At 72.2% G+C, this 115,343-nt stretch carries 98 protein-coding genes and 1 tRNA gene (2 of these 99 only partly in view); 52 read left to right on the top strand and 47 right to left on the bottom strand.

Annotated features, from left to right (window positions below):
- From ACFXGN_RS11175 to ACFXGN_RS11150, 6 genes are all read right to left on the bottom strand, one after another.
- Positions 1-2,185: the 5' portion of a multifunctional oxoglutarate decarboxylase/oxoglutarate dehydrogenase thiamine pyrophosphate-binding subunit/dihydrolipoyllysine-residue succinyltransferase subunit gene (locus tag ACFXGN_RS11175; RefSeq protein ID WP_384856453.1), read on the bottom strand. The gene continues 1,613 nt to the left of window position 1, outside the view; the window shows 2,185 of its 3,798 coding nt (coding positions 1-2,185); it begins with the start codon at positions 2,183-2,185; its stop codon lies beyond the left edge, outside the window.
- Positions 2,186-2,454: 269 nt separating this feature from the next.
- Positions 2,455-3,507 carry an ATP-binding protein gene (locus tag ACFXGN_RS11170; RefSeq protein WP_384856841.1) on the bottom strand — a complete coding sequence of 351 codons (1,053 nt, stop codon included), beginning with the start codon at positions 3,505-3,507 and terminating at the stop codon, positions 2,455-2,457.
- Positions 3,508-3,665: 158 nt separating this feature from the next.
- Positions 3,666-4,403 (bottom strand): response regulator transcription factor, encoded by a 738-nt coding sequence (locus tag ACFXGN_RS11165; protein WP_384856450.1) that lies wholly within the window; start codon positions 4,401-4,403, stop codon positions 3,666-3,668.
- Between the two features lie 60 nt (positions 4,404-4,463).
- A complete protein-coding gene (locus tag ACFXGN_RS11160) occupies positions 4,464-5,147 on the bottom strand; it encodes a spermidine synthase (RefSeq protein WP_384856447.1) in 684 nt (227 codons plus the stop codon).
- A 770-nt stretch (positions 5,148-5,917) separates the two neighbouring features.
- Positions 5,918-6,445, bottom strand: a complete 528-nt coding sequence (locus ACFXGN_RS11155) for a hypothetical protein (protein ID WP_384856445.1) — start codon at positions 6,443-6,445, stop codon at positions 5,918-5,920.
- Between the two features lie 128 nt (positions 6,446-6,573).
- The gene (locus ACFXGN_RS11150) at positions 6,574-7,212 is read right to left on the bottom strand and encodes a GNAT family N-acetyltransferase (protein ID WP_384856442.1); all 639 of its coding nucleotides are present in this window, start codon (positions 7,210-7,212) and stop codon (positions 6,574-6,576) included.
- Positions 7,213-8,011: 799 nt separating this feature from the next.
- On the opposite strand from ACFXGN_RS11150, the gene ACFXGN_RS11145 reads away from it, so the two are divergent.
- A complete protein-coding gene (locus ACFXGN_RS11145; protein WP_384856439.1) occupies positions 8,012-11,080 on the top strand; it encodes an NACHT domain-containing protein in 3,069 nt (1,022 codons plus the stop codon).
- 160 nt (positions 11,081-11,240) lie between these two features.
- On the opposite strand, the gene ACFXGN_RS11140 is transcribed toward ACFXGN_RS11145, so the two are convergent.
- Genes ACFXGN_RS11140 through ACFXGN_RS11125 form a run of 4 tightly spaced genes read right to left on the bottom strand, consistent with a single transcriptional unit; the run spans position 11,241 to position 16,207 of the window.
- On the bottom strand, positions 11,241-12,332 hold the full coding sequence (locus tag ACFXGN_RS11140; protein WP_384856437.1) for a hypothetical protein: 1,092 nt from the start codon (positions 12,330-12,332) through the stop codon (positions 11,241-11,243).
- Positions 12,332-13,426: a TniB family NTP-binding protein gene (locus tag ACFXGN_RS11135; RefSeq protein ID WP_384856434.1), complete on the bottom strand. Its 1,095-nt coding sequence runs from the start codon at positions 13,424-13,426 to the stop codon at positions 12,332-12,334. Before ACFXGN_RS11135 ends, ACFXGN_RS11140 begins: the two co-directional genes overlap by 1 nt.
- Positions 13,423-15,450, bottom strand: a complete 2,028-nt coding sequence (locus ACFXGN_RS11130) for a Mu transposase C-terminal domain-containing protein (protein ID WP_384856432.1) — start codon at positions 15,448-15,450, stop codon at positions 13,423-13,425. Before ACFXGN_RS11130 ends, ACFXGN_RS11135 begins: the two co-directional genes overlap by 4 nt.
- Positions 15,440-16,207, bottom strand: coding sequence for a TnsA-like heteromeric transposase endonuclease subunit (locus tag ACFXGN_RS11125; RefSeq protein ID WP_384856429.1), 768 nt, complete (start codon positions 16,205-16,207; stop codon positions 15,440-15,442). Before ACFXGN_RS11125 ends, ACFXGN_RS11130 begins: the two co-directional genes overlap by 11 nt.
- 200 nt (positions 16,208-16,407) lie before the next feature.
- On the opposite strand from ACFXGN_RS11125, the gene lon reads away from it, so the two are divergent.
- Complete coding sequence (gene lon, locus ACFXGN_RS11120) at positions 16,408-18,819, top strand: endopeptidase La (protein ID WP_384856427.1); 2,412 nt, start codon at positions 16,408-16,410, stop codon at positions 18,817-18,819.
- Between the two features lie 282 nt (positions 18,820-19,101).
- Positions 19,102-19,842 (top strand): DUF4240 domain-containing protein, encoded by a 741-nt coding sequence (locus tag ACFXGN_RS11115; protein WP_384856425.1) that lies wholly within the window; start codon positions 19,102-19,104, stop codon positions 19,840-19,842.
- 158 nt (positions 19,843-20,000) lie between these two features.
- On the opposite strand, the gene ACFXGN_RS11110 is transcribed toward ACFXGN_RS11115, so the two are convergent.
- Together ACFXGN_RS11110 and ACFXGN_RS11105 are read right to left on the bottom strand one after the other, a co-directional pair.
- Positions 20,001-20,879 (bottom strand): lytic polysaccharide monooxygenase, encoded by an 879-nt coding sequence (locus ACFXGN_RS11110; protein ID WP_384856422.1) that lies wholly within the window; start codon positions 20,877-20,879, stop codon positions 20,001-20,003.
- Between the two features lie 186 nt (positions 20,880-21,065).
- Positions 21,066-21,899 (bottom strand): lysozyme, encoded by an 834-nt coding sequence (locus ACFXGN_RS11105; RefSeq protein WP_384856420.1) that lies wholly within the window; start codon positions 21,897-21,899, stop codon positions 21,066-21,068.
- Positions 21,900-22,158: 259 nt separating this feature from the next.
- On the opposite strand from ACFXGN_RS11105, the gene ACFXGN_RS11100 reads away from it, so the two are divergent.
- Positions 22,159-22,641, top strand: coding sequence for a MarR family winged helix-turn-helix transcriptional regulator (locus ACFXGN_RS11100; RefSeq protein ID WP_384856417.1), 483 nt, complete (start codon positions 22,159-22,161; stop codon positions 22,639-22,641).
- Positions 22,642-23,202: 561 nt separating this feature from the next.
- Here the strand turns inward: ACFXGN_RS11100 and ACFXGN_RS11095 are convergent.
- Complete coding sequence (locus ACFXGN_RS11095; RefSeq protein ID WP_384856415.1) at positions 23,203-23,991, bottom strand: hypothetical protein; 789 nt, start codon at positions 23,989-23,991, stop codon at positions 23,203-23,205.
- A gap of 372 nt (positions 23,992-24,363) precedes the next feature.
- Between ACFXGN_RS11095 and ACFXGN_RS11090 the strand changes: the two genes are divergently transcribed.
- From ACFXGN_RS11090 to ACFXGN_RS11065, 6 genes are all read left to right on the top strand, one after another.
- Positions 24,364-27,351 (top strand): nitrate- and nitrite sensing domain-containing protein, encoded by a 2,988-nt coding sequence (locus ACFXGN_RS11090; protein ID WP_384856839.1) that lies wholly within the window; start codon positions 24,364-24,366, stop codon positions 27,349-27,351.
- Complete coding sequence (locus ACFXGN_RS11085) at positions 27,348-27,839, top strand: roadblock/LC7 domain-containing protein (protein ID WP_384856413.1); 492 nt, start codon at positions 27,348-27,350, stop codon at positions 27,837-27,839. The genes ACFXGN_RS11090 and ACFXGN_RS11085 overlap by 4 nt, the downstream gene beginning before the upstream one ends.
- The gene (locus tag ACFXGN_RS11080; protein WP_366440286.1) at positions 27,836-28,249 is read left to right on the top strand and encodes a DUF742 domain-containing protein; all 414 of its coding nucleotides are present in this window, start codon (positions 27,836-27,838) and stop codon (positions 28,247-28,249) included. Before ACFXGN_RS11085 ends, ACFXGN_RS11080 begins: the two co-directional genes overlap by 4 nt.
- Complete coding sequence (locus tag ACFXGN_RS11075) at positions 28,230-28,952, top strand: ATP/GTP-binding protein (RefSeq protein ID WP_384856411.1); 723 nt, start codon at positions 28,230-28,232, stop codon at positions 28,950-28,952. Before ACFXGN_RS11080 ends, ACFXGN_RS11075 begins: the two co-directional genes overlap by 20 nt.
- A gap of 29 nt (positions 28,953-28,981) precedes the next feature.
- Positions 28,982-30,217: a styrene monooxygenase/indole monooxygenase family protein gene (locus tag ACFXGN_RS11070; protein WP_384856410.1), complete on the top strand. Its 1,236-nt coding sequence runs from the start codon at positions 28,982-28,984 to the stop codon at positions 30,215-30,217.
- A 121-nt stretch (positions 30,218-30,338) separates the two neighbouring features.
- Positions 30,339-30,857 carry a DUF6584 family protein gene (locus tag ACFXGN_RS11065; protein WP_384856409.1) on the top strand — a complete coding sequence of 173 codons (519 nt, stop codon included), beginning with the start codon at positions 30,339-30,341 and terminating at the stop codon, positions 30,855-30,857.
- Positions 30,858-31,074: 217 nt separating this feature from the next.
- Here the strand turns inward: ACFXGN_RS11065 and ACFXGN_RS11060 are convergent, their stop codons facing one another.
- From ACFXGN_RS11060 to ACFXGN_RS11045, 4 genes are all read right to left on the bottom strand, one after another.
- Positions 31,075-32,481 (bottom strand): NlpC/P60 family protein, encoded by a 1,407-nt coding sequence (locus tag ACFXGN_RS11060; RefSeq protein WP_384856407.1) that lies wholly within the window; start codon positions 32,479-32,481, stop codon positions 31,075-31,077.
- A 74-nt stretch (positions 32,482-32,555) separates the two neighbouring features.
- A complete protein-coding gene (locus tag ACFXGN_RS11055; RefSeq protein WP_384856405.1) occupies positions 32,556-32,900 on the bottom strand; it encodes a hypothetical protein in 345 nt (114 codons plus the stop codon).
- Complete coding sequence (locus ACFXGN_RS11050) at positions 32,897-33,655, bottom strand: TetR/AcrR family transcriptional regulator (RefSeq protein WP_384856403.1); 759 nt, start codon at positions 33,653-33,655, stop codon at positions 32,897-32,899. The genes ACFXGN_RS11055 and ACFXGN_RS11050 overlap by 4 nt, the downstream gene beginning before the upstream one ends.
- A gap of 250 nt (positions 33,656-33,905) precedes the next feature.
- Entirely contained in the window at positions 33,906-34,841 is a 936-nt protein-coding gene (locus tag ACFXGN_RS11045; protein WP_384856400.1) for a diiron oxygenase, read from the bottom strand.
- 180 nt (positions 34,842-35,021) lie between these two features.
- Here ACFXGN_RS11045 and ACFXGN_RS11040 point away from each other — a divergent pair, with 180 nt between their 5' ends.
- Positions 35,022-36,131 carry a ferritin-like domain-containing protein gene (locus ACFXGN_RS11040; RefSeq protein ID WP_384856397.1) on the top strand — a complete coding sequence of 370 codons (1,110 nt, stop codon included), beginning with the start codon at positions 35,022-35,024 and terminating at the stop codon, positions 36,129-36,131.
- A gap of 70 nt (positions 36,132-36,201) precedes the next feature.
- On the opposite strand, the gene ACFXGN_RS11035 is transcribed toward ACFXGN_RS11040, so the two are convergent.
- The 7 genes from ACFXGN_RS11035 to ligD all read right to left on the bottom strand — a co-directional run bounded on the left by ACFXGN_RS11035 (position 36,202) and on the right by ligD (position 47,218).
- Positions 36,202-37,677: a penicillin-binding transpeptidase domain-containing protein gene (locus ACFXGN_RS11035; RefSeq protein WP_384856394.1), complete on the bottom strand. Its 1,476-nt coding sequence runs from the start codon at positions 37,675-37,677 to the stop codon at positions 36,202-36,204.
- Positions 37,674-39,053: an FtsW/RodA/SpoVE family cell cycle protein gene (locus ACFXGN_RS11030; protein WP_384856391.1), complete on the bottom strand. Its 1,380-nt coding sequence runs from the start codon at positions 39,051-39,053 to the stop codon at positions 37,674-37,676. The genes ACFXGN_RS11035 and ACFXGN_RS11030 overlap by 4 nt, the downstream gene beginning before the upstream one ends.
- A 204-nt stretch (positions 39,054-39,257) precedes the next feature.
- Positions 39,258-40,601, bottom strand: a complete 1,344-nt coding sequence (locus ACFXGN_RS11025) for an ATP-binding protein (protein WP_384856388.1) — start codon at positions 40,599-40,601, stop codon at positions 39,258-39,260.
- Entirely contained in the window at positions 40,598-41,476 is an 879-nt protein-coding gene (locus tag ACFXGN_RS11020) for a hypothetical protein (protein WP_384856387.1), read from the bottom strand. The genes ACFXGN_RS11025 and ACFXGN_RS11020 overlap by 4 nt, the downstream gene beginning before the upstream one ends.
- A 746-nt stretch (positions 41,477-42,222) precedes the next feature.
- Positions 42,223-44,505: a PBS lyase gene (locus ACFXGN_RS11015; protein WP_384856384.1), complete on the bottom strand. Its 2,283-nt coding sequence runs from the start codon at positions 44,503-44,505 to the stop codon at positions 42,223-42,225.
- Positions 44,506-45,413: 908 nt separating this feature from the next.
- Positions 45,414-46,337: a DNA ligase gene (locus tag ACFXGN_RS11010; RefSeq protein WP_384856382.1), complete on the bottom strand. Its 924-nt coding sequence runs from the start codon at positions 46,335-46,337 to the stop codon at positions 45,414-45,416.
- Positions 46,334-47,218, bottom strand: a complete 885-nt coding sequence (gene ligD / locus ACFXGN_RS11005) for a non-homologous end-joining DNA ligase (RefSeq protein WP_384856380.1) — start codon at positions 47,216-47,218, stop codon at positions 46,334-46,336. The genes ACFXGN_RS11010 and ligD overlap by 4 nt, the downstream gene beginning before the upstream one ends.
- A 59-nt stretch (positions 47,219-47,277) precedes the next feature.
- Here ligD and ACFXGN_RS11000 point away from each other — a divergent pair, with 59 nt between their 5' ends.
- Positions 47,278-48,372, top strand: a complete 1,095-nt coding sequence (locus tag ACFXGN_RS11000) for a Ku protein (RefSeq protein WP_384856377.1) — start codon at positions 47,278-47,280, stop codon at positions 48,370-48,372.
- A gap of 101 nt (positions 48,373-48,473) precedes the next feature.
- Here the strand turns inward: ACFXGN_RS11000 and ACFXGN_RS10995 are convergent, their stop codons facing one another.
- Together ACFXGN_RS10995 and ACFXGN_RS10990 are read right to left on the bottom strand one after the other, a co-directional pair.
- Complete coding sequence (locus tag ACFXGN_RS10995; protein ID WP_384856375.1) at positions 48,474-49,487, bottom strand: DUF5954 family protein; 1,014 nt, start codon at positions 49,485-49,487, stop codon at positions 48,474-48,476.
- A gap of 242 nt (positions 49,488-49,729) precedes the next feature.
- Positions 49,730-49,801 (bottom strand) — tRNA-Arg (locus ACFXGN_RS10990).
- Positions 49,802-49,912: 111 nt separating this feature from the next.
- Between ACFXGN_RS10990 and ACFXGN_RS10985 the strand changes: the two genes are divergently transcribed.
- The 25 genes from ACFXGN_RS10985 to ACFXGN_RS10865 all read left to right on the top strand — a co-directional run bounded on the left by ACFXGN_RS10985 (position 49,913) and on the right by ACFXGN_RS10865 (position 75,758).
- Positions 49,913-50,422, top strand: coding sequence for a response regulator (locus tag ACFXGN_RS10985; RefSeq protein WP_384856373.1), 510 nt, complete (start codon positions 49,913-49,915; stop codon positions 50,420-50,422).
- An 88-nt stretch (positions 50,423-50,510) separates the two neighbouring features.
- Positions 50,511-51,515, top strand: coding sequence for an ArgS-related anticodon-binding protein NrtL (gene nrtL / locus ACFXGN_RS10980; protein ID WP_384856370.1), 1,005 nt, complete (start codon positions 50,511-50,513; stop codon positions 51,513-51,515).
- A gap of 11 nt (positions 51,516-51,526) precedes the next feature.
- Positions 51,527-52,918: a diaminopimelate decarboxylase gene (lysA, locus tag ACFXGN_RS10975; RefSeq protein WP_384856367.1), complete on the top strand. Its 1,392-nt coding sequence runs from the start codon at positions 51,527-51,529 to the stop codon at positions 52,916-52,918.
- A 146-nt stretch (positions 52,919-53,064) separates the two neighbouring features.
- The gene (locus ACFXGN_RS10970) at positions 53,065-54,363 is read left to right on the top strand and encodes a homoserine dehydrogenase (RefSeq protein ID WP_384856836.1); all 1,299 of its coding nucleotides are present in this window, start codon (positions 53,065-53,067) and stop codon (positions 54,361-54,363) included.
- Between the two features lie 6 nt (positions 54,364-54,369).
- Positions 54,370-55,440 carry a threonine synthase gene (thrC, locus tag ACFXGN_RS10965; protein WP_384856366.1) on the top strand — a complete coding sequence of 357 codons (1,071 nt, stop codon included), beginning with the start codon at positions 54,370-54,372 and terminating at the stop codon, positions 55,438-55,440.
- Positions 55,441-55,727: 287 nt separating this feature from the next.
- Entirely contained in the window at positions 55,728-56,645 is a 918-nt protein-coding gene (gene thrB, locus ACFXGN_RS10960) for a homoserine kinase (RefSeq protein ID WP_384856363.1), read from the top strand.
- 423 nt (positions 56,646-57,068) lie between these two features.
- On the top strand, positions 57,069-59,159 hold the full coding sequence (rho, locus tag ACFXGN_RS10955; RefSeq protein ID WP_384856360.1) for a transcription termination factor Rho: 2,091 nt from the start codon (positions 57,069-57,071) through the stop codon (positions 59,157-59,159).
- Positions 59,160-59,364: 205 nt separating this feature from the next.
- On the top strand, positions 59,365-60,462 hold the full coding sequence (locus ACFXGN_RS10950; RefSeq protein ID WP_384856358.1) for an LCP family protein: 1,098 nt from the start codon (positions 59,365-59,367) through the stop codon (positions 60,460-60,462).
- Positions 60,463-60,725: 263 nt separating this feature from the next.
- Complete coding sequence (gene rpmE / locus ACFXGN_RS10945; protein WP_125661789.1) at positions 60,726-60,950, top strand: 50S ribosomal protein L31; 225 nt, start codon at positions 60,726-60,728, stop codon at positions 60,948-60,950.
- Between the two features lie 97 nt (positions 60,951-61,047).
- Complete coding sequence (prfA, locus tag ACFXGN_RS10940; RefSeq protein WP_384856355.1) at positions 61,048-62,124, top strand: peptide chain release factor 1; 1,077 nt, start codon at positions 61,048-61,050, stop codon at positions 62,122-62,124.
- 48 nt (positions 62,125-62,172) lie between these two features.
- On the top strand, positions 62,173-63,018 hold the full coding sequence (prmC, locus tag ACFXGN_RS10935; RefSeq protein ID WP_384856352.1) for a peptide chain release factor N(5)-glutamine methyltransferase: 846 nt from the start codon (positions 62,173-62,175) through the stop codon (positions 63,016-63,018).
- Between the two features lie 40 nt (positions 63,019-63,058).
- Positions 63,059-63,706: an L-threonylcarbamoyladenylate synthase gene (locus ACFXGN_RS10930; RefSeq protein ID WP_384856350.1), complete on the top strand. Its 648-nt coding sequence runs from the start codon at positions 63,059-63,061 to the stop codon at positions 63,704-63,706.
- Complete coding sequence (locus ACFXGN_RS10925; protein ID WP_351781978.1) at positions 63,703-64,350, top strand: protein-tyrosine-phosphatase; 648 nt, start codon at positions 63,703-63,705, stop codon at positions 64,348-64,350. Before ACFXGN_RS10930 ends, ACFXGN_RS10925 begins: the two co-directional genes overlap by 4 nt.
- A gap of 102 nt (positions 64,351-64,452) precedes the next feature.
- Entirely contained in the window at positions 64,453-65,700 is a 1,248-nt protein-coding gene (glyA, locus tag ACFXGN_RS10920) for a serine hydroxymethyltransferase (protein WP_384856347.1), read from the top strand.
- A gap of 118 nt (positions 65,701-65,818) precedes the next feature.
- Positions 65,819-67,135, top strand: a complete 1,317-nt coding sequence (locus ACFXGN_RS10915) for an MraY family glycosyltransferase (protein WP_384856344.1) — start codon at positions 65,819-65,821, stop codon at positions 67,133-67,135.
- Between the two features lie 264 nt (positions 67,136-67,399).
- Complete coding sequence (locus tag ACFXGN_RS10910) at positions 67,400-67,813, top strand: hypothetical protein (RefSeq protein ID WP_384856342.1); 414 nt, start codon at positions 67,400-67,402, stop codon at positions 67,811-67,813.
- A gap of 222 nt (positions 67,814-68,035) precedes the next feature.
- Positions 68,036-68,845 carry a F0F1 ATP synthase subunit A gene (atpB, locus tag ACFXGN_RS10905; protein WP_351781990.1) on the top strand — a complete coding sequence of 270 codons (810 nt, stop codon included), beginning with the start codon at positions 68,036-68,038 and terminating at the stop codon, positions 68,843-68,845.
- 94 nt (positions 68,846-68,939) lie between these two features.
- Positions 68,940-69,173: an ATP synthase F0 subunit C gene (atpE, locus tag ACFXGN_RS10900; protein WP_010474382.1), complete on the top strand. Its 234-nt coding sequence runs from the start codon at positions 68,940-68,942 to the stop codon at positions 69,171-69,173.
- A 38-nt stretch (positions 69,174-69,211) separates the two neighbouring features.
- Entirely contained in the window at positions 69,212-69,757 is a 546-nt protein-coding gene (locus ACFXGN_RS10895; RefSeq protein ID WP_351781993.1) for a F0F1 ATP synthase subunit B, read from the top strand.
- Complete coding sequence (locus ACFXGN_RS10890) at positions 69,754-70,569, top strand: F0F1 ATP synthase subunit delta (RefSeq protein WP_384856339.1); 816 nt, start codon at positions 69,754-69,756, stop codon at positions 70,567-70,569. The genes ACFXGN_RS10895 and ACFXGN_RS10890 overlap by 4 nt, the downstream gene beginning before the upstream one ends.
- Positions 70,570-70,700: 131 nt before the next feature.
- The gene (gene atpA / locus ACFXGN_RS10885; RefSeq protein ID WP_366442320.1) at positions 70,701-72,299 is read left to right on the top strand and encodes a F0F1 ATP synthase subunit alpha; all 1,599 of its coding nucleotides are present in this window, start codon (positions 70,701-70,703) and stop codon (positions 72,297-72,299) included.
- A 20-nt stretch (positions 72,300-72,319) separates the two neighbouring features.
- Positions 72,320-73,237, top strand: a complete 918-nt coding sequence (locus ACFXGN_RS10880; RefSeq protein ID WP_384856338.1) for a F0F1 ATP synthase subunit gamma — start codon at positions 72,320-72,322, stop codon at positions 73,235-73,237.
- Positions 73,237-74,679 (top strand): F0F1 ATP synthase subunit beta, encoded by a 1,443-nt coding sequence (gene atpD, locus ACFXGN_RS10875; protein ID WP_366442318.1) that lies wholly within the window; start codon positions 73,237-73,239, stop codon positions 74,677-74,679. The genes ACFXGN_RS10880 and atpD overlap by 1 nt, the downstream gene beginning before the upstream one ends.
- 111 nt (positions 74,680-74,790) lie before the next feature.
- A complete protein-coding gene (locus ACFXGN_RS10870) occupies positions 74,791-75,165 on the top strand; it encodes a F0F1 ATP synthase subunit epsilon (protein WP_351782007.1) in 375 nt (124 codons plus the stop codon).
- Between the two features lie 146 nt (positions 75,166-75,311).
- Complete coding sequence (locus ACFXGN_RS10865) at positions 75,312-75,758, top strand: DUF2550 domain-containing protein (protein ID WP_366442316.1); 447 nt, start codon at positions 75,312-75,314, stop codon at positions 75,756-75,758.
- A 158-nt stretch (positions 75,759-75,916) separates the two neighbouring features.
- On the opposite strand, the gene ACFXGN_RS10860 is transcribed toward ACFXGN_RS10865, so the two are convergent.
- The 3 genes from ACFXGN_RS10860 to ACFXGN_RS10850 form a co-directional block, all read right to left on the bottom strand.
- Positions 75,917-77,764: a glycosyl hydrolase family 18 protein gene (locus ACFXGN_RS10860; RefSeq protein WP_384856334.1), complete on the bottom strand. Its 1,848-nt coding sequence runs from the start codon at positions 77,762-77,764 to the stop codon at positions 75,917-75,919.
- Positions 77,765-77,884: 120 nt separating this feature from the next.
- Entirely contained in the window at positions 77,885-78,583 is a 699-nt protein-coding gene (locus tag ACFXGN_RS10855; protein ID WP_384856333.1) for a response regulator, read from the bottom strand.
- Positions 78,529-79,725, bottom strand: coding sequence for a sensor histidine kinase (locus ACFXGN_RS10850; RefSeq protein WP_384856330.1), 1,197 nt, complete (start codon positions 79,723-79,725; stop codon positions 78,529-78,531). Before ACFXGN_RS10850 ends, ACFXGN_RS10855 begins: the two co-directional genes overlap by 55 nt.
- 164 nt (positions 79,726-79,889) lie before the next feature.
- On the opposite strand from ACFXGN_RS10850, the gene ACFXGN_RS10845 reads away from it, so the two are divergent.
- A complete protein-coding gene (locus tag ACFXGN_RS10845; protein WP_384856328.1) occupies positions 79,890-80,510 on the top strand; it encodes a hypothetical protein in 621 nt (206 codons plus the stop codon).
- Here the strand turns inward: ACFXGN_RS10845 and ACFXGN_RS10840 are convergent.
- From ACFXGN_RS10840 to ACFXGN_RS10825, 4 genes are all read right to left on the bottom strand, one after another.
- Complete coding sequence (locus ACFXGN_RS10840; protein ID WP_384856325.1) at positions 80,430-81,002, bottom strand: cob(I)yrinic acid a,c-diamide adenosyltransferase; 573 nt, start codon at positions 81,000-81,002, stop codon at positions 80,430-80,432. The genes ACFXGN_RS10845 and ACFXGN_RS10840 overlap by 81 nt on opposite strands.
- An 849-nt stretch (positions 81,003-81,851) precedes the next feature.
- Positions 81,852-83,003, bottom strand: coding sequence for a cysteine desulfurase family protein (locus tag ACFXGN_RS10835; protein WP_384856322.1), 1,152 nt, complete (start codon positions 83,001-83,003; stop codon positions 81,852-81,854).
- A 32-nt stretch (positions 83,004-83,035) separates the two neighbouring features.
- Positions 83,036-83,800 (bottom strand): hypothetical protein, encoded by a 765-nt coding sequence (locus ACFXGN_RS10830; RefSeq protein WP_384856320.1) that lies wholly within the window; start codon positions 83,798-83,800, stop codon positions 83,036-83,038.
- Positions 83,797-84,714, bottom strand: a complete 918-nt coding sequence (locus ACFXGN_RS10825) for a DMT family transporter (RefSeq protein ID WP_384856318.1) — start codon at positions 84,712-84,714, stop codon at positions 83,797-83,799. The genes ACFXGN_RS10830 and ACFXGN_RS10825 overlap by 4 nt, the downstream gene beginning before the upstream one ends.
- Before the next feature lie 234 nt (positions 84,715-84,948).
- On the opposite strand from ACFXGN_RS10825, the gene ACFXGN_RS10820 reads away from it, so the two are divergent.
- From ACFXGN_RS10820 to ACFXGN_RS10810, 3 genes are all read left to right on the top strand, one after another.
- Positions 84,949-85,797: a 3-hydroxyacyl-CoA dehydrogenase family protein gene (locus ACFXGN_RS10820; protein ID WP_384856316.1), complete on the top strand. Its 849-nt coding sequence runs from the start codon at positions 84,949-84,951 to the stop codon at positions 85,795-85,797.
- Positions 85,798-85,921: 124 nt separating this feature from the next.
- Positions 85,922-86,245 (top strand): STAS domain-containing protein, encoded by a 324-nt coding sequence (locus ACFXGN_RS10815; protein ID WP_384856313.1) that lies wholly within the window; start codon positions 85,922-85,924, stop codon positions 86,243-86,245.
- 214 nt (positions 86,246-86,459) lie between these two features.
- Positions 86,460-89,267 carry an ATP-binding protein gene (locus tag ACFXGN_RS10810; protein WP_384856311.1) on the top strand — a complete coding sequence of 936 codons (2,808 nt, stop codon included), beginning with the start codon at positions 86,460-86,462 and terminating at the stop codon, positions 89,265-89,267.
- Between the two features lie 72 nt (positions 89,268-89,339).
- Here ACFXGN_RS10810 and nucS read toward each other — a convergent pair whose 3' ends face one another.
- Entirely contained in the window at positions 89,340-90,008 is a 669-nt protein-coding gene (nucS, locus tag ACFXGN_RS10805; protein WP_384856308.1) for an endonuclease NucS, read from the bottom strand.
- Positions 90,009-90,258: 250 nt separating this feature from the next.
- On the opposite strand from nucS, the gene ACFXGN_RS10800 reads away from it, so the two are divergent.
- A complete protein-coding gene (locus tag ACFXGN_RS10800; RefSeq protein WP_384856306.1) occupies positions 90,259-90,651 on the top strand; it encodes an SCO5389 family protein in 393 nt (130 codons plus the stop codon).
- 261 nt (positions 90,652-90,912) lie between these two features.
- On the opposite strand, the gene ACFXGN_RS10795 is transcribed toward ACFXGN_RS10800, so the two are convergent.
- Entirely contained in the window at positions 90,913-91,947 is a 1,035-nt protein-coding gene (locus ACFXGN_RS10795; protein ID WP_384856304.1) for an LLM class flavin-dependent oxidoreductase, read from the bottom strand.
- Between the two features lie 196 nt (positions 91,948-92,143).
- Here ACFXGN_RS10795 and ACFXGN_RS10790 point away from each other — a divergent pair, with 196 nt between their 5' ends.
- On the top strand, positions 92,144-92,473 hold the full coding sequence (locus ACFXGN_RS10790) for an ATP/GTP-binding protein (RefSeq protein ID WP_366442300.1): 330 nt from the start codon (positions 92,144-92,146) through the stop codon (positions 92,471-92,473).
- Between the two features lie 11 nt (positions 92,474-92,484).
- Here the strand turns inward: ACFXGN_RS10790 and ACFXGN_RS10785 are convergent, their stop codons facing one another.
- The 7 genes from ACFXGN_RS10785 to mce form a co-directional block, all read right to left on the bottom strand.
- Positions 92,485-93,321, bottom strand: coding sequence for an ABC transporter permease (locus ACFXGN_RS10785; RefSeq protein WP_384856302.1), 837 nt, complete (start codon positions 93,319-93,321; stop codon positions 92,485-92,487).
- A complete protein-coding gene (locus tag ACFXGN_RS10780; protein ID WP_384856299.1) occupies positions 93,318-94,460 on the bottom strand; it encodes an ABC transporter ATP-binding protein in 1,143 nt (380 codons plus the stop codon). Before ACFXGN_RS10780 ends, ACFXGN_RS10785 begins: the two co-directional genes overlap by 4 nt.
- Before the next feature lie 199 nt (positions 94,461-94,659).
- Complete coding sequence (locus tag ACFXGN_RS10775; protein ID WP_384856296.1) at positions 94,660-95,439, bottom strand: ABC transporter permease; 780 nt, start codon at positions 95,437-95,439, stop codon at positions 94,660-94,662.
- A 3-nt stretch (positions 95,440-95,442) separates the two neighbouring features.
- Positions 95,443-96,411: an ATP-binding cassette domain-containing protein gene (locus ACFXGN_RS10770; RefSeq protein WP_384856293.1), complete on the bottom strand. Its 969-nt coding sequence runs from the start codon at positions 96,409-96,411 to the stop codon at positions 95,443-95,445.
- Between the two features lie 88 nt (positions 96,412-96,499).
- Entirely contained in the window at positions 96,500-97,435 is a 936-nt protein-coding gene (locus ACFXGN_RS10765; RefSeq protein WP_351782066.1) for a cellulose-binding protein, read from the bottom strand.
- Positions 97,436-97,549: 114 nt separating this feature from the next.
- Positions 97,550-101,941 carry a polarized growth protein Scy gene (gene scy / locus ACFXGN_RS10760; RefSeq protein WP_384856291.1) on the bottom strand — a complete coding sequence of 1,464 codons (4,392 nt, stop codon included), beginning with the start codon at positions 101,939-101,941 and terminating at the stop codon, positions 97,550-97,552.
- Positions 101,942-102,156: 215 nt separating this feature from the next.
- Positions 102,157-102,609, bottom strand: coding sequence for a methylmalonyl-CoA epimerase (gene mce / locus ACFXGN_RS10755; protein ID WP_384856288.1), 453 nt, complete (start codon positions 102,607-102,609; stop codon positions 102,157-102,159).
- A 137-nt stretch (positions 102,610-102,746) separates the two neighbouring features.
- On the opposite strand from mce, the gene ACFXGN_RS10750 reads away from it, so the two are divergent.
- On the top strand, positions 102,747-103,967 hold the full coding sequence (locus tag ACFXGN_RS10750; RefSeq protein WP_384856285.1) for an acetyl-CoA C-acetyltransferase: 1,221 nt from the start codon (positions 102,747-102,749) through the stop codon (positions 103,965-103,967).
- Positions 103,968-104,000: 33 nt separating this feature from the next.
- The gene (meaB, locus tag ACFXGN_RS10745) at positions 104,001-104,957 is read left to right on the top strand and encodes a methylmalonyl Co-A mutase-associated GTPase MeaB (RefSeq protein ID WP_384856282.1); all 957 of its coding nucleotides are present in this window, start codon (positions 104,001-104,003) and stop codon (positions 104,955-104,957) included.
- 251 nt (positions 104,958-105,208) lie between these two features.
- On the opposite strand, the gene ACFXGN_RS10740 is transcribed toward meaB, so the two are convergent.
- The 4 genes from ACFXGN_RS10740 to ACFXGN_RS10725 all read right to left on the bottom strand — a co-directional run bounded on the left by ACFXGN_RS10740 (position 105,209) and on the right by ACFXGN_RS10725 (position 107,839).
- Complete coding sequence (locus tag ACFXGN_RS10740; RefSeq protein WP_384856279.1) at positions 105,209-105,685, bottom strand: MarR family winged helix-turn-helix transcriptional regulator; 477 nt, start codon at positions 105,683-105,685, stop codon at positions 105,209-105,211.
- 83 nt (positions 105,686-105,768) lie between these two features.
- The gene (locus ACFXGN_RS10735; RefSeq protein WP_384856276.1) at positions 105,769-106,554 is read right to left on the bottom strand and encodes an AIM24 family protein; all 786 of its coding nucleotides are present in this window, start codon (positions 106,552-106,554) and stop codon (positions 105,769-105,771) included.
- Positions 106,551-107,201: an AIM24 family protein gene (locus ACFXGN_RS10730; RefSeq protein ID WP_384856274.1), complete on the bottom strand. Its 651-nt coding sequence runs from the start codon at positions 107,199-107,201 to the stop codon at positions 106,551-106,553. Before ACFXGN_RS10730 ends, ACFXGN_RS10735 begins: the two co-directional genes overlap by 4 nt.
- Complete coding sequence (locus ACFXGN_RS10725) at positions 107,201-107,839, bottom strand: AIM24 family protein (RefSeq protein WP_384856271.1); 639 nt, start codon at positions 107,837-107,839, stop codon at positions 107,201-107,203. Before ACFXGN_RS10725 ends, ACFXGN_RS10730 begins: the two co-directional genes overlap by 1 nt.
- 111 nt (positions 107,840-107,950) lie before the next feature.
- Between ACFXGN_RS10725 and ACFXGN_RS10720 the strand changes: the two genes are divergently transcribed.
- The 7 genes from ACFXGN_RS10720 to ACFXGN_RS10690 all read left to right on the top strand — a co-directional run bounded on the left by ACFXGN_RS10720 (position 107,951) and on the right by ACFXGN_RS10690 (position 114,968).
- A complete protein-coding gene (locus tag ACFXGN_RS10720; RefSeq protein ID WP_384856269.1) occupies positions 107,951-108,298 on the top strand; it encodes a DUF3817 domain-containing protein in 348 nt (115 codons plus the stop codon).
- Positions 108,295-108,591 carry an MTH1187 family thiamine-binding protein gene (locus ACFXGN_RS10715; protein WP_384856267.1) on the top strand — a complete coding sequence of 99 codons (297 nt, stop codon included), beginning with the start codon at positions 108,295-108,297 and terminating at the stop codon, positions 108,589-108,591. Before ACFXGN_RS10720 ends, ACFXGN_RS10715 begins: the two co-directional genes overlap by 4 nt.
- A gap of 183 nt (positions 108,592-108,774) precedes the next feature.
- Positions 108,775-109,545, top strand: a complete 771-nt coding sequence (locus tag ACFXGN_RS10710; RefSeq protein WP_384856264.1) for a hypothetical protein — start codon at positions 108,775-108,777, stop codon at positions 109,543-109,545.
- Entirely contained in the window at positions 109,542-110,225 is a 684-nt protein-coding gene (locus ACFXGN_RS10705) for a DUF4166 domain-containing protein (RefSeq protein WP_384856262.1), read from the top strand. Before ACFXGN_RS10710 ends, ACFXGN_RS10705 begins: the two co-directional genes overlap by 4 nt.
- Before the next feature lie 170 nt (positions 110,226-110,395).
- On the top strand, positions 110,396-111,067 hold the full coding sequence (locus tag ACFXGN_RS10700) for a TetR/AcrR family transcriptional regulator (RefSeq protein WP_384856833.1): 672 nt from the start codon (positions 110,396-110,398) through the stop codon (positions 111,065-111,067).
- Positions 111,068-111,155: 88 nt separating this feature from the next.
- Positions 111,156-112,979 carry a glycosyltransferase family 2 protein gene (locus tag ACFXGN_RS10695; protein WP_384856260.1) on the top strand — a complete coding sequence of 608 codons (1,824 nt, stop codon included), beginning with the start codon at positions 111,156-111,158 and terminating at the stop codon, positions 112,977-112,979.
- 3 nt (positions 112,980-112,982) lie between these two features.
- Positions 112,983-114,968 (top strand): galactose oxidase-like domain-containing protein, encoded by a 1,986-nt coding sequence (locus tag ACFXGN_RS10690; RefSeq protein ID WP_384856258.1) that lies wholly within the window; start codon positions 112,983-112,985, stop codon positions 114,966-114,968.
- Here the strand turns inward: ACFXGN_RS10690 and ACFXGN_RS10685 are convergent.
- Positions 114,965-115,343 carry the 3' end of a glycoside hydrolase family 6 protein gene (locus ACFXGN_RS10685; RefSeq protein WP_384856256.1) on the bottom strand. Its footprint extends 638 nt past the window's final position, so the window shows 379 of its 1,017 coding nt (coding positions 639-1,017); its start codon lies off the right edge, out of view — the gene reads right to left on this strand; the stop codon is at positions 114,965-114,967. The genes ACFXGN_RS10690 and ACFXGN_RS10685 overlap by 4 nt on opposite strands.

The raw sequence follows: 115,343 nt of genomic DNA, 5'->3' as shown, positions 1-115,343 counted from the left end.
CCGGGGCGGCGGTGAAGCCGACCTGGTTGTTGATGACGATGTGGACCGTGCCGCCGGTGCGGTAGCCCCGCAGCTGCGACATGTTCAGCGTCTCGGCGACGACGCCCTGGCCCGCGAAGGCCGCGTCGCCGTGGAGGGCGACGGGCAGGACGGTGAAGTCCGTGCCGCCCTTGTTGATGACGTCCTGCTTGGCGCGGACGATGCCTTCCAGGACCGGGTCGACCGCCTCCAGGTGCGAGGGGTTCGCGGCGAGGGAGACCTTGATCTGCTCGCCGTCGAGGCCGGTGAAGGTGCCCTCGGCGCCCAGGTGGTACTTGACGTCGCCGGAGCCGTGCATCGACTTCGGGTCGAGGTTGCCCTCGAACTCGCGGAAGATCTGCGCGTACGACTTGCCGACGATGTTCGCCAGGACGTTCAGCCGGCCGCGGTGGGCCATGCCGATGACGACCTCGTCGAGGCGCGACTCGGCGGCCGAGTCGATGACCGCGTCGAGCAGCGGGATGACGGACTCGCCGCCCTCCAGGGAGAAGCGCTTCTGGCCGACGTACTTGGTCTGCAGGAAGGTCTCGAAGGCCTCCGCCGCGTTCAGCCTGCGCAGGATCCGGAGCTGCTCCTCGCGCTCCACGCGGGAGTGCGGGCGCTCGACGCGGTCCTGGATCCACTTGCGCTGCTTCGGGTCCTGGATGTGCATGAACTCGACGCCGGTGGTGCGGCAGTACGAGTCACGGAGCACGCCGAGGATCTCGCGGAGCTTCATCATCGACTTGCCGGCGAAGCCGCCGACCGCGAACTCGCGCTCCAGGTCCCACAGGGTGAGGCCGTGCTCGGTGATGTCCAGGTCGGGGTGCTTGCGCTGCTTGTACTCCAGCGGGTCGGTGTCGGCCATGACGTGGCCGCGGACCCGGTAGGAGTGGATCAGCTCGAAGACCCGCGCGGCCTTGGTGACGTCGTCGTCGTGCGAGGCGTCGATGTCCTTGAGCCAGCGGACCGGCTCGTAGGGGATGCGCAGGGCCTTGAAGATCTCGTCGTAGAAGCCCTCCTCGCCGAGGAGGAGGTTCGCGACGACGCGCAGGAACTCGCCGGAGGCGGCGCCCTGGATCACGCGGTGGTCGTACGTCGAGGTCAGGGTCATGACCTTCGCGATGCCCAGCTTGTTCAGGGTGTCCTGGGAGGTGCCCTGGAACTCGGCCGGGTAGTCCATCGAGCCGACGCCCATGATGACCGACTGTCCGGGCATCAGACGCGGCACGGAGTGGACGGTGCCGAGGCCGCCGGGGTTGGTCAGGGAGACCGTGACGCCGGTGAAGTCGTCCATCGTCAGCTTGCCCACGCGGGCCCGCTTCACGATGTCCTCGTACGCCTGCCAGAACTCGAAGAAGTTGAGCGTCTCGGCCTTCTTGATGCCCGCGACGACGAGCTGGCGGTCGCCGTTGGGCTTCACCAGGTCGATCGCGAGACCGAAGTTCACGTGCTCCGGCTTGACCAGGGTCGGCTTGCCGTCCTTCTCCGCGAAGGAGTGGTTCATCGACGGCATGGCCTTGATCGCCTGCACCATCGCGTAGCCGATCAGGTGCGTGAAGGAGATCTTCCCGCCCCGGGCGCGCTTCAGGTGGTTGTTGATCACGATCCGGTTGTCGAAGAGCAGCTTCACCGGGACGGCGCGGACGGACGTGGCCGTCGGCACCTCCAGGGAGGCGTTCATGTTCTTCGCGACCGCGGCGGCGGGGCCGCGCAGCGTGATCAGCTCGGGCCCCGAGGGAGCCTGAGCGGCCGACTGCGCGGGGGCCGCCTTGACGGCGTCCGGAGCGGCGGCGGGCTTCACGGCGACCGGCGCGGGCGCCGGAGCGGGCTTCACGGGAGCCGGGGCGGGTGCCGCGACCGGAGCGGGCGCGGGAGCCGGTACGGCCGCCGGAGCGGCAGGCGCGGCCTGTGCGGGGCCCGTCTGCGGCGCGGCGGGGGCGCTCGGCGTGGTGGCGGCCGGGGCGGTCGGGGTCTCCGACGTGCCCGGCTTGTAGTCGGCGAAGAAGTCCCACCAGGCACGATCGACCGAATTCGGGTCCTGGAGGTACTGCTGGTAGATCTCGTCGACGAGCCACTCATTGGCGCCGAAGGCGGTCGCAGGGTTCTGGCCCTGCCCGTCTTGGGCGGTCGGGGAGCTCGGGGTACTGGGGGACTGAGACGACACGGCGGCAACCGCCCTCTTCCGCTTCACAAGGTGATGGACAGCGGAAATAAAGGCTACGCCTGTCCGGCCTGGAGGTGCAGGCCGGGCGCTCCAACGTCGCGCAAGTCACACTCGACGCGGTGTTTCGGAGCCGGGAATGGCGGGAAACAAACGTGGTTCCGCTGCGTCAGGGTACGGAAAAGCCCGAGCGCGACCCCGTTTCGGCCGCCCCCGAGCACACCTCCTGCTCATGTACACGCAGAACGTGCTGCTCCGGTTCGAACCCTACGTCAATCCCGTGGTGGAAGGCTTCCCGGAAGGGTGACTCTGATCCGGCACCCGCGTGACGATTCGGCCACGCCGATCCCGCCGCCGTGCAGATCCACCGCCCAGCGGGCGATCGCCAGGCCGAGCCCCGTGCCGCCGTCGCTCCCCGGACCCCGGCGGCGCGGCACCGCACCCCGGTTGAACCGCTCGAAGACCGCGTGCCGCTCCGACTCCGGGATGCCGGGCCCCTCGTCCTCGACCTCCAGCTCCAGCGAGTCGGGGAACGGGCCGCGCCGGGCCCGGACCGTGACCCGGCCGTGCGGCGGCGAGTGCTTCACCGCGTTGTCGATCAGGTTCGCCATCACCTGGTGCAGCCGCTCCGCGTCCGCGTGGGCGACCAGCTCGGGCGGCGACACGTCCAGGTGCAGGTGCACGTCCGTCCGCCGGTGCAGACCCGAGGTGGACGACAGACCGCGCTGCGACGCGGCCAGGTTCGCCTCCCGCAGCACACCCGACAGATACGGCCAGACCTCGAAGCGGCGCACCTTCAGGGTGACGACACCGTTGTCGAGCCGGGACAGGTCGAGCAGCGTCTCCACGAGCCGTCCCAGCCGCTCGGTCTGCCGCAGCGCCGACCGCATCGTCTCCGGGTCCGCCTCCGACACCCCGTCCACGACGTTCTCCAGGACCGCCCGCAACGCGGCGATCGGGGTCCGCAGCTCGTGCGACACATTGGCGACCAGCTCCTTGCGGTGCCGGTCCACCGCCTCCAGGTCGTCCGCCATGCGGTTGATCGTCGAGGCCAGGTCGCCCAGCTCGTCCCGCCGGTCCGCGCCCCGCACCCGCCGGGAGAAGTCCCCGCGCGAGATCGTCCCGGCCACCGTGGTCATCTCGTCCAGCGGAGCCGTCAGCGACTGCGCCACGAACTGGGTGATCAGCAGGGTCGCGATCATCGCGAAGATCGTGATGTACCGGAACTCGGTGGACGTACGGATCGCCACCAGGGCCAGACCCGAGGTCAGCAGCACCGCCCCGACGACCAGCGCGCCCAGCTTCGTCTTGATCGAGATCACGATCCGCCGGGGCCTGCGGGCCCCGGCGCCGGGCGCGGTCCCGGCCGCTCCGGGACCCGGGCCCCGTGCCGCCCGCCGCGCGCCCGCGCCGCACTCCCGCGCCGGACGGCGCGGCCCGTCGGCGTCCCGTGGCTCCCGCGACCCCTCGGGCCCGCGCCGGTTCACGGCGCCGGGGTCTCCAGCGCGTAACCGACACCGTGGACGGTACGGATGCGCTCGGCCCCGATCTTCCGGCGCAGCGCCTTGATGTGGCTGTCCACGGTCCGGGTGCCCGAGGCGTCCGCCCAGTCCCACACCTCCGCGAGCAGCTGCTCGCGGGAGAGGACCGCGCGCGGGGTGCCCGCCAGACAGACCAGCAGGTCGAACTCGGTGGGGGTCAGGTGCACGTCCTCGGCCCGCACCCGCACCCGGCGCTGCGCGTGGTCGATCTCCAGTTCGCCCAGGCGCAGGGTGCCGCCGCGCGGGGCGGTCGCCGCGAGCGTCGCCCGCTCCACCCGGCGCAGCAGGACGTGCACCCGGGCGGCCAGCTCGCGCATCGAGAACGGCTTGGTCATGTAGTCGTCCGCGCCCACGCCGAGACCGACCAGCATGTCGGTCTCGTCGTCACGGGCGGTCAGCATGAGCACCGGGACGGGCCGCTGCGACTGGACCCGGCGGCACACCTCCAGACCGTCGAAACCGGGCAGCATGACGTCCAGGACCATCAGGTCCGGCTGCCAGGCCTCGGCCGCCTCCACGGCGGCTGGTCCGTCGGTCGCGGTCTGCACGAGGAAGCCCTCCGCGCGCAGCCGGGCGGAGATCGCCTCCACGATCGTGGCGTCGTCCTCGACCACCAGGACGCGCCGCTGGGCCCCGGGAGTGGCCGCCGCACCGTGGTGAGTGGTGTGTGTCTGGTCCATTGCCCCGCCTCGCGTCGCCGATGTCGGTGCAGCAGCCTAGAGGTACCGGCGGTGTCCCGGCTATCCGGCGAGTCTCCCGGGACGGACCGCGAGATGGACCGCGTCGGGGACGCCTCGGGCAACGGGCACTTCTTCCGTCCGTACCCCGTTGAATCCGGCATTCCGCAAGGACTCTTCGAAATCGGCGGAGGGCCGGGCCGACCACACGGCGAGCACACCGCCTGGTTTCAGCCGGGCCGCGCAGGCCGCCAACCCGTCCGCCGCGTACAGGGATCCGTTGTCCTCGGTCACGGTCCAGTCGGGCCCGTTGTCGATGTCCAGACACAGGACGTCGTAGGTGTCGGGGGAGGTGTGGAGGTACTCCACCAGGTCCGTGTGCAGGATCACGGTCCGGGGATCGGCGAGCGCGGCTCCGGAGATCGAGGCGAGCGGGCCCCGCCGGTGCCAGTCGATGATCGCCTCCTCCCGCTCGACCACCGCGATCCGCCCCCAGTGGGGGTCGGCGGCGGCGTGCGCGAGCGAGAAGCCGACCCCGAGCCCGCCGATGAGGACCGAGGCCCCGGGCCTGGCCCGCTCCGGCAGCGCGTCCCGCGCCGCGTCGATCAGGAGCCGCTCGGAGCGCCCGTCGGAGGTGTCCATGAGGAAGGTGCCGTTGGCGATGATCTCGAAGTGCTCGGCGCGGCGGCGCAGCACGACCTCTCCGTACGGTCCTTCGCGTCGGTCGAGGGTCTGGGGTGGGGACACGGGCGTTCTCTCCGCTTCTCGGCTCGGGGACCGCTCGCGCCCATCCTCGGCGGGCGGCGGGCGACGGACAAACGCTTTACGGGGACGGGGGCGGGTTCCGGCCGGTCCCGTGGTGGGCCCCCGCCCGTACGGGGGGACCGGTTCCGGCCACGAGCGCCTCGCCCGTCGCCGCGCCGGGGTCCTTCCGGCGGGTGCGACGGCCGGGCACCCGGTCCACCGCGCGCGTACCCGGTCCGGTGGATCGTGAACCTGGGAAGAGTCATGGATACGGGTTCTCCCGACCGCGCGTACCCCGGTCCCGCGATGGGTGAACCCGGGAAGAGTGGCGACCTCTCGCCTTCTCGTCACGGGCGGGGCGGGTCGGACGGGGGGAAAGACAGGGGGAACGGGGGGAAAGGACGGATGGGGGAGGAGGGGAGCGGGAGGGGGGGAGGAGGCGGAGGGGAGGGGGAGGGGCCGGGTGGGTCGGGCGTGGACCCTCGGGTCGATCCGTCGGCCGATGCGGCCGGGGAGATCCGGCCGGGACGATTCGGTCGGGACGGCCCGTCGCCGGGACGTCGAAGGGCTGATCGGGGACTGTCGGACGGCCGGGGTCACGGCTCCTCCCGGCGGCGCCGGTCGCGAAGCCCTGAGGGGGCGCCCGGCGGGCCCCTTCCCGGAGGGCCGGGCGACCGGCCCGACGCACGCCGGGCACCCGCCCGACACGCGCCGGGTGGACCGGGCTCGGATTCCTCGGGCGGACCGGGCACGGACTTTTTCGGGCCGACCGGTCATGGGCTCGTCGGCGGGCCGCCCTCCGGGAGCGCGGCGAAGACCCGCTGGAGCGCGGGCGGGCGCTCCCCGTCGCCCGCGACGACCAGACGGCCTCGGTGGGTCAGCTCGTACTGGAACCCGTCGGCGATCGGGCGGCCGGTCGGCCGGTCCGGGACCTGCGCGTACGCCGGGTCCTCCAACGCGGCCCGGAGGGCCCCCGCCTCGGCGGGGCTCTGTCGGCCGGTACGGGCGGGCCCGCCGCCGGAACCGCTGGTCCAAGCCCCGTCGTACCGCACGACGAGCCGGTTGCGGATGCCCGCGAAGCCGCCGCTGACGACCACTTCGACGAGGACCTCGTCCGGCCGGGGCTCGGTCGCCGGAGTGCCGGGGCCGGTCGCCGTGCCCGGCAGGGCGGGGCCGCTCGTCACCGAGGGCGGACCGCCGGGCACGGGCGCGTCCCCGGGCCCGCAGCCGCTCGCGCCGAAGGCCAGGACCCCGGCCAGCAGCAGGGTCCCGCGTCGTCTTCCCCGTACGCCTCGCACCATGGTCCGAGGATGCCCGCCCCCGGGCGCCGGGCGCAGCCGTACCGGAGGGTTGCCACCCGTACGGGCACCCGGCGACCGGTCCGGAGCCGGTCCGGAGTCGGTCCGGGGCCGGTGCGGCGGGCGCGGGGTCAGACGGTGCCGCGCACGATCCCGGTCAGGGGTCCTCGGTGGCGCCAGCCCAGGGAGTCGTAGAGGGCGAGGCCGTCGGTCGTCGCGGCGAGGACCCCCGTCCCGGCGCCCGTCTGGGCCGCCGCCGCCTCCAGGGTGAGCATGACGTTGGAGCCGAGGCCCCGTCGCCGGTGCGCCGGATCGGTCTCGATCCGGTCGGCGACGGCGGTCGGGCCGGTCGGCGCGATCCTGCCCTGCGCGGCGAGGGTGCCGTCGGGGGCGAGGACACGGACCCGGACGACGCCATTCCGGACCTCGGTGGTCCTGGCGTACCCCTCGGGCGGTGCGGGCCGGGCGCCGGGGTCGAGGGGCTTGACCATCATGAAACCGGGGTCGTCGGGGACGGTCCACCCCTCGCCGATCCACCGGGCCGCCTCCTCCGGCTCCGCCATGATCTTGAGCCAGCTGTACGGGGTGGTGAGCCGGGCGCAGAGCGAGCCGACGACGGCCGCGTCGGGGGTGGGCAGCACGTGCCGTACGACGTGCCGGGGCAGGCCCACGTCGATCCGGTGGCCCCAGGGCTCGGCGACGGCGGCGGGGGTGCCCCGGGAGACGGTCCAGCCGGCGACCCAGGCAGATGTAATGGCTGCGATATCCATGGAGGTATTACAGCCGCAGGTGGTGTCCGCTGTCGGCGTCCGGTGGATTTCTTGGTCGCATCGTGACCATGGGCGGAGCCGAGGGGAGGCGGGGCCCGAGGGGCGCGGGCCCTGAGGGGTGCGAGCCTTGAGAGGGGCAAGCCTTGAGAGGCGCGGGGTGGGGATGCGCCGCGCGGCCCGCGCCGGGCCTGAGCCGGAGTCGAGTCAGCCCTGAGCCTGGGCCGCGCCCGCGGAGGAGCCGAGCCGAAGAGCTGGGCCGGGCTTCCGCCCCGCGTCTCCGGCCGCCGGACACGCGGAAGCGACGCCCCCGGGCCGAGCCGGGGCGGGTGGCCCGCCCTGACCCACCCCATCGGCCCCTGGTTCGAGCGGCGCCACCCCGCAGGGCCTCCCGGGAAGCCTCGCGCCACGGCTCTCTCGCGGCAGCGGTCCGGAATCCGACGGCCGCCCGGACGGGACTGGGCGTGTCCGGTGAAGATTGTTGTTGCATCGTCATCTGATGCTGGACTGGCAGATGAACGAATCGGTTGGACTCGCACCCTGATTCTGCGCAAAGGATCCTTGCATCTTCACTCTGGCGGGCAGAGGGGCTCAGGGCTTGACCGCCGAGGTCGGCGTTGGTGACCCATCATGTTGATGTGGCCGTCGGAGAAGTGGTGTTGGGGCGTCTACCAGGGCCCTGGCGGCCCACGTCTGGTCTATTTGCCCGCAGGCCCGACAGGGGCTCTGCGTGATCGATAGGGTGCGTCACACTGCCAAGCAGGCCCAGTCGGGAGGAACAGTGCAAAACGTCGGAGGATCGATGACCGAAGGAGCGAAGTCGGCGACTCCCACCGAGATGTTCCGCCACATGGAGACCTCCTATTCCTCGCTGCCGATGGGACGACCGCGCAGCATCCATGAGGGCTTCTCCGTCCTCGACTTCGAGCTGCGCTTTCTGGCGCTTCTGGCGGCGGCGACCGTGCGGGCAGCGGGACGGGCTCCTGCGTTGGTCGGGCGCTCCCCGGGCCTAGGCGAGTGGACCGCCTATCTGAGGCGCGTCGGTCAGCAGCTGAAGGAATGTTCAACGGTGCCGGCCGACCGTGTGGGCCGAGCGGTCACCGGGGTCCTGAATCTCTACGACCAGGGCTTTCCAGGAGCGCCCAGGGGACTGCGCGACCTCAAGCGGCTGCGCGACCACCTCAGCCACGGGGGACCGTTGCCCGCCGGAGAATCCGAGTTGGCTACGCTGGACGAACTGGTCCAGTCCGTCGCCGACACTGTCACGGAGGCTCTTGGCCAGGCCGAACTGTTGATGGTGGAAGGCGAGTCGGGGGAGCAGCGGCCGTCGTTCATCTGGGGCGGGGACGAGGTGTCGCTGTGGCCGTTCCTTTTCATGAAGCCGAGCGGCGTCTGGCACCTTTTCTCTAAGTTCGCCCGCGCTCAGCCCAGCTTCATCTGCTTCGGCGGTGGATCGGTGAGCAGTTCCCCCTCCGACGAGGCAATCCGCGCGGCACTTCACCCCCTCCTGAAGGCGCAGAAGGCGGACAACGGCACGCTGGAGTACTTCATCAAGGACGTCGAGCAGGATCTTCGTGGCTTCGCCGACGATGACTCTGAGCCCGTCTACGCCGACCACGAGCAAGGTTTCGAGTACTACTGGGACAAGGCGACTGGTGAGGGCACGGGAACCCAGCCCCGGCGCGACTACTTCCGCTTGGGTCCTGACAACGCCCGGCAATGGCGCGCGGAGTCCGGTTGGGTCCCCTACTCGGACTATCTGCGTGAGCTCGCCAACTGGCAGGTGGTTGCGACTCGTCTGCGGCAGAAGCTAGAGCAGATGGAGAGCAAGTTGGTGGCCGAGGAGCGGGACACCCTGGGCTGGGTATCCCGGGAACTCGGCACCACCCGGATGAGCAAGGTCGTAGTCTCCGACTTTGACGGCAGCCAGAGGGAGCCCGCCTGCACCTTTGCCGAACTCATCGACGGGGTCGATCAGGACCTCCAGGCCAACCGAGGCCAGACGCAAGTGGTCTTCATCAACGGCGAGGCGGGCATCGGTAAGACGCGAGCGATGCTCGACGCGGCGAAGACCCGTGCACAGGAGGTTGAGCGGGCGCTGCTGTCGGGCGAATCGTCGAGTCAGGCGTTGTTCCTGTACGTCCGTTCCACCGGCCAGGTGCTCGACAGTCTCCGCACTGTGGTGGACAGCGCTGTCGCATCGACCCGGAATCTCACCGACCGAGGTGTGAAGGCCCTGTGTCGCAACGGGCTGATGACTCTGCTTATCGATGGGTTCGACGAGCTGCTCGGCGGGGTGGGGTATAGCGACGCGATAGGGTCGCTACGCCCCTGGCTCGACGAACTCGGTGGTCGGGGCGTAGTGGTGGTGTCTGCTCGTTCCTCCTACTACATGGGGCAGTACCGCTCCAGTGTTGAGCGCGCCAACGAGCAGGGGTTGCCCTTTGTAAGGCACAGAGTTGCAGCTGTGCAGCGGTGGTTCCCGGAGGACGTCGAGGCGTTCCTCGGCGAGTACGGAGTGCCGCGCGAGAGCCTGGATCAGCTGTCCGAGCACGATCGTCAGTTGTTGGGGCTTCCGTTCTTTGCTCGCGCGTTCGCGGAGATGACGCTTAACTCGAACGACGGCGAGATCAAGAGCAACACACTTGCCGAGCGGCTGCTCGACAAATATGTGGCGCGCGAGGAAGACAAGCTGACGGGACAGGGAGGCACTGCCCTCATGGACCGAGCCGAATTGCGGCGCATGTTTGAGTACGTCGCAGAATTCATGGCGAGCCACGAAGAGCGCGAGGCTGACATCAATGAGCTTCAGGACGCGGCCGAGTACGCCATGGACAGCGAGCTGTCCAGCCGACGTCACCTCAAGCAACGGTTGCCCATCCTCTGCGGACTCGCTGCATCCTCGGACGATGCGTCAGTCTCGCGTTTCCGCTTCCAGCATGAACTGTTCTTCGATCAGTTCCTAGCGGGGGCCGCGAGCCGCTACCTCATGGACGGACAACCTGCTCTGTTCCAAGCGATGCTCAAGCAGTCCCCCTGGCGGTCGGCCACCGTCACAGGAGTTGTCGCCGCTGCTGGGGATGAACGTGTTGTCCAGGCCATCACGGACTTTGCGCCACGCCTTCAGAACGCGGAGAAACAGCAGATCGAGTCCACTGTCGCGGCTACCAACCTGGGTGCCCTGTGGACGGCTGTCATCGAGGATACGGGCCGTGTTCCTGGCACGGACATTGTTAATGCCGTGTTCGCGGACGGGCTCGATCTCTCACGGGTGCAGGGGGTGAATACGCGCATCGTCGGATGCGAGATTGACGGGCTTGTCCTGCCTGCGGTGGCGGGGTGGTCCCTGATGTTGAGGAACACCGTAGTTAAGAAGATCCGGGTGAGCGGTGCGTCCTCCGATCTGGCCGGACTGCGAGGCGTGCGCCACTCTGACCTGGTGGAGCTGCTGCTTCCGAACGAACTTCTGTACCGTAAGGAGCACATTCTCGAAGCGCTGCAACGCTACGGAGCCGAGGTCGTCGACGCCGAGGACAGGCGTGACGAGCTTCCGCTCACCGAGGTGCTTGCCGCGCGCCACTACCTGACGACGATGGCGCGACGCGTGGAGAAGTCTGTAATTCTCCGCGGCGACCACCAGCCGGAGGACAACAGGCTGAAGTGGGCTCAGGAATACGGCCCGGATGTCTGGAAGAGGTTCGTAAGTGAGCTTGCGGCCTCGGGGCTCGCTGCGTATGAAAACTTCTCGGCGAGTGGGGAGCGTAAAGTCCGGCTCCGGCTTAAGTGCAGCCCCGCTGCGATCCTCGCCAATGACGGAACGCGCGTCGGAACCCAGGAATTCTGGAGTCGGCTTGAAGAGATTGCCAATTAGGCGCGGAGTCTAGTCGGTTTCGTTGGCCACTGGGGTGACGTCCCAGTGGCCATCTGTTTCTCCTGGGCGCTGGTGTCCGGGCATCGTGGCACGCCGTACTCACGACGGCTGCTGACTCTGTCCCGGCAGGCCGTCAGTGACGAGCTTGTAGTGGCTGACTTCAGCCCCTGAGGGGGGGCATGTAGGCCCGGAATGGGGACCATGCGCGCCGGAAGACGGTGGCAAGGTGGCGGTGCGCGATGAGTGCCTCGCCAGCTCGGTGGGATGGATCGAAGGCACGAGCATGCCGTTGCTGTGAGCGTTGCGTGGCGACACGCAGGGTTGGCTTCCGCAGGGATTGCCTCTTGCAGTCGTGGACGTAAATGGGAGAAAGCGGAGGGCGTCTGGAGGTCACGGCGGCCCAATGATCGATGGGGTCGCTATAGTTGATGGGATCGTTGTAGCGGTGCTGGCGGAATTCATACATACGAAGTTTGCGGTCGGATTGTTGTAGCCGTCGGGCGACTTCGGTGTCGAACCGGTTGCGATCCCATGACGCTTTCTGCGCTTGTTGTCTCCAATAGGGCGATGCGAAGAGAGCGGCCAGCGAGATGGCCTCGGGATAGACCGCGGCGCAGAGACGCGCCACGGAGAACCCCGATTCGGCTTTGTCGGGCGGGATGAGGATCCTGGCCCGGCGAACCCAGTCCTGCCATGCTTCGCCGTTCTCGCTCTCCGGGAGTGACCAGAGTTGGCCGCAGATGAGAATGGCGGTAAGGACGGCGTCGTAGGTGATGGCCCAGCCGTGACGCTGAAGGATGCGTAGGTGCCGGCGCTGCGCCTGAACGATCTCCGGGAGAGCGTCAAGGGACGTGGTGTGTCCATCGGCATCTGACGGGCAGATCCATAGGCGGTGTCGGGTACAGACGTAGCGGTGGTGCGGCATGATCCTGGTGACCTCGCCGCCGGGGTGCTTGGCGCTGCAGTGACGGCAGCCGGGTTGCGGTTGGTGGCGAAACATGGCCCAGTCGGGCTGTGGAGTTCGCAGTTCGGGCAGGGCGCCGGCAAGGGCGTGGACGGTCCGGCCAGTGATGGCGGCGAGACGTTCGGGGACGACGACGCGACGCATGCCGCCTGAGGCTTCGCGTTCGGTGACGCATCGCCAGAGGGCGCTGATGTCGAGGCCATGGAGCCGGGCCAGGCGGGCGATGTATGAGGCGGCGATCTCGTGCCGGGCGGGTGGGACGGGATCAGGCAGACGGCGCAGGAGCATCAAGTGATCCGCCTTCGCCTGGAGGCAGGGTTGGCCGGGGCGGTGATTTTCTCGGACTGTTCGGCGGCGAAGTCGATCGGGACAAGGGCGAGCAGCTCCTCGGTGATGCGTTCGCTCTCGTCCTCGATGGCCAGGACGGCGCCGCCGCGGATGAGCTGGGAGAGGCTGCCGATCATGCCACCGGTGCGGTGGAAGATGTACTCGCTCAGCCCGGTGAGCGTTCCAAGGGTGTGGTTGTACAGCCGGAGCATGGACTCCAGGGTGCCCACCAGGGCCCGCCAGATCTCGTGGTCGGCGGCGGTGGCATGGGAGAACGGGGCGGCGGGAATGACGACGAAGCGTCCGGCGATCTGCCGTCCCCGTGTCCCGGCGAACAGGCCCTGGGACTCGATGTCGATGCCCGCGTAGGCGAAGGTGGCGGGGAGCCGTTCGGCGAAGTACTTCAGTTGGTCGGACGCTTCGGCGCCGGACCGCGTGGCAAGGTTGAGGTTGTGTAGCTCGTCGACGAGGACCAGGTCGACGTGGACGTGGGCGGCGGTCGCGCAGACCGCGTCCACGATGTCGGTGACGTTGGCTCGGGTGGGGAAGGCCAGCCCGAAGAACCGGGCGAACTCCATCGCGAGCATTTTTGGGGTGGCCGCCGGCGGGACGGTGACGTAGATGACCGGCAGCCGGTGGCGGTCACGTGAGTGCCGCATGCGGATGGCCAGTTCGTGGGCCCGACCCAGCCGGGTCAGGGCAGTCGTCTTGCCGGTGCCTGAGGCGCCGGAGAGGATCACACCGCGACGGGCGGAGATCTGGTTGCGGTTGAGCTGGATCAGCAGCCGGGAGGTGGTGATGACCTTGCGGATGGTCGGGGTGTTCACCATCGGCAGGTCGGCGTGATACTCCCGGCGTCGTTCGTCCTCGCGCAGGCGCTCGTTTCCAGTCAGCGTTGTCCGTTCGGCCGTCGTCAACAGCCGGGGCGGCACCGGCTCATGCGCAACGAAATGACCCCATCCCTCCTTCGTGGTCAGCGGACTGTCCGGCGGCGTCCGCTCGGCCGCGTCGATGCCCGGGAGGCCGGACGGGGAGGACGGTTTGCGCTTACTCATAGCCACCTTTCAGCTTCTGCGTGGGCATCGAAGACACCGAAACCCGCCACCGCGGCTGGAGGATCGGCCTCGGGCTCCGGATCGGGGACCATCTCGATCTCAGGTGCTGTAGCGGGCGCGTGTACGACAGCAGCGACGCGGGTGCGGCCGGCCACCTTGGCCGACCGGAGGTCCGGGCCGTGCTCGGCGCGGGTCAGCAGCGAGTCCAGGACGCGGGCCACCGCCGTTTCGTTGGTGTCGTCCAGGCCCGCCTCGGTGGCCAGACGACGGGCGTGGGCCCAGGTGAAGTCCGCGAACGGCGCGTTCACCAGCGGCAGGTGCACCCAGGGGACGGTGATCCAGCCCTGTTGGGTGCGTACGAATACCTGGGACAGGTCGTAGGGGTCGTAGTGCACCTCCCAGAGTCCGCGCTTGGCCGTATGCCCGGAGTGCTGGCGGCGAAAGGGGCCCAGTTCCGGGCTGTCGTAGGTGCGGTAGTTGATTCGGATGCCGTAGTCGTTGATCGCCCGCCAGGCCACGGGCAGCAGTTCCAGGTAATCCTCCCTGCGCAGTACCAGCGGCAGGTAGCCGCAGGCTGCGACCAGCGAGGCGTACTTGTCGTTCGGTGACATCGGCTTCTTCGGCCGGAACGGATCGCGCAGGGCATCGTGCGGCCGGGCCTGCCATCCGGCCAGCAACCACTCGTCCAGCAGCTCCTGGAGTTCGGGAACTGTCCAGACGGCCCGGTCTTCGACTCGCTCGCCGCGGCGGGAGACGTCCCGCCCGGTGTAGCCAGCCAAGTGCTGGACAAACAGCGTGTTGATAGCGGAGAACGTCGCCTCAACGATCCCCTTGTCGGTCGGCGTGCGCGGGCGTGCTCTTTGGACCGAGACGCCGAGCCGGTCACAGGCCCGGATGAACGTATCGGAGATGAACACCTTCCCGCCGTCGATGACGACGGTGTCTGGCACGATCACCGGCTTCGCGGCGGCCTGCTCCATCCGTGTGTCCACGTCCATTAGCCGCCGATGCGGCATTCGCGAGGCCGCCATCCGCAGGGCGGAGGGCCAGCTCGGCCGCATGGGCTCGGGCACCAGCGTCCGTGCCAGCAGCAGCGAGGCGTCCACCGCCTTGGTGCCCATCGGCCTCAGCACTGCCGCGCAGATCGTGCGGGTGGCGACATCGACCGCGATCGTCAGATCCGCGCGGACGGTGAGCCCCGAATCGAGCACCACCATCACATCCAGTGGGGTGGAGTCGATCTGAACCTGTTCCCCGGGCCGGTCCGCGAACGACGGCGTGAACGGGCCAGCGGGCCGGTTCGCCGTCTGCCGGCGCGTTACCGCCGAGCCGAAGGTGTGCTTGCCCGCGGACAGCACTTCGATCAGCTTGTAGAAGGTGTTCTTGCTCGGCAGAGGCACGACCCCTTCGCCGTGGGTGGCCTCCACTAGCTTGATCACCCGGCGGATCAGGCGGGAGCGGGTTCCCGTTGAGACGTGAGTCTCGGCCTCCAGGGCCTCGTGGATCGCCGCCACCAGCCGGGCATCCGCACGGCCTGTCGCCTCCGGCATCCGCACCAACCGCTGATCAACCAGGCCCCAAAGCCCTTGACGGGCATAGCGTGCCCGCTTGCCCTGCACGGTGCGCAGACTCACCCCCAGCTCGTCCGCCTTCGCCTGGGCCCGCTCGACCAACGAACGCGACGCCGGGTCGTACTGCGGTCGCGGCGGCGCGCCTGGCTCGACACCGGCGGCCAGCCCCGTCTCGACCTCCACGATGTGGGCTTCCCACTCCTTTGCCGCTGCCTGCACCGGCTCCGGGAGCGTCGCCAGCAGCCCGAAAGGTTCCAGCGCGGGCAGCGGCTCGGCGCCGGTGACGGCGAAGTCTGGTGCAGCCATCAGGTGCGACGCCAGCACCACCGACTCCACTCCGGCCGCTGAGCGCAGCCGCACCGACGTGCCGAAGAGCGCCACCACCTGGTGGTCCGCGTCGTCGTAGGTGATCCAGTCGCCGGGTCGTAGAACGGCCTGGCCGTCAGCAGCCATCGGCCACCTCCGTAGACACCACCGTGGCGGCGTGCAGCGGAACCGTCACGCTCGCGGCCAGCTCGTGCGACCAGAGCAGATGGAACAGCACCGGCAGCACCGTGATCGGTTCCCCTGCTGCCGAAGCTCCGTCCATCAGCGGCTGTGGCTCAGTGAACACTTGCAGTAGCTCGGAGACCACCGGTTCCATGCGGTGCCGCGGATGCCGGTATCCGGCCAGCCACCGGACGTTGCGTACCACGATTGCGTCCGGTGCCCCCACCAGACGGAACTCCCACCCCACCTGATCACAGGCCGCCCGCGTCGCCTCGAACTTCGCCAGGTCCCTCGGCTTGCGCCGGTTTGCCGGACGGCAGTCGATTACGACCGCAGAGCCGTCGTCCCTACGGGCAAAGTAGTCCGGCGCATGCGAAATGCCCTTGCCCGACTCCGACTGCCAGAACAGCCAGAACGGCTGAGAGGAGATCCCGACCACTGACGGGTCGAAGTCCATCAGCATGACGTGATCGCGCTCCAGCCAGGACTCATACCCGATGTGGCCGCCGACCGTCGACGACCACCACAGCCCCGGAAGATGCCGCTGGCCCCGGTACGACTGAAACGTGCGTACTGGCGCGGCTTGCTCGAACCGCACTGCCCACACATCCGCAAACGGACGCCGAAGCTCCGACCCGCCCGGATCGATGTACGCGACCTCGAATCCCTCCGCCGGCGGTCCGGCAGTACCGCCCGGAAGTACCCCTAACGAATGCACCACGACTGGCTAACTCCACTGCGCGATGCAAGGTCACGCTGACCTATGCAAGATCACATGCAGAGTCAAAGTGACCTATGCAAGATCCATCGCTACAGGACAGGGCGCAAGTGATCGCTCAGAGCGAACGGGCGGTTGGGAACATTCCCCGGCTCACATGCATTGAGTGCACATAGCTCAACTTGACTGCCGAAGGGGAGATCATGGCTTCTGAGTCCAAGCCGTCCGTGGCGCTCACTCTGCCTGTGCTGCCGCTCGACGACGAGGTCGTGCTGCCCGGAATGGTGGTACCGCTCGACCTGTCCGACGCCGATGTGCGCGCCGCCGTCGAGGCCGCTCAGGCCGCCGCGCGGCCCGGGGCGGGCAAGCCCAGGGTGCTGCTCGTGCCCCGCGTCGACGGGACCTACGCGGGGACCGGTGTCCTCGGCACCGTCGAGCAGGTCGGACGGCTGTCCGACGGCGACCCCGGCGCCCTGATCCGGGGCATCGGCCGCGTCCGCATCGGCGCGGGCACCACCGGCCCCGGCGCCGCGCTCTGGGTCGAGGGCGGCACCGTAGAGGAGACCCTGCCCGACCCGCTCCCCGGCCAGGTCACCGACCTGATCAAGGAGTACAAGGCGCTGGCCACCAGCTGGCTCAAGAAGCGCGGTGCCTGGCAGGTGGTGGACCGCGTCCAGCAGATCGAGGGCGTCGGCGCCCTCGCCGACAACTCCGGGTACTCGCCCTTCCTCAGCGTCGAGCAGAAGGTCGCCCTCCTGGAGACCGCCGACCCGGTCGCCCGGCTGAAGCTCGCCACGGCCCAGCTCCGCGAACACCTCGCCGAGCAGGACGTCGCCGAGACCATCGCCAAGGACGTCCAGGAGGGCGTGGACAAGCAGCAGCGGGAGTTCCTGCTCCGCCGCCAGCTCGAAGCCGTGCGCAAGGAACTCCGGGACCTCAACGGCGAGGCCGAGGGCGACGAGTCCGACGACTACCGCGCCCGCGTGGAGGCCGCCGACCTGCCCGAGAAGGTCCGGGAGGCCGCCCTCAAGGAGGTCGAGAAGCTGGAGCGGTCCAGCGACCAGTCCCCCGAGGGCTCCTGGATCCGCACCTGGCTGGACACCGTCCTCGAACTGCCGTGGAACGAGCGGACCGAGGACCGGTACGACATTCGGGGCGCCCGTGCCGTCCTGGACGCCGAGCACGCGGGTCTGGACGACGTGAAGGAGCGCATCACCGAGTACCTGGCCGTCCGCAAGCGCCGTGCCGAGCGGGGTCTCGGGGTCGTCGGCGGGCGGCGCGGCGGGGCCGTCCTCGCCCTCGTCGGCCCGCCCGGCGTCGGCAAGACCTCCCTCGGCGAGTCCGTCGCCCACGCGATGGGCCGCGAGTTCGTCCGCGTCGCCCTCGGCGGCGTGCGGGACGAGGCCGAGATCCGGGGCCACCGGCGCACCTACGTCGGCGCGCTGCCCGGCCGTATCGTCCGGGCGATCAAGGAGGCCGGGTCCATGAACCCGGTGGTGCTGCTCGACGAGATCGACAAGGTCGGCTCCGACTTCCGGGGCGACCCGGCGGCGGCCCTCCTCGAAGTCCTCGACCCGGCGCAGAACCACACGTTCCGCGACCACTACCTGGAGGTCGAACTGGACCTCTCCGACGTCGTCTTCCTGGCGACCGCCAACGTCCTCGACGCCATCCCCGAGGCCCTCCTCGACCGGATGGAACTGGTCAGGCTCGACGGATACACGGAGGACGAGAAGGTCGTCATCGCCCGTGACCACCTGCTGCCCCGGCAGCTGGAGCGCGCGGGTCTGGCACCCGGCGAGGTCGTCCTGGAGGAGGCGAGCCTGCGGAGGCTGGCGGGCGAGTACACCCGCGAGGCCGGGGTCCGCACCCTGGAGCGGGCGATCTCCCGGCTGCTCCGCAAGATCGCGGCCCAGCACGAACTGGGCGACCGCGAGCTGCCGTTCACGGTCGGCCCGGACGATCTGAGGGACCTCATCGGGCGACCGCACCACGTGCCCGAGTCGGCGCAGGACCCGGCGGAGCGCAGGACCGCCGTGCCGGGCGTGGCCACCGGGCTCGCGGTGACCGGCGCGGGCGGCGACGTCCTCTTCGTGGAGGCGTCTCTCGCCGATCCGGAGACCGGCGCCGCCGGGCTGACCCTCACGGGCCAGCTGGGCGACGTGATGAAGGAGTCGGCGCGGATCGCGCTCTCCTTCCTCCGCTCGCACGGCGCGGAGCTGGAGCTGCCCGTCACCGGTCTGAAGGACCGGGGCGTGCACATCCACTTCCCGGCGGGCGCGGTGCCGAAGGACGGCCCGAGCGCGGGCGTCACCATGACGACGGCCCTCGCCTCGCTCCTGAGCGGGCGGCTGGTCCGTACGGACGTGGCCATGACCGGCGAGGTCTCCCTCACCGGCCGGGTCCTGCCGATCGGCGGGGTGAAGCAGAAGCTGCTCGCGGCGCACCGGGCGGGCATCACGACGGTCGTGATCCCCAAGCGGAACGAGGCCGATCTGGACGACGTCCCGGCCGAGATCCTGGAGAAGCTGGAGGTCCACCCGGTGACGGACGTCCGGCAGGTCCTGGAGATCGCGCTGGCCCCCGCGGCGGTCCCGGTGGGCGTGGCGGCCTGACCACGGGAGACGGCCGTACGGAAGCCGTTGACCGCACGGTAGCCGTTGACCGTACGGAAGCGGTGACCGTACGGAAGTGACGGTCTTACGGAGGTCACGACCGTACGGCCGGGGCGGTCGTGCGCGGGAGGCGACCGTACGGCCGGGCCGGAGGGGTGGGCCGGAGGGGTGGGCCGGACGGACCGGCCGGTGGTGAACGGTGAGTGGCGAGCGGGGTGTTCCGTACGGAACACCCCGCTTCGTCGTGCTCCGCTGTCAGTGGCGCCTGCGATGCTCGTACCCATGGACGAACACGCCTTCTGGGCTCTCATCGACGAGTTGAGCCGACGGCCCGGTGACCGGGACGAGCGGCTGGAGTGGCTGACCGGGCGGCTGCTGCGACGGCCGGCCGCCGAGAGCGCGGTGTTCCAGGCACGTCTCGAGCGGGCGTGCGCGGCGGCCCAGCGGGAGGAGCTGTGGCGGGCGGCGGACCGGGTGGAGGGCGGAGCCTGCACCGACGACGGCTTCCACTACTTCACGCTCTGGCTGGTGGCGCAGGGGCGCGAGGTGTACGGGGCGGTGCTCGCCGATCCGGACGCGCTGGGCGGTCTGCCGGGGATACGGGCGCTGGCGGGCCGTCCCCGCGACCTCTGGCACGACGACGAGTGGCCGGAGTGGGAGGAGCTGGACTACGCGGCGCAGGACGCGTTCGACGAGCTGACCGGCCAGGAGGACGACGACGGGGAGGAGTTCCTCGACGCCGTCGAGGCGGCGGAGGAGGCCGCGGTGGCGGCGGGGGAGTGGGAGCTTCCGGAGGGCCGGGGGTCCCTGGGCGACCGGGACTTCCCGGCGGACCGGGACCTTCCGGGTGACCGGGAGTCCTCGGACGGCCGAGGGCTCGGGGACGGCCGTGGGGGACCGGAGTTCCCCGGTGGCCGGGTGGATGAGGGGGAAGAGGGCGGCGGTTCGCGGGGGTCCCGCCCGGAAGGGGTGGCGTTGCCCCGCCTCACCGCCCTCTTCCCGGTCGGGGCGCCCGCCTCCTGATCGTCATCGGGAGGCGGGCGGAGGGACCGGGCCCCGGGGGCCGTGGGAACCCCCGGGACCGGGAGGCCCCGAAGGGCCCGGAGCGGTCCCGGATCAGGAGGGCCTTCGGGCGCCGAAGGCCCTCGGTGCTCCGGAGGACCTCAGGGCCCGGCGGGTCCTCAGGAGGCCGAGGAGTTCCGGCGGCGGCTCAGCAGCAGGCTGCCCGCCGCGAAGGTGGCGAGGGCGCCCGCTCCGGCGAGGGCGGGCACGAGCGGCGAGGACGACGTGCCCGTGGTCTCGGCGGAGAGCGCCGGGGCCTGCTCGTCGCCGCCGTGGCCCGCGTGGCTCACGGTGGACAGGGCGACGCCCGCCGCGATCTTCGCCTCGGTCGGGGCCTGGGCCTTCGCCTGCGTGGCCGCCGCACCGCCGAAGGTGACGTCGGAGCAGCTGTAGAAGGCCTCGGGGCTGTCGTTGCGCTGCCACACCTTGTAGACGATGTGGCGGCCGGTCCGGGCGGGGAGGTTGCCGGTGAAGTTGTAGAAGCCGTCCGTGGCGGTGCGGGCGGTGTTGTGGACGGCGACGGGGGTGGCGTCGAGGTCCGACCACTTCAGGGGCTGCGTGGGGTCGAAGCCGGGCTTGGTGATGTAGACGGTCATGGTGCCCGAGTGGGCGGCCGTGACCCGGACCTTGAAGTTGAAGGCACCCGTGGCGACGGCCGTGGCCGGCCAGTCGGTGCGCGCCCAGTCCAGCGCCCGGTACTTGGCGCGGTTCGCCGAGCAGAGCTTGCCGTCCGGGATCAGCGCCTGGTGCTGACCTGCGGCGTTGGCGATGTTGACCTCGTTCCAGTCGTAGAGCGGCTGGGTGCCGGAGTCGGCGACGAGGTCCTTGCAGACCTGGGACTTGGGGGTCTCGGGACCCTCGGCGTAACAGGCGGCCACTCGGCTGACCGGGTTGAAGACAGCTCCGTGGGCGGCGGCCGTGGTGGGGGTCAGGCCGACGAACGCGGTGGCGGCGGACAGGGCGGCGACCCCGGTTGCGGCACGGCGGTAGGACAACATGCGGGGGCTCTCTCTCGTGGGGGAGGAAAGGTACGAGCAACGCGCGCTGAGTCCACGGAAGTTGAATTCCGTGCGACCGCCAAGAGCGTCGCATTGGTCCATACCAATGAGCAAGGGGTCGGGCGGAAAAAGCCGTGGCGGCCCCCGGGTGCCGTCGCACCCGGGGGCCGCCACCGACGCGGGGCGTCAGCCGTTGGCGAGCGCCCGCACCCGTGACTGGTCCCCGTTGAAGTGGTTGTGGTCGCCGACCGTGGGGCCGGTGGAGGTGTACTGCCACATCGTGTAGTACTGCCATCCGGCCGGGAGTTCGCCGACCGTGGCGGCGTACCGCGCGATCCACAGCGGGTTGGTGGCGGCGAAGGCGGAGGAGTTGCCGGTGCACTGGGTCCACCAGCTGGTCGCGGTGTAGATGACGGCGTCCCGGCCGGTCCGGTATCTGTACCGGTCGGTGAACTCGCGGATCCAGGCGACCATTCCGGCCGGGGACTTGCCGTAGCAGGTGGCGCCGTACGGGTTCCACTCGATGTCGAGCACGCCCGGCAGGGTCCGGCCGTCCTTCGACCAGCCGCCGCCGTTGTCGGCGAAGTAGTCCGCCTGGGCGGCGCCGGTCGTCGTGTCCGGGGTGGCGAAGTGGTAGGCGCCCCGGATCATCCCGATGCCGTACGAGCCGTTGTACTGCTGGGTGAAGGAGGTGTTCTTGTAGTAGGTGCCCTCCGTCGCCTTGACGTAGGCCCAGGTGACGCCGCTGTTCCACAGGGTGGACCAGGCCACGTCGCCGTTGTGGCTGGAGACGTCCACGCCCTCGGTCTGGACGGCCTGGGTGGAGCTCCCGCCGGGGGTGGAGTCGCGTCCGTCGTGGGCGAGGACGCCCATGCCCATGCTGGCGGAGCCGCGCGGGGGTACGGTCCGCGCGCCCGGGTCCTGGGCGGCGCCGGCGGGCGCGGCGAGGGGGAGGAGGAGGGCCAGGGCCGCGAGTGCGGCTCCGGCGAGGGTCGTCGTTCCGGATCCGTGCACACGCATGGCGTGCCTCCGAACGTCTCGGCGGGGGAGAGGCATGACCGTATCCTGGTGTGGACATGTCATTTCAGGTGCGGGTGCGACGCTACGCGCGGAGACCCGGCCGACGGAAGAGGGTCGGGATTCCGCCGTTGGTCTACTCCTGCGAAATACTGGGGGAGCTGCGGCGACGGCCTCGGCCGGAAGAAACTTTCAGCGGCCCGAAAGCCAGCGGCCCGAAAGCCACCGGCCGGGCACCGGAGAACGTGTGGGAGGTGCTGTCGTGCACAGAAGCGGTACGGGAAGCGGGGGCCGGGTGTCCCCGCCCGCCACGGTCGACCGCGAGTTCCTGGCGCTCGAACGCGAACTGGCCGTGTTCCTGCGGCGCGCCCGCGCCCAGTCCGGCGAGATGGCCCGCGAGGTGCACCCCGAACTGGAGCCCGCCGCCTACGGCCTCTTCGTACGGCTCGACGACGCCGGGCCCCAGCGGGCCACCGAACTCGCCGGGTACTTCGGGGTGGGGAAGGCGACCATGAGCCGCCAGCTGCGGGCCCTGGAGGACCTCGGGCTCGTCGCCCGCGACCCCGACCCCGCCGACGGGCGGGCCTCGCTCGTCCGGCTGACGGAGGAGGGCCGCGACCGCTTCCGGCACGTACGGGACGCCCGGCGCGAGCGGTACGTCCGCAAGCTCGCCGACTGGGACCGCGCCGAGGTCGCCGAACTGGCCCGCCTCCTCAACCACTTCAACGTCCGCTCGGAGGGGTGAGGCGCGGCCGGTCGCGCGGCGGAGGCGTCGAGGCCGCTCCTCCCCGGTGCGCGGCCTCCCCGGCGCACCGCGCGACCGGCACCGGGGATCGGCACCGGGCGATCGGCACCGCGCGACCGGCACCGCGAGGCGGTGAACCCCCGGCGGGCGCGCGGACGGCCGCCGGGAGAAGGGCGGCTGGGCCGTCCCGTCGGGCTCCCGTGGACGCGCGCGGACGGCGGCGCGGCGGCGTTCCCCGCCGTGACCCCGTTCGCCATGACGTACCCGTGGACGCGCGCGGACGGCGGCGGCTCCGGTGAGCACCGAGAGGGGCGCGCCGGGCTGGCCGACGAGCACGGGGGCGACGCGGACCTGAGCGCCGGGACCGGGTCCGGCCGCGGCCACCCGGCGAGCGCCCGGACAGCCGCGCGGGCGCGGCGACACCCCGGGTGACCGGGTCGGACCCCGTCGCTCGGCCGGCCCCGGGCCCCCACCGGCCTCTCCCGTTCCCGACCGGGCCGCGCTCCCGACCGGGAGCGCGGCCCCGTCTCCGGTCAGGAACCCGCCCCCGGCGGGCCCTCGTCAGCCCGGGAACTCCACCAGCGCCGCCGTAGCGTCGTCGTGCCGCTTCCAGCGGCGGACCCCGCCCGCCACGGCGTCCGCCTCCTCCAGCGCCCTTACCCGCCGGAGCAGCCCCAGGGAGCCCTCCTCCCTCAGCACTCCCACGCACTTCGTCCAGTCGCCCGCGCCGAACAGATCGACCCAGCGGCTCGCGCCGTCCGTCAGCGCCGCCAGGGACCGCACCCGCGCACGGGGCGTCGAGCCCGTCACCGCCCGCGCCGCGACCGCCGGATCGGCCGCCGCCGTGAAGAACCCGCCCTCCCGGTTCCGCAGCCGGTCCGTCGCCGCCAGGGACCGCAGCACCTCGTCCGGCACCCGGTCCAGCCGGTCGTCGAGCACCGCCCGTACCGCCCCGTCCGGCCCCTCCAGGAGGAGGACGGAGTCGGAGAGGACGAGGTGCTCGACCGAGGTGTCGTCCCACCGCGCCAGCACCACGGTCGCCTGAGGCGTACGCACGTGAGAAAGGTCACAGGTGTCGCGGTGGGCGTCCGCGGTGCGCCGGATGGCCGAGGACAGGATCTCGGACAGGGGCACGTCAGGCCGGGAAGCGGACAGTTCGGTCAAAGCACCGCCGAGGCGGGCCGTGAACCACGGCACGGTGTGCACACAACCGTCATCACCCGCGGGTGGTGTGACGCCGTCGAGGAGGACGACGGTTCCCCCACGGCCGGAGGCGGGCAGGGTGGCGGCCACCCAGTCCTCGTTGGGGCGTTCGGGGCTGCCGGGAAGGGTGGCGACTTCACTGCGCATGTCGTCCAGTGTGCCCGCCCCGGCGCCCTCCTTCACCGGACCTGCAAATGACCGGAAATGGCCTGTACCAAGCCCCCGGAGCCCTTCCCGGGCAGGGAAGGGACCTCCGCGCCGGACTGCGGGCGGGCATCCTGCCAAAGCCCGCGCGGAAGATCCAACCGACGCTCCGCCGAGCCCCGTACCCGCCGTCCGGGGAAGTTGTTCGCCAACTCGGGAGTGCTGTTCACTCGTTCGGGTGGCGGAGCGGCCGATGCGCGTCTCCTTCCCGGAAGCGCTGGAATGGTCGGAAGCCGTACCAGGGGTGGGGGGCGCTCCACGTGACCGGTCGTCACCTCTGCTTTGTGGGCGGACGAGTCAAGAATGCGAGCACCGGTGCAGATGAAGCGGCCTCGGAGCAACAACGGCACGCGGAGCCGGACCCCCGGTGCAGCACCGACCCCGGACGGCACGGCCCCGGTACCCCCCGCGGGCCGGTCCAAGCGCGTCCGCAACCGGCTCGTCGCGGGCGTCGCCCTCGTCGGCATCACCGTCCTCGTCGCCGGGGCCCCCGCGCTCCTCACCGCCTCCACCCAGCTCAACGACTCCCAGCGCCTGGTCACCCTCGCCGAACTCGACCGGCAGGCCGTCACCCTGGCGCACTCCCTCTCCGACGAGCGCGACGAGGTCGTCGCGTACATCGCCGCGGGACGGGACGGCCAGAGCGCCGACGCCCGGCACAAACGCCAGGTCACCAGCGTCCGGTCGACCCGCGTCGACCGGCAGATCGACGAGATCCGGCCCGGCGCGACCACCGAACTCCGCCGTGACCTCGCCGGAGTCCCCTCGATCCGGCGCACCGCCCTCACCGGCAAGGGCACCGCCCTCGAAGCCCACCGGGCGTACACCGAGGTCATCGGCAAGCTCCAGGCCCTCGCCGACGAACTGGCCGACAGGACCCCGGCCCGCGCCGACGGCACCGCGCTCACCGAGGCCACCCGCGCCCCCGCCGCCCTCGGCCGCGCCGTCGAACAGGCCTCCGCCACCCGGGGCCTGCTCGTCGCCGCGCTCTCCGTGCCGCAGCCCGAGGGGACCGGCGAGGCCCGCTACGACTCCACGACCGGCACCTACGTCACCGAGGAGCCCGAGGGGACCGCCGAGGCCGAACGGGCCCGCGACACCCTCGCCGCCGCCGCCCAGCAGGCCCGCGTCCGGGAACTCGCCGCCCTCGGCGACTTCGACCAGGCGGCGGGCTCCACCGCCCGCGACTCCCTCGCCGCCACCGTCGCGGGACCCGACGTCAAGAGCGCCGAGCGCTCCCTCGCCTCCCTCACCGACCAGCCCAGGCTGACGCGGACCGAGCGCGAGACCGACCCGGTGGCGCTGGAAGCGGTCCTCTCCGCCCGGATCGAGCAGATGCGGGGCGTCGAGTCCGCGCTCGCCGCCGAGCGCGTCGAGCGGCTCGCCGCGCTCCGCGACGACGACGTCACCGGCCTCGAACTGCGCATCGCCTTCCTCGGCGGCTGTCTGCTCGTCGCCGTCGGCATCTCCACCTATGTGGCCCGCACCCTCACCCGGCCGCTCGCCGTGCTCCGCATCGGCGCCGCCCGGCTCGCCGCCGCGCCCGCCGCGCACACCGAGGAGCCGGTCCGCTTCACCGGCCGCAACGACGAGTTCGCGCAGGTCGTGCGCTCCCTCAACACCCTGCACGGCAAGCTGTCCGGGCTCGTCGCGCACAACGAGTCGCTGACCGACCGGATCGGCGACGGGCAGGCCGACCTGGCCGCCGCCAAGGAGGCCCTCGGCGCCGAGCTGGCCACCCGAAGCGCCGAGCTGGCCACCCAGCGCGCCGAACTCCAGGGCCGGGTCGCCCTCCTCACCGCCGACCTCGAACGGCTCCGGGGCACGGTCCAGCACACCTTCGTCAACCTCTCGCTCCGCAGCCTCGGGCTCGTCGAGCGGCAGCTCGGCGTCATCGAGAAGCTGGAGGAGCGCGAGCAGGACCCGGACCGCCTCGCGACCCTCTTCAAGCTCGACCACATGGCGACCGTCATGCGCCGCCACAGCGAGAACCTGCTGGTCCTGGCCGGACACGAGCACGGACACGGGCACGCCGGTCCCGTCCCCCTGGTCGACGTGCTGCGCGCCGCCGTCAGCGAGATCGAGCGGTACGAGCGGGTCACCATCCACTCCCTGCCGCCGCACGCCCAGATCGCCGGATTCGCCGCCGACGACCTCAGCCACCTGGTCGCGGAACTCCTGGAGAACGCCACCTCGTTCTCGCCGCCGGACGCCGCGGTCCAGCTCTCCGGCTGGCTCCTGGAGACCGGCGAGGTCATGCTCTCCGTGCAGGACGCGGGCATCGGCATGACGCCCGGCCGCCTCTCCGAACTCAACGCGCGCCTGTCCGGGGCCGACCCGGACGCCTTCGACGGCGAGGGCCTCGGCATGAGGGTGATCGCCCTCCTCGCCGCCCGCCACGGCGTCCGCGTCGAACTGCGGGAGCAGCAGCCGGGCGGCACGGCGGCCGTGGTGGTCCTGCCGCCGCCGCTGCTGCCCGCCACCCCGCCCGCGACGGTCACGGAGCCCGTACGGGTCTCCGGCGCGGTCCCCGTGATCCAGCTCCCCGGCTCGGTCGCCGAGGCCAACTCGAACACCCTGCCGTCCCGGCACCGCGACCCGCTCGTGGAAGCGGCGGAACGCGCCTACCTGGAGGCGATGGGCGGCGCGCCCGCCCCCGCCGAGGACCGGACGCCCCGCCCCCGCCGAGGACCGGACGCCCCGGCCCACCCGGCGGCGGACGCACCCCCCGCCCAGCCGCACCCCGCGGCGCCCGCCCCCGAGCGCCCCCACGACCCGGCGCCCGCCCCCGGGTACGGGACCGCCGAGGACCGCCACGAGTCTTTGTACGACGGGCCCGCCACCCCCGAGGCCCCTGCTCCGCAGCCCCCCCCGCGCGCCCCGCTCGGCGAGTCCGTCTCCGAGACCACGCTCCAGGTGCGGCTGCCGGTCCCGCCGCCGGAGCCGGACGCCCACGAGCGCGCCGCCGACACGGCCGCCGCGCCCGCCCCGGAGACCCCCGCCGTCTCCGAGGACGGGCAGACGGTTCCCGGACCGCGCCCCGCGCAGTGGGAACGCGTGACCGACAAGGGACTGCCCAAGCGCACCCCGCAGGTGGTGCGTCAGACGGGCGCTGCGGCCACCACCCGAAAGGGTGGTGTCGACGCGGAGGCGCTCCGCCGCCGCCTGGGCGGATTCCACCAGGGGGCCAAAGCGGGCCGCCGTGACGTGGAAGTGGAGTTGGACACGGCACGCACGGAGGCCGTAAGGACTGCACGTACAGAGGAGATGACGGGGGACACAGTCGAGGAGGCACGCAGTTGACCGCGACGGGAACGTACGGACTGAGCTCGGAAGCCCGAAACCTGCAATGGCTGCTGGGAAACCTGGTGGAGGAGGTGCCCGGTGTCCGGTCGGTCGCCGTGGTCTCCTCCGACGGCCTGATGTTGCTCTCGTCCGACCCTGCCGCCCAGCAGAACGCGACGGTCGCCGCCGAGCCCGGACGGCCCGGAGGACCGCGAGGTTCCAGCGCCGACCTGGCCACCATCGTCTCCGGCATCGGCAGCCTGACCATCGGCGCCGCCCGCCTCATGGACGGCGGCGGAGTGAAGCAGACCATGGTCGCCATGGACGAGGGCAGCGTGTTCGTGATGTCGATCAGCGACGGCTCGCTGCTCGGCGTGCACGCCGAGCCCGACTGCGACATGAGCGTCATCGCCTACCACATGGCGCTCTTCGTGGGCCGCGCCGGCCATGTGCTCACCCCCGAAGTCCGCAGCGAGCTGCGCAAATCGATGGAGAGCACCCAGTGACGTCAGCCTCCCACGCCCACCGGCTGCCGGTCCGGGGGAACGGGCGGCGCCCCGCGCGCGTCCGCCCGTACTCGCTCACCGGCGGCCGTACCCGCTTCGGCCACGTCCTGCTCGTCGAGACCTTCGTGGCGGCGCTCGAAGCGCCCGCCGAACGCAAGGTCCTGACGGACGGCGGACCCGGGGCCCGGGGTCTGATGCCGGAGATGCGGGCCATTGTCGAGATCTGCCGCCGGATGCGGACGGTCGCGGAGATCTCGGCGCTGTTGAAGATGCCGTTGGGGGTCGTCCGGGTGCTGCTCAGCGACCTGGCCGACCAGGGAAAGATCCGCGTGTACGGGACCGGTCACGGCACCGGCCAGCCCGACCGCGCGCTCCTCGAAAGGGTGCTGAGTGGACTCCGTCGTCTCTGACGCCTCCGCCGCCTCCGCCACCACGGCGGCGCCGGTCATTCCCGTGCAGCCCGGGACGGACCTGTTCCACAGGGCCGCCCCGCGTCCCGGGGCCGCCGCCCCGGGCGTCCCCGATCCGGAGGACGGCGCGCGGGACTGGCAGCTCGACCACAGCCGCGCCCCGATCGCGACGAAGATCGTCGTGGCGGGCGGCTTCGGCGTCGGCAAGACCACGTTCGTCCGCGCGGTCTCGGAGATCACCCCGCTCCAGACCGAGGCGCTGATGACCCGGGCGAGCGAGGAGACCGACGACCTCAGCGCCACCCCGGACAAGCTCACCACCACCGTGGCGATGGACTTCGGCCGGATCACCCTGGACAACGACCTCGTCCTGTACGTGTTCGGCACACCGGGCCAGCAGCGCTTCTGGTTCATGTGGGACGACCTGGTGCGCGGGGCGATCGGCGCGATCGTGCTGGCCGACACCCGGCGGCTCACGGACTGCTTCCCGGCCCTGGACTACTTCGAGAGCTGCGGGATCCCGTACATCGTGGGCGTCAACCACTTCGAGGGCACCGAGCTGTTCGAGGTGGCCGACGTCAGGGAGGCCCTGACCGTACCCGCGCACGTCCCCGTTGTGATCATGGACGCGCGCAAGCGGTACAGCGTCGTCGAGAGCCTGCTCGCGATGGTCGCGCACGCCCTCGACGCCACTCCCGAATAGCCCTCACCAGCACGCCAGGAGCTCCACCCATGCGGAAGATACTCATAGTCGGCGCGGGCCAGTCCGGTCTGCAGCTCGCCCTCGGCCTCCAGTCGCGGGGGTACGAGGTCACCCTCATGTCGAACCGCACGGCGGACGAGATCCGCTCCGGCCGGGTGATGTCCACCCAGTGCATGTTCGACACGGCGCTCCAGCACGAGCGGGACCTCGGGCTCGACTTCTGGGAGTCCCAGGCGCCGAGGATCGAGGGCCTCGGTGTCTCCGTCGCCGCACCCGACTCGACGCGCGCGGTCGACTGGGTCGGGAAGCTCGGCGGGCACGCGCAGTCCGTCGACCAGCGGCTGAAGATGTCCGGCTGGATGGAGACCTTCGCGCGGCGCGGCGGCCAACTGGTGATCCACGGCGTGGCCGTCGGTGACCTGGACTACTTCGCCCGCAGCTACGACCTGGTGCTCGTCGCGGCGGGCAAGGGCGAGCTGGTGTCCATGTTCGGCCGGGACGCGTCCCGTTCGCCGTACGACGCCCCGCAGCGCGCCCTCTCGGTGGCGTACGTCCACGGTCTGGGGCCCCGCCCCGAGCACCCCGAGTTCGACGCGGTCCGCTGCAATCTGGTGCCGGGCGTCGGCGAGCTGTTCGTGATGCCGACGCTGACCGTGAGCGGACGCGCCGACATCCTGTTCTGGGAGGGCGTCCCCGGAGGCCCGGTCGACGTCTTCCAGGGGATCAAGGACCCCTCGGAGCACCTGGCGCTGACGCTGGGACTGATGGAGAAGTTCCTGCCCTGGGAGTACGCGCGGGCGACCCGGGTCGAACTGACCGACGCGGGCGGCACCCTGGCGGGCCGGTACGCGCCGACCGTGCGCAACCCGGTCGGACGGCTCCCCGGCGGCGGTCTGGTCCTGGGCGTCGCGGACGTCGTCGTGGCCAACGACCCGATCACCGGCCAGGGTTCCAACTCGGCGTCCAAGTGCGCCGCCGCGTATCTCGCGGCGATCGTCGAGCACGGCGACCGGCCCTTCGACGAGGAGTGGATGCGCGCCGCCTTCGACCGTTACTGGGAGACGGCCCGGCACGTCACCAAGTGGACCAACGCGATGCTGGCCCCGCCGCCGGAGCACGTCCTGAACCTCATCGGCGCGGCGGGCGCCCTCCAGCCCGTGGCCGACCGCTTCGCCAACGGCTTCGACGACCCCTCGGACTTCGAGAACTTCTTCTACGACCCCGAGAAGACCTCGGCGTACCTGGGCGAAGTCACCCCGAACTGACCCCGGTCACCGCCGGGGGCACGGCGGTCCGGGGCCGTTCCCGCGCGCGTGGAGCCCGTCCCCGGGCCGACGGGTGGAAAACCCTTCGGGCCGGGCGGGGGTGTTGCCCGATCATGAGGGCATGTCCCTCTCGAACACCCTGGCCCGCGCGGACGCCGATCTGGCCGCCGGACGGGTCCCCCTCGCGCGTCAGCGGCTGCGCGGGCTCGTCTCCTCCTTCCCGTGCGAACCGGCCCCGCGCCGCCGTCTCGCCGGGGTGTACCGGCTGTACGGGGACCCCGCCGAGGCGGGCCGGTGGACGTATCTGGAGGAGGACCGGGACGCGGCGGAGACCGCCGCCTTCGAGGCGCGGTACGGCGCCGCCGCCCGGCGGATGAAGGCCCTGGCCTGGCGGGGTCCTGAGGCCCTCGCCGCCACCTCCTTCGCCCGGGACCGGCTGGCCGAGGTCCGCGAGGCGTGCTCCGCCGAAGTGGGGCGGCCGGTCGGCTGGGACGAGCCCGTGCCCGTCGACGGGGAGCACCCGGAGCCGGAGGACGGCGGCGTCTCGGTCAGCGGTGTCCTCGCCGGGACCGGCTGTCTCCTGTGCGTGCTGGCCACGGTCTACATCTGGATCCTCGGAGTCATCTCCCTGTTCGAATGAGACACCCGCGCGCCCGGTGTACCCGCGCGCCCGGCGGGCCCGCGTCACTGGTGTACCCGCGCCCCGGCGTACCCGCGCCCCCGGTGTATCCGAGTCACCGGCGTACCCCGCGCTACCGGCGCGCCCGCACCGGCGTACCCGTATCACCGGCGTACCCGCGCCCCCGGCGGCCCGCATCCGCCCGGCGCGGGTGCCCCGTCCCGGCGCCCGGCCGACGTCATGACCCGTCGTACCCTTCGTCCCCGCCCTCCCTCGCCCCCTTCGGGAGGGGCGGCGGGGTGTACTCCGGGAGGGCCGTGCCGTCCTCGTCCGGGCGGACCGCGCCCAGCAGCGGGTTCGCCGCGATCGGGGAGACCTTCACCGTGGCGCCCGGCCGGGGCGCCTGCACCACCAGGCCCTCGCCCAGGTAGAGCGCCACGTGCGTCGCGCCCGGGAAGTAGACCACCAGGTCGCCCGGCCGCAGCTCCGCCAGCGGCACCCGGGGCAGTTCCGCCCACTGTTCCTGGCTGGTGCGCGGCAGCTCACGGCCCGCCGCCGACCACGCCCGCTGGGTGAGCCCCGAGCAGTCGTACGTCTCCGGGCCCTCCGCCCCCCACTCGTACGGCTTGCCGATCTGCTCCACCGCGAACCGCAGGGCCTCCGCGCCCGCCCGGCTCGGGTTGCGCCGCCCGGCGAGGACGCCCGAGTCGAGCAGCTCCCGCTGGGCGCCCGCCGTCTGGACGCGTTCCAGTTCCGTCAGCCGGGCCAGTTGCCCGGGGGAGAGGGCCGCGAGCAGCTTCTCGACCTCCGCGAGCCGGGTCCGCACCTCGTCCCGGCGGGCGAGCCGCGCCGTGGCGAGGGTCCGCTGCCGGTCGAGGGCCCGGCCGGACTCGGCCGCCAGGGCCGCCGCCCGCCGTTCGGCCCCGACCAGCCGGGTCACGGCGGTGGCGCGGTCGCGGGACGCGCGGGCCATCAGATGTCCCTGGTCCAGGGCCGACCGGGGGTCGGCGGAGAGGATCAGCCGCAGATACGAGGAGAGCTCCGACCTGCCCTGGTACTGGTCCCGGGCGATCCGCCCGGCCGCCGCACGGCCCTGTTCCAGCGAGGCGCGGGCGGCGGTCAGCCGGGCCGTGACCTTCCCGGTGTCGGCGGTCTGGCGCTTCAGGGACTCCTCGGCGGCGTTGAACCGCTCGGTGGCCTCCTCCGCCTGCCGGTAGAGCGTCCGCATCCGGGTGAGCAGGGCGGTGACGGAGTCGCCCCCGGACGGGGGGAGCGCGGCGGCGTCGTCCACGGGTCCCGCCGGGGGGAGGGACGCGGCGGAGTCTGTTTCCGGAAGGTCACCGGCGGCCGGGAGGTCCCCGGCTCCCGGGAGGTCCGGGGCCGGTGGCACGGGCTCCCCGGGGTCCGACGGGGCCGCAGGATCGGTCCGATCAGTCCGGTCCGCCGGAGGTTCGGGGACCGGCGGGGCCGGGTGCGGGTCCACCGGGCCCACCGGTTCCGCCGCCGGGTCCGCCCACGCGATCGGCGCCTCGGCCACCGGTTCGGGCGGCGGTTCGGGCGCGGCGCCCGCCGGGGCGATCCCCGTCAGGGCCGTGGCCGCCGCCAGTGCCCCCGTGCAGACCGTGCGCAGCAGTCGTCGTGACACGTCACCACCTCCACGGGGATGATGACGGGTCACTTCATCTGATTACCGTACGAATGGGGGCGCGCCCGAGGGCCTCACCCCTTCGGCTCAGCGTCCCCCCGGGCCGCCGTCCCCGGGCGGCCGTCCCCCGGGCCTTCGCCGCCCGTGTCGGCGGCCCTCGGCTTCGACCACGGCCACCGCAGCTCCCGCCGCTCGCGGCCCCCGGGGGCGTACTCGTACACCCAGCCCCGCTGGAGGCCGAGCCGCTTGGTGTAGCCCGAGGGCTCGCGCCGGTACGCGTACACCGTCGGCGGGCGGCCGTCGTGCGCCGGGACCGGGACCTCGTACCACTTGGGCGGGTGACCGGTCGGGCCGAGCAGGATCGGCAGGACCCGGCCGTCGAGGGGCCCGCCGCGGAAGGAGGTGTTCTGGCTTCTCACCCCTCCAGTCTCCCCTCCGCGTCCCCTTCCGGCCGGAGCAGGTGGGCCGCCCCGCCGAGGACCGGTGCCACCCGGCGCGCGAGCCGGGCCACCGGGCCCCCGGGCGTCTCCTGGGCGAGGAGGCGTCCGACGACCCGCGCGGTCTCCCCGTCGCCCGCCGCGGTCGCCGCGAGCTGCGCGAGCAACTGGTCGACCAGCCAGTCCCGCAGCTCCCCTGCGGGGGGCCGCTTCTCCTCGTCGAGCCAGATCAGCGAGGCCGCCTCCACGGCGGCGATCCACGTCCTGACGAGCAGGGCGAGGCGGGGGCCCGGCCGCTCCGCCCCCAGATGGACGAGGATCTGTTCGGCCGCCGCCCGGCGCACCTCGTCGACGATCGCGCTGGTCCGGGAGGTCTCGGCGACGCTGCCGCCCCGCAGCAGGGCGCTGAACCCGGCGTCGTGTCCGTCGACGAAGTCCAGGTACCGGTCGAGCACCCGGCCCAGCCGCTCGGTGGGCGGCCCGGCCGAGGGTTCGGCGAAGCAGCGGTTCAGGGCGTCGGCGGAGGAGCGCAGGGCGGCCTCGTACAACTGCTGCTTGCCACCGGGGAAGTAGCGGTAGACGAGCGGCCGGGAGACCCCGGCGGCCTCGGCGACGTCGTCGAGCGACACGTCCTCGGGGGCCCGGTGGGCGAACAGCTCCTGGGCCGCGTCGAGCAGTTGTCCGCGCCGTTCCTCGACGCTGAGCCGGCGGTACGCGGGCGTGGCGGGACTCGTCATGTCCGGCAGCGTAACGGCGGGGCGCCGGACCCGGTCCGGCCGGGAGCCGTCACGGACCCGGCCGCCCCCTCGCCCGCCGCCCGGCATCCCGTGATCCCGCGCCTTCCCGTGTCCGCCCGCGCCGCCCCTCCCGTACCGCGCCCGGCCCCGGCCTCCGGAGCCTCCCCACGGCCCCTGGCCCGGGCCCGCGCGCTTCCGGCCCCCGGCCGTCCCCGCTCCAGGACCGGCCCCCGGCCCCCGGCCGCCGTCCTCAGGCCAGCAGGCCCGAGGACCTCCAGAGCCTGCGGCCCGGTCCGCGCAGCATCCCGATGTCGTCGAAGAAGTCCGTCAGCCGCTTCGCGCCGGAGCGCATGACCTCCGTCCGGTGCCCGCTCGCCCGCACCTGGGCGACGGCCTCCCGCCGGTCCAGGCCCACCGCCTCGTACACCCGGGGGTTGACGAAGCAGTCGGAGAAGACCCGCGCCGCCTCGCCGGAGCCGAGCCGGGTGAACTCCCGCTGCCAGCGCGGGGCGGTCACCATCTGGCGGCGCAGCTCCTCCCGGGCGTACCGCACGTGGCGCGCCTCCTCGACCACGTGGATGCGGGTCACGCCCCGGACGAGCGGCTGCACCCGCTCGTCCGGGAAGGTCAGCCGCTGCATCCAGTCCAGGATCTCCTCGCCGAGCAGCGTCGCAGCGAACGAGCCCGGGGTGGTCGAGACGCTCTTCAGGACCCGCGCCAGATGGTGGTGGAGCCTGGGCACCGGGTACGCGGGCTCCCCGATGGTCCGGATCATCCGCGCGAACATCATCGAGTGCCTGCACTCGTCGGCGATCTCGGTCAGCGCGTACCGGACGTGGTCGCTGGTCGGCGACTTGTCGTAGACGTGCCGGACCAGCAACTGGATCAGGACGAGCTCGAACCAGATGCCGAGGGAGGCGAGCGAGACGGCCTCGTGGCGGGAGAGCGCGATCCGCTGCTCCTCGGACATCCGGTGCCAGAGCGGGGTGCCGTAGAGGGAGACCAGCTCGGGCGGCCAGAACCACCGGCCCGGCTCGAAGGGCGCGTCCCAGTCCAGCTCGGTGTCCGGGTCGTACGCGTGCTTGCGGGAGGCCTCCAGGAGGCGCCCGGCGACCTGTTCACGGTCGCGCAGCGGCCCCAGGGCGTCCCGGAGGAGACTGAAGTCGGGCTCGGTGAAAGGGGGCATGGTCGCGCACCTCGCTGGGCTCGCCGTCGTCGTGTCGCCGGGGTCGGTCTTTATGAGACTGCCCGTCAGCAAAGCCCGTCAATCCCTTCCGTGCGACTTGTTGACGATCCGTCTACCACGTGTGAGCCTGGCCGCGGAACCGCACCACGGGACAGGCCCGAGCCCCCGAAGGAGACGTCAGTGTCGACGCGCGACCTCTACACCACCGCCCCGGCCGCCCCCGGCTGGCAGATCCCCGCCACGGGCGCCGCCCGCTTCTCCTGGGAGTACGACGAGGGACGCGAGCGCCTCCTCGCCCTCTACCAGAAGGGCAAGGACAAGCAGTGGGACGGCGCCACCCGCGTCGACTGGGACCTGGAGGTCGACCCGTACGACCCCCTCGGCACCCCCGACGAGGTCCTCACCCTCCACGGCACCCGCCACTGGGCGAAGATGACCGAGAAGGACAAGGGCGAGCTGCGCAGGCACTACACGGCCTGGCAGTTCAGCCAGTTCCTCCACGGCGAGCAGGGCGCCATGATCTGCGCCGCCCGGATCGTCGAGTCCGTGCCCGACCTGGACGCCAAGTTCTACTCCGCCACCCAGACCATGGACGAGGCCCGGCACGCCGAGATCTACGGCCGCTTCCTCCACGAGAAGATCGGGATGCTCTACCCGATCAACGACAACCTCAAGGGGCTGCTCGACGACACCCTGCGCGACTCCCGCTGGGACATGCCCTACCTCGGTATGCAGGTCCTCATCGAGGGCCTCGCGCTCGCCGCGTTCGGCATGATCCGCGACACCACCGACAAGCCGCTGCCGAAGCAGATCCTCACCTACGTGATGCAGGACGAGGCCCGGCACGTGGCCTTCGGACGGATGGCCCTGCGCGACTACTACCGGCAGCTCACCGACGCCGAGCGCGCCGAGCGCGAGGAGTTCGTCATCGAGGGCTGCTACCTGATGCGCGACCGGCTGCGCGGGGTCGAGGTCCTGGAGAACTTCGGCATCCCGAAGAAGGAGGCGGAGGAGCTGAGCGAGCACACCGAGTTCCTCCAGATCTTCCGCAAGCTCCTCTTCAGCCGGATCGTGCCCTGCGTCAAGGACATCGGCCTGTGGGGCGAACGCCTCCAGAAGGCCTACGTGGACATGGGCGTCTTCGACCTCGGCGACTCCAGTCTCGACCTGCTGATGACCCAGGACGAGGAGATCGCCGAACGCCTCGACGCGGAGCGCTTCGCCCAGGAGGAACGGGCCCGGGTGACGGAGGTCGCGGACGCCGTCGCGGAGGGAGCGGCGGGGGAGTAGGGGAGCAGCCGAGGGGACGCGCACGGCGGGCCCCGTCCCTCCGGCCGCGTTCCCCTCCGGGGGCCCCGCCTCACCGCCGGTCCTCCGCTTCGAGCCGCAGTGCCTCCTCCATCACCGACCGGGCGACCGGGGCCGCGCTGCCGCCGCCGCTGATGTCCGTGCGGGAGGCCTCCGCGTCCTCCACGACCACCGCGACCGCGACCGAGGGCCGGGCCGAGTCCTCGGCCTGGGCCCAGGCGATGAACCAGGCGTACGGGGTCCCCGTGTTGCCGAAGCCGTGCTGCGCGGTGCCGGTCTTGCCGCCGACCCGGGCGCCGGGGATCGCCGCGTTGGTGCCCGTGCCGTCCACGACCGCCTTCACCATCAGCTGCTGGAGCCGGAGCGCCGTCGAGGGGCTCATCGCCTGCCGGTAGCCGCGGCGGGCGGTGCGCTCCACCGTCGTCCCGCCGGAGGTGGTGGTCCGGTCGACGAGGTACGGCTGCGCGATCTCGCCGTTGTTGGCGACCGCCGCCGCCACCATGGCCATCTGGAGCGGGGTCGCCGTCGTGTCGAACTGCCCGATCGACGACAGCGCGAGCTGGTCCGGGCTCATCCGGCGGTCGAAGTTGGACTTCGCCACCCAGGAGGGCACCCGCAGCCCCGGGTCGTTGAAGCCGAACTTCTCCACCGCCTCGACCATCCCGCTCAGCCCCACCTTCACCCCGAGCCCCGCCATCACCGTGTTGCAGGACCACTGGATCGCCTCGGACAGCGAGGCGTCGCCGCACCCCGTGGCCTCGTTGGGCAGCACCTGCCGGGTGCCGGGCAGCACGAACGGGTCGGGGGTGTCGGTGGGTGCGTCCACGTCCCGCACCACCCCCGAGTCCAGGGCCGCCGCAGCCGTCACGATCTTGAACGTGGAGCCCGGTGGATACGTCTGCCGCAGCGCCCGGTTCAGCATCGGCCGGCCGGGCGCGGTGTTGAGCCGCCGCCAGGCGCCCTCGACCTTCCCGCCGGTGCCGGAGAGGAGACCGGGGTCGTACGAGGGCGAGCTGACGAGTGCCAGGATCCGTCCGCTCGACGGGTCGACGGCCGCCACCGCGCCCCGCTTCCCGGCCAGCCCCCGGTAGGCGGCCTCCTGCATCGAGGAGCGGATCGTCGTCACCACGTCCCCGCCGGGCTGGCGGCCCCGGGTGAGTTCGTTCCAGAGCGGCAGCGGCGCCAGCATCGGGTCGGTGCCCGCCAGGACCGCGTCCTCGGCGTTCTCGACGAGGGTCGTGCCGTACGTCTGCGAGGAGTAGCCGGTGACCGGCGCGTACAACGGGCCCTGCGGGTAGGTCCGTTCCCAGCGGAGCTGCTGCCCGCTGTCCCGGGACGCCGTCACGGACTTCCCGTCCACCAGGATCTCGCCGCGCGGCTGGGCGTACCGGTTGATGGCGATCCGCCGGTTGGCCGGGTCGTCGTCGAGCGAGTCCGCCTCGAAGACCATCACACGGGCCGCGTTGACGAGCAGCGCCACGAGCAGCACGAGACAGAAGGCGGCGGCCCGCCGCGCGTACCGGATCACGAGGCACCCTCCTTGACGGGCGCGAGCGTCCCGGTGTCGGCGGAGTCCGGGCCCGGCGCGCGGGCGGAGTCGCTGACGCGGATGAGGAGCGCGACGATCACCCAGTTGGTGACCACGGACGAACCTCCCTGGGCCAGGAACGGCATCGCCATGCCGGTCAGCGGGATCAGCCCCATCACCCCGCCGGTGATGACGAAGACCTGGAGCGCGACGATCGACGCGAGCCCGATGGCGAGGAGCCGTCCGAAGGGGTCGCGCAGCGAGAGCCCGGCGCGGTAGCCGCGCGCGACGAGCAGCGCGTACAGCATCAGGATCGCGGTCAGGCCGACGAGCCCCAGTTCCTCCCCGGCGGTCGCCAGGATGAAGTCGGACTTGGCGGCGAAGCCGATGAGGACGGAATGGCCGAGACCGAGGCCCGCGCCGAGCATCCCCCCGGCGGCGAAGGCGAACAGCGACTGCGCGAGCTGCCCCGGCCCCTGGCCCGCCCGGATCGAGGCGAAGGGGTCGAGCCAGTCCTGCACCCGGCTGTGCACATGCGGTTCGAGCGAGCCGACGAGGAAGGCTCCGGCGGAGGCGAGGACGAGCCCGACCGCGATCCAGCCGGTCCGCCCGGTCGCCACGTACAGCATGATCACGAAGAGGCCGAAGAAGAGCAGCGAGGTGCCCAGGTCCCGTTCGAGGACGAGGACGCCGACGCTCAGCAGCCAGATCGCCACCAGGGGTCCCAGCACCCGCCAGGTCGGGAACTGGAGCTTCCAGAACCGGCGGCCGGTGTACGCGAGCGCGTTGCGGTTCGCGGCCAGGTAGGCGGCGAAGAAGACGGCGAGCAGGATCTTGGCGAACTCACCCGGCTGGAAGGAGAAGCCGCCGACCCGGATCCAGATCTTGGCGCCGTTCACCGCCGGGAAGAAGATCGGCAGGATCATCAGGGCGAGCGCGGCGGCCACCGACACGTACGCGTACCCCTGGAGGGCGCGGTGGTCGCGCAGCAGCAGCACGACCAGGATGAAGAGCGCCACCCCGAGCGTCGACCAGACCAGTTGCGTGGCCGCCGCCGGGTCGCCCGGCGTCTCCAGGTCGAGGCGGTAGATCAGCACCAGACCGAGGCCGTTGAGCAGGACCGCGATCGGCAGCAGCAGCGGATCGGCGTACGGGGCGCGGAACCGGACCACGAGGTGCGCGACGAGCGACAGCAGACCGAGCCCGGCGCCGTACCGCAGGGCGTCGGGCGGTACGGCCCCGCTCCGGGCGAGGCCGACCTCGGCGTAGCCGTAGACGGAGATGAGGACGGCGCAGACGAGGAGGGAGAGTTCCACGCCGCGGCGCTTCGGGATGCGTACCCCGGGCGGGGGAGCGTCCGGGCGCGGTGCGGTCATGGCCGCAACGTAGCAAGCGCCATGCGCTATGTCCCTTTTGTTTGACGGTGTGCCGTGCGGCGTGGCGTGGTGGGGTGTGTGGCGTGGCGCGGTGGGGCGTGGAGCGGAGTGCGGTGCGGTGTGAGGTGCGCGTCGCGTGGTTCTGGCCGTACGGGAACGGCGGGTGCGCCGGGTGCGCCGGGTGTGCCGGGGGGTGTCGGGGTGTCAGTCCCCGGGGCCCGTTCCCGGGTCGGTCTCCGGCGGCGGGGTGTCCTCGGGGAGGCTCAGCAGGGCCTCCGCGCCGCCCCCGTCGGGCGCGGTGAACCGCAGCCCGGCGCCGATGACCTCCGCCTGGCCCGCCGCGATCGTCAGACCGAGACCGTGCCCCTTGCCCCGGCCCTCGGTGCGGAACCGCTGCGGCCCCGACTCCAGCAGGTACGCCGGGTAGCCGGGCCCGTGGTCGCGGACGGACACCACCGGGCCGTCCACCGTCACCACCACCGGCGGGGCCCCGTGCCGGTGGGCGTTGGCCACCAGATTGCCCAGCACCCGTTCGAGACGCCGCCGGTCGGTCTCCACCATCGCGTCCCGGACGATCCGCACCTCCGTGTCGGTGCCCGAGGCACGCACCACCCGCTCGGCGAGCGGGCCCAGTTCGTGCACGGCGAGGTCCACGGTCTCGTTGCGGGCGTCCAGCCGGGAGATCTCCAGCAGGTCCTCGGTCAGCGCGCGCATCGCCCGCACCCGGTCCCGCACCAGCTCCGAGGGCCGCCCCTCGGGCAGCAGTTCGGCGGCGGCCGAGAGCCCGGTCAGCGGGGTGCGCAGCTCGTGCGCCACGTCGGCGGTGAACCGCTGCTCGCTCTGCAGCTTGCGCTGGAGCGAGGAGGCCATCGTGTCCAGTGCCCCGGACACCGTGGCCACCTCGTCCTGAGGGCGGCCGGGGTCCTTCGTACGGGGGTCGTCGACGCGCGCGTCGAGGTCACCGGCGCTGATCCGGCGGGCGACCTGGGCGGTCAGATGGAGCCGCCGGGTGACCCGGGTGACGGCGAACGCGCCCACGAGGAGCGTCGCGCCGATGGCGAGGCCCGAGGAGCCGACGATCGAGCGGTCGAGGGCGTCGATCGTCCCGGCGCTCTGCGCGTAGTCGACGCGCACGGCGAGGGCCCGGCGGCCCGCGTGCCCCCTGGCGGGTTCGTTCGTCGGACCGGCGGCGGGACCGTCGGCCGGGCCGTCCGCCGGGCCCGCCGCCCACATCGTGGGACGGCCGCGGTCGTCAGCCACCATCGTGCCGCGCTCGCCGCGCAGGGCGAGCGCCCGCAGGGAGGCGGGCAGCCCCTCGGGGTCGAGCCCGGCGAACCGGGGCAGCGGCTCACCCGCCTCGTACAGCCTGCTGACGTCGGTGAGCCGCGCGAGTGCCTTCTCGCGCGCGTCGTTCACGGTCTGCCCGGTCACGGAGACGTGCACGAGGACGCCGAGCAGCGCCGCGAGGGCGCAGCACATCACGGCGATGAAGAGGGCGGCCTTCCAGGTGAGCGTCGCGGTCCAGGCGGGCAGCCGGGGGGCCCTCACGGGGCGGACCCGTGCGGGGTGGCGCCCCCGGACGACGACGGCGACGGCGCGGGCGGGTAGCCGGTGTCCCCGGTGTCCGTCGCGTCGGCGGCGTCCCCGGCGCCGGGCGCGGCGGCCGGTCCGCGCGGACCGGGCGTCGGGGCGGGCGTCGGGCTGACCAGCCGGGGCGCGGGCGGGGTTGGCGGCCCGGTGCCGGGGGGCTTCACCCGGACGATCTCGTCCCGGGTGGGCAACATGCTGTGCTGCTGCTCGTCCCAGGACCAGGCGGTGCGGTACTCGTACCCGGGGATGCCCGCCGAGCCGACCCGCAGGATCAGGTCCCGGCCGGCCACCTCCACGCTGATGACCTGGTCGACGGTGGACATGATGCGGGTGAGCCCGCCGTTCTCGGCGAGGTAGACGCGCACGCCGACCTGCTGGTCCGGCATCCGGATGCCGACGATCAGCTCGTCCCGTCCGTTCCCGGTGAGGTCGCGGTAGTACGGCCGCAGGACGGGACAGGCGGCGGGCGAGGTCTCGCAGTTCTCGATGGCGCGCGCGGTCTCCTCGTACATCCCGTCACCGCCGGTGTACGTCCCCGGCCGGGCGCGCACCTCGGCGCGGACCACGGCCACCGGGTCGACGGAGTGCGCGTCGTTGTCGGGCACCCGGACACCGGGCACCCGCTCGGTGTCGTTCTTCCCGTAGTCGACCGGCGGGTTCGTGACGGGCGGCAGATCGGGCCACAGCCGTACGGGCCCCACGGCGACGGGCGTGGCCCCGGCGCTCTTGAGCCCGCCCTCGCCCCGCCCTCCGCCGCACCCGGTGAGCGCGAGCGGGAGCAGGAGGGCGCAGAGCGCCACGACAGCGGCGATCTGCGGTCCGCGCGGGTTCACGGCGGGCTCCTTCGGGTCGGGGGGTGGGGGCCGGGGGTCGGAGGTCGGGTGGAGGGACGGAGGACGGACGGCGGGTGGTGGACGGCCGGGACGGGCGCCAGGCCGACCGGGACCGGCCACCGGCCGGAACCGGTGGTGGCCCGCGATCGGCCGGACGGCCGATCACCCGGATCGGCCGACCGCTCGGTTCGTCCGGTCGGCGTGACCGCCCGGACGGCCGTCCGTCGGATCGGTCGCACCGGGTCGGTCGCACCTGACCGGTCCGCCGCCCGGTAGGGACCACTGTCCACCACCCGTCCGGTACGGCCGGTCGTCCCGACCGGTTCGCATCGGCCGGAGGGCGGGGCCGGTCCACCGCCGTCGCGGCTGGTCCGGCGCCCGGCCGTGCGACGGGTGACGGGCGCCGGGCGCCGGGCGCCGGGCCCACCGGGTCCCGGTGGGCTCACCGGGACCCACATGGACCGGCGCTGATCGGCAGTGATCGGGTGTGATCGGCGGGAGGCCGACCGGGCGAGGGCTTTCGCCCCCTCCCAGTAGACCTTATGCGGAGGAAAGTCCTTTTCGTCTCTCGGGCCCGTCCGCAGTCGCGGGACCGCTTTCCGTGCCGCCCCTCCGTACCCGCCCAGCCCTGGCCGTACCCGCCCGGCCGTCTCCGTACCCGCCCGGCCCCGCCGTATCCGGCCGAACGGCCTCCGTCCCCGCCCGGTCCTGTCGGAACCGGCCGCGGCTCCGGGTCCGCGATCCCCTCAGTACCCGCCCCGCTCCATCCTCGCCAGGGCCGCACGGCACAGGGTCAGCAGTTTCTCGTCCTGGTGGATGTCGTGGCTGCCCGAGGCGCCCTCGCGGGCGTTGTGGCGGCGGCGCCGGGTCAGCTCGGTGAGGATCACCAGCTGCGCGTCCTTCGCCGCCGGGCCCATCTCCGCCAGGCACTCCGCCACGTCCACGCGCGCGTGCCGGTTCTCCTCCCAGGCCGCGAGCAGCACCGGAAGCGCCTCCGTCGCGTCCCCCGACACCCGCCAGAGCGCCGCCGCGCACCGGACCCGGACCCACAGGTCCCGCGAGGCCAGGCCGGGCCTGAGGAAGGCGGCCGACGAGGCCGCCGCCGGGCCGATCTCGCCGAGCGCCTGCGCCGCCGCGCACCGGTCGGCCCCGGTGGCCCCCGGCCGCAGCCACCGTTCCACGGCGGGCAGGGCCGCCGCCAGGTCCCCCTCGGCCGCCCACAGGGCCCGCGCCGCCGTGGTGGCGACCGTGGCGGAATCCGCGTCGAGGAGCCGCCGTATGTCCGGTACGGCCTCCCGGGCCGCCGGGCCGAAGGCCGCCAGCGTCCGCAGGGCGGCCTCCCGCACCCAGTCGCGTCGGTTCTCGGGCGCCCCGCACAGCACCCGCAGCACCTCGGGGACGGCCTGGGAACCCCGTACCGCCGCGAGCGCGTACAGCAGCGGCGCCGCGCCGTCGTAGAGCCGTTCGTCGAGTGCCACCTCGGCCAGACGGCGGCGCAGCAGCGGCGCGAGCATCGACGCCGAGGGCCCCAGGCCGTCCATCGCGTACAGCAGCTCCCGCCGCACCTCGGGCTCCTCCAGGGCGCGGGCGAGCAGCGGCACGGCCCGGGGGTCCCCGGCGCGGGCCAGCGCGAGCAGCGCGCCGTCCCGCCCGGAGCGGCCGACGAAGGGGCTCGGCCCGCCACCGGTCCGGCCGAGCGGCCCGAGCGGACCGGGATCGGCGTCGGGGCCGAATCCGGGGTCCGAGTCAGGGACGGAGCCGGGGTCGGCGTCGGGGTCGGCGGAGCCCGGACCCGGGGGGCCGACCAGGGCCGTCCCGTAGGGCAGGGGGGCGGCGGGCCCGCCGGTCCGCCCCCGCCCGTACGCCCGGGAGCCGCCCGCCGGGCCCGTCGCGAGACGGGCGGCGAGCGCGTCGGCGGCCGGGGAGCCCAGCTCGAACAGCCGCTCCAGGAAGGTGGTGGCGGCCTCCCTGAGCCGGGGCTCGGGGTCGTGGAGCTGCTCGCCGACCAGCCGCACGACCTCCTCGTACCGCCCCCGCCAGACCCGTATCAACCCGCCGCACAGCCAGATCGCGTCCGAGCGCTGCCCCCAGTCCGGGCTGCGCAGCTGCGCCAGGATCAGCGCGATCCGGTCGTCCACCCGGTCGTCGAGCGCCGCGTGCAGGGTCCTCAGCAGCTCCTCGGTCCAGGGCGCGGGCCGCCCCGCCGCGTGCTCCTCCAGGAGTTCGCGGACCTGCCCGATGAGCGTCGGCGAGGCGGTCCGCCCGCCGCCGGGGACGGCCGCCTGCCGGGCGTTCGCCCTGATCTCCTCCAGCAGCCCGGTCACCCACGGCACCACGTCGTCGGGGATGTCGCCGGGCGCGCAGCGCGCCCGCTGGGCCAGGGCCGCCAGCCGCAGCCCCGGGTCCTGGGCCGCACGGGCCAGCCAGTCGAGCCAGTCGACGGTCTCTGCGCGTAGCGAGGCGTGCCGCAGGGCGATCCGCCCGAGCGCGGCGACCAGGGCGAGCCGCACCTCGGTGTCCCGCTCGACGGTGAGCCGCTCCCGGAGCAGGGTCAGGACGCGGGCGGGCTCGGGGTGCAGCGAGGCGAGGGCGCAGGGCGCGGCGAGCCGCACCTCGGGGTCGGGGTCGGAGACGAGACCGAGGAAGACGTCGGCACCGGCGGCGATGGCCGCGGCGGCCATCGCGTAGTTGGCGGCGGGGATGAACTCGTCGTCCTCCGGGTCGAGCGCGTCCAGCTCCTCGTCGTCGTCCAGCTCGATCCCGCCGATGCTGGTGAGCAGTTCGACGAGGGAGCCCCGTTCCTGCACCCCGGGGTCGGCGACGAGTTCGAGGAGGAAGGGGATGCAGGCGAGCGTGGAGTCGTACACATCGCCCTGGTGGTGCACGGAGCCGTACATTCCGTCGAGGGCGGCCTCGCGCTCGGCCGGATCGCCTGAGGCGAGTCCGCGAAGCAGCTCCGGCACGTCGTCCGCGGGGCCGTACGCGTGCCCCAACGAGGCCCAGTCGACCTCCTCGATCCCCGTCAACATGCCAAGGCCGCCTTCCCCGTGAGCGCTGTACCAGGCAGCAAGTGTGCACCACGGGACGGACAGCAAGGCCTTACAAACGACAGCGTTCCCACCGGGGAAGCCGAGTTGCGGCCTCTTTGCGCCATGTACGGTACGGAGCCCGTCAGTTGCGCTCCGTTGCGGCCTCCGGGGCCTTCGGAGCGGCTTCCGGAAGGGCCGGACGGCCCTGTTCCGGACCCCTTCCCGACGTCCGGCGGCGCCGTCCGCCGCTCGTCCTCCGGCACCGTGGTCCGGACCGGCCGGGGATCCCGGGCGGAGGAACCGTACGGGCCCCGGGGCCGCCGGACCCGACTCCGGCCGCCCACCGGGCGGTCGCACCGGTCGCGCCGACGGTGCGCGGCGCGGCGCGGCCCGTCCCGATGATGTGCGGGAACGGGGTGCGGGCCCGCCCGGACGGCGGAGCGCCCGAGAGGCCGCGCGGGGCCGCCGGGGCGGGCGCGCGGCCCCGTCCGGAGGGGCGCGCGCGCCCCCGTCCCACGGAGGCCCGGCGTCCGGCCCGGACGGCCGCCCGGCAGCGGGGGACGCGGGTCCGGACCGCCTCCCGGACCCCCCGCCCGCAGCGCGGACCGGCGCCCGCCCGCTCCCGCGCGCGCCCCCGGACGCACCGGCTTCCCCCACCCGGAAACGGGGCCCGGACGGCGAGGAACGCCGTTCTTCCCCGAACGAGTGACCACGGACTGGCCGGAACGGTATCCGGGCCGGTTTGGACGACGAAGGGGTGATCGCGTGGAGGCGGGGCCGATTCGGCCGCGCAGCGGAACGATCCGGCCGGGGGTCCGGCGGAGGGGGTCCGGTGGGGCCGGTGGGGGTTTTCCACCGAGAACCGAGAACCGAGAACGGAGAGAGGTCCCCTACGGGTGTCCCGGAGGTCACTTCGAGCGGGGGCCGTCCCCCTCCTCCGCCCGGACCCGGACGAAGGCCGCGACGTCCTGCCGCTGCCGTCCCGCGCGCCGCCGTACCTCGACGGGGACGGGCGGGTCGATCCGGCGGACCGGACCGTGCTCCGGATCCTCGGTGAGCGGCCCGGCGCGCGGGGCCGTCAGCGCGCCCACCTCGTGCGCCTGCGCCGGAGTGAGCCGGGGCGAGGTGGTCACCGTACGCTCGTCGGCGAGCCGTACGAGCAGGGCGCGGGGCCGGTCCGGCGGGCCGAGGACGCCGAACAGGGTGCCGTCGGTGGTGTCGGCGTACCGGACCTTCCGCCAGGCCCAGGTGGCCCCGGACCGGTAGACGGAGTCGAGCCGTTTCGCGACGATCCCCTCGACGCCGGTGTCCCGCAGGTCCCGGTACCAGTCGCGGGCGGTCCGCTCGTCGGACGTGGCCAGGACGCGCTGGAGCGGGGGCCCGGTCTCGCGCAGGGCCGCGCCGAGCAGCTCCCAGCGGTCGCGGAGCGGCAGCCCCCGCACGTCGAGACCGGGCACGGCCAGCAGGTCGAAGGCGACGTACGAGACGGGCACGCCGTCCCGGGCGCGTTCGGCGGCGGGCCGGAGCAGGTCGGTGAAGCTCAGCCGCCCCTCGCGGTACGCGCACAGCTCGCCGTCGAGCACGATGCCGGGCGGCAGCCCGTCGCGCAGGTGCGCGGCGATGCCGGGGAAGTCGGGGGCGAGGTCCCGCCGGGACCGTGCCTGGAGGACGACCCGCCCGTCACCGAGGATGAAGGCCAGCGCGCGGAACCCGTCGAGCTTGAGCGAGTACTGCAGGTCACGGGGTGGTTCCTGCTGTACGGGGAGTTCGTCGGCGGGCCGGGGCCGCATGACGTCCACGGGCGGAAGGAGCGCGACGGCGTCCGCCCTCATGGCAGGACCCCCGCCCGTCCGGGGGCGAAGAGCGGGGCGAGGAGGTCCCCGTACCGCTCCACCCGGGGCGCGATGTCGTCCAGGAGGAAGGTGAGGGACCCGGGGTCGGCGCAGTCCCCGACCTCCTCCCAGGTGACGGGGGCGGAGACGGTGGGCAGGGGCCGGGCCCGCAGGGTGTAGGGGGCGGCGGTGGTCTTGGCGGCGGCGTTCTGGCTGTGGTCGACGAAGACCTTCCCGGGCCGCAGGGCCCGCGCCATCCGGTGCACGACGAGCCCCGGCAGGGCCACCTCCGCCTCGACGGCGAGCCGCCGGGCGTACGCGGAGACCCGCGCGGAGGGCGTCGGCGCCAGCGGGACGAGCAGATGCAGTCCCTTGGCGCCGGAGGTCTTCGCCCAGGCCTCCAGACCGTCCCGCGCGAGCCGTTCCCGCAGGTGGAGGGCGACCCGGCAGCATTCCACGACGGTCGCGGGCGGGCCGGGGTCCAGATCGAGGACCAGCCGGTCGGCGACGGCGGGGGAAGGGGACCGCCACTGGGGCGTGTGGAACTCCACGACCAGGTTCGCCGCCCACATCAACGAGGCCAGGTCCTGGACGAGCACCTGCCGGGCGCCGGGGGCGTCGGAGCGGGGCACGGGGGCGGTCCTCACCCAGGAGGGTGTGCCGGGCGGCGGATTCTTGCTGAAGAACAGCTGCCCGTCGGGCCCGTCCGGATACCGCAGGAACGACACCGGGCGGTCGCGCAGATGCGGCAGGATCACGGGCCCGACGGTGGCGTAGTAGTGGAGCAGCTCGCCCTTGGTGGTGCCGGTGGCCGGGTGGAGCACCTTGCCCAGATTGCTGAGCGCCAGCCGCCGGCCCTCCACCTCTGTGATCGGCGTCATACGATGAGAATCCCACGATTCGTACCGGTATGCGGCGGTCGGGACCGAGAGGAAGAACCGTGCGATCCATCTGGAACGGAGCCATATCCTTCGGCCTGGTCAGCATCCCGATCAAGCTGGTGAACGCCACCGAGAGCCACTCCGTCTCCTTCCGGCAGATCCACGCGGAGGACGGCGGACGCATCCGCTACAAGAAGGTGTGCGAGCTGGACGGCGAGGAGGTCCCCCCGGCGGAGATCGGCCGGGCGTACGAGGAGGGCGACGGGAGCATGATCCCGGTCACCGACGAGGACCTGGCCGCGCTGCCGCTGCCCACCGCGAAGACGATCGAGATCGTGGCGTTCGTACCGGCGGGCGAGATCGATCCGCTCCAGATGGACGCGGCGTACTACCTGTCGGCGAACGGCGTCCCCGCCGCCAAGCCGTACACCCTGCTCCGCGAGGCGCTCAAGCGCAGCGACAAGGTGGCGGTGGCGAAGTACGCGCTGCGGGGACGGGAACGGCTCGGGATGCTCCGGGTCGTCGACGACGTCATCGCCATGCACGGGCTGCTCTGGCCGGACGAGATCCGCGCCCCGGAGGGCGTGGCCCCGGAGACCCCGGTGAGCGTACGGGACGCCGAACTCGACCTGGCGGACGCCCTGATGGCCACGCTCGGGGAGGTGGACATCCACGGTCTGCATGACGACTACCGGGCGGCGGTCGAGGAGATGATCGCGGCGAAGGCGGAGGGCGGCGAGGGCGTCCAGGCGCCGGAACCGGGGGAGGAGCAGGGCGGCGGCCAGGTCATCGACCTGATGGCGGCACTGGAGAACAGCGTGCGGGCCGCGAGGGAGGCGCGGGGCGGGGACGCGGTGGTGACGGAACTGAAGCCGCGCGGGAAGCCCGCCGAGGGGGAGGCGGAGCCGAAGAAGGGAACGGCGAGGAAGACGACGGCGGCCACGAAGAAGACGGCGGCGAAGAAGGCGACGGGGGCGAAGAAGTCCACGACGACGAGGAAGAAGACGGCGGGGACGGGGGCGCCGACGAGGGCGAAGGCGGGGACGGAGGCGACTTCGACCGCCTCCTCGCCCCCTCCCCCTTCCCCTCCTTCTTCCTCTTCCTCCTCCCCGACTACGAGGAAGAAGGCTCAGGCGCGCAAGCGCAGCGCCTGAGGGAAGCGGAGGGGGTTCGGGGCCCGGCGGGTGGAAATGGAATGGGGAAATGAAGGGGGCGCCCGGCTCGAAGGACGCGGAGAAGGGGGCGCCCGGCTCCCTTACGTGTCGTAGTGCAGGGTCCCGTCGTCGTCCATGCGGGGATGCATGGGGGAGGGGTCGTACTCGTCGACGTCGGAAGGGCGGGGCCCTTCCGGTCCGTCGGGTCCGAAACGGACCATGCGCTCCACCCGGCAGATCCTGAACTCCCGCCCGTCGACCAGGGCTTGGTCGGAACTCCCGGCGGCACGGAACAGCTCACCGGCGCGCCGGTACCGCTCCCGCTTCTCGTCGCCCCACTGGTAGATGCGGGCCCACAGATCGGTGAGGTCGTCGTAGAGCGTGCGGCGCGCGTCGTGCGGGCTCGGTTCGAGACCGCCGCACGGCACCCAGCCGGAGCCCTCGCGCTCGACGATGCCGAAGGTGACCGGGAGCATGGCGACGTCGGGATGGGTGCTGACCGCCTTCTGGGAGTCGTCGCGGACCCCGGCCGGGTAGCGCTTCCCGGTGTACCGGAAGTCCCGCATCCCGAAGCGCAGGGCTTCCGCCATCGGCCCCCGCATCCCTTCGGGGTCGAAGACGACACCGGTGTCGGGGCAGCGCCCGGGGGTGAGGCGCCGCTCCCACACCCGGAACACCGGCTCGGGGTCGGTGGGGCGGGGCGGTTCGAGCCCGTCGTCACTGGAACGCGCGAACTCGTCGCCCCGGATGACCCGGTACCGCAGCCCGAGGACGTCGAGTTCGTTCACGCGCTCCTGGGCGAGGAGGTCGACGGCGTCCATCAACGCGCGCCGCTCGACGGGCTCGTCGGTCTCGTCCTTGGCCCGGAAGAAGAAGTGCGACTGCAGACTGTCCCGGGTCTCCTGGGGCATCCCCGACCGCACGGGCAGGACGATCTCCCAGGGCCCGCCGGGCTCCTGCGCCGCGACCCCGAAGAGGGCGCCGCGCACGCTCAGCCCCGGGTACTTGACGGCGGCCTCGGCGGCATCGATCTCGGTCACCCAGGCAACCGGATCCTCCCTCTCCACGAGCCCCGCCCGCGCCGCGTCGAGCCGTTGCTTCCAGTCCTCGTCCATGCGCGCATTGTGTCCACGACCCCCACGGCGAATCCCGAAAACGACCGATCCACCCCGCCACCGAGTGAACCTGACCGGAAACGAACGGCCCCTGGCGAGCCAGCCGCCGCCCCTTCCGAACGCCTGCACGAAAACCCTCTACCCCGCCCCGAACCTGACCGGCGTGGCAGCCGCACATACGACAAGACCCCGTACTCAGCGTTTCCACTGACTACGGGGTCTGTTCGGCACTTCTCGCGAAGTGCCCCCGGCAGGATTCGAACCTGCGCACACGGCTCCGGAGGCCGTTGCTCTATCCCCTGAGCTACGGGGGCGTCCGCCCTGTTGTGCGGCGACGGGTTGAACACTACCAGCTCACGAGGAGTGGCTGTGAACAGGTATTTCCGGGGCGTCACCGAGGGGGTGGTCCCCCGCACGGGGCAGAAGTGGGCAAAACCCGGACGCGGCCAGTCGGGGCGGCCTACTCTCGTCGTGTGTCAGGCGTGTCCGGTCGGGTGCTCGTTGTCGACGACAACAAGGTGATCCGGCAGTTGATCAGGGTCAATCTCGAACTTGAGGGGTTCGAGGTCGTGACCGCGGCCGATGGTGCCGAGTGTCTGGATGTCGTGCACCAGGTCCGTCCCGATGTGGTCACCCTCGACGTCGTCATGCCCCGCCTGGACGGCATCAGGACCGCCGAGCGGCTCCGCGCCGACCCCCGCACCCGGCATCTGCCGGTCGCCGTCATCAGCGCCTGCGGGGAGCACGAGGTCCCCGGTGTCGACGCCTTCCTCGCCAAGCCGTTCGAGCCCGTGGAGCTCGTCCGGGTCGTCCGCCAGCTGATGCACCGCGAGCGGCGCGACCGGCCCGAGGCCACCGGGACCGACGGGGGAGAGGACCCCGCCGCTGCCGGGGACCGCTGCCAGTGCCCCCGGCCCCAGGACCTCCTCCAGTAGGAGGGACCCGGTGGTACGGAACCGCCCGGTGTCCCGCATGGCGAAACCGGTTCGCGTTCCGACCCCCCTCCTCCCCTAGGCTTGACCCGTGACCCCCGCGGACCTCTCCCTCACCGTGCTGCGCGCCGTGCGCCGTGCGGTCGACGACGGTGCGCTGCGGGTCGACGTACCCCCCGGGGTGAAGGTCGAGCGCGCCCGGCCCGGCGGGTCGGGCGAGTACGCCAGCAACATCGCCCTCACCCTCGCCCGGCCCGCCGGCCGCACCGCCCTCGACGTCGCCGGAATCCTGCGCGACCGGCTCAGGGACGCCCCCGGTGTCCGGACCGTGGAGATCACCGGGCCCGGCTTCCTGAACTTCAGCCTCCGCGCCGACGCCGCCGGTGACCTCGTCCGCGCGGTCCGGGCCGCCGGAGCCGAGTACGGACACGGCGCCGCCCTCGCCGGGACCGCCGTCCGGTTCGCCGAGCCCACCGAGCCCCGCGCCGCCCTCGTCACCGGGACCGTCGTACGACTGCTCCGCGCCCAGGGCGCCGACGCCGGATCCGGCGGCACCGAGCGGATCCACGTGGTGCCCGGCGCGTACGACCCGGACACCCTCGGCACCGACGCCGCCCGCTGGGCGCTGCTCCGCGCCGCGCCCCACGACCGGCCGCTCGACGGGCCCCCGCTCCTCGTCCAGCACGAGCGCAACGGGCTCTTCCGGGTCCGGTACGCGTACTCCCGGGCCCGGCGGCTGCTCGTCAACGGCGCACAGCTCGGCGTCCTCCCCTCGCACGACTCGCACGACTCGTACGACTCGCACGACTCGCACGACGACGTGGCGCCCGTCGAGGCGTCCGCGCTGCTCGACGGCCTCGGCGACCACCCCGTCGTCCTCCTCGCCGCCGCCCGCCACCGCGCCCCCGACCGGGTCGCCCGGCACCTGGAGGGCATCGCCGACGCGCTGCTCGCCTTCCAGCACACCGTCCTGCCGCTCGGCGACGAGAAACCCTCGGCCGCCCACCGTTCCCGGCTCGCGCTCGCCGAAGCCGCCGGGACGGTGCTCGCCGGTGGCCTCTCCGTGCTCGGCATCAGCGCACCCGATCGGATCTGAAAGAGCCAGCCATGAGCCGTTCCGCCCACCCCGCGGGTCCCCGTCACGCCGATGTCCTCCCCGAGGGCCACTACACGGCGCCGCCCGCCGACCTCAACGCCCTCGACCCCAAGGTGTGGTCCCGGACGGTCGACCGGGACGAGCGGGGGATCGCCACCGTGGGCGGTCTGCGGGTGACCGACCTCGCCGAGGAGTTCGGGACCCCCGCCTATTTCCTCGACGAGACCGACTTCCGGGCCCGCTGCCGCGCCTGGGCCGAGGCCTTCGGCCGGGACGCCGACGTGTACTACGCCGGAAAGGCGTTCCTCTCCAGGGCCGTCGTCCGCTGGCTGCACGAGGAGGGCCTCAACCTCGACGTCTGCTCCGGCGGCGAACTGGCCACCGCGCTCTCCGCCGGAATGCCCGCCGAACGCATCGCCTTCCACGGCAACAACAAGAGCGAGGAAGAGATCCGCACGGCCGTCGGGGCCGGAGTGGGGCGCATCGTCCTCGACTCCTTCCAGGAGATCGTGCGCGTCGCCCACATCGCGCAGTCCCTCGGCAGGCGCCAGCCGGTGCAGATCCGGGTGACCGTCGGCGTCGAGGCGCACACGCACGAGTTCATCGCGACCGCGCACGAGGACCAGAAGTTCGGCATCGCGCTCGCCGGGGGACAGGCCGCGGAGGCGGTCCGCAGGACACTGGAGCTCGACGGGCTCGAACTCACCGGCATCCACTCCCACATCGGCTCGCAGATCTTCGACATGGCGGGCTTCGAGGTCTCCGCGCGCCGCGTCGTCGGCCTGCTCGCCGAGATCCGCGACGAGCACGGGGTGGAACTGCCCGAGATCGACCTGGGCGGCGGCCTCGGCATCGCGTACACCTCCGAGGACGACCCGCGCGAGCCGCACGAGATCGCCAAGGCGCTCGGCGAGATCGTGACGCGCGAGTGCGAGGCCGCCGGGCTCCGCACCCCCCGGATCTCCGTCGAGCCCGGCCGCGCGATCGTCGGCCCGACGGCCTTCACGCTCTACCGGGTCGGCACGATCAAGCCGCTCGAAGGACTGCGGACGTACGTCAGCGTCGACGGCGGCATGTCGGACAACATCCGCACCGCCCTCTACGACGCCGAGTACAGCGTCGCCCTGGTCTCGCGGACCAGCGACGCCGCGCCGATGCTCTCGCGGGTCGTCGGCAAGCACTGCGAGAGCGGTGACATCGTCGTACGGGACGCCTTCCTCCCCGCCGACCTGGCCCCCGGCGACCTGCTCGCGGTGCCCGCCACCGGCGCGTACTGCCGCTCCATGGCCAGCAACTACAACCACGCGCTCCGGCCCCCCGTGGTCGCCGTCAGGGACGGCGCCGCACGGGTCGTCGTGCGGCGCGAGACGGAGGAAGATCTCCTGCGTCTCGACGTCGGATGATGAAATAGTCGAGTGATGAAATAGATGTCTCAGGATCCGGACGAGGGGCGGAAACCCCCGTCCGGTGAGTGAGACTGGTTCCACCGTAGAGAGCCGTGGCGACACGGCCGCAGGGATACGAAGCAGGACGGGAAAGAGGTCGGATGATGCGTACGCGTCCGCTGAAGGTGGCGCTGCTGGGCTGTGGAGTGGTCGGCTCAGAGGTGGCGCGCATCATGACGACGCACGCCGACGACCTCGCCGCGCGCATCGGCGCGCCGGTCGAGCTCGCCGGCGTGGCGGTCCGCCGCCCCGACAAGGTCCGCGGCGGGGTCCCCGCCGAGCTGATCACCACGGACGCGACCGCCCTGGTGAAACGCGGCGACATCGACGTCGTCATCGAGGTCATCGGCGGGGTCGAACCGGCCCGCACCCTCATCACCACCGCCTTCGAGCACGGCGCCTCCGTCGTCTCCGCGAACAAGGCGCTGCTCGCCCAGGACGGCGCGACGCTGTACGCCGCCGCCGAGAAGAACGGCCAGGACCTCTACTACGAGGCCGCCGTCGCGGGCGCCATCCCGCTGATCCGCCCGCTGCGCGAGTCCCTCGCCGGGGACAAGATCAACCGGGTGATGGGCATCGTCAACGGCACGACGAACTTCATCCTCGACAAGATGGACACCTCCGGCGCCGGCTACTCCGAGGCGCTCGACGAGGCCACCGCCCTCGGATACGCCGAGGCCGACCCGACCGCCGACGTCGAGGGCTTCGACGCCGCCGCCAAGGCCGCCATCCTCGCCGGGATCGCCTTCCACACCCGCGTGCGCCTCGACGACGTCTACCGCGAGGGCATGACCGAGGTCACCGCCGCCGACTTCGCCTCCGCCCGGCGGATGGGCTGCACCATCAAGCTGCTCGCCATCTGCGAGCGGGCCGCCGACGGCGGCTCCGTCACCGCGCGCGTGCACCCCGCGATGATCCCGCTCAGCCACCCGCTCGCCTCCGTCCGCGAGGCGTACAACGCGGTCTTCGTCGAGGCGGAGGCCGCCGGGCAGCTCATGTTCTACGGCCCCGGCGCCGGTGGCGCCCCGACGGCCTCGGCCGTCCTCGGCGACCTCGTCGCGGTGTGCCGCAACAAGCTCAACGAGGCCAACGGCCCCGGCGAGTCCGCGTACACCCAGCTGCCCGTGAGCTCCATGGGCGAGGTCGTGACGCGGTACCACATCAGCCTCGACGTGGCCGACAAGCCGGGCGTCCTCGCCCAGGTCGCGACGGTCTTCGCCGAGCACGGCGTATCCATCGATACGGTGCGCCAGCAGGGACGTCAGGACGGAGGCGGCGGGGCATCGCTCGTCGTCGTCACCCACCGCGCGCCCGACGCCGCCCTCTCGGGGACGGTCGAGGCGCTGCGCAAGCTCGACACCGTGCGCGGTGTCGCCAGCATCATGCGTGTTGAAGGGGAGTAAGGACCCATGACCCACAAGGGCACCCACCAGTGGCGCGGCATCATCGAGGAGTACCGGGACCGCCTTCCGGTCACGGACACGACGCCGGTCATCACGCTCCGTGAGGGCGGTACGCCGCTCGTACCCGCTCAGGTCCTCTCCGAGCGCACGGGCTGCGAGGTGCACCTCAAGGTCGAGGGCGCCAACCCCACCGGCTCCTTCAAGGACCGGGGCATGACCATGGCCATCACCCGGGCCAAGGAGGAGGGCGCGCGGGCCGTCATCTGCGCCTCCACCGGCAACACCTCCGCGTCCGCCGCGGCCTACGCGGTGCGCGCCGGGATGGTCTCGGCCGTCCTGGTGCCGCAGGGCAAGATCGCGCTCGGCAAGATGGGCCAGGCCCTCGTGCACGGCGCGAAGATCCTCCAGGTGGACGGCAACTTCGACGACTGCCTGACGCTGGCCAGGACCCTCTCCGAGAACTACCCGGTGGCGCTGGTCAATTCGGTCAACCCGGTCCGCATCGAGGGCCAGAAGACCGCCGCCTTCGAGATCGTGGACATGCTCGGCGACGCGCCCGACATCCACGTCCTGCCGGTGGGCAACGCCGGAAACATCACGGCGTACTGGAAGGGGTACCGCGAGTACGCCGAGGACGGTCTCGCGACGCGCCGTCCCCGCATGTGGGGCTTCCAGGCCTCCGGCTCCGCCCCGCTGGTGCGCGGCGAGGTCGTCAAGGACCCGTCGACGATCGCCACCGCGATCCGCATCGGCAACCCGGCCTCGTGGGACTACGCGATCGCCGCGCGCGACGAGTCGGGCGGCTTCATCGACGAGGTGACGGACCGTGAGATCCTGCGCGCCTACCGCCTGTTGGCCGCACAGGAGGGCGTGTTCGTCGAGCCCGCCTCGGCCGCGTCGGTCGCCGGTCTGCTGAAGGCCGCCGAGCAGGGCAAGGTCGACCCCGGGCAGCGGATCGTCTGCACCGTCACGGGCAATGGCCTGAAGGACCCGGACTGGGCCGTCGCGGGCGCCCCGCAGCCGGTGACCGTGCCGGTGGACGCCGCCGCCGCGGCCGAGCGCCTCGGCCTGGCCTGATCCCACCCCCGCCCAGGGGAAAACCGCTGATCGAAACCCGATCAGGAACGTACATAGGCGCACAGGTTGGCACGCGACACGCATCGTGCGCCTCCTGTGCGCCCTATGTCGCGGCAGAACCTTCCTTCGGTAGGCTGTACCGAACCCGCCCCGCCGCATATGCGCGGTGTCCTTGCCGTTGTCGCCTCCGTGGCCGAAACGGCCCCCGGGTTTCCCGAGTACTTCCCGCCGACGTACCCGCTGTTCCAGAACCCCCCGTTGCCGCAGTCAAGGAGAGTCATCGAGCGATGGCCGGTCCCGCGTTCCGCGCCGCCGCCGTACGGGTGCGCGTCCCCGCCACCAGTGCCAATCTCGGTCCGGGCTTCGACGCCTTCGGCCTGTCGCTGGGCCTCTACGACGACGTCGTCGTCCGTGTCGCCGACTCCGGGCTGCACGTCGACATCGCCGGTGAGGGCGCCGGGACGCTCCCGCGCGACGAGAACCACCTGCTCGTACGCTCCCTGCGCACGGCCTTCGACCTGCTCGGCGGACAGCCGCGCGGCCTGGAGGTCGTCTGCGCCAACCGCATCCCGCACGGCCGGGGCCTCGGCTCCTCCTCCGCCGCCATCTGCGCGGGCATCATCGCCGCCCGCGCCGTGACCATAGGCGGGGACGCCCGTCTCGACGAGACGGCCCTGCTGGAACTGGCCACCGAGATCGAGGGCCACCCCGACAACGTCGCCGCCTGTCTGCTCGGCGGCTTCACCCTCGCCTGGACCGAGTCCGGCGCCGCGCGGGCGATCAGGATGGATCCCTCGGATTCCATCGTTCCGGTGGTTTTCGTCCCCGGGAAGCCGGTGCTGACCGAGACCGCCCGAGGACTCCTGCCGCGCACCGTCCCGCACGTCGACGCCGCCGCCAACGCCGGACGCGCCGCCCTCCTCGTCGAGGCCCTGACCCGCCGCCCGGAGCTGCTGCTCACGGCCACCGAGGACCGGCTGCACCAGGAGTACCGGGCCCCGGCGATGCCGGAGAGCATCGCCCTGGTGAACCGGCTGCGCGCGGACGGCGTCCCCGCGGTCATCTCCGGCGCGGGCCCCACGGTCCTCGCGCTGGCCGAGCACGGGACGGCCGACAAGGTCGCCCGACTGGCGGGCGACGGCTGGGCCGCGAACCGGCTCGACCTCGACGCCTCCGGGGCGAGCGTCCTGCCGCTGGCGCCCTGAAGAACGCGCGACGGCCGGACGCCGGGCGGCGTCCGGCCAGGAGATTGCCGGTGAGGGAGAGGGGGAATGTTTGTTGGAGCCGGTAGTGTTAACCTCATGTCTGCACCCGACCTCTTTGTGGAGCGGTGCGGAGTGTCCCTATCAGGGACCACCCTTCTTCCGGGAGCCTCCCCAACTGCCTGAGCAGCCTGCCTGAGCAGTTTCGAGCACGCTCCGGAACCGGCACGACACCCCTCGCTCTTCTTTCGCGTGAGGGCCGAGCAGGGGGCGCTCGGGCCGGACCCACAGCACGTTTTCTCTCTTCCGCCGTACCCGGCGGGACCATCGCCCCGGACACGGTCCACCGAAACACGGGACCGCTCCGGACAGCACAACCGGTCGCCGAGCCAGAAGGCCGACGTCCGCTCCAGGGAAGGACCCTTCGTGAGCGACACCACCGATCTGATGGGCGTGACTGCCGACAGCACTGTCGACACCACCGCGCCCGCCGCAGGTGCTGCCACCAGCACCGCACGGCGCCGCCGCTCCGGCACCGGCCTCGACGGCATGGTCCTGGCCGAGCTGCAGCAGGTCGCGTCCGGCCTCGGGATCAGGGGCACCGCGCGGATGCGCAAGAGCCAGCTGATCGAGGTCATCAAGGAGGCCCAGGCGGGCGGCGGCTCCGCCGCGCCGGCCAAGGCAGCCGACACGGCCGAGACCAAGCCGAAGCGCCGCGCCGCCGCCAAGACCCGTACGGCCGACACGGCGGCCGAGACCGCCGCCCCGCAGCCGGAGAAGGCCGAGAAGGCCGTCGCCCAGCAGCAGATCGACATCCCGGGGCAGCCCGCCGGCACCTCCCGGGACTCGGCCGACGAGCAGCCCGCGGGCGAGCGCCGTCGCCGTCGCGCCACCGCCCCCGCCGGTTCGCCGGAGGGCGAGAAGGCCGAGGCGGCGCAGGCCGTGAAGACCGAGACCCGCACCGAGGCCAAGGCCGAGGCGGGCACCGACACCAAGGCCGAGGCCGCCGTGGACGGCGCCGAGGGCCGCGGCCGTCGGGACCGTGGCGAGCGGGGCGAGCGCGGCGAGCGCCGTGACCGCCGTGACCGTCAGCGCGACCGCGCCAAGGGCGACGAGCAGCAGGGCGCCGGTCAGGGCGGCCAGCGCCAGCGTCAGGGCGGCGGCCAGGGCCAGGGCGGCGGCCAGGGTCAGGGCCAGCAGGTCCAGAGCCAGGGCCAGAGCCAGGGCGGCGGCCAGAGCCAGCAGGGCGGCCAGCAGGGCCCGCAGGACGACTACGACGACGAGGGCGGCCGTCGTGGCCGCCGGGGGCGTTACCGCGACCGCCGCGGCCGTCGTGGGCGCGACGACTTCCAGGCCGGTGAGCCGCAGGTCGCCGACGACGACGTCCTGATCCCCGTCGCGGGCATCCTCGACATCCTCGACAACTACGCGTTCATCCGGACCTCGGGCTACCTGCCCGGCCCGAACGACGTGTACGTCTCCCTCGCCCAGGTCCGCAAGAACGGCCTGCGCAAGGGCGACCACGTCACCGGTGCCGTGCGCCAGCCGAAGGAGGGCGAGCGCCGCGAGAAGTTCAACGCGCTCGTCCGTCTGGACTCGGCGAACGGCATGGCGGCCGACTCGGGCCGTGGCCGTCCCGAGTTCAACAAGCTGACCCCGCTCTACCCGCAGGACCGGCTCCGTCTGGAGACCGACCCGGGCGTGCTGACCACGCGGATCATCGACCTCGTGTCGCCGATCGGCAAGGGCCAGCGCGGTCTGATCGTGGCCCCGCCGAAGACCGGCAAGACCATGATCATGCAGGCGATCGCCAACGCGATCACCCAGAACAACCCCGAGTGCCACCTGATGGTCGTCCTGGTCGACGAGCGTCCGGAAGAGGTCACCGACATGCAGCGGTCGGTCAAGGGCGAGGTCATCTCCTCGACCTTCGACCGTCCGGCCGAGGACCACACCACCGTCGCCGAGCTGGCCATCGAGCGCGCCAAGCGCCTCGTGGAGCTGGGTCACGACGTGGTCGTCCTGCTCGACTCCATCACCCGTCTGGGCCGCGCGTACAACCTCGCGGCGCCCGCCTCCGGCCGCATCCTGTCCGGTGGTGTCGACTCGACCGCGCTCTACCCGCCGAAGCGGTTCTTCGGTGCGGCGCGCAACATCGAGGACGGCGGTTCGCTGACCATCCTGGCCACCGCGCTGGTCGACACCGGCTCGCGCATGGACGAGGTGATCTTCGAGGAGTTCAAGGGCACCGGCAACATGGAGCTCAAGCTCGACCGCAAGCTCGCCGACAAGCGCATCTTCCCGGCCGTCGACGTCGACGCCTCGGGCACGCGCAAGGAGGAGATCCTCCTCGGCAGCGACGAGCTGGCCGTCACCTGGAAGCTGCGTCGTGTGCTGCACGCGCTCGACCAGCAGCAGGCGATCGAGCTGCTGCTCGACAAGCTCAAGCAGACCAAGTCGAACGGCGAGTTCCTGCTCCAGATCCAGAAGACCACGCCGGGCGGCAACAACGACTGAGGCGAGAGCCGCGTCACACCCCGGAAACCGGGCCCCGGGCCCGTAACCCCGTCGTGACCTGCGCAAACCACCGCTCCCCCCGTGTCCGCACGGGGGGAGCGGTGGCGTTTCCGGGCAAAGCTCACCCAAACCTGACAGGTCCCCGTGCAACCCTTTCGGCCGCGTCACCGTCACACATGGTGAACCGAAGGCCCGAGGGAAGACGATGACCGAGCAGACCAAGAGCGGCCGAATAGGCGGCGCGGGCGGCGGGCGACGCCGCAGGGCGTCCACCCGGCGGCGGCGCGGGACTATGATCCTGCTGTCGGCGCTCGCCGCCGCGACGGTCCTCGGCGGCGCCGGAGCCGGATACGTCTACCTCAAGCTCGACGGCAACATCGAAGCCGTCGACATCAACGCCAGACTGGGCACCGACCGCCCCCGGAACGCCGACGACGGCTCCCTCGACATCCTCGTCCTCGGCTCCGACTCCCGCTCCGGCGACAACGGCGCCTACGGCAAGGACGAGGGCGGCGCCCGCTCCGACACCGCGATGGTCGTCCACGTCCACGAGGGCCACAAGAAGGCCAGCGTCGTCTCGATCCCCCGCGACACCCTCGTCGACCGGCCCGCCTGCACCGACGACCGCGGCGGCGCCGTCCCCGCCGAGCACCGGGCCATGTTCAACACCGCCTACGAGGTCGGCGGCCCCGCCTGCGCCGTCAAGACCGTCGAGGCCATGTCCGGCATCCGCATGGACCACTACATCGAGGTCGACTTCACCGGCTTCCGCAAGCTCATCGACGAACTCGGCGGCGTGGAGATCACCACCACCCGGCCCATCAAGGACGCCAAGAGCCACCTCGACCTCGCCCCCGGCACGCACGTCCTCGACGGCGAGCGGTCCCTCGGCCTGGTCCGCACCCGCAAGAGCGTCGGCGACGGCAGCGACCTCGGCCGCATCCAGCTCCAGCAGGCCTTCATGAAGGCCTTCGTCGAACAGGTCAGGAGCGTCGGCGTGCTCACCAGCCCGAAGAAGCTCCTCGACCTCGCCGACACCGCCACCAAGGCCATCACCCCCGACTCCGAACTCGACTCCGTCAAGGAACTCGCTGCCTTCGCCGGGAGCCTCTCCGGCATCGACGCCGGAAACGTCCACATGGTCACCCTGCCCGTCGAGTACGACCCCCGGGACCCCAACCGGGTCGTCCCCCTCGAAGCCCAGTCACGGCAGGTCTGGACGGCCCTGAGGAAGGACCTCCCGATCCCCGCCTCGGCCACGAAGGACGCCGCCACCGGACAGGCCGACGGCATCGTGAAGTGACCCCGCCGCCCCGGGAGGCCCCCGGGGAGCCCCGGACGGCCTCCGAGGGGCCCCGGACGGCCTCCGAGGGGCCCCGGACGGCCTACGGGGAGCCCCGGACGGCCCTCGGGGGGACCCCCGGGGACCCCCGGGGGAATACCTCCGGCCCGACCCCGGTTTGGGGAGATGCGGCCGGTCCTGGCAGACTGGTACGTCGGCCCCGGTTCACGTGTGCCGCAATCCGCGGCGGCGACCCGGAGCCCTCCCGGAACATAGGAGACACCTTGAAGCGCGAGATCCACCCCGAGTACGTCGAGACCCAGGTCAGCTGCACCTGTGGCGCGTCGTTCACCACCCGGAGCACCCTGACCGACGGCACCATCCGTGCCGAGGTCTGCTCCGAGTGCCACCCGTTCTACACGGGCAAGCAGAAGATCCTCGACACCGGCGGCCGCGTCGCCCGCTTCGAGGCCCGCTTCGGCAAGGCCGCCGGCTCCGCCAGCAAGTAGCGAGCCCCTGCGCCGGTCCTCGGTCGCCCCGCGCGGGTGGCCGGGACCGGCGCTTTGGCGTCCCCGTAGCAACTGACGAAAAAACCAGGAGCCCCCGATGTTCGAGGCGGTCGAGGAACTGGTCGGCGAGCACGCCGGCCTTGAGACGAAGCTCGCGGACCCCTCCGTCCACGCCGACCAGGCGAACGCGCGCAGGCTCAACAAGCGCTACGCCGAGCTGACCCCGATTATCGCCGCGTACCGGTCCTGGAAGCAGACCGGCGACGACATCGAGACCGCCCGCGAGCTGGCACACGACGACCCCGACTTCGCCGCCGAGGTCAAGCAGCTGGAGAAGGACCGGGAACAGCTCACCGAGAAGCTGCGCCTGCTCCTCGTCCCGCGCGACCCCAGCGACGACAAGGACGTCATCCTGGAGATCAAGGCCGGAGCGGGCGGCGACGAGTCCGCGCTCTTCGCCGGCGACCTGCTCCGCATGTACCTCCGGTACGCCGAGCGCGTCGGCTGGAAGACCGAGATCATCGACGCCACCGAGTCCGAGCTGGGCGGCTACAAGGACGTCCAGGTCGCCGTGAAGACCAAGGGCGGCAACGGCGCCACCGAGCCCGGCCAGGGCGTCTGGGCGCGCCTCAAGTACGAGGGCGGGGTGCACCGCGTGCAGCGCGTGCCCGCCACCGAGTCCGCCGGCCGCATCCACACCTCCGCCGCGGGCGTGCTCGTCACCCCCGAGGCCGAGGAGGTCGAGGTCGAGGTCCACGCCAACGACCTGCGCATCGACGTCTACCGCTCGTCCGGCCCCGGCGGCCAGTCGGTCAACACCACCGACTCCGCCGTCCGCATCACCCACCTGCCGACCGGCATCGTCGCCTCCTGCCAGAACGAGAAGAGCCAGCTCCAGAACAAGGAGCAGGCCATGCGCATCCTGCGGTCCCGGCTGCTCGCCGCCGCGCAGGAGGAGGCCGAGTCCAAGGCCGCCGACGCCCGCCGCAGCCAGGTGCGCACCGTCGACCGGTCCGAGAAGATCCGTACGTACAACTTCCCCGAGAACCGGATCTCCGACCACCGCGTCGGCTTCAAGGCCTACAACCTGGACCAGGTGCTCGACGGCGAACTGGACCCCATGATCCAGGCCTGCGTCGACGCCGACTCGGCCGCCAAGCTCGCCGCGGCGTGAGTCCGGCGCCCGTCCCGTAAGCCCCACCCCGCACCACGGAGGACCAGCGTGAACCTGCTGCTTGCCGAGGTGGCCCAGGCCACCCAGCGGCTGGCCGACGCCGGCGTTCCCTCACCGCGTTTCGACGCCGAGGAGCTCGCCGCGTTCGTGCACGGCGTCAAGCGGGGGGAGCTGCACCACGTCAAGGACGCCGACTTCGACGCCCGCTACTGGGAGACGGTCGCCCGCCGGGAGGCCCGCGAACCGCTCCAGCACATCACCGGACGGGCGTTCTTCCGCTATCTGGAGCTCCAGGTCGGACCCGGCGTCTTCGTGCCCCGGCCGGAGACCGAGTCGGTCGTCGGCTGGGCCATAGACGCCGTGCGCGCCATGGACGTCGTCGAACCCCTCATCGTCGACCTGTGCACCGGCTCCGGGGCCATCGCCCTCGCCATGGCACAGGAGGTGCCCAGGTCCCGCGTGCACGCCGTCGAACTCTCCGACGACGCGCTCGTGTGGACCCGGAAGAACGCCGAGGGCTCCCGCGTCACCGTCCACCAGGGCAACGCGCTGACCGCCCTCCCGGAGCTGGACGGCCAGGTCGACCTGGTCATCTCCAACCCGCCGTACATCCCCCTCACCGAGTGGGAGTACGTGGCGCCCGAGGCCCGCGACCACGACCCGGAGATGGCCCTCTTCTCCGGCGAGGACGGCCTCGACACCATCCGGGGCATCGAACGCACCGCCCACCGGCTGCTCCGCCCCGGTGGTCTCGTCGTCATCGAGCACGCCGACACGCAGGGCGGCCAGGTGCCGTGGATCTTCAACGAGGAAGCGGGCTGGGCCGACGCGGCCGACCACCCGGACCTCAACAACCGGCCGCGCTTCGCGACCGCCCGCAAGGCAATGCCATGACCGCGACGACGAACCACGCGAACGAGGAGACCGGGGACTGATGGCACGGCGATACGACTGCAACGAGGCCACCGACCGTGTGACCGGCCTGCGCGAAGCCGCGTCCGCCGTCCGCCGGGGCGAGCTGGTCGTGCTGCCCACCGACACCGTGTACGGGATCGGCGCGGACGCCTTCAGCAGCGAGGCGGTGGCGGACCTGCTCGCCGCCAAGGGCCGTGGCCGCAACATGCCCACGCCCGTCCTCATCGGCTCCCCGAACACGCTCCACGGCCTCGTCACGGACTTCTCGGAGCAGGCCTGGGAGCTGGTCGACGCCTTCTGGCCCGGCGCCCTCACCCTGGTCGCCAAGCACCAGCCGTCCCTCCAGTGGGACCTCGGCGACACCCGGGGCACCGTCGCCATCCGGATGCCCCTGCACCCCGTGGCCATCGAGCTGCTCACCGAGTTCGGCCCGATGGCCGTCTCCTCGGCGAACCTCACGGGACACCCCTCGCCCGAGGACTGCGACGCGGCGCAGGGGATGCTCGGCGACTCCGTGTCCGTCTACCTCGACGGCGGGCCGACGCCCGGGATCGTCCCCTCGTCCATCGTCGACGTCACCGGCCGGGTCCCGGTGCTGCTGCGCGAGGGAGCGCTGTCGCCGGAGGAGCTCCGGAAGGTCGTACCCGACCTCGAGGTGGCCAGTTGACCGCCCCTGAGGGGCGTGGCATAGCGGGGCACGAAGACAGCGACACCTTCCGCATCCTCCACGTCAGCACCGGCAACGTCTGCCGCTCGCCGATCACCGAGCGGCTGACCCGGCACGCCCTGAGCGACCGCCTCGGCGATCCGCTGGGCGGCGGGCTGATCGTGGAGAGCGCGGGCACCTGGGGACACGAGGGCGCCCCGATGGAGGCCAACGCGGAACTGGTCCTCGCCGACTTCGGCGCGGACTACAGCGGTTTCGTGGGGCGCGAGCTCCTCGACGAGCACGTCATCCGCGCCGACCTCGTCCTGACGGCGACCCGGGACCACCGGGCGCAGGTCATCTCCATGGGCCATTCGGCGGGCCTGCGCACCTTCACGCTGAAGGAGTTCACCCGCCTGGTCCGCGCGATCGACCCGGCCACGCTCCCGGACGCCCGCGACGAGGGCATGGTCGAACGCGCGCGTTCCCTGGTCCGCGCGGCGGCGGCGCTGCGCGGCTGGCTCCTGGCCCCCTCGGTGGACGCGGACGAGGTCACCGACCCGTACGGCGCCCCCATCACCTTCTTCCGCTCGATCGGCGACGAGATCAACCAGGCCCTGGACCCGGTGGTCACGGCCCTGACGGGCGTCCGGGCGCGGGACTGACGGGCGTCCCGGCACGGTCCTGACCGGCGGGTACGGGCGCCCCCCGACCGGCCGGACGCGTTCGTCGGGCGGGGGCGTCCCGGCGTGCCTACAGTTGGGGACATGCCGGTGACCGCGCCCCCCGACGAGGAACTCGACGTCCTGCGCAGACAGGACCCGCAGATCGCCGACGTGCTGTTCGGCGAGGCACGGCGGCAGGCCGAGGACCTCCAGCTGATCGCGGCGGAGAACTTCACCTCGCCCGCGGTCCTCGCCGCCCTCGGTTCCCCGCTCGCCAACAAGTACGCCGAGGGCTATCCGGGCGCCCGTCACCACGGCGGCTGCGAGTACGCCGACGCCGCCGAGCGGATCGCCGTGGAGCGGGCCACCGCGCTCTTCGGAGCCGCCCACGCGAACGTCCAGTCCCACTCCGGCTCAGCGGCCGTCCTGGCCGCGTACGCGGCCCTTCTCAGGCCCGGTGACACCGTCCTGGCCATGGGCCTCGAACACGGCGGGCACCTCACCCACGGTTCCCCGGCGAACTTCTCCGGCCGCTGGTTCGACTTCGTCCCCTACGGGACCGACCCCGAGACCGGCCGCGTCGACCTGGAACAGGTCGCCGCGCTCGCCCGCCACCACCGCCCCAAGGCGATCGTGTGCGGCTCGATCTCGTACCCCCGCCACCTCGACCACGCGGTCTTCCGCGAGATCGCCGACGAGGTCGGCGCCTATCTCGTCGTCGACGCGGCCCACCCGATCGGTCTGGTCGCCGGGGGAGCGGCGCCGAACCCGGTGCCGTACGCCGACGTCGTCTGCGCGACCACCCACAAGGTGCTGCGCGGCCCGCGCGGCGGCATGATCCTGTGCGGCGAGGAACTCGCGGGGCGGATCGACCGGGCGGTGTTCCCGTTCAGCCAGGGCGGCGCCCAGATGCACACGATCGCGGCGAAGGCGGTGGCCTTCGGCGAGGCGTCCGCCCCGGCGTTCACCGCGTACGCCCATCGGGTGGTCGAGAACGCCCGGGTGCTCGCCGCCGCCCTCGCCGCCGAGGGCTTCGCGCTGACGACCGGCGGCACCGACACCCATCTCGTCACCGCCGATCCCGGCCCCCTCGGCGCCGACGGGCGGACCGCCCGCGCCCGGCTCGCCGCCGCCGGGATCGTCCTCGACACCTGCGCCCTGCCGCACGGCGAGGCGCGCGGCCTCCGGCTGGGCACGGCGGCGGTGACGACGCAGGGGATGGGCGCCCCCGAGATGGCCAGGATCGCCGCGCTGTTCACCGCGGCGCTGCGCGACGACCCGGCGGAGACCGCCCGGGTGCGGGCGGAGGTAAGGGTGCTGACCGGGCGATTTCCCCCGTATGGGCGCTGAGGCGCGGGTGGGGAAAGTCCGCGTGCAACCGTCAGGGGACCCCGCGTGTCTCCAAGCACATGGAATGCACGGCTAGGGTGTGGGGCTGAGATGGCCAGCGATTCCTGTGGGGCAGCCCGTGCGTGATTACCTGCTGACGCTCTGTGTGACGGCCGCCGTGACGTACCTGCTCACCGGTCCGGTGCGCAAGTTCGCCATCGCGACCGGGGCGATGCCGGAGATCCGTGCCCGCGACGTACACCGAGAACCGACTCCGCGGCTCGGTGGCATCGCCATGTTCTTCGGACTGTGCGCGGGTCTGCTCGTCGCCGATCACCTGAAGAACCTGAACAGCGTCTTCGAGCTGTCGAACGAGCCGCGCGCGCTGCTCTCCGGTGCCGCCCTGATCTGGCTGATCGGCGTCCTCGACGACAAGTTCGAGCTGGACGCGCTGATCAAGCTCGGCGCCCAGATGATCTCGGCGGGGGTGATGGTCGCGCAGGGTCTGACGATCCTGTGGCTGCCGATCCCGGGTGTCGGCGTGGTCTCGCTGACGCCGGGGCAGGGCACGCTCCTGACCGTGGCCCTGGTCGTCCTGACGATCAACGCGGTCAACTTCGTCGACGGTCTCGACGGTCTCGCCGCGGGCATGGTGTGCATCGCCGCCGCCGCGTTCTTCCTGTACGCGTACCGCCTCTGGTACGGCTACACGATCGAGGCGGCGGCCCCCGCGACGCTGTTCACCGTGATCCTCATGGGCATGTGCCTGGGCTTCCTGCCGCACAACATGCATCCGGCGCGGATCTTCATGGGCGACTCCGGCTCGATGCTGATCGGCCTGATCCTGGCGGCCTCCGCGATCTCGATCACCGGCCAGGTGGACCCGGACGCGCTGAAGATGTTCGAGGGCTCGACCCGGGAGGCGACCCACGCGGCGCTGCCCGTCTTCATCCCGCTGGTGCTGCCGCTGACGATCATCGCGATCCCGATGGCCGACCTGATCCTGGCGATCGTGCGGCGCACCTGGAACGGCCAGTCGCCGTTCGCGGCCGACCGGGGCCATCTGCACCACCGGCTCCTGGAGATCGGCCACTCGCACAGCCGGGCGGTCCTGATCATGTACTTCTGGTCGGCGCTCATCGCCTTCGGGACGCTCGCCTACTCGGTGCACTCGGCGTCGATGTGGATCGTCCTGTGCGTGGTCGCGCTCAGCGCGATCGGCCTCGTCCTGCTCCTGCTGCCGCGCTTCACGCCGAGGGCGCCCCGCTGGGCGGAGTCCGTGGTGCCGCCGCGCTACCGCCGCCGCAAGCCGGTCCCGGCCGCCCGGGAGGCCGTTCCGGAGCCCGTGGTGGTCGAGGAGGAGCGCGTTCCGGTACCGGCGGGGCTCCACGGCTCGACGGCCATCGGCAACCGCGCGCGCTTCACCGATAGGCGGAAGGCCGGAACGCCGAGTTGACGAAGGCCGCGTACGCGGTCATTAGCAGACGAAGCGTCACGCTGTCGCGCACACACGCGCGCGCTCACTCTCATGTGTGACTGTTGGCACACCTTATGGGTAAAGACCTATTCAAATAGTTTGTGATACGGTTCACGAGACCCGGCGACAGTGCCGAAAGACCGTAGTGCGACGGTCTGTTGGCCCCGAGACCCACCTCGGACCGGGATTACGCTCGTCCATGACGACACCATCGCCCCCTCCATCACTTGCGGAGACACCGCCATGCCGTCCAACGACGTACGCACCCTGCTGCACACCGCCGTACCCACACTCGCCGTCGGCGCACTCGCCACGGTGATCGCGGGTGTCGTCAGTGGCGGCAAGGGCGCGCTCGGCGCTGTCGCCGGCACCCTGGTCGTGGTCCTCTTCATGGGGATCGGGCTGGTGGTGCTCCAGCGGACGGCGAGGTCTCTGCCGCAGCTGTTCCAGGCCATGGGGCTCATGCTCTACGTGGCTCAGCTGCTGTTGCTCTTCATCTTCCTGGCCTTGTTCAAGGACACGACACTGTTCGACTTCAAGGCCTTCGCGTTCACGCTGCTGGCGACAACCGTGGTGTGGGTCGCCGCGCAGGCGCGTGCGTACATGAAGGCCAAGATCATGTACATCGACCCCGACAAGACGGGGCCGAAGTCGTGAAGGGTAGGGCCGGGATAAAGCCGCGTTCGGCTTCCTGCTATCGTCCGGTGCCAACTGCGGCACTGCGGGCGCGGGCATCCGAGACGCCTGTCCCAGCGCGAGGCTCGATGCCGAACCGCCGCCCCCTAATCCGTATGACCAGTCCAGTGCCGACCCGCGGCTGCGTGCCGCGCCGACACAACGAGGTTGCCGTACCTATGCGCCACGCTGAAGGAGCCCGCGGTGAGTGCTGACCAGACGCTTGCCTTCGACCCGGATTGCCACATCTTCACCGGATGTGGCTTCCCGGCGCCGGGCCTGCACACGTTCATGTACGAGCCCATGTTCTCCGTGGGTGGCTTCGACTTCTCCAAGCCGATGCTGCTCGCGATCCTGGGTTCGATCGTGGTCGTCGGGTTCTTCTGGGCCGCCTTCAACAAGCCCAAGCTGATCCCCGGCAAGATGCAGATGGTCGGCGAGGCCGGGTACGACTTCGTGCGCCGCGGCATCGTCTACGAGATCATCGGCAAGAAGGACGGCGAGAAGTACGTCCCGCTGATGGTGTCGCTGTTCTTCTTCGTGTGGATCCTCAACCTCTGGTCGATCATCCCGCTCGCCCAGTTCCCGGTCACCTCGCTGATCGCCTTCCCGGCGGCCCTCGCGCTGATCGTCTACGTCCTCTGGGTGTCGCTGACCTTCAAGAAGCACGGCTTCGTCGGCGGCTGGAAGAACATCGTCGGCTACGACAAGTCGCTCGGCCCGATCCTGCCGCTGGTCATGGTTCTCGAGTTCTTCTCGAACCTGGTGATCCGGCCCTTCACGCACGCGGTCCGACTGTTCGCGAACATGTTCGCCGGTCACCTGCTCATCGTGATGTTCGCGCTCGCCACGTACTACCTCCTGAACGGCCTCGGCTTCTTCTACGCCGGCGCCTCGTTCGTGATGGTCCTCGTGATGACGGCGTTCGAGCTCTTCATCCAGGCCGTCCAGGCGTACGTCTTCGTGCTCCTGGCCTGCAGCTACGTGCAGGGCGCGCTCGCCGAGCACCACTGAGTCCGGCCCCGACCGGCAGCAGCACCCCCCCTTTACCAACAGTCGTCCGGTGGCCAACCCCCACCGGGTCCTTGAAAGAGAAGGAAGAACCGGCATGTCCGCTCTCGAGACTCTCGCCGCCGTCAACGGAAACGTCGCCTCCATCGGCTACGGCCTCGCGGCCATCGGCCCCGGCGTCGGCGTCGGCATCATCTTCGGTAACGGCACCCAGGCCCTCGCCCGCCAGCCCGAGGCTGCCGGCCTGATCCGCACCAACCAGATCATGGGTTTCGCCTTCTGTGAGGCGCTCGCCCTCATCGGCATCGTCATGGGCTTCGTCTACAAGTAAGCCGGACCGGCAGCCCCACATTTACGGAAGGCACTGATGTGAACGCTCTGCTTCTTGCGGCAGCGGCGGAGGAGCAGCCTCCGCTCATCCCGTACGTCGATGAGCTCGTCATCGGCCTGATCGCCTTCGTGATCGTCTTCGGCTTCCTCGCCAAGAAGCTCCTCCCGAACATCAACAAGGTTCTGGAGCAGCGCCGCGAGGCGATCGAGGGTGGCATCGAGAAGGCCGAGTCGGCCCAGATCGAGGCTCAGAGCGTGCTGGAGCAGTACAAGGCCCAGCTCGCCGAAGCCCGCCACGAGGCCGCGCGTCTTCGCCAGGAGGCGACGGAGCAGGGCACCGCGATCATCCAGGAGATGAAGGCGGAAGGCCAGCGCCAGCGCGAAGAGATCATCGCCGCCGGCCACGCCCAGATCGAGGCCGACCGCAAGTCCGCGTCCGCGTCGCTGCGCCAGGACGTGGGCAAGCTCGCCACCGATCTGGCCGGCAAGCTGGTCGGCGAGTCCCTGGAGGACTCCGCCCGCCAGAGCCGGACGATCGACCGCTTCCTCGACGAGCTCGAGGAGAAGGCCGAGGCCGTCCGATGAACGGAGCGAGCCGCGAGGCACTGTCCGCCGCACGCGAGTCCCTCGACGCGCTGACCGACAACACCTCGGTCGACGCCAAGAAGCTCGCGGACGAGCTGGCCGCCGTCACCGCGCTGCTCGACCGCGAGGTGTCGCTGCGCCGGGTCCTGACCGACCCCGCACAGCCGGGTGAGGCCAAGGCCGAGCTCGCGCAGCGACTCCTGGCCGGTCAGGTGGGTGGCGAGACCGCCGACCTGGTGTCGGGCACGGTGCGTTCCCGCTGGTCGCGCTCGCGCGACCTGGTCGACGCGACCGAGGAACTGGCGGACATCGCCGACCTCACCGCGGCCCAGCGGGCGGGCGCCCTCGACGACGTCGAGGACGAGCTGTTCCGGTTCGGCCGGATCGTGTCCTCCAGCACCGAGCTGCGCTCGGCGCTGACGGACAAGGCCGCCACGGCCACCGCCAAGGGCGAGCTGCTCCGCAGCCTGCTCGGCGGAAAGGCCCACACCGCCACCGAGCGCCTGGTCGTCCGTCTGGTGACCCAGCCCCGGGGACGTAGCCTGGAAGCGGGACTCGAGTCCCTCTCCAAGCTCGCCGCGGCGCGCCGGAACCGGATGGTCGCCGTCGTCACCTCGGCGGTGCCGCTGTCGGATCAGCAGAAGCAGCGCCTCGGTGCCGTACTCGCCAAGCTGTACGGCCGCGACATGCACCTGAACCTGGACGTGGACCCCACGGTCCTCGGCGGGATCACGGTGCGCATCGGTGACGAGGTCATCAACGGCTCGATCTCGGAGCGCCTCGACGAGGCGACCCGTCGACTGGCCAGCTGACCACAGCCAGCAGAACCACAGCATCACCAGCGGCCCGGTTGGGCCGTGCAGAAACTGCAGAAGATTCCTGGGGGTCGGCCCCCAGACCCCTTAAGAAACTTCGGGCCCAACAAGGAGAGCAGGGAACCCAGATGGCGGAGCTCACGATCCGGCCGGAGGAGATCCGGGACGCACTGGAGAACTTCGTCCAGTCGTACCAGCCGGACGCGGCCTCGCGCGAGGAGGTCGGCACGGTCAGCCTGGCCGGCGACGGCATCGCCAAGATCGAGGGTCTTCCCTCGGCCATGGCGAGCGAGCTGCTGAAGTTCGAGGACGGCACCCTCGGTCTCGCGCTGAACCTCGAAGAGCGCGAGATCGGTGCGATCGTCCTCGGCGAGTTCAGCGGCATCGAGGAGGGACAGTCGGTGCAGCGCACCGGCGAGGTCCTCTCCGTCGGTGTCGGTGAGGGATACCTGGGTCGCGTCGTCGACCCGCTCGGCAACCCGATCGACGGTCTCGGCGAGATCGCGACCGAGGGCCGCCGCGCCCTCGAGCTGCAGGCCCCGGGCGTGATGGCCCGTAAGTCGGTGCACGAGCCGATGGAGACCGGTTACAAGGCCGTCGACGCCATGACCCCGGTCGGCCGCGGCCAGCGTCAGCTGGTCATCGGCGACCGCCAGACCGGCAAGACCGCTCTGTGCATCGACACGATCATCAACCAGCGCGACAACTGGCGCTCGGGCGACGTGAACAAGCAGGTCCGCTGCATCTACGTCGCCGTCGGCCAGAAGGGCTCCACCATCGCCTCGGTGCGTGGCGCGCTGGAAGAGGCGGGTGCGCTCGAGTACACGACGATCGTCGCCGCCCCGGCGTCCGACCCGGCCGGCTTCAAGTACCTGGCGCCGTACACCGGTTCCGCCATCGGCCAGCACTGGATGTACCAGGGCAAGCACGTCCTGATCGTCTTCGACGACCTGTCGAAGCAGGCCGACGCCTACCGCGCCGTGTCGCTGCTGCTGCGCCGCCCGCCGGGCCGTGAGGCCTACCCGGGCGACGTCTTCTACTTGCACTCGCGTCTGCTGGAGCGCTGCGCGAAGCTCTCGGACGAGCTGGGTGCGGGTTCGATGACCGGTCTGCCGATCGTCGAGACGAAGGCCAACGACGTCTCGGCGTTCATCCCGACCAACGTCATCTCCATCACCGACGGCCAGTGCTTCCTGGAGTCCGACCTGTTCAACGCCGGACAGCGTCCGGCCCTGAACGTCGGTATCTCGGTCTCCCGAGTCGGTGGCTCCGCTCAGCACCCGGCCATGAAGCAGATCGCCGGTCGCCTCCGTGTCGACCTCGCCCAGTTCCGTGAGCTGGAGGCCTTCGCGGCCTTCGGTTCCGACCTGGACGCGGCCTCGAAGGCGCAGCTGGAGCGCGGTCAGCGGATGGTCGAGCTGCTCAAGCAGGCTCAGTACCAGCCGATGCCCACGGAGAACCAGGTCGTCTCGGTCTGGGCCGGTACCACGGGCAAGATGGACGACGTCCCGGTCGCCGACATCCGTCGCTTCGAGGCGGAGCTGCTGGCGCACCTGCGTCAGAAGCACTCCGGCCTGATGACCTCCATCCGTGAGGGCAAGAAGATGTCGGACGACACTCTGACGTCCGTCGCCGACGCCATCGCGGAGTTCAAGAAGCAGTTCGAGACCTCTGACGGCAAGCTGCTCGGCGTGGACGCTCCCGCCGCCGTCAACGTCTCGAAGTGACGACGGAAGGGACCTGACTCATGGGAGCGCAGCTCCGGGTCTACAAGCGTCGCATCAAATCCGTCACCGCGACGAAGAAGATCACCAAGGCGATGGAGATGATCGCCGCCTCGCGCGTCGTCAAGGCGCAGCGCAAGGTGCAGGCGTCGACCCCGTACGCGACCGAACTGACCCGCGCGGTCACGGCGGTGGCCACGGGTGCGAACGACAAGCACGCGCTGACCACCGAGGCGGCCAACCCGAGCCGTGCCGCGGTTCTGCTCCTCTCGAGCGACCGCGGTCTGGCCGGTGCCTTCAACTCCAACGCCATCAAGGCGGCGGAGACGCTCATCAAGAAGCTGGAGGGCGAGGGCCGCGCGGTCGACATCTATGTCGTCGGACGCCGTGGTGTCGCGCACTTCAACTTCCGTGAGCGGAAGCTGAGCGACACGTGGACCGGCTTCACCGACGAGCCCACGTACGCGGACGCCAAGAAGATCGCGGCACCGCTGATCGAGGCGATCGAGAAGGACACGGCCGAGGGCGGAGTGGACGAGCTCCACATCGTCTACACCGAGTTCGTCTCGATGATGACCCAGACGGCGGTCGAGGCCCGGCTGCTGCCCCTGAGCCTCGACGAGGTGGCGAAGGAGGCCGGCGAGCCGGACACCCTCCGCCCGCTGTTCGACTTCGAGCCGTCGGCGGAGGACGTCCTCGACGCCCTTCTGCCGCGCTACGTCGAGAGCCGTATCTACAACGCGCTGCTCCAGTCGGCTGCCTCCAAGCACGCCGCCACGCGCCGCGCGATGAAGTCGGCCACCGACAACGCGGGAGACTTGATCAACAACCTCTCCCGACTTGCCAACGCGGCCCGCCAGGCCGAAATCACCCAGGAAATCAGCGAGATCGTCGGTGGCACCGCAGCCCTCGCCGACGCGACCGCGGGGAGTGACAAGTAATGACGACCACTGTTGAGACGGCCGCCGCCACGGGCCGCGTCGCCCGGGTCATCGGCCCGGTCGTCGACGTGGAGTTCCCCGTCGACGCGATGCCGGAGATCTACAACGCCCTGCACGTCGAGGTCGCCGACCCGGCCGAGGAGGGCGCGAAGAAGACGCTGACCCTCGAGGTCGCGCAGCACCTCGGTGACGGCATCGTCCGTACCATCTCGATGCAGCCCACCGACGGTCTGGTCCGCCAGGCCCCCGTGGTGAACACCGGCAACGGCATCACGGTGCCCGTCGGTGACGTCACCAAGGGCCGCGTGTTCAACACGCTGGGCCAGATCCTGAACGACCCCGAGGCGGAGTCGGAGGTCGGCGAGCGCTGGCCGATCCACCGCAAGGCCCCGGCGTTCGACCAGCTCGAGTCGAAGACCGAGATGTTCGAGACCGGCCTGAAGGTCGTCGACCTTCTCACCCCGTACGTCAAGGGTGGAAAGATCGGTCTGTTCGGTGGTGCCGGTGTCGGCAAGACCGTGCTGATCCAGGAAATGATCATGCGTGTGGCGAAGCTGCACGAGGGCGTTTCCGTCTTCGCCGGCGTGGGTGAGCGCACCCGTGAGGGCAACGACCTCATCGCCGAGATGGAGGAGTCCGGCGTTCTGGACAAGACCGCGCTGGTCTTCGGCCAGATGGACGAGCCCCCGGGCACCCGTCTGCGCGTGGCCCTCGCCGGTCTGACCATGGCGGAGTACTTCCGCGATGTGCAGAAGCAGGACGTGCTGTTCTTCATCGACAACATCTTCCGCTTCACGCAGGCCGGTTCCGAGGTCTCGACCCTGCTCGGCCGGATGCCCTCCGCGGTGGGTTACCAGCCGAACCTGGCCGACGAGATGGGTCTCCTCCAGGAGCGCATCACCTCGACCCGTGGACACTCGATCACCTCGATGCAGGCGATCTACGTCCCCGCCGACGACCTCACCGACCCGGCGCCGGCGACCACCTTCGCCCACCTCGACGCGACGACGGTTCTCTCCCGTCCGATCTCCGAGAAGGGCATCTACCCGGCCGTGGACCCGCTGGACTCCACGTCCCGGATCCTGGACCCGCGCTACATCGCGCAGGAGCACTACGACGCCGCCACGCGCGTCAAGGGGATCCTGCAGAAGTACAAGGACCTCCAGGACATCATCGCGATCCTCGGTATCGACGAGCTGAGCGAGGAGGACAAGCTCGTTGTCCACCGCGCCCGCCGTGTCGAGCGCTTCCTGTCCCAGAACACCCACGCGGCGAAGCAGTTCACCGGTGTGGACGGTTCGGACGTTCCGCTCGACGAGTCGATCGCCGCGTTCAACGCGATCTGTGACGGTGAGTTCGACCACTTCCCGGAGCAGGCGTTCTTCATGTGCGGTGGCCTTGAGGACCTCAAGAACAACGCCAAGGAGCTGGGCGTCTCCTGAGCCCCGTGCTCTCCGAGGGGGGCGGGACAGGTCCCGCCCCCCTCACCACGCCCCTTAGAATTGACCCCAACACCCGGCACGAGCGCCGGGTGGTGACCCGAGGAGCCACCCTTGGCTGCTGAGCTGCACGTCGAGCTGGTCGCCGCGGACCGGAGTGTCTGGTCCGGCGAGGCCACCTTGGTCATCGCACGCACCACCTCCGGCGACATCGGCGTGATGCCCGGCCACCAGCCGCTTCTGGGTGTGCTGGAGTCGGGCCCGGTGACCATCCGTACCAGTGAGGGCGGGACCGTCGTCGCCGCCGTCCACGGAGGATTCCTCTCGTTCGCCGACGACAAGCTGTCTCTGCTCGCGGAGGTCTGCGAGCTGGCGGACGAGATCGACGCCCAGCGTGCCGAGCGCGCGCTGGAGCGGGCGAAGACGGACTCCGACGGTGCCGCCGAGCGGCGCGCCGAGGTCCGGCTGCGCGCGGTGTCCGTCCGCTGACGGTCCGCGCCGAGTAGTAGTGCCCTCAGCCGCGGCACGGTCCGGAATTTTCCGGACCGTGCCGCGGCTGAGGCGATGCAGATGCAGGGTGTATCGGGTGGTGCCGGCGGTGCCGGCCACGGGACGCAGCGAGGAGGTCGGTGAAGATGTTCCTCGCTCTGCTCGTGTGCGGCCTGGTCGTCGCACTGGTGGTGATCGGGCTCTTCGTCTTCGGTCTGCGCCGGAGACTGATCCAGCGCGCCGGCGGCACGTTCGACTGTTCGCTGCACTGGAACGTCCCGGACGTGCCGGACCCGAGCGGCAAGGGCTGGGTGTACGGAGTGGCCCGGTACAGCGGCGACGAGATCGCCTGGTACCGGGTCTTCTCGTACGCGCCGCGCCCGCGCCGGGTCCTGGAGCGGGCCTCGATCGTCGCCCTGGAGCGGCGGATGCCGGAGGGCGAGGAGGAGCTGGCGCTCCTGTCCGACATGGTCGTCCAGCCCTGCATGTACGAGGGCGTCCGTCTGGAGCTCGCGATGAGCGAGGACGCCCGTACGGGTTTCATGGCCTGGCTGGAGGCGGCGCCCCCCGGACAGCGGGTGAACGTCGCGTAGTTCCCCGCCGGTCGGACGGGGGTCTCCCGGGCTGAGTCCGGGAGGGTGGACGCCGTCCGAGGCGGGGCGTTCGTCCCGGAACGTGAGGAAGCGGGGGTCGGCGTGGTGCGCCGGCCCCCGCTTCGTCGTCCGAGCGGGTGGGTCAGACCCTCGTGGGGTTAGTTGAGACCGCTGTTGATCGCGCCGACGAGTTCGCCGTTGCTGGTGTCACCGCTGAACTCCCAGAAGAACGCGCCGCCCAGGCCCTGGTTCTTCGCCCAGCTCATCTTGGACGTGACCGTGGCCGGGGTGTCGTAGCTCCACCAGTTGGTGCCGCAGTGGGCGTAGGCCGTGCCCGCGACGGTGCCGTTGGCCGGGCAGGAGTTCTTGAGGACCTTGTAGTCCTCGATGCCCTGCTCGTAGGTGCCCTGGGCCGGTCCGGTCGCCGTGCCGCCGGGGGCGGACTGGGTGACGCCGGTCCAGCCGCGGCCGTAGAAGCCGATGCCGAGCAGCAGCTTGTTGGCCGGGATGCCCTTCGCCTTGAACTTGGCGATGGCCTCGGCGGAGTTGAAGCCCGCCTGCGGGATGCCGGCGTACGAGGTGAGCGGGGAGTGCGGGGCGGTCGGGCCCTTGTTGGCCCAGGCGCCGAAGAAGTCGTACGTCATCACGTTGAACCAGTTCATGTACTGCGCCCCGCCGGCGTAGTCCGCGGCGTCGATCTTGCCGCCGGTGGACGCGTCGGCCGTGACGGCCGCCGTGACGAGGTAGTTGGCGCCGAACTTGGCACGCATGGCCTGCATCATGTTCTTGAAGGACGCGGCGCCGCTGGTGTCACAGGTGAGACCGCAGGCGTTCGGGTACTCCCAGTCCAGGTCGATGCCGTCGAAGACGTCGGCCCAGCGCGGGTCCTCCACCAGGTCGTAGCAGGACTGCGCGAACGCGGTCGGGTTCTGCACGGCCTGGCCGAAGCCGCCGGACCAGGTCCAGCCGCCGAAGGACCAGAGGACCTTGATGTTCGGGTAGGCCTTCTTCAGCTTGCGCAGCTGGTTGAAGTTGCCGCGCAGCGGCTGGTCCCAGGTGTCGGCGACGCCGTCGACGGACTGGTCGGCGGTGTAGGCCTTGTCGTAGTCGGCATAGGCGTCACCGATGGTGCACTTGCCGCCCTGGACGTTGCCGAACGCGTAGTTGATGTGGGTGATCTTGGGCGCGGAGCCCGAGGTCGCGATGTTCTTCACGTGGTAATTGCGCCCGTAGACGCCCCAGTTGGTGAAGTAACCCATCTTGATGGCGTTCGGGGGCGGGTTGCCGCCGCCACCGCCGGTGGTGCGGACGGGGGTCGGACCGGCGGCGGGGCCCACCTGGTCGATGGTGTCGCGGGCGACGACCGTGTACGAGTAGTCGGTGCCCGCCGTGAGCGCGCTGTCCGTGTAGGTCAGGGCGGTGGTGGTGGTCACCTTCGTGCCGTCGCGCAGGACGTCGTAGTTCTTGACGCCCTTGTCGTCGGTGGCCGCCGTCCACGTCAGCTTCGCCGAGGTGTTGGTGATGTCGGAGGCGACGGGGGTGCCGGGGGCCGAGGGCAGGCTGTCGCCCGGCTGCTGGGTGCCGTCGCAGGCGGCGCCGTTGATCTTACAGCCGGTGGGCGCGCCGGAGCCGGTGCCGTTGTAGCCGAAGCTCACGCTGGCGCCGGGGGCAAGGGTCCCGTTCCAGCCGAGGTTCTTCGCGGTCCAGTGGTTGGCCGCACCGGTGACGGTGGCGTCCCAGGCGGAGGTCACCGTCGTGCCGGCGGGGTAGTCCCACTCGACGTTCCAGGAGCTGATGCTGGTGGTGCCGGTGTTCTTGACGGTCCAACTGCCGGCGAACCCGGAGCCCCAGTCCTGGGTCTTCGTGTACGTGGCGGTGGCCGAGGTCGCGGCCTCGGCCGGGGTGGCGAGGCCGACCATCGCGGCGAGGGGCAGGATCAGGGCGGTCAGACCGGCGGCGGTGCGACGACTGAACCCTGTTCTGCGCGTCGGTGCTTGAGTGCTCAACGGTGCTCCTCAAGTAGCGGACATGGGTGGGGGTGGTCCGTGAAGATGCGCGCGCCCGCCGAGCGTAGGAAGGTCTGGACCAATCGTCAAGAGGTCCAGACCATCGTCGGCAAAGTTCTTCTAAACCCCCAACTCCTGTGCCAACACGGCCGCTTGCACCCTGCTCCGCAGGTCCAGCTTGCCCAGCACCTTGCTGACGTGGGTCTTCACCGTCGCCTCAGCCATGTCCAGCCGTACCGCGATCTCCGCGTTGGAAAGGCCCTGGCCCAGCACCGACAGCACCTCGCGCTCCCGGGGCGTCAGCACGTCGAGCACGGCCGGGTCCGTCCCCCGCGCCGCCGGACGGCCCGTCGCCGCGAACTCCGCGATCAGCCGCCGGGTCACCGCCGGAGCGATCAGCCCCTCGCCGCGCCCCACCGTCCGGACCGCCTCGATCAGCTCCCGGGCCTCCGCGTTCTTCAGCAGGAAGCCCGCCGCGCCCGCCCGCAGGGCCCCGAAGACATACGCGTCCAGATCGAACGTGGTCAGCACGAGGACGTCCGCGAGGCCCTCCGCCACCACGATCCCGGTCGCCGTCACCCCGTCCATCCGGGGCATCTGCACATCCATCAGGACCAGGTCCGGGCGGAGTTCACGGGCCAGCTCCACCGCGCGCTCGCCGTCCGCCGCCTCCCCGACGACCTCGATGTCCGGCGCGCTCCCCAGAATCAGCACGAGGCCCGCCCGTACCGCCGACTGGTCCTCCGCCACCACGACCCTTACCGTCACTGCCGCTCCTCGTCGCTCGCGCCCACGGGCAGTTCCGCCCGGACCCGCCATCTTCTCCGGCCCTCGCCGTCCGTCACCGGGCCCGCCTCGAACACCCCGTCGAGCAGGGCCGTCCGCTCCCGCATCCCCACCAGACCGGCCCCCGAGCCGGGCGCCGTCGGCCCGGGACGCTCCCCGTACGGGCTCGTCACCTCCACCGCGAGGAGCCGTTCCTCCCGGGCGAGCGCCACCCTGACCTCACCGGGGGCGGCGTGCTTGAGCGCGTTCGTCAGGGACTCCTGCACGATCCGGTACGCGGCCAGCTCCACCGGCGCCGGAAGTCCGGCACCGGTCTCCCGGGTGTCGTCGAGGACCAGGACGAGGCCGCTCGGCCGGGCGTTCGCCCGTGCCTGCTCGACGAGGGAGTCCAGCGCGGCGAGGGTCGGCGCCGCGGTGGGCCCGGTGTCCCCGCCGCTGTCCCGGAGCAGTCCGATCAGCCGTCGCATCTCCGCGAGCCCCGCCACGCTGTTCTCCCGGATCACGGTCAACGCCTGCCGGGTGGTGGCCGGTTCGTCGAGCGAGAGCGCCGCCGTCGAGTGGATGGCGATGGCCGAGAGGTGGTTGGCGACCACGTCGTGCAGTTCGCGGGCCATCCGGGCCCGCTCGGCCACCACCGCCTGCGCCCGGTCCATCTCGGCGAGCAGCGCGGTCTGTTCGGCCCGCAGCCGGGCCGCCTCGGCGGCCTCGCGGTGGTTGCGCACGATGGAGCCGGTCACGGCGGGCAGGAAGGAGATCATGCCGGTGATCACGCCGACGAGCAGCGCGATGGCGTTCTGCCACCAGACGAGGAAGCCGATCGTGACGGCGACGGTCACCAGGCCGGTGCTGTAGGGGACGCGCCGGGCGGAGGCGGGGGACCCGTACACCACGGCCGCGTAGACGAGGTCCGTGAACATGAGGACGGTGACCAGGTTGCCGTTGGTGAACTGGTCCGCCACGATCGCCAGCGTGCCGACGGTCAGGGCCGTCTGCGGCAGGACGCGGCGCACCGACTCCATGGCGGCCGTCACGGCCAGCGGGACGAGCGGGGCCCATCGCTGGTCGAAGATCCGGCCACTGGTCGTGTAGAGGCCGAAGGACCACAGGAGCAGCCCGCAGGCCAGACCCGAGAACGCGATGATCAGGTCGACGCGGTGCGGGCGGGGGAGGGTCACGTACCCATCCAACACGGTTCCACCGGCCCTGACCTCCTCGTCCGGGCCGATCCCCCCCTCCGTCGAAGGATGTAGGCGTACATCGTCACCGGCGACGACGCGTCCCTCCCGGGGCCACGGGAGGCTGGAGGGGAAGCGAGAGGGGAACCGAGAGAGGAACCGTCATGATCGTCACGCTGATCATCGTCTGCGAGGTCGGCTTCTGGGTGCTGCTGGCCGCCGGTCTGACCGCCCGCTACCTCCTGAACATGCCCAGGACGGGCGCCGCGCTGCTGCTGTGCGAGCCCCTTCTGGAGGTGCTGCTCCTGGTGGTGACCGCGATGGACCTCAAGAACGGCGCGGACCCCAGCTGGCGGCACGGCCTCGCCGCCGTCTACATCGGCTTCACCGTCGGCCACGGCCACCGCACCGTGAAGTGGCTGGACGGGCACGCCGCCCACCGCTTCGGCGGCGCCCCGCCGCCCCGGAAGCCGCCCCGCTACGGGATGGCCCGCGCCCGCCACGAGGGCGCGATCTGGCTCGGCACGGTGGTCGCCGCCGCCGTGGCGACGGCGCTGCTGCTCCTGGCCACGTGGTACGTCGGCGACGCCGGGGACACGGACGGGCTGCGGCAGACGATCTACGCGGTCTGGCGGGCGGCGGGCATCCACGGCCTGATCGCGCTCAGCTACGCGATCTGGCCGAAGAAGGACCCGGGCGGCGGGTCAGCGCTCCCCGCCCGGGACCCACAGCACGTCCCCGACCTCCTTGTTCGCGGTCCGCGCAAGGATGAAGAGCAGGTCTGAGAGCCGGTTGAGGTAGGTGGCGGTCAGCGCGTTCATCGTCTCGCCGTGCAGCTCCAGGGCGGCCCAGGTGGAGCGCTCCGCCCGCCGCACCACCGTGCACGCCTGGTGCAGCAGCGCCGCGCCGGGCGTGCCGCCGGGCAGGATGAAGGAGCGCAGCTTGTCCAGCTCCTCCAGGAAGCGGTCGCAGTCGGCCTCCAGACGGTCGACGTACGTCTGCTCCACCCGGAGCGGCGGGTAGGCGGGGGCTTCCGTCACGGGGGTGCAGAGGTCCGCGCCGACGTCGAAGAGGTCGTTCTGGACGCGGACGAGGACCTTCACGACCTCCTCGTCGAGCTGCCCCAGGGCGATGGCGGTACCGATGGCGGCGTTGGCCTCGTTGGCGTCGGCGTAGGCGGAGATCCGCGGATCCGTCTTGGCGGTCCGGCTCATGTCGCCGAGCGCCGTGGTGCCCTTGTCTCCGGTACGGGTGTAGATGCGCGTCAGGTTGACCATGGGTCCAGCGTAGTGAGGCGCGGGGCCCGGGGAGGGCTCGTGTGCCGACCGTCACGACCGTCAGGGCGGGCATGGCCGTCACGACCGTCACGGTGGGCACGGCGGGGGCGGGTACGGCGGGCCCCGCGTACGGCGAGGCCGCCGCCGTGCGGGGCCGGGGCCGCCGTACGGGCCGGGCGCCGCCGCTCCCGGGACCCGTCCACGGAACCCCGGACGGTGCCGGGCCCGGGAGCGGCCCGAGGGCGGGGCCGGGGCCGGAGCCCGGGGCCTGGTCGCCGTCGCCCGCGAGGCACTCGTGCCTGCTCGCCGGGGCCGAGGGGCCGCCGAGCGAGAAGGGGGTGCCGGGCCACGCGGTGCGCGGGGGCCGTGCGCCGCTCCGGGCCTGGAGGCCGGAGCGGCGCGGACCGGCGGGTCGGCGGACCGGCGGACCTGCGGGCCCGGTGGGCTCGCGGGCTCGCGCGGACCGGCGGGCCCGGTGGGCTCGCGCGGGCCGGTGGGCCCACGGGCCCGGCCCGCGCACGGGGCCGGGCCGCACGGGAGGGTGCCACCTGGCGTGGCCCTGAGCCCCGTGCGGCCTTGAGCCCCGTGCTGCTTCGAGCCCGGCGTGGCCCGGCTCCGTGCTGCCTTGAGCCCAGAGTGGCCCGAGCCCCGTGCTGCCTTGAGCCCGGAGTGGCCCGAGCCCCGTGCTGCTCCGAGCCCCACGTGGCTCCGAGCCCGGCGCCCTCCGGCCCTGCGCCCGCAGACCCGGCTCACCCCCGAGCCCGGCTCACCCTCCCGTACGGGGCGGGTCGAGGCCCCGGACCCACCGCCCCGTCCGGTTACGTCCCCGTCCGGTTGCGCCGCCGTCCGTCACGTCCCCGTCGGGGACCCGCCCGGTGTCGCCGCCGTCGCGAGCGCGCGGGCCGCGCGGACCGCGTCCGCCTCCGTGGTGAACCGCCCGAACGAGACGCGGACGCTGCTCCGGACGCGCTCCGGCGGCAGACCGATCGCCCGCAGCACGTGCGAGGGCTCCTGCGCCGCGCTGTTGCAGGCCGAACCCGTCGAGACGGCCACGTCCGCGACCTCCAGGAGCAGTTGCTGCGCGTCCACGCCCGGGAACGAGAGGTTCACCGCGTGCGGCAGGAACCCCGGCCCCACACCACTGTTCAGCACATACGGGACCAGCCCCGACAGCTCGGCGAGGAACAGCTCCCGCAGCCCCGCCAGCCGTACCGCCTCCGCCTCCCGGCAGGCCGAGAGCACCCCGACGGCCGTGCCCAGACCGATGACGGCGGCGGTGTTGAGGGTGCCCGCGCGCAGCCCCCGCTCCTGCCCGCCGCCGTGCAGCTGCGGCACCAGCGGCGCCCGGTCGGACAGCCGGTGCGAGACGTAGAGGACGCCGACGCCCTTCGGGCCGTAGATCTTGTGCCCCGAGAAGGTCAGCAGGTCCGCCCCGAGCGTCCTCACGTCCACCTGCAGTGAGCCCACCCCCTGGGTCGCGTCGCAGTGCAGCGGGACGCCCGCCGCCCGGGTCAGCTCCGCGATCCGGGCGACCGGCTGCACGGTGCCGATCTCGTTGTTGGCGAGCATCACCGAGACCAGCGCGGTCTCCGGCCGCAGCGCCGCCGCCACCCGGTCCGGGTCCACCCGCCCCTCGCCGTCGACGGGCAGCACCGTCACCTCGTGCCCCGCCTCGCCGAGCGCCCGACAGGAGTCGAGCACCGACTTGTGCTCCACGGCGGTGGTCACCACGTGCCGGGCCGCGCCCGCTCCGACGACCCCCTTGATCGCCAGGTTGTTGCCCTCCGTGGCCCCGGAGGTGAAGCAGATCTCGCCGCGCCCCGCCCCGATGAACCGGGCGACCGCCCCGCGCGCCCGCTCGACCTCGCGGAAGGCGCGGATGCCCGCGGCGTGCGGGCTGGACGGGTTGGCGTAGCACTGGGTGGCGGCGAAGGTCATCGCCTCGACGACCGCCGGGTCCGTCGGCGTGGTCGCCTGGTGGTCGAGATAGATCGTGGACATGCCGGTTCTCCCTCTTCCGTGATGACGGGTGGTCAGAAGTCGTACGGGGTGTAGGTCAGCGCCAGCGGATCGGCGCAGGAGGGGTCGGTGAAGACCAGCACGATCTCCTCCTCGGGCGTGCCGAGGGTGCGCAGATAGATCTCGGCGCCCTTGGTGACCTTGTCGCGGTCGGCGAGCGAGTTGATGTCCACGACGTGCCGGTGGGCGCAGTCGGGGAAGGCCCGCAGCCGGGTGAAGTAGCGGGCGAAGTACTCGGCGACGATCAGCGGGCAGCGCGGGACGACGTGGTCGTCCTTGACGACCCCGGCGAGCACCTTCTCGTACTGGCGGGAGCGGAAGACGATCTCGTCGCCCTCGCGGGTGAACAGCGGGTTCTCCCGGGGGTCGTGCAGCCACCGCTTCATCGAACGGGCGGCCCGGTTGCGCAGGTTGCGCTCGCGGGTGACGGAGAAGGCGATCCCGGCCGAGGCGGCCGAGGCGGTGAGCGGCGAGAGGTCGGTCTCGGCGGGGCCCGCGGCCGGGATCGTACAGACGTCGGTGGAACAGGACATGCCGAGGTCGTTGACGATGACGTCGTAGAGGACCTTGTTGCCCCGGTGCAGGCGGCGCGCCGCGGCCCCGGTCTCCTGGGCGAGGGCGAAGGAGTTGAGGGAGAACGGGCCTATGCCCGCGGCCGTGTCGAAGTAGCCGCCCGCGACGAGGACCGCCGAGCGGGAGGTGGTGGAGACGGTCTCCAGGAGGGGCGCGACGCGGGGCCCGGGGCCCGTACGGCTTCCTGTGGTGGACGTGCCGGTCATGTGTGCACTCCGTTCTTCCGGTGCGGTGATCGGTCGGGTGGCGCGGAGGTGTCCGGCCCGGCGCGGGCGGTGGCGCCCAGGCCCGTGCCGAGGGCCGCGCCCACCACGCAGAGCACGGCCGCCCACTGGGGCCAGGCGAGCCGTTCGCCGAGCAGGGCCAGGCCCACCAGGGCGGCGATGACCGGCTCCACCGTGGAGAGGACGGCGAAGACCCGGGGCGGCATCCGGCGCAGCGCGGCGAACTCCAGGGAGAACGGCACCACCACCGTCAGGACCGCCACCAGGAGCGCCGCGCCGAGCACTCCGGGGGCCAGCAGCGTCCCGGCGGAGGGCGCTCCGAGGGCGGGGGCGACGGGCAGGGCGAGCAGGGCGGCGAGGGTGAGGCCGAGGGCCAGCCCCGAACCGCCCGGCACGGCCCGGCCGACCCGGGCGCCGAGCAGGATGTAGCCGGTGAGGGCCGCGCCGGTGAGCAGGCTCGCGGCGAGGCCGACCGGGTCGTCCATGCCCTTCGTCCCGCCGAGGACGAGCAGCCCGAGGGCGGCGAGCGCGACCCAGAGCCGGTCGAGCGCGCGCCGGGAGGTGAGGGCGGCGAGCAGCAGCGGTCCGCTGAACTCCAGGGTCACCACCACGCCGAGCGGGAGCCGGGCGGTGGCCTCGTAGAAGGCGAACTGCATCACGCAGAGGACGGCCCCGTAGGGGAGGAGCAGTCGCCAGTGGGCGCGCAGCAGCCGGGGGGAGGGGCGGGACAGCAGCAGGAGCAGGGCGGCGGCGAGGAGCAGTCGCAGCAGGGTCGCGCCGGCCGGGCCGGTCTGCTCGAAGAGGCGTTTGGCGAAGGCGGAGCCGAACTGGAGGCTGATCATGCCGGTCAGCAGGAGCAGCGGGGCGGGTGCGGTCACGAAGGCGTGCGGACGCACGGCGGCAACTCCTCCCGGGCGGACGGGCATCGGGCGAGCATTCGGACGGACGCACTCGACCATATACCCCCTATGGGTATGTGACGACTGCCTGGAGGCCCGAACGGGGTGCTGCGAGTGTGACGTCCGTCAAAGAGGGCGTGACGCGCGTTACTTCACGGTCACATGGCGCCCCGCGACCGCTAATCTCCGCCGGAGAGCCAGAAGTGAAAAGGCGTTGAGGGGTGGAACATCGTGGCCAGGAAGCTCGCCGTCATCGGGGCCGGACTCATGGGATCCGGCATCGCGCAGGTCTCGGCACAGGCGGGCTGGGACGTCGTCCTGCGTGATGTCACCGACGCCGCGCTCACCCGGGGCACCGACGGCATCAAGGCCTCGTACGACCGCTTCGTCGCCAAGGACCGGCTCACCGCGGCCGACGCCGAGGCCGCCCTCGGCCGGATCACCGCCACCACCGAGCTCGAAGCCGTCGCCGACGCGGACGTCGTCGTGGAGGCCGTCTTCGAGGACCTCGGCGTCAAGCACGAGATCTTCCGCTCGCTCGACAGGATCGCCAAGGACGGCGCCGTCCTCGCCTCCAACACCTCCGCGATCCCGATCACCAAGATCGCCGCGGTGACGGAGCGGCCCGAGGCCGTCGTCGGCACCCACTTCTTCTCCCCGGTCCCGATGATGCAGCTCTGCGAGCTGGTCCGGGGCTACAAGACCAGCGACGCGACCCTCGCCGCCGCCCGCGGGTTCGCCGAGTCCGTCGGCAAGACCTGCATCGTCGTCAACCGCGACGTCGCGGGCTTCGTCACCACCCGGCTCATCGCCGCCCTCGTCGTCGAGGCGGCCAAGCTGCGGGAGTCGGGCGTCGCCACCGCCGAGGACATCGACACCGCCTGCAAGCTCGGCTTCGGCCACGCCATGGGCCCCCTCGCCACCGCCGACCTCACCGGCATCGACATCCTGGTGAACGCGGCGAACAACATCTACACGGAGTGCCAGGACGAGAAGTTCGCACCGCCGGAGCTGATGCGCCGGATGGTGGACGCGGGTGACATCGGCCGCAAGAGCGGGCAGGGCTTCTACAAGTACTGAGCGGTACCCGCCACCCCGCCTCACCCCGTGGGGTGAATATCGGTAACGGTTCGCTGACAGGGCGCAACACTTCCGCCGGTACGGCAGTCAGTTGTTGCGAAGACGGAGCACTCGGGGAGCGCATATGCACATCAGGGGCGACCATGTCGAGCTGGTCGTCGGGGGCCGCCTCGACGTCCGCAGCGCGGCGGACGCCCGTACGGTCCTGCACTCGGCCGTCGACGGCGGAGTCGGCGACCTGGTGCTCGACCTGACCGGACTCGACTCCTGGGACGCCACCGGACTCGGCGTCATCATGGGCGTCCACCGGCGGGCGGGCCGCTGCGGACGCCGTCTCGTTCTGCGCGGGGTGCCGCCCCAGATGCAGCGGCTGCTCGTCGCCACCCGGCTGCACCGCATCCTCGCCATCGAGGGCGGCCTCGCCCTGGAGTCCCTGCCCCGCGTCTGAGACACCCGGGACGGGCGGGACCGGAGTGCCCCACGAGTGTGGAGCGGCTGTGCGAAACAGGCGTCACGCTCAATCCTCACGAGACCGTGACGTCTTGGTCTCCGGGGCACCCCACCTGTTCCCGGCCGTCCGGCCACGGTCTAGGGTTCGGTCGCCCGCACATTGACGGAACCACCCCGCGGGCACCGGACACCGCTTCTTGGGGGCTTGGACCATGGACCCGATCAACCGGGGGCCGGAGGAGTACGGACACGACAGCGAGGGCGACGACGCCCGCGCGGGACGCGGCACCCCCGCCCCCGCGCGAGCCCGTGTCGTCCGGCTCGTCTCCGGCGACCTGCTCGTCACCGTCAACCCCGTCGACGGCAGCGAGATCGAGACCTGCCCGCCCGGCCGGGAACCCGCCGCCCCCCGCCGCCGCACCCCGGAGGAGCGCGCCGAGGCCGCCCGCGCCGCCGCCCCGCCCGGCCCCAGCGCCCCCGAACTGCCCCTGCTCGAACGCCAGGAGCAGCGCGAACGGCTGACCCGCACCCTCCGCAGGGGCCGCACCGCCCGGCTGACCGGACCCCCCGGCTCCGGCCGCACCGCCCTCCTCGACGCCGTCGCCGCCGACTGCGCCGACCTCGCCCCCGACGGCGTCGTCCGGCTCTCCGGCCACCACCGCACCCCCGGCGAACTCCTCCACGAACTGTTCACCACCGTCCTGCGCACCGAGGGCCACCGGCCCGGCCGGGACCTCCTCCTCGACCGGATCGGCGAGATCGGCGCCGTCGTGGTCGTCGACGACCTGGAGTTCGGCGGCGCCGCCCTCGACGAACTCCTCGACGCCGCCCCCGAGTGCGCCTTCCTCCTCGCCGCCGGACCCGAGGTCCCCGCGCCCTCCACCGACGCCCAGGTCGAGGAGGTCCGGCTCACCGGTCTCGGCCGGGGCGCCGCCCTCTCGCTCCTGGAGAGCGCCGTCGGCCGCACCCTCACCGACGAGGAGGCCAACTGGGCCGGTGACCTCTGGTTCGAGTCCGAGGGCCTGCCGATCCGCTTCGTGCAGGCCGGGGCGCTGCTCCGGCAGCGCGACCGGCTGCGCGTCACCCCCGCCGAGTTCGACGCCTTCGGAGCCCTGGAGGAGGCCTTCGGGCCCACCGACCCCGACGCCGCCGCGGTCGTCGCCGCCGCGGCCTTCGACGGTCTCGACGACCCCGACGTCGAACTCCGCGACATACCCCTTCCGAGCCTCGGCGAGGGCGCCGCCCCCGCCGCGCTGCTCGCCTCCCGCCTCAGCCGCTCCGCCCAGGCGGCCCTGCGCTTCGTCGTCGCCCTCGGCGGCGAGGTCCCGCACCACGCCCACCTCCCCGCCCTCGTCGGCGACACCCACGCCGACGCCGCCCTCGGCGAACTCCTCGCCTGCGGCCTGCTCTCCCCGGTCGGCCCCCGCCACCGGCTCGCCGCCGGGGTACTGACCCAGCTCCTCGCCCAGGGGTACGAGACCGAGGCCCTCGGCCGCGCCCACACGGTGGCGCAGCACTACGCCTGGTGGGCCGCCCACCCCTCCGTCACCCCCGAGCAGGCCGCCGCCGAGTCCGACGCCGTCCTCGCGGCCCTGTCCGCCCTCGTCGCGGGCGCCGGAGCGGGAGCGGGCACAGCCACAAGCACAGGTACGAGTACGAGTACGGGCAAGGCCGCGAGTACGGGCGCCGGAACCGGCCCCCACACCGCCCCCGACACCGGCCCCGACGGTACGGAGCACCCCGCCGACCCCGCGGCCGAACACCGCGCCACCGCCGTCCTCCTCGCCCGCGCCGCCGCGCCCGCCTTCGCCGCCGCACTCCACTGGGGCGCCTGGGAGCGGGCCCTGCGCGCGGGACAGGAGGCCGCCCGGCTGGCCGGGGACGTCGCCGAGGAGGCGTACTTCCACCACGAACTGGGCGTCCTCGCGCTCTGCGCGGGCCACCTGGAGCGCGCCCGCGCCGAACTGGAGGCCTCCATCGGGCTGCGCGGAGCGCTCGCCGACAAGCGCGGCACCGTCGCCGGACGCCGGGCGCTCGCCCTCGTCGCCGACCTCTCCGGGGAGCACCCCGCCCCGGCCCGTACCGGGGAACCCGTCGCCCCGCCGCGCGCCCGTACCGCCCTGCCCGGCCCGGAGCCCGTCACCGCCCCGCTGCCGGGCGGACCCGTCCGCACCGCCCCGCTCCCCACCGCGAAGCACTTCCCGGTCCCGAATCCGGCCCCGTTCCCGAATCCGGCCCCGAATCCGGCCCCGTTCCCGAATCCGGTCCCGAATCCGGCCCCGTTCGCGCCCCCGGCCCCGTTCGCGGTCACGGCCCCTTCGCCGATCCCGGTCTTCCCCGGCCCCGCCGACGAGGGCCACACCCTGATCACCCGCCCCGGCGCGGGCGGCCCCGGCCCCAAGGGCGGCTTCGCGCGCACCCTCGTCGGCGGCGCGCGCCGCAACCTCGCCGCCGTCGGCGCGGGCGCGCTGCTCGTCGCCGTCCTCGGCACGGTCGTCACCCTCGGCGCCACCTCAGGCAACGGCGTGGACCCCGCCAACAACCACGTCACCACCGACACCACGGCGACCGAGGGCGTCCCCGACGACGAGGGGGGCGAGGTGCCGGCCGAGGGCGAGACGGCGGAACCGGGCGAGACCGGCAGGGCCACCCGCTCCGGCCCTCCCGGCCCCTCCGAGTCCGGGAGCGCCTCGCCCTCGGACCCGGCGGCCTCGGACAGCCCCGGCACCCCGGACACCTCCGGCACCCCCTCGTCCTCCTCCGGCAGCCCGGACACCACGGCTCCCACGACGACGGCCCCGTCGACCACGACCCCGCCGCGCCCGACGACCCCGCACACGACCCCGCCCACCGGGACGACCGCCCCGCCGGAGACGACACCCCCGACGACGCCCCCGACGACCCCGCCCACGACCCCGCCGACCACCGCGCCGACCGAGAGCGAGGGCAGCCCCAGCAACTCCGCCTCCTCCTCCCTCGGCGGCGACGGTCCCACCACCGCTCCGGAGCCGTCGGCCTGACCCGCGTACGGACACGGCGAAGGCCCCGGGCGCGTCCACCGCACCCGGGGCCTTCCCGTACCGCCGCGCTGCCTAGAACAGCCGCAGCTTGTCGTCCTCGATGCCGCGCATCGCGTCGTAGTCCAGGACCACGCAGCCGATGCCCCGGTCCGTGGCGAGGACCCGGGCCTGCGGCTTGATCTCCTGCGCCGCGAACACGCCCCTCACCGGTGCCAGGTGCGGATCGCGGTTCAGCAGCTCCAGATAACGGGTCAGCTGCTCGACGCCGTCGATCTCGCCGCGCCGCTTGATCTCCACCGCGACCGTGGCCCCGTCGGCGTCCCGGCACAGGATGTCCACCGGGCCGATCGCGGTCGGGTACTCCCGGCGGATCAGGGTGTGTCCCTCACCGAGGATCTCGATGCGGTCGGCGAGCAGCTCCTGGAGGTGCGCCTCGACGCCGTCCTTGATGAGACCCGGGTCGACGCCGAGCTCGTGCGAGGAGTCGTGGAGGATCTCCTCCATCGTGATGATCAGTTTCTCGCCCGCTTTGTTGATCACGGTCCACACGCCCTCGCCGTCGGCGCCCTCCTTGAGGGTGCACGGCGGGGACATCCAGTTGAGCGGTTTGTACGCCCGGTCGTCCGCGTGGATGGAGACGCTGCCGTCTGCCTTGACGAGGATCAGACGGGGCGCGGAGGGCAGGTGGGCCGTGAGCCGGCCCGCGTAGTCCACGGAGCAACGGGCGATGACGAGACGCATGGTCCGCAACGCTACAAGACGGGCGAGCGTCCGCGCGATTCGGGCACCGCGCGAGAGCCGCCCGGCAGTGTTCCTGAGCCGAACACCCGTCGGTTATCAGCCGGTTGTGTTCGCCATCTCCTGGTGCGGCCCGGACTGCGCGCTTACCGTGGAAGCTGGAGGTCGTCGTCCGTGCACGCTGCGTGGCGGCCGGCCCCGGCCTTCGCCCTGCCCGCAAGACCCCGTCCGCGGGGTCGCGAGAGGAGAACCCATGTCGCTCGACGTCTCACCGGCCCTGTTGGAACAGGCCGAGCGAGGCGAGGTCGACGAAGCCGACTTCGTCGACTGCGTCCGGACCTCCCTGCCCTACGCATGGGAGATGATCAGTTCTCTGGTGGCCCGGCTGAAGGTCGACGGCGGAGAGTTCGCCGACAACCAGACGCCGCCGCCGAATGAGCAGGCACGTGGTCAGCTGCTGCGCGCGCTGGCGAGCGACGCCATCCGTGGTGCGCTGCAGCGGCACTTCGGGGTGCGTCTCGCCTTCCAGAACTGCCACCGGGTGGCGGTGTTCCCGCTGGACCCGTCGGTGGACGAGCGGCTCGCCCGCTTCACCTCGACCCGGGGCCAGCTCCTCAACCAGTCGTCGGAACTGCGCGACTGCTGAGACACGGTGCCGCCGCTCCGCGCCACGGGAGGAGCGGTCCGCGCGACTCCCCGCGCGTCGCCGCGAGGAGGTGCCGGAGCGGCGGTACGGTCCCCACCCCCGGGCAGGGCTCCGTCCGCCGCGCCCCGGCCGGACCGGCGGCGCGAGGCCCCCGTGCTCCGGTCCGACCGGCGGCGCGGAACCGTCGAGCCCCGGCCGGACCGGCACCGCGGGACCATCGCACCCCGGCCGGAACAGCACCGCGGGACCACCGCGCCCCGCTCAGACCAGCAGCGGCAGGACCTCCGCGCCCAGCCGCCGCACGTTCTCCTCGGTGGCCGCGAGATCGCCCGAGCCCTCGGCGAGCAGCGCGAAGCGGGTGATGCCCGTGCGCTCGGCCGTCGCCGCGAGCCGGTCCGCCGCGAGCCGGGGCGTGCCCACCGGGTGGAGCCCGGCCAGCAGCTCCGTGTACGCCACCGGGTCCCGCATCGCACGGCTCCTGCCGTCCACCGTCACATGCGCGTCGAGGCCCTGCCGCAGCCAGCCCGGCATCGCCTTCACCAGCGCCTCCGCCGCGTCCGCCGTCCGGTCCGCGAGCTGTGCCACTCCCGCCGAGACGTGCTGGGCGCCGGTCCGCGCGGTCTCCTCCGGGTCCCGCCCGGCCTCCCGCGCGCAGCGCGCCCAGGCGGCGACCATCTCGGCCTTCTCCTCGTCGCCGCAGTGCATCCCGAGAAGCATCGGAAGCCCGCGCTCGGCGGCGAGCCGCACGCCCCTCGGTGAGGTGCAGGCCACCACGACCTCCGGCGCGGCCGGGCCGCCGATCAGCTCGTCGGGGCGGGGCACGACCGGGACCTCGCGGAAGGAGAACCGCTCTCCCGAGGCGCCGACGACCGGCTCGGTCAGCCAGCGCAGCAGCAGGTCGAGCGACTCGGGGAAGTCCCGCTCGTACGCGCCGAGGCCGGTGCCGAACACCTCCAGGTCCACCCAGGGCCCGCCCCGGCCGACCCCCAGGGTGAACCTGCCGCCCGAGGTGAGGTGCAGCAGCGCGGCCTGCTCGCCCAGGGCGACCGGGTGCACGGCGGGCAGGACGCTCACCGCCGTGCCGACCCGCAGCCGCCGGGTGCGGCCCAGGAGCAGCGCGGCCAGGGTGATCGCCGAGGGGCAGACCCCGTACGGCACGAAGTGGTGCTCGGCCAGCCAGACCGAGTCCAGGCCCGCCTCCTCGGCGACCTCGGCGGTCCGCACCGCCCGGTGCAGCGCCTCCCCCTGTCCCTGGCCCGGGAACTGGGCGGCCAGAACGAACGTACCCACGCGCATCGCTTGCTGCCTCCTTGCGGCCTGCCCGTTCCCCCCTCGTACGGGCATCAACGCCTGACACGTGCCAAAGGCAACGGCCGTTCATGAAGTTCTTGCGATTTTCGGCTAAGCCGGTTCAGTGGGGCCGGGGGCACCGGGTCGCGGCCCGTAGGCTTGAAGGAACGGTCCGTGTTCCCATACCCCGTGAGGTGTGCCCGTGTCCCCGCGCCACAACCGCTCCCGAGGCGGCGAGAAGCCCGAACAGCAGCCGGGCGACCACGGCGACCGGTACGGCGGCGTGCAGCGCACCGAGAGCTGGCAGGGCGAGGAGTGGTACGTCCGCCTCGTCGCCGGGGCCAGCTCACCCGGCAAGCGCTACCGCTGCCCCGGCTGCGACCAGGAGATCCCGGGCGGCGCCCCGCACGTGGTCGCCTGGCCGGAGTACGGGGGAGTGGACGACCGGCGGCACTGGCACAAGGCCTGCTGGAACGCGAAGGACCGCCGCACCACCAAGGTGCAGCGGTCCCGCAACGCTCCCAGGCACTGAGGTCCGGGCCGTCACACGTCCCGGCTGTTCAGCAGGGCGTACGCGCCGCCCAGGGCCACGGCCGTCACCCCGGCGAGGATGCCCAGCGGCTCCCAGCCCGCCGGACCGCTGTCGCCGAGCGGCGGCTTCGTGGCGTACAGCGCGATCATCTGCGAGGGGATCGCGTAGGTGAACAGCCACTCCTGCACGGAGCGCAGCGCCTCGGAGAACATGAACAGCGCCGCCACCAGCGGAAGCAGCAGCAGACCGATCATCACCGTGATCGCGCCCGCCGAGTGCCGGATCAGCGTGCCGAACGCCAGCGCCAGCAGACCGAGGACGGCCAGATAGGCGCCCGCGCCCACCGTCGCCCGCAGCCACTCGCCCGTCGACGGGGCCGCAGCCGTGTCCACCAGGGCCACCTGCACCGCCGCCACCAGCGAGGCGGTCACGGTGGTCACCGTGAAGACCAGCAGGAAGAACACGGCCGCCTTCGCCGTGAGCACCCGCGCCCGGCTCGGGCAGGCCGTCAGGGTCGTACGGATCATGCCGGTGCCGTACTCGGAGGCCACCGTCAGCACCCCCAGCGTGATCACGCAGATCGACGCGGGCAGCATCCCGAAGAACCCGAAGGCCAGCGCCGACTCCTCGCCCATCGGAGCGTTCGAGGACGCGGCGATCGCCGCCACCCCCAGACCGATGCCGGCCATCAGCAGGACCATGACCCCGAGGGTCCACAGCGTCGACCGCACCGAGCGGATCTTCGTCCACTCGGAGGCGAGGGCGTCACCGAGGTGCGCCCGGCGCACCGGGATCGGGGAGACGTAGGTGTACGGCTGCGGGGCGGGGGCGGGGGCGGGGGCGGTCATCGGGCGTCCTTGGGGGTGTCGCCCGACTGCGGGCTGCTCGGCTGCGGGGAGGCGTACGGGCCCGGGGCCGGCTGACCGGGGCCCCCGGCGTACGGGTTCTGTCCGGGCGGCGGCGGGGCGTACCAGCCCTGCTGCGGCACCTCGCCGACCACCTGCGGGGGCGGCGTCCCGTACCCCGGCTGACCCGGCTGGAGCGGCGCCTGGAGGTGCGCGAGCCGGTCGTCGGTGGAGCGGTAGTCCACGGCGCCCTGCGTCATCCGCATGTACGCCTCCTCCAGCGACGCCTGGTGCGGGGAGAGCTCCCACAGCCGCACGTCCGTGCCGTGCGCCAGGTCGCTGATCCTCGGCAGCGGCAGCCCGGTCACCCGCAGCGCGCCGTCCGGCTCGGACAGCACCTGCCCGCCGGCCCCCGTCAGCGCCGCCGTCAGCTTCTCCCGCGCGACCGGGTCCGTCTCCGGGGTGCGGACCCGGGCGAAGTCGGCCGAGTTCGCCGAGATGAAGTCCGTCACGCTCATGTCCGCGAGCAGCTGCCCCCGGCCGATCACGATCAGATGGTCGGCGGTGAGCGCCATCTCGCTCATCAGGTGGCTGGAGACGAAGACCGTCCGCCCCTCGGCGGCCAGCTTCTTCATCAGGTTGCGGACCCAGAGGATGCCCTCCGGGTCCAGGCCGTTGACCGGCTCGTCGAAGAGCAGCACCTGCGGGTCGCCCAGGAGCGCCGCCGCGATGCCGAGCCGCTGGCCCATGCCCAGGGAGAAGCCGTTGGAGCGCCGCTTGGCCACGTCCTGGAGGCCGACGACCCCGAGGACCTCGTCGACGCGCTGCGCCGGGATGCCCGCGAGCTGCGCCAGCGACAGCAGGTGGCTCCGGGCGCTCCGCCCGCCGTGCACGGCCTTGGCGTCAAGGAGCGCGCCGACCTGCCGGGGAGCGTTCGGCAACTGCCGGAAGGGGTGGCCACCGATCGTGACCTGCCCCGAGGTCGGCCGGTCGAGCCCCAGGATCATGCGCATCGTCGTCGACTTCCCGGAGCCGTTCGGCCCCAGGAAACCGGTGACGACGCCGGGCCTCACCTGGAAGGAAAGGTTGTACACGGCCGTCTTGGCGCCATAGCGCTTCGTCAGGCCGACTGCCTCGATCATTCTCCAGCCCCATCGACAGGTCACATCCGTGTCGGGGCGTGGCGGCCGTAGGCCGGAGCCCCCCGTATGAGCTAGGAGCTTATCCAGCTGTTGACGGTTCCGGCCAAGTGGAGACGGCCTCCGGGCGGTCTCCCCGGGAACGTTCAGGGTTTTCCCCCAGGGGGCCGACTCCGGAGAGTCAGGAGCGGGCGCCGGACGGTCAGGCGTCCCGCTTCCGCAGCACCAGACAGCCGCCGAGGAGCGCCGCCACCACCCAGAGCACCATGATCCCGAGCCCGCCCCACGGCCCGTAGGGGGTCTGCTGCGCGTTCATCGCGTCCGGCACGACCTGCATGATCTTCTTTCCGGCCTGGTCCGGGAAGAAACGGGCCACCTCCTTGGCCTTCGGCACCGCCGTCAGGATGTTCGAGATCAGCAGGAGGAACGGGACCAGGATGCCGAGCGAGAGCATCGAGGACCGCAGCATCGCGGTCACCCCCATCGAGAACAGCGCGATCAGGGCCAGATAGAGCCCGGCGCCGAACACCGCCCGCAGCACGTTGTCGTCACCGATCGACGCCCGGTGCCCGCCGAGCAGCGCCTGCCCGAGGAAGAACGCGAGGAAACTCGTCGCGAGGCCCACCAGCAGCGCGAGCACGCCCGCCACCGCCACCTTCGCCAGGAGGAACGTCGTCCGCTGCGGAACGGCCGCGAGCGAGGTGCGGATCATGCCCGAGGAGTACTCGCTGCCCACCACCAGGACACCGAAGACCACCATCGCCAGCTGCCCCAGGACCATCCCCGAGAAGCTGACCACCGTCGGGTCGAAGGTGAGCCGCTCCGCCTCGCCGAGCTGGTCGAAGGTCGAGTTCACCAGGGCACTCAGCCCCGCGCCCATCGCCACCGTGACGACGAGGGCGCTCGCCAGCGTCCACACGGTCGAGGACACCGTCCGGATCTTGGTCCACTCCGACCGCAGGACCGCGGATGCCGCTGCCATCGTTCAGGCTCCCTCGGAGGTCGTGCCCCACCGGGGGCCCGGCGCCGGAGCGCCGCCGTGTACGTCGGTGCCGTGCGCGTGGTACTCCACCGCTCCGGCCGTCATCTGCATGAACGCTTCTTCGAGCGAGGCGCGCTGAGAACTCAGCTCGTGCAGCACCAGACCGTGCGCCGCCGCCAGCTCGCCCAGCTCCTCGGTCGTCGCCCCGTCCACCTCAAGGGTCCCGTTGCTGGCCTCGACCGCGAGGAAGCCCGCCGCGTGCAGCACGTCCCGCAGCCGCTCCCGCTGCGGCGACCGCAAGCGCGTATAACTTCTGGAATTCTCCTGGATGAAATCCGCCATCGACGTGTCGGCCAGCAGTTTTCCCTGCCCGATGACGATCAGATGATCTGCCGTCAACGCCATTTCGCTCATCAGATGACTGGAAACGAAGATCGTCCGGCCCTCCGCCGCCAGCGCCTTCATCAGATTGCGGATCCAGTGAATTCCCTCGGGGTCCAGACCATTGACGGGCTCGTCGAACATCAGGATCTCGGGATCGCCGAGCAGCGCCGACGCGATCCCCAGCCGCTGCCCCATGCCGAGGGAGAACCCCTTCGACTTCTTCCCCGCGACCGCCGCCAGCCCCACCAGATCGAGCACCTCGCCCACCCGGCGCTCTGGGATGCGGTTCGACTGCGCCAGGCACAGCAGGTTGTTGTACGCCGAGCGCCCGCCGTTCATCGCCTTCGCGTCGAGCAGCGCCCCGATGTACTTCAGGGGCTCCGCCAGCTCCCGGTAGTGCTTCCCGTCGATCCTGACCGACCCGCTCGTCGGGTTGTCCAGATCCAGCATCATCCGCATCGTCGTCGACTTGCCCGCCCCGTTCGGCCCGAGGAAGCCGGTCACCACACCGGGACGCACCCGGAAGGAGAGATGGTCGACCGCGATCTTCGCCCCGTAGCGCTTGGTCAAACCCTCAAGCTCGATCATGCGTACCAACCTAAGGGTGCGCGAAACCCCCCGCCACCGGAATGACGAGGGGTTTTCATGACGCTCTCGAAGCGTCTCCGCGACGGTGTCAGCGGGACTGCTGGGCCGGGACGCCGGCCGCGCGCTCGTCGTCGATCGGCGAACCGGCCGCCGCGACCGCGGCACCCGTCAGCGTCGCCAGCATCTCGCGGACGTTGGTCAGCTGCGCGTTGATCGAGTCCCGGCGGTTCGTCAGGGCCGCGAGCTCACGCTCCGATTCGCTGCGGATGCGGTCGGCCTTGGCGTTCGCGTCGGCCACGATGTCCTCGGCCTGACGCTGCGCCGTCTCCACCGTCTGACGGGCCCGGCGCTCCGCGTCCGTCCGCAGCTTCTCGGCCTCCAGCCGGAGCTGCTCGGCGCGGTGCTCGATCTCCGCCAGCCGCTTCTCGGCCTTCGCCTGACGCGACGCCAGATCGCGCTCCGACTGCTCCCGGCGCTTCGCCAGGTTGGTCTCGAAGTCCGCGGCGGCCTGAGCGGCCTTGGCGCGGGTCTCCTCGAAGAGGGCGTCCGCCTCCTCGCGCTTCGACTGCGCGTCCTTCTGCGCCTCGGCGCGCATGGTGTTGGCCTCGCCCTGCGCCTTCTCGACGATCCGGACGCCCTCGTCCTCGGACTTCGCCTTGCGGTCCGCCGCGAACGACTCCGCGTCGTTGCGCACCTGCTGGGCCGCCGACTCGGCCAGCTCACGGTGCTGTTCGGCGGCGCGACGGGCCTCCTCGCGCAGGTCCTTCGCCTCCTCCTCGGCGAGCCGGAGGATCTTCTCGACCCGGGCGCCGAGCCCCGCGTACGACGGCTCGGCGTCGGAGACCTGGGCCTGCGCGTTCTGCGTCTCGAGGTGGAGCTCCTCGATCCGCTTCTCCAGGGAGGTGATGCGGGACAAGGCGCCGTCACGGTCGGACACGAGCTTGGTAATGCGGTCGTCCACCTGACCGCGGTCGTAACCGCGCCGCACGAGCTCGAAGCCGAAGGGGGAGGATGTGTCGCTCATGGGTTTCCTGTCGAATGAGACCGGTGAGGTGTTAGAGGGAATCCTAGGGGCCTAAGCGGCGTGTCATCGAGCGTATGCCCGTTTGATCTGGAGAATGTCCAGCCTTTTGAGTGGCTACCCGTCCTGGGACTTGCCACCCGAACGGGTGGAACCCGCGGTCACGCCCGCCTTGGCCCCCATCCCGCCCGCCGACTTCGCCCCGGCCGCCGGTGTCTCGAAAGACTCCAACGCCTCCAGTACGTCCTGGACACGGGAGATCTCGGTATTGATGTCCTTGCGCCGCCGCACCAGGGCCTCCAGTTCGCGCCGGCCCTCCGCGACCGTCGCCTCCGCCTCGGCCCGCGCCTCGGCCAGGATCCGCTCGGCCTCCGTCTTGAGGACCTCGCCCTCCGCGATGAGCGAGGCCTTCTTCTGCTCGGCCTCCTTGAGGAGCCCGTCGGCCTTCCGCACGGCCGAGATCCGGACCCTGCTCGCCTCCGAACTCGCCTCTGAGGCAAGCTCCTTGGCCTTCTCCTCGGCCTCGGCGCGCTGCTCCGTCGCGGCCTTCACCAGCTTGTCGACCCGCTCGCCGGCCGTCCGCATCTGCTCGGAGCTCTCCCGGCGGGCCCGCTCGTGCAGCTCCTCGATCTCGCCCTCGATCCGGCTCCGCAGCTCCTCGGCCCGGTCCCTTATGGCGGTCGCGTCGCCACGGGCCCCGACGAGCAGCTCGTCGGCGTCCGTACGGGCCTTCTCCACCAGCGAGTTGCCGTCCACGGTCGCCTCGGCCACGATCCGCTCGGCCTCCTTGCGGGCCGCGCCGACCATCGTGTCCGCCTGCGTCTCGGCCTCGGTGGTGGCGCGCAGCGCCTCCTCCTGGGCCTTGGCGACGAGCTGGTCCGCCTGCCCGGCCGCGTCCGAACGCTTCCGGGCCCCGGCCTCCCGCGCCTCGTCGAGCGTCCGGTCCGCCTCCTCGCGGGCCTCCGAGCGCATCTGCTCGGCCGCCGACCCGGCGTCCTCCCGCACCCGCTCCGCCTCGGTGCGCAGCCGCTCGGCCTCCTGCCGGGCGGAGCCCACCGTGGTCTCGGCCTCGGCGCGCGCGTCCGCCGTGACCGCGTCGGAGAGCTCGCCCGCCTCGCGGGTGATCCGCTCCGCCTCGGAATTCGCCTCGGCGACGAGGGCGTCGGCCTGTTCGGCGGCGTCGGTGCGTCGCTTGTCGGCGGCTGCGCGGGCCTCGTCGAGGACCCGCTCGCCGTCCGCGAGGGCCGCGTTCCGCAGGGCCTGCGCGTGCGCCTCTCCGTCGATCTTGACCTGTTCGGCCTCGGTGCGGAGCCGGTGGGCGTCCTGTTCGGCGGTCTCCATGAGTTCGAGGGCTTCGGTGGTGAGCCGTTCGGCCTCGGTGGTGGCTTCGGTGATGAGGGCGTCGGCCTGTTCGGCGGCGTCGGTGCGCCGTTTGTCGGCGGCTGCGCGGGCCTCGTCGAGGACCCGCTCGCCGTCCGCCACCGCCGCCGCCCGGAGTGCCTCCGCGTGCGCCTCGCCGTCGGCCTTGACCTGTTCGGCCTCGGTGCGGAGCCGGTGGGCGTCCTGTTCGGCGGTCTCCATGAGTTCGAGGGCTTCGGTGGTGAGCCGTTCGGCCTCGGTGGTGGCTTCGGTGATGAGGGCGTCGGCCTGTCCGGCGGCGTCGGCGCGCCGTTTGTCGGCGGCTGCGCGGGCCTCGTCGAGGACCCGCTCGGCCTCGGCGCCGATCCGCTCCGCCTCCGTACGGGCCTCGCCGACGGCCGCGTCGGCGCGCTCGGCGGCCTCCGAACGGATGCGGTTCGCGTCCTCCCGGGCGTCCGCCCGCGTCCGCGCCGCGTCCTGCTCGGCCGAGGCCAGCGAGTCCGTGACCTCCGTCCGTACCCGCTGCGCGTACTCGGCGGTGTCCGAACGCAGCTTCTCCGCCTCGGTGATCGCGTCCGCGACGGTCCGCTCGGCCAGCGCCTTCGCGGCCTCGGTCTCCTCCTGGGCGCGCTCCCGGGTGCGGGTCGCGTCCTCGGCGGCCCGCTCCCGCTCCTCGTAGGCGTCGACGCGGACCCGGTCCGCCTCCTCCCGCGCCTCGGTCCGCGTCCGCTCCGCCGCGTGCTCGGCGGCGCCGCGCAGTCCGGCGATCTCCTCCTCGGCCTGCTCGCGCAGACCGGCCACCGAGTCCCGTACCTCCTGGGCGGTCTGCTCGGCGGCGGCGACCATCTCGGTCGCCCGCGCGTCCGCCTCCTCGACCAGGCGCTGGGCCTCGGCCTGGGCGTCCTCGACCCGCTTGCGGGCGGCGGCCAGCAGTTCCTCGGACCGCTCGCGGGCGTTCTCGCGCTCCCGGCCGGCCTCGGAACGGGCCGACTCCAGGGTCTCCTCGGCCTCCCGGCGACGCCGGACGGCCTCCTCCTGCGCGGCGGCCAGCGCCTCCGCGGCCTCGGCGGCGACCCGCTCGGCGGCGGCGGCGGCCTCGGCCCTGACCCGGTCGGCGCTCTCCTGGGCCTCCGACCGCAGCCGCTCCGACTCCCCGGCGGCCTCGGTGCGCAGCCGTACGGCGGCGGTCTCGGCCTCGGTACGGGTGGTGGCGGCGTCCTCCGCGGCCTCGGCGCGCAGCCGCTCGGCCTCCTGCCCGGCCTGTTCCTGGAGGGTGCGGACGCGCTCGGCGGACTCGGTCCGCAGCCGCTCGGTCTCCTCGGCGGCCTCGCGGCGGATCAGCTCGCCCTCGGTGCGCGCGTCGGTCAGTTCCTCGGCGGCGGCGGCGACCTTCGCCCCGGCGTCGGCGTGCAGCCGGGCCAGCTCGTCGGCGGCCTCCGCGCGGCGGGCCTCGGCGGCCCGCTCGGCGTCGGCGCGCAGTCCGGCGGCGGTCTCCTCCGCCGTGGTCCGTACGGAATCGGCCTGTTCCTCGGCGTCGGCGCGCAGCTGCTCGGCCTCGGCGCGGGTGCGCTCCAGGGTCTCCTCGGCCTGGGCGCGCAGGGCGCGGGCCCGCTCGGCCGCCTCGGACCTGACCCGTTCGCTCTCGGCACCGGCGTTGGTCCGCAGTTCGTCGGAGTCCGTACGGGCCGTGGTGAGCAGTTCCTCGGCGGTCCGCGCGGCCTCCTCGATCTGCTGGACGGCCTCGCGGCGGGCCTCGCCCCGGATGCGCTCGCCCTCGGCGACGGCGTCGGCGCGCAGCTGCTCGGCCTCGCCGCGCAGCCGCCGGGCCTCCTCCTGGAGCTCGACCGTCTTGGCCCGGTACTCCTTGGTGTCGTCCTTCGCGGAGCCGAGGAGGTCGTCGGCCTGCTCCTCGGCGCGGTCGCGGAGCCGGTCGCTCTCGGCCTCGGCCTCGCGGCGGATGCGTTCGGCCTCCTCGGAGGCCTTGCGGGTGGTCTCGCGGGCCTCGTCGGAGGCCTTGGTGAGGATCTCCTCGGCGCTGCGGGCGGCCTTGGCGAGGGCGGCGGCGGAGTCCTCGGCGGCGGCGGTGCGGGCCTTCTCCGCGGTCTCGCTGACGAGCTTCTCCGCCTCGGCGGTGGCCTCGCGGAGCTTCTCGTCGGCCTCGGCCTTGAGGGCCTCGGCGTCCTTGGTGGCCTCGCCGACGAGCCGGGCGATCTCGGTCTTCGCGGTCCGGGTGCGCTGCTCGTTGACCGACTCGGCGGTGGCGAGCTGCCGGGCGGCGGCCTCCTTGGCCTCGGTGAGGGACCTCTCGGCCTCGGCGGTGGCGAGCCGCAGCTTCTCCTCGGCCTCCTGGATGCGCTGCTCGGCGGCGCGGGAGAGCTCGGTGGCCTGGCGGCGGGCCTGGTCGGTCTCGGCGGTGGCGGCGGAGCGGAGCTGCTCGGCGTGGCTGGTGGCCTCCTGGGCCTGGCTGGAGGCGGCGCCGACGAGCCGCTCGGCGTCCTTGCGGGCGCGCAGCAGAATCGCTTCGGCCTCGGCGCGGGCCGCTTCGGCCTCGGCGACGGCCCGGCGGTTGGTCTCCTCGGCGAGGCGGGTGGTCTCGGCGCGGGCGGCGGCGAGCGACTGCTCGGCCTCGGCGCGGGACTCCTCCATGAGGCGGCGGGCCTGGGCCTCGGTGCGGGCGCGGAGCTGTTCGGCCCAGGCGACGTTCTCGTTGACGTGCGCCTCGACGGTCTGGCGGCGCTCGTTGAGCTCCTGGTCGAGCTGCTGGCGGCGCTGGACGGCCTCGGTGTGCAGCTCGGCCTGGAGCCTGGCCTGGTGCTCGGCGTGCTCCTGGAGGATGCGCTGGGTCTGGGCGCGGGCGTCGCGCAGTTCGCGCTCGGCGTCCTGGCGGAGCTGCTCGGCCTGGGCCTGGGCGTTCCGCAGCATCTGCTCGGTCTGGTAGCCGATGTCGGCGCTGTCGTACGCGGGCCTGGACGCGATGGTGCGGCGCGCCTCGTGGAGCTTGGCGCGCAAGACCTCGACCTGGTATCCGAGGTCCTCGGCGTGCTGGACGGCCTTCTCGCGCTCGGTCTTCAGCCGGTCCATCTCGGCTTCGAACCTGGCGAGATGGTCGTCTTCAGCTCGGTGGCTCTCCTGGCGTTCGTAGCCCCGCACTGCGCGGTCCCATCCTTCCCCGAGCTCTTCGAGCAGGGGAGACCCCAACCCTGGTCGCAACACTCCTGTGAGCCCGGTCCTCACGGCCGAGGACGGGCCCCCGGGGAATCGTGGCAGATCGGACGAGCCCGACATCCCGACTTCGATGCCGCGCGAGCGGCCCCGACCGGCCCCGGCCCGGAGCCGCCCACTCTACCGGCCCAGGAATCCGGAGGTCAGTGCTCCGCTGACGAGGGGTCGGCGGAGGGCCCGGCGGAGGTGACCAGTTCGGTGAGGACGCCGTGGCAGTCCTTGGGGTGGAGGAAGGTGATCCGGGAGCCCATGGAGCCCCTGCGCGGCTCGTCGTAGAGGACGCGGACGCCCTTGCCGCGCACGGCTTCGGCGTCGCCGTCGACGTCCTCGGTGCCGAAGGCGATGTGGTGGACGCCCTCGCCGTTCTTGGCGAGCCACTTGCCGACGGCGGAGTCCTCCCTGGTCGGTTCCAGGAGCTGGAGGTAGGAGGCGCCGCCGTCGGAGGTCCCGTTGATCCTGAGCATGGCCTCGCGGACGCCCTGCTCCTCGTTGACCTCGGAGTGGTGCACCTCGAAGCCGTAGGTGGAACGGTAGAACTCGACGGTCCTGTCCAGGTCGAAACAGGCGATCCCGATGTGGTCGATACGCGTCAGCATGGGTCCAGTGCAACGCCGGAGCGGTGGTTACGCAACGTGCGCGCCGTCACACCGTCCGGCCGGTGACCGGGTGCGGCGGCCCTCAGTACATTGGCGGTAAACCCTCGTTCACTTCTCATCCCTAGGGGCCGTGCCTCATGTCTGGAACGACCGGTACCACCTCAGTGATCGTCGCGGGCGCCCGTACGCCCATGGGTCGCCTCCTCGGCTCGCTCGCGTCCTTCTCGGGCGCCGAGCTCGGCGCCTTCGCGATCAAGGCCGCCCTGGACCGGGCCGGCATCGGCGGCGACCAGGTGCAGTACGTGATCATGGGCCAGGTGCTCCAGGCGGGCGCCGGGCAGATCCCCGCCCGTCAGGCGGCCGTCAAGGCGGGCATCCCGATGAGCGTTCCCGCGCTCACGATCAACAAGGTGTGTCTGTCGGGTCTCGACGCCATCGCGCTCGCGGACCAGCTGATCCGCGCCGGTGAGTTCGACATCGTGGTGGCGGGCGGCCAGGAGTCCATGACGAACGCCCCGCACCTGCTGCCGAAGTCCCGCGAGGGCTTCAAGTACGGGGCGGTGGAGATGCTGGACTCCATGGCGCACGACGGTCTCACCGACTCCTTCGAGGGCATCGCCATGGGCGAGTCCACGGAGAAGCACAACACCCGCCTCGGCATCGGCCGCCCCGAGCAGGACGAGATCGCCGCGCTGTCGCACCAGCGCGCGGCGGCGGCCCAGAAGAACGGCGTCTTCGAGGCGGAGATCACTCCGATCGAGATCCCGCAGCGCAGGGGCGAGCCGGTCGTCTTCGCCAAGGACGAGGGCATCCGCGCGGAGACCACCGTCGAGTCGCTGGGCAAGCTCCGTCCGGCCTTCGCGAAGGACGGCACGATCACCGCGGGCACCTCCTCCCAGATCTCCGACGGCGCCGCCGCCGTGGTCGTGATGAGCAGGGCCAAGGCGGAGGAGCTGGGCCTGGAGTGGATCGCCGAGATCGGCGCCCACGGCAATGTGGCGGGCCCGGACAACTCGCTCCAGTCGCAGCCGTCGAACGCGATCCTGCACGCTCTGAAGAAGGAGGGGCTGACCGTCGGGGACCTCGATCTGATCGAGATCAACGAGGCCTTCGCCGCGGTCGCCGTGCAGTCAATGAAGGACCTCGGCGTTACCCCCGAGAAGGTGAACGTCAACGGTGGCGCCATCGCCCTGGGCCACCCCATCGGCATGTCCGGTGCCCGGGTGGTGCTGCACCTGGCCCTCGAACTGAAGCGGCGCGGCGGCGGTGTCGGCGCGGCGGCCCTCTGCGGCGGCGGCGGACAGGGCGACGCGCTGATCGTCCGCGTCCCCGGGACCTCCCGGGCCTCCGGCAAGTAAGTCACTCCGGCACGTCGGCAAGGAGCTCTGCACATGGTGGACGTCCCCGCTCTGGTCGCCCAGGCACGGGAGGGCAGGCCGCGGGCCGTGGCCCGGCTCATCTCGCTGGTGGAGGGGGCGTCCCCGCAACTGCGCGAGGTGATGGCGGCGCTGGCGCCGCTCACCGGCGGCGCGTACGTGGTGGGTCTGACGGGTTCGCCCGGCGTCGGCAAGTCGACGTCGACGTCCGCGCTGGTCTCCGCGTACCGCCGGGCGGGCAGGCGGGTCGGTGTGCTCGCCGTCGACCCGTCCTCGCCGTTCAGCGGGGGAGCGCTGCTCGGGGACCGGGTGCGGATGTCGGAGCACGCCTCCGATCCCGGCGTCTACATCCGGTCCATGGCGACCCGCGGCCACCTCGGCGGGCTCGCCTGGTCGGCCCCGCAGGCCATTCGCGTCCTGGACGCGGCGGGCTGCGAGGTGATCCTGGTGGAGACGGTCGGCGTCGGGCAGTCGGAGGTGGAGATCGCCTCCCAGGCGGACACCTCGGTCGTCCTGCTCGCACCGGGCATGGGCGACGGCATCCAGGCGGCGAAGGCGGGCATCCTGGAGATCGGCGACGTGTACGTGGTGAACAAGGCCGACCGGGACGGCGCGGACGCCACCGCGCGCGAGCTGAACCACATGCTGGGCCTCGGCGAGGCGCGGGCGCCGGGCGACTGGCGCCCGCCGATCGTGAAGACGGTCGCGGCGCGCGGCGAGGGCATCGAGGAGGTCGTCGAGGCGCTGGAGAAGCACCGCGCCTGGATGGAGGAGCACGGGGTCCTGGCCGAGCGCCGCCGGGCCCGCGCGGCGCGCGAGGTGGAGACCATCGCGGTCACGGCCCTGCGCGAGCGGATCGGTGATCTGCACGGCGACCGGCGCCTGGACGCGCTGGCGGAGCGGATCGTGGCGGGCGCCCTGGACCCCTACGCGGCCTCGGACGAGCTGATCACGAGCCTGACGGGCGGCTGAGACCGGGCGGACCAGGCGGACCGGCCCAGCGGTCCGGGAGCGGTCCGGTGGGCCGGGACCGGTCCGGAACCGGCACTGGTCCGGGTCCGAAGAAGGTCCGGGTCCGGTCCGGCGACGGTCCGGGCCCGGTACCGGCGGGCGGCCGGGACCGGCTCCGGCGCAAGGTGCTCCGGCGGAAGGGGCCCCGGTGTGGGCGAGGGGCCTCCCGGTCGTCCCGGACCGGCCCCTCTCCCGTACGGCCCCGGCGGGCGCTAGGGCTTGCCGCGCCGTCCGCGCAGCTGCTCGGCGACCGGCTTCAGCGAGGTGTGGAGGTCGCTCAGGGCCTCCGGGCCGATCTGGTCGACGAAGTGCCTGCGCACCGACTCGACGTGGTACGGGGCGACCTTCTGCATGGTCTCCATGCCCGCGTCGGTGAGGACGGCGTAGAGCCCGCGCCGGTCGGACTCGCAGTTCTCGCGCCGGACGAGTCCGGCGTTCTCCATGCGGGTGATCTGGTGCGAGAGCCGGCTCTTGGACTGGAGCGTGGCGGTCGCCAGGTCGCTCATGCGCAGGCGCCGGTCGGCGGACTCCGAGAGGTTCACGAGGATCTCGTAGTCGTTCATCGTCAGTCCGAAGGGCTGGAGGTCCCGCTCCAGCTGGTACGTCAGCATTCTCTGGACGTCCAGGAATGTGCGCCACGCACACTGCTCGGCGTCGGTGAGCCACGGGGTGGCGGTCTCGGTCTCCATGATTCGATTCTACCTAAGAAGTTGAAATCTTGACGAAGTCTGGGAGCGCGCGTTCGAGGACGTCACACTCCGCAGACTACCGCTCACAGGCCGAAGCGACGCTGGAGGTCCCCGAGCTGGCCGGGAAGACGTGGTGTCGAACCCGCCGCGCCCTGGCCGGAACCGTGCGGCGCGTGGCCGCCCGGGACGCCCGGCTGGGACGGCGGCGCCCCCGCCGCGCGCTCCGGCATCAGCAGCTCCGTCGACTGGAGCAGCACCGTGCCCGCCCCCACGAACTCGAACTGGTGCTCCTCGCCCGAGGTCCCGCCGATGCCCGTCAGCGCCCGCACCCCGCCCATCACGCCCGTCATGTACCCGTGGTCGTAGTGGTGGCAGGGCGAGGGGCAGTCCGCCCAGCCCACCAGCGCCTGCGGGTCCACCCGCATCGGCGGCTCCATGAAGACCACCGGCCCGTTCGACGCCGCCACGAACTTCCCCGTGCCGATCAGCGTCACGAACCCCGGCACGATCGACTGCTTCAGCGCCAGCGTCGGCTGGTAGGCCAGCAGATTGCCCGAACGGATCGTCAGATTGCCCTCGTCCAGGTCGTACGAGTTCACGTCGAACGCCCGGTCCGCGAGCAGCATCTTCCCGCTGCCCTCGGCCACCACCCAGTCGCTCGCGTGCAGCGGCGAGTGGAACGCGGTCCGCACGAGCCGGTCGAGCCGCCCGTGCCCGATGCCGTTGAACTCGATCCGCCCGTAGTAGGCGATCATCTTGCCCTTCTGCAGGAACCAGGGCGACCCCTTGAGCTCCACGCAGAAGGTGTACGGGTTCACGTTGTCGTCCGACGGCAGGGTCGCCGGGTCGTGGATCACCGGAGTGCTCACAGCTTCTCCTCCGAAGCCTGGACGTAGACCGCGCCGCTGCCGCTCAGCTCCAGCTGGAAGGCCTCGCCCGAGCCGCGCCCCACCATGTCGCGCCAGCCGAGCGCGGTGGACAGCTTGTTCCGCACGTCGCCGTGGTGGGCCACGTACGCCTGCGGGTCCACGTGCACCGGACGGCCCGGCGCGATCGGCAGCTCGACCACTCCGCCGTGCGCCATGACCGCCACCGAGCCGTGGCCCTTCAGGGTGGTGGTGAAGAGGCCCTGACCGGAGACCTGGCCCCGGACCATGCCCATCACCCCGCCCTGCGAGCCCAGGAACATCGTGCCCTGCTCCAGGGTGCCGTCGAAGGCGAGCAGCCGGTCCGCCTCCACGTACAGGGTGTCGCCGGTCAACGCGATCACCTGGATGTGGTGGCCGCCGTGCCCGAACATCACCGTGCCGCTGCCCTCGACGGTCATCAGCGGTGTCGCCTCGCCCGCCACCCGGCGGCCGATCATCGACATCAGCCCGCCCTGACCGCCCGCCGTGTTCGGCGTGAAAGTGATGTCACCGCGGTACGCGAGCATCGCGCCACGCTGGCTGAACATCCGGCTGCCGGGGAGCACGGTCGCCTCCACCACCTTCGCGTTGAGCTCACGGAACGGCATCAGACGTCACCCCCGATCGTGTTCCGCTCGCTCGGCTGGACGTACACCAGACCGTCCCCCTCGAAGCGGATCTGGAACGCCTCGCCGCCGCCCTCGCCGAGGAACGTGCGGAACGTCACCCCGGACTGGAAGTGCTGCCGGAGGTCGCCCTGGTGCGCGATGTACGCCCCCGGGTCCACCTGGAGCGGGTACTGCGGAGTCACCCGCAGCACCACCGCCGGGCCGTCGGACACGATCGCGGCCTGGCCGGTGCCCTCGACGGTCGTGGTGAACAGACCGTTCCCGGTGGCCCCGCCGCGCAGCCCCGTGAAGGTGGTGCCGGTGCGCAGCCCCGCGTCGGCGCAGAGCAGATTGCTCGCCTCCACCCACAGTCTGTCGCCGTGCAGGGAGACGAGGTTGATCTCGGAGGCCCGGTCGGCGAACCAGCAGGTCCCCTGGCCGCGCACCTCCATCACCTCCATCTGTTCGCCGGTGAGCCGACGGGTCACCATGCCCCGCAGTCCCTCACCGCCGCCGCTCATCTTCTTGAACGCCATCTGGCCGTCGTAGGCGACCATCGAGCCGTTCTTCGCCTTGACGGAGTCGCCTGTCATGGAGACGGCGAGCACTTTGCTGCCCTGGAGCCGGAACGTTGCCACGGGCCGAAGGTACTGGGGACCCGCCTAAAGGGACAGCAAAGTCGGCGTGCACAATGGACGGGCCCGCCCTTGTGCATCCGTTCACAAGATCGAACGAAGGTGACCCCCTCCGTGGACATCAAGACCGCTTCCTCCCTCCACCGGCTCCGGCTCGTCTCCGCCCCGGAGGCCGTGTCGTTCCTGCTGCTGCTCGTCTGCTCCGTGCTGAAGCGGACCACGGACTTCAACGCGGTGCCGGTCATGGGGGCGATCCACGGCATCCTCTTCGTCCTGTACGTGCTCTTCTGGCTGGACGCCTGGAACCGCACCAAGTGGAGCTTCGGGACCGCCGCGCTGTACTTCGTCCTCTCGGTGCTGCCGCTGGGCGGCTTCTACGCCGACCGGAAGCTGAAGCGCGAGGCGCAGGACGCGGTCGTCGCCTCCCGCGTGCGGGCCGGGGCCGAGGACGTGAAGGCGTGATCGTCGCCTTCTCGGTGACCCCGCTGGGCGTCGGGGAGGAGGTCGGCGAGTACGTCGCCGACGCCGTCCGGGTCGTCCGCGAGTCCGGGCTCCCGAACCGCACCGACGCGATGTTCACCTCGATCGAGGGCGAGTGGGACGAGGTGATGGACGTGGTGAAGCGCGCCGTCGCCGCCGTGGAGGCGCGCGCCCCGCGCGTCTCCGTGGTCCTCAAGGCGGACATCAGGCCCGGCGTGGCCGACGGACTCACCGCCAAGGTGGAGACCGTCGAGCGCCACCTCGCCGGAGGCTGACCCGCCCGCGCGGCCCCGCCGTACCGGTGCGCGCGGGAAGCCCCCGGTTCCTGGAACTCGACGTTCCAGGGGCCGGGGGCTTCTTCGTGGCTCATGGTTGAGCACTTGCTCAAAATCGGCTACCTTCGGCCGTGGGCGGTTTTGAGCGAGTGCTCAAAAGCCTGTGAGGGCGGGGGGAACGTCATGGGTGTCTACGTCGAGACCCGGATCCGCACGGATCTGGAGACGCTCTGGGACCACACCAGGGAGCCCGGTCGTCAGCAGCGGTGGGATCTGAGGTTCACCGAGATCTCGCCGCTGTCGCGGACCGGCCCCGGGGAGGGGCCCGAGCGCTTCCGGTACGCGACCCGCGTCCTGCCCTTCCTGGTCGTCGTCGGCACCGGTGTCTCCGCGGGGGAGCGCCACCGGGCCGGCGGCGACCGGGTCTCCGCCCTCCGCTTCTCCTCGTCCGACCCCCGCTCGCTCCTCGCCGAGGGCAGCGGCTACTGGCGGTTCGTCCCCACCCCGGACGGCGTCCGCTTCCTCACCGGCTACGACTACCGCCCCCGCTGGGGCCGCTTCGGCCGGGTCGTCGACCGGCTGTTCCTGCGGCCCCTCATGGGCTGGGCCACCGCCTGGTCGTTCGACCGGCTGCGGCTCTGGTGCGAACGGGACATCGCGCCCGCCCGCTCCCGCGACCGCTGGCTCCTCGAACTCGCCGCCCGCGTCCTCCTGGTGGCCGCGCCGCTCACCGCCACCGTCCTGCCGCCGGGCCTCCCGCCGCTCTTCGCGGTGCCGCTCGCGGTCCTCGGGCTCGCCGCCGCCGTCCTCGTACCTCCGTCGTCCCGCGCACCGGCGGCCCGGCGGTGTCTGCGCACCCCGCCCGCCACCGCCCGGGAGCCCCGGCTCCTCGCCACCCTGGCCCCGCCCGGCGCGGGGGACCACCGCACCACCGCTCCCGAGGACCCGTCGTGACCTCGATCTTCCGCACCGCCATGGGCGACGCGGCCTTCGAGCGGCTCCATCCCGAGCTGCGGCGCCGCTTCTCCGTGGGGCTCGCGAGCGGTGAACTCTGCGTCGGGCGCGGCACCATGGACCGCGTCTGGCACGGGCGGGCCCTCGTGAAGCCCTTCCTCGCGCTCGGCGGACGGCGGAACATCCTGCTGCCCCGCACCGGCCGGGACGTCCCCTTCACCATCGAGAACGTGCCGTACCTCGACTCCTTCGGGCGGGAGACCGTCACCTTCGTGCGGACCTTCGCCCTGCCCGGCGGGCCCCGGCGCTTCGACGCCACGATGGTCCACAGCCCCGAGCGCGGCTGCGTCCTCGACTACCTCGGCACCCATCAGCACCTCGCCAGCGAACTGCGCCTGTCCGCCGAGCCGGACGGCTCCCTCCTCCTGCGCTCCGGGGAACACCGGTTCCGGGAGGGCCCGGTGGACGTACGGGTGCCGGAACTGTTCGGCGGGCGGGCCGAGGTGCGGGAGTCCTTCGACGAGCGCACCGGCCGCTTCCGCATCCGGGTACGGGTGGTCAACCGCTACTTCGGGCCGCTCTTCGGATACGAGGGGTCCTTCACCGCCGAGTACGCCGACGTACGCTCCCACGGGGTGCGCGAGGGGCTGCGCCCGGTGCGCGAGGAGGTACGGGCGTGAACGGCGGGGCGGACGGGACAGGCAGGACGGGAGCGCGGGCCGGTACGGCCCCGGCTGGTGCGGCTGGTGCGGCTGGTGCCGCCAGCGCCGCCAGCACGCCCAGTGCCACCGGCGCCGCCGGTGCGTCCAGCGTGTCCAGCGCGCCCGGCGCCGACCCTGACCGGCGGGCCGTGCGGGGCAAGGCCGTCAAGGGGCAGGACGCGCGGACCCTGGAGACCCGGGAGAAGCTGCTCGACGGCGCCCTGCGGACCCTCGTCGAACAGGGCATCGCCAAGGCCTCCGCCCGTACCATCGCCGCCACCGCCGGGGTCAACCAGGCCCTGGTCTTCTACCACTTCGGCTCCGTCGACGAACTGCTCGCCGCCGCCTGCCGGCACGGCGCCGAGACGCGGGTCGCCCGCCACCGGGACCGGCTGCGCGCGATCGGCAGCCTCTCCGAGCTGCTCGCCTTCGGGCGCGAGCTGCACGCGGAGGAGCGGGACGCCGGTCACGTCGCCTTCCTGGGGCAGCTCCTCGCCGGGGCGCAGACCCACCCCCGGCTCGTGCCCGCCACCGCCGCCGGGCTCGACCTGTGGATCGCCGAGATCGAGCGGGTCCTCGTCCGGGTGCTCGCCGGGACCCCGTTCGCGGAGTTCACCGATGCCGCCGGGCTCTCCCGGGCGGTCGCCGCCTCCTTCGTCGGCCTCGAACTGTACGAGGGCGTGGACCCGGCCGGAGCGGAGGCGGCCTTCACCGCCCTCGAACAGCTCGGCGCCCTGATGGCGGCCGTCGAGGAGCTGAACCCCGTCGCCCGGAAGGCCGTCGCGTACACCCTGCGGAGGCAGAGCACCCGGACCCGCTGACGCCCCCACTCGGACGACTCCAGTCGACACGCCGAACGTTTGCCCTTTTTGTTGGGTTATCGGCATTTCGAAGACAGCTGGAGGCACCGTGCGGCCGGGAGGCTACGACTACGACACCTACAGCCGGCTCGCGGGTCCTCTCACGGAGCCGGACGCGACCGCCTACCGGGTGCAGTACCGAAGTCTGCTCGCGAAGGAGCGGCACCGAATAGGAGCGGTCCTCCTGATGGGGCTCGCGCCGGTCCTCTCGGCGCTGCTCCTGGCCTATCTGGTCTGGCCCAGCCACTGGACCGTCCGCGAGGGCGCCGCCGCCTGGCTCGTCCACCTCGACACCGTGATGCTCGTGTCGATCGGCCTCATCTGCTTCTTCATGCTGGTGAACGTCACGTCGATCGCCCACGCCACCCTGGTCGCCCGCGACCCGGTCCCGGTGTTCCCCGAGAAGGGGACCCGCGTCGCCTTCCTCACCACTTACGTCCCCGGCAAGGAACCCCTCACCATGGTCCGGGGCACCCTGGAGGGCGCCACCCGGCTCCGGCACGAGGGACACCTCGACGTCTGGCTCCTCGACGAGGGCGACTCGGCCGAGGCCAAGGCCCTCTGCGCCGAACTCGGCGTCCGCCACTTCTCCCGCGCGGGCGTCCCCGAGTGGAACCGGAAGAAGGGCCCGCACAAAGCGCGGTCCAAGCACGGCAACTACAACGCCTGGCTCGCCCGGCACGGCGACGACTACGGCTACTTCGCCTCCGTCGACACCGACCACGTCCCGCACCCCGCCTTCCTGGAGCGGATGCTCGGCTACTTCCGGGACCCCGACATCGCGTTCGTCGTCGGACCGCAGGTGTACGGCAACTACACCGACACCGTCACCAAGGCGGCCGAGTCCCAGCAGTTCCTCTTCCACGCCCTCATCCAGCGGGCCGGGAACCGCTACCGCGCGCCCATGTTCGTCGGCACCAACAACGTCGTCCGGATCTCCGCCCTCAAGCAGATCGGCGGCCTGTACGACTCCATCACCGAGGACATGGCCACCGGCTTCGAACTGCACCGCAGCAGGAACCCGCGCACGGGCCGCTTCTGGCGCTCCGTCTACACCCCCGACGTCCTCGCCGTCGGGGAGGGCCCGGCCTCCTGGACCGACTTCTTCACCCAGCAGCTCCGCTGGTCCCGGGGCACGTACGAGACGATCGTCAAGCAGTACTGGAAGGCGCCCTTCCGGACCCCGCCGGGCCGCCTCCTCAACTACACCCTGATGCTCGTCTACTACCCGATGACGGCCGTCAACTGGCTCCTCGGCGTCCTCAGCTGCGTCCTCTACCTCTGGCTCGGCGCCTCCGGCACCCAGGTCTCCACCTCCGTGTGGCTGATGATCTACAGCGACGCCGTCGCCCTCCAGATCGGCCTCTACCTGTGGAACCGGCGGCACAACGTCTCGCCCCACGAACCCGAGGGCTCCGGCGGTCTCGCGGGCATGGCGATGTCCGCGCTCTCCGCCCCCGTCTACCTGACGTCCCTCGGCTCGGCCCTGCTCCGTACCCGGGGCCGCTTCGTCGTCACCCCCAAGGGCGGCCAGACCAGCCCCGACCGGCTGAGCACCTTCCGCATCCACCTCTTCTGGGCGGCGGTCCTCGTCACCTCGCTCGCCGCCTCCGTCCACTTCGGGCACACCCACGCGGCCATGCGCACCTGGGCCTGCCTCGCCCTCGTCGTCACCCTGGCCCCCGTCACCCTGTGGGCGGCCACCGTCCTGCGGGACCGCCGCGCCCTGCGCGTCCGCGCCGACGCCCGCGTCCGGCTCCGGGCCCGCATCCGGCGCCCCGCCGACCTCCGCGAGGGGGTCGAGGTCCGCGCGGCGGCCACCGTCCCGAGCGCCCCCGTCACCCCCGCCCCCACGACGACCGGAGGGAACTGAGCCATGGCCTACCGGCCGTCGAAGAAGTTCAAGAAGACCCTGTTCGGCAGTTGCGCGGTGGTCGTCCTCGCCGCGCTCAACGCCCCCGCCGCCGTCTCCTTCGCCTCCGAGCGCTACCACGCGTACAAGATCGCCCAGCCCGGCTACCAGCGCCAGTACGGCTCCTGGGCCGAGGTCGACGTGCCCGCCGGGTTCCGCGTCAACGCCATCCACGCGGCCCTGCTCCACACCGGCAAGGTCCTGCTGATCGCGGGCTCCGGGAACAACCAGAAGAACTTCGACGCCGGGACCTTCGAGACGATCCTCTGGGACCCGGTGAAGAACACCTTCAAGAAGATCCCCACCCCCGTGGACTTCTTCTGCTCCGGCCACACCCAGCTCCCCGACGGACGGCTGCTCGTCGCCGGGGGCACCGCCCGCTACGAGGTCCTCGACGGCGGGGTCAAGAAGGCCGGCGGCGGGATGCGGGTCAAGAACGAGAACCCCGACAAGGCCGTCACCCTCAAGAAGGGCACCGTCTTCCGCTCCCCGTCCGGGGTCGAGTACGTCTCCCGGTTCGACGTCACCGTCCCCAAGGCCAAGAGCGAGTTCGAGATCTCGTACTTCAAGAGCGGCCGGATGAAGCCCTGGAAGACCAAGATCACCGCCGCCGAGGCCCGGGTCTTCGTCGAGGCCCGCAAGGAGGGACCGGGAGCCCTCACCACCGAGGCCGCCCAGTACGAGATCGTCGGCCTCAAGGGCGATGCCGCCGACGACGTCTACGGCCTCGCCCAGAAGCTCACCACCGAGAAACAGGACTTCCAGGGCATCAAGGCGGCCTACGAGTTCGACCCCAGGGCCGAGAAGTACATCCCCGTCGCGCCCATGAAGGACGCCCGCTGGTACCCCACCCTCGTCGGCCTCAAGGACGGCAAGGTCCTCGCCGTCTCCGGACTCAACGACGTCGGCGACGTCGTCCCCGGCGACAACGAGATCTACGATCCCGCCACCAAGAAGTGGTCCAAGGGGCCCTTCCGGTACTTCCCCACCTACCCCTCCCTCTTCCTCACCAAGGGCGGCAAGCTCCTCTACACCGGCTCCAACGCCGGATACGGCCCCGCCGGGAAGGGCCGCGAACCGGGCCTGTGGGACCTGGAGAAGAACTCCTTCACCAAGCTCGGCGGACTCAGCGACCCCGACCAGCTGGAGACCTCCGCCTCCCTGCTGCTCCCGCCCGCCCAGCGGCAGAAGGTGATGGTCCTCGGCGGCGGCGGAGTCGGCGAGTCGCCCAGGTCCACCGCCCGCACCTCCGTCGTCGACCTCTCCAAGGACAGCCCCGTCTTCACCGACGGCCCCTCGCTGCCCCAGGGCACCCGCTACCTCAGCAGCGTCCTCATGCCCGACGACACCGTCTTCACCAGCGGCGGTTCGGAGGAGTACCGGGGCCGCAGCGGCAGCGACATCCTCAAGGCCCAGTTCTACGACCCGAGGACCAACGCCTTCACCGAGGCGGCCGAACCCACCGTGGGCCGCAACTACCACTCGGAGGCGCTGCTGCTGCCCGACGGCCGGGTCGCCACCTTCGGCTCCGACCCCCTCTTCGACGACAAGGACAACACCAAGCTCGGCACCTTCGAGCAGCGCATCGAGGTCTTCACCCCGCCGTTCCTGCACCGGGCGGGCACCAGCCGCCCCGTCCTCGGCGAGGGCGCCAGGGAACTCGACCAGAACGGCCGCGCCACCTTCAAGACCAGGGACGCCGGACGCATCACCAAAGCCCGCCTGATGCGCCCCAGCGCCGTCACCCACACCACCGACGTCGAACAGCGCTCCATCGAACTGGGCCTGGTCAAGGGCCGCGACGGGACCACGGTCACCGTCGACGTACCGGACGACCGGACCCTCGTACCCCCCGGCTGGTACATGCTCTTCGTCACCGACAGCGACGGCATCCCCTCCGAGGCGAGGTGGATCCAGGTGGGGACCGGCTCCCCGGAAAAGCGCGACTAGGACTTCGCCCGGCGCGCCAGGCCCAGGGCGTACTCCGGCCACCAGGTCCCGGCCGACGGGCCGCCCCGGCACTGCCCGTCCGAGTCCCCCGGACGCTTGATCCACAGATACGCGTCGACCAGCGCGTCCCCGGTCCGGTCCGTCGGCGGTACGCCGAGGGACCGGCCCGGCGGATTGCACCAGGCCTCCGCCCGGTCACCCGGGAGGGGGCCGTCGCCGTTCCGGCTGGTGTCCACGGTGAAGCGGGTGCCGCCCAGCAGCCCCGAGAGCCTCGCGCCGAAGGCCCGCACCACGTCGTTGGTCTGGAAGTTGGAGACGTTCAGGGAGAAGCCGTCCGCACGGGCCACCCCCGCCCGGCGCAAGGGCTCCACCAGC

The sequence above is a fragment of the Streptomyces sp. NPDC059247 genome (assembly GCF_042754005.1).
Taxonomy (GTDB): domain Bacteria; phylum Actinomycetota; class Actinomycetes; order Streptomycetales; family Streptomycetaceae; genus Streptomyces.
The sequence above is the reverse complement of the archived record's forward strand: the minus strand, read 5'-3'. Positions and strand labels throughout refer to the sequence as shown.

What these genes read in the sequence shown, in the direction of transcription:
- ACFXGN_RS10845 (WP_384856328.1), top strand. Translation starts at nt 79,890, where the DNA reads ATGATCGTCACGCTGATCATCGTCTGCGAGGTCGGCTTCTGGGTGCTG.
- nucS (WP_384856308.1), bottom strand. Translation starts at nt 90,008, where the DNA reads ATGCGTCTCGTCATCGCCCGTTGCTCCGTGGACTACGCGGGCCGGCTC.
- ACFXGN_RS10765 (WP_351782066.1), bottom strand. Translation starts at nt 97,435, where the DNA reads ATGAGCGACACATCCTCCCCCTTCGGCTTCGAGCTCGTGCGGCGCGGT.
- ACFXGN_RS10930 (WP_384856350.1), top strand. Translation starts at nt 63,059, where the DNA reads ATGGCACGGCGATACGACTGCAACGAGGCCACCGACCGTGTGACCGGC.
- ACFXGN_RS10775 (WP_384856296.1), bottom strand. Translation starts at nt 95,439, where the DNA reads ATGGCAGCGGCATCCGCGGTCCTGCGGTCGGAGTGGACCAAGATCCGG.
- ACFXGN_RS10750 (WP_384856285.1), top strand. Translation starts at nt 102,747, where the DNA reads ATGTCTGGAACGACCGGTACCACCTCAGTGATCGTCGCGGGCGCCCGT.
- ACFXGN_RS11095 (WP_384856415.1), bottom strand. Translation starts at nt 23,991, where the DNA reads ATGCGCAGTGAAGTCGCCACCCTTCCCGGCAGCCCCGAACGCCCCAAC.
- ACFXGN_RS11050 (WP_384856403.1), bottom strand. Translation starts at nt 33,655, where the DNA reads ATGACGAGTCCCGCCACGCCCGCGTACCGCCGGCTCAGCGTCGAGGAA.
- ACFXGN_RS10950 (WP_384856358.1), top strand. Translation starts at nt 59,365, where the DNA reads ATGACCGAGCAGACCAAGAGCGGCCGAATAGGCGGCGCGGGCGGCGGG.
- ACFXGN_RS10730 (WP_384856274.1), bottom strand. Translation starts at nt 107,201, where the DNA reads ATGCCGTTCCGTGAGCTCAACGCGAAGGTGGTGGAGGCGACCGTGCTC.
- ACFXGN_RS10995 (WP_384856375.1), bottom strand. Translation starts at nt 49,487, where the DNA reads ATGGACGAGGACTGGAAGCAACGGCTCGACGCGGCGCGGGCGGGGCTC.
- ACFXGN_RS10800 (WP_384856306.1), top strand. Translation starts at nt 90,259, where the DNA reads ATGTCGCTCGACGTCTCACCGGCCCTGTTGGAACAGGCCGAGCGAGGC.
- atpE (WP_010474382.1), top strand. Translation starts at nt 68,940, where the DNA reads ATGTCCGCTCTCGAGACTCTCGCCGCCGTCAACGGAAACGTCGCCTCC.
- thrC (WP_384856366.1), top strand. Translation starts at nt 54,370, where the DNA reads ATGACCCACAAGGGCACCCACCAGTGGCGCGGCATCATCGAGGAGTAC.
- ACFXGN_RS11065 (WP_384856409.1), top strand. Translation starts at nt 30,339, where the DNA reads ATGTCCCTCTCGAACACCCTGGCCCGCGCGGACGCCGATCTGGCCGCC.
- ACFXGN_RS10780 (WP_384856299.1), bottom strand. Translation starts at nt 94,460, where the DNA reads ATGATCGAGGCAGTCGGCCTGACGAAGCGCTATGGCGCCAAGACGGCC.
- ACFXGN_RS11155 (WP_384856445.1), bottom strand. Translation starts at nt 6,445, where the DNA reads ATGGTGCGAGGCGTACGGGGAAGACGACGCGGGACCCTGCTGCTGGCC.
- ACFXGN_RS11010 (WP_384856382.1), bottom strand. Translation starts at nt 46,337, where the DNA reads ATGAGGGCGGACGCCGTCGCGCTCCTTCCGCCCGTGGACGTCATGCGG.
- ACFXGN_RS10890 (WP_384856339.1), top strand. Translation starts at nt 69,754, where the DNA reads ATGAACGGAGCGAGCCGCGAGGCACTGTCCGCCGCACGCGAGTCCCTC.
- ACFXGN_RS10770 (WP_384856293.1), bottom strand. Translation starts at nt 96,411, where the DNA reads ATGATCGAGCTTGAGGGTTTGACCAAGCGCTACGGGGCGAAGATCGCG.
- mce (WP_384856288.1), bottom strand. Translation starts at nt 102,609, where the DNA reads ATGCTGACGCGTATCGACCACATCGGGATCGCCTGTTTCGACCTGGAC.
- thrB (WP_384856363.1), top strand. Translation starts at nt 55,728, where the DNA reads ATGGCCGGTCCCGCGTTCCGCGCCGCCGCCGTACGGGTGCGCGTCCCC.
- ACFXGN_RS10855 (WP_384856333.1), bottom strand. Translation starts at nt 78,583, where the DNA reads ATGGCGGGTCCGGGCGGAACTGCCCGTGGGCGCGAGCGACGAGGAGCG.
- ACFXGN_RS10865 (WP_366442316.1), top strand. Translation starts at nt 75,312, where the DNA reads ATGTTCCTCGCTCTGCTCGTGTGCGGCCTGGTCGTCGCACTGGTGGTG.
- lysA (WP_384856367.1), top strand. Translation starts at nt 51,527, where the DNA reads ATGAGCCGTTCCGCCCACCCCGCGGGTCCCCGTCACGCCGATGTCCTC.
- ACFXGN_RS10970 (WP_384856836.1), top strand. Translation starts at nt 53,065, where the DNA reads ATGCGTACGCGTCCGCTGAAGGTGGCGCTGCTGGGCTGTGGAGTGGTC.
- ACFXGN_RS10880 (WP_384856338.1), top strand. Translation starts at nt 72,320, where the DNA reads ATGGGAGCGCAGCTCCGGGTCTACAAGCGTCGCATCAAATCCGTCACC.
- ACFXGN_RS10810 (WP_384856311.1), top strand. Translation starts at nt 86,460, where the DNA reads ATGGACCCGATCAACCGGGGGCCGGAGGAGTACGGACACGACAGCGAG.
- prfA (WP_384856355.1), top strand. Translation starts at nt 61,048, where the DNA reads ATGTTCGAGGCGGTCGAGGAACTGGTCGGCGAGCACGCCGGCCTTGAG.
- ACFXGN_RS10840 (WP_384856325.1), bottom strand. Translation starts at nt 81,002, where the DNA reads ATGGTCAACCTGACGCGCATCTACACCCGTACCGGAGACAAGGGCACC.
- ACFXGN_RS11045 (WP_384856400.1), bottom strand. Translation starts at nt 34,841, where the DNA reads ATGCCCCCTTTCACCGAGCCCGACTTCAGTCTCCTCCGGGACGCCCTG.
- lon (WP_384856427.1), top strand. Translation starts at nt 16,408, where the DNA reads ATGGCTTCTGAGTCCAAGCCGTCCGTGGCGCTCACTCTGCCTGTGCTG.
- meaB (WP_384856282.1), top strand. Translation starts at nt 104,001, where the DNA reads ATGGTGGACGTCCCCGCTCTGGTCGCCCAGGCACGGGAGGGCAGGCCG.
- ACFXGN_RS11070 (WP_384856410.1), top strand. Translation starts at nt 28,982, where the DNA reads ATGCGGAAGATACTCATAGTCGGCGCGGGCCAGTCCGGTCTGCAGCTC.
- ACFXGN_RS11150 (WP_384856442.1), bottom strand. Translation starts at nt 7,212, where the DNA reads ATGGATATCGCAGCCATTACATCTGCCTGGGTCGCCGGCTGGACCGTC.
- atpD (WP_366442318.1), top strand. Translation starts at nt 73,237, where the DNA reads ATGACGACCACTGTTGAGACGGCCGCCGCCACGGGCCGCGTCGCCCGG.
- ACFXGN_RS10785 (WP_384856302.1), bottom strand. Translation starts at nt 93,321, where the DNA reads ATGACCGCCCCCGCCCCCGCCCCCGCCCCGCAGCCGTACACCTACGTC.
- ACFXGN_RS11145 (WP_384856439.1), top strand. Translation starts at nt 8,012, where the DNA reads ATGACCGAAGGAGCGAAGTCGGCGACTCCCACCGAGATGTTCCGCCAC.
- ACFXGN_RS11140 (WP_384856437.1), bottom strand. Translation starts at nt 12,332, where the DNA reads ATGCTCCTGCGCCGTCTGCCTGATCCCGTCCCACCCGCCCGGCACGAG.
- atpA (WP_366442320.1), top strand. Translation starts at nt 70,701, where the DNA reads ATGGCGGAGCTCACGATCCGGCCGGAGGAGATCCGGGACGCACTGGAG.
- ACFXGN_RS11105 (WP_384856420.1), bottom strand. Translation starts at nt 21,899, where the DNA reads ATGCGTGTGCACGGATCCGGAACGACGACCCTCGCCGGAGCCGCACTC.
- ligD (WP_384856380.1), bottom strand. Translation starts at nt 47,218, where the DNA reads ATGACGCCGATCACAGAGGTGGAGGGCCGGCGGCTGGCGCTCAGCAAT.
- ACFXGN_RS10830 (WP_384856320.1), bottom strand. Translation starts at nt 83,800, where the DNA reads ATGACCGGCACGTCCACCACAGGAAGCCGTACGGGCCCCGGGCCCCGC.
- ACFXGN_RS10710 (WP_384856264.1), top strand. Translation starts at nt 108,775, where the DNA reads ATGGGTGTCTACGTCGAGACCCGGATCCGCACGGATCTGGAGACGCTC.
- ACFXGN_RS10835 (WP_384856322.1), bottom strand. Translation starts at nt 83,003, where the DNA reads ATGTCCACGATCTATCTCGACCACCAGGCGACCACGCCGACGGACCCG.
- ACFXGN_RS11165 (WP_384856450.1), bottom strand. Translation starts at nt 4,403, where the DNA reads ATGGACCAGACACACACCACTCACCACGGTGCGGCGGCCACTCCCGGG.
- ACFXGN_RS11115 (WP_384856425.1), top strand. Translation starts at nt 19,102, where the DNA reads ATGGACGAACACGCCTTCTGGGCTCTCATCGACGAGTTGAGCCGACGG.
- ACFXGN_RS11110 (WP_384856422.1), bottom strand. Translation starts at nt 20,879, where the DNA reads ATGTTGTCCTACCGCCGTGCCGCAACCGGGGTCGCCGCCCTGTCCGCC.
- ACFXGN_RS11030 (WP_384856391.1), bottom strand. Translation starts at nt 39,053, where the DNA reads ATGACCGCACCGCGCCCGGACGCTCCCCCGCCCGGGGTACGCATCCCG.
- ACFXGN_RS10795 (WP_384856304.1), bottom strand. Translation starts at nt 91,947, where the DNA reads ATGCGCGTGGGTACGTTCGTTCTGGCCGCCCAGTTCCCGGGCCAGGGA.
- ACFXGN_RS10815 (WP_384856313.1), top strand. Translation starts at nt 85,922, where the DNA reads ATGCACATCAGGGGCGACCATGTCGAGCTGGTCGTCGGGGGCCGCCTC.
- glyA (WP_384856347.1), top strand. Translation starts at nt 64,453, where the DNA reads ATGCCGGTGACCGCGCCCCCCGACGAGGAACTCGACGTCCTGCGCAGA.
- ACFXGN_RS11015 (WP_384856384.1), bottom strand. Translation starts at nt 44,505, where the DNA reads ATGTTGACGGGGATCGAGGAGGTCGACTGGGCCTCGTTGGGGCACGCG.
- ACFXGN_RS10910 (WP_384856342.1), top strand. Translation starts at nt 67,400, where the DNA reads ATGCCGTCCAACGACGTACGCACCCTGCTGCACACCGCCGTACCCACA.
- ACFXGN_RS11130 (WP_384856432.1), bottom strand. Translation starts at nt 15,450, where the DNA reads ATGGCTGCTGACGGCCAGGCCGTTCTACGACCCGGCGACTGGATCACC.
- ACFXGN_RS10690 (WP_384856258.1), top strand. Translation starts at nt 112,983, where the DNA reads ATGGCCTACCGGCCGTCGAAGAAGTTCAAGAAGACCCTGTTCGGCAGT.
- ACFXGN_RS11135 (WP_384856434.1), bottom strand. Translation starts at nt 13,426, where the DNA reads ATGAGTAAGCGCAAACCGTCCTCCCCGTCCGGCCTCCCGGGCATCGAC.
- ACFXGN_RS10740 (WP_384856279.1), bottom strand. Translation starts at nt 105,685, where the DNA reads ATGGAGACCGAGACCGCCACCCCGTGGCTCACCGACGCCGAGCAGTGT.